Annotated in this window: 106 protein-coding genes (1 of these 106 running past the window's edge); 56 read left to right on the top strand and 50 right to left on the bottom strand. The window is 73.0% G+C overall.

The annotated features are described in order from the left end of the window. The 3 genes from hemC to BMY04_RS00515 all read left to right on the top strand — a co-directional run. Positions 1-793, top strand: partial view of a hydroxymethylbilane synthase gene (hemC, locus tag BMY04_RS00525; protein ID WP_091177828.1) — the 3' portion only. It extends 290 nt beyond the left edge of the window; 793 of the gene's 1083 nt are visible here — the last part of the coding sequence; its start codon lies beyond the left edge, outside the window; the stop codon is at positions 791-793. Next, positions 790-2436 carry a bifunctional uroporphyrinogen-III C-methyltransferase/uroporphyrinogen-III synthase gene (locus BMY04_RS00520; RefSeq protein ID WP_091177200.1) on the top strand — a complete coding sequence of 549 codons (1647 nt, stop codon included), beginning with the start codon at positions 790-792 and terminating at the stop codon, positions 2434-2436. Before hemC ends, BMY04_RS00520 begins: the two co-directional genes overlap by 4 nt. A gap of 393 nt (positions 2437-2829) precedes the next feature. Continuing rightward, entirely contained in the window at positions 2830-4251 is a 1422-nt protein-coding gene (locus BMY04_RS00515) for an HNH endonuclease signature motif containing protein (RefSeq protein WP_091177199.1), read from the top strand. A 146-nt stretch (positions 4252-4397) separates the two neighbouring features. Here the strand turns inward: BMY04_RS00515 and BMY04_RS00510 are convergent, their stop codons facing one another. The 3 genes from BMY04_RS00510 to BMY04_RS00500 all read right to left on the bottom strand — a co-directional run bounded on the left by BMY04_RS00510 (position 4398) and on the right by BMY04_RS00500 (position 6315). Then, a complete protein-coding gene (locus BMY04_RS00510; RefSeq protein ID WP_091177198.1) occupies positions 4398-4808 on the bottom strand; it encodes a VOC family protein in 411 nt (136 codons plus the stop codon). Positions 4809-4871: 63 nt separating this feature from the next. Continuing rightward, positions 4872-5957 carry a WD40/YVTN/BNR-like repeat-containing protein gene (locus tag BMY04_RS00505; protein WP_091177197.1) on the bottom strand — a complete coding sequence of 362 codons (1086 nt, stop codon included), beginning with the start codon at positions 5955-5957 and terminating at the stop codon, positions 4872-4874. A 55-nt stretch (positions 5958-6012) separates the two neighbouring features. Next, positions 6013-6315: a hypothetical protein gene (locus BMY04_RS00500; protein ID WP_091177196.1), complete on the bottom strand. Its 303-nt coding sequence runs from the start codon at positions 6313-6315 to the stop codon at positions 6013-6015. A 180-nt stretch (positions 6316-6495) separates the two neighbouring features. Between BMY04_RS00500 and hemB the strand changes: the two genes are divergently transcribed. The 7 genes from hemB to ccsB are packed head-to-tail and all read left to right on the top strand — an operon-like array spanning position 6496 to position 13486. After that, positions 6496-7482 (top strand): porphobilinogen synthase, encoded by a 987-nt coding sequence (gene hemB, locus BMY04_RS00495; RefSeq protein WP_091177195.1) that lies wholly within the window; start codon positions 6496-6498, stop codon positions 7480-7482. After that, positions 7479-8810 (top strand): glutamate-1-semialdehyde 2,1-aminomutase, encoded by a 1332-nt coding sequence (gene hemL, locus BMY04_RS00490; protein ID WP_091177827.1) that lies wholly within the window; start codon positions 7479-7481, stop codon positions 8808-8810. Before hemB ends, hemL begins: the two co-directional genes overlap by 4 nt. Then, a complete protein-coding gene (locus BMY04_RS00485) occupies positions 8810-9469 on the top strand; it encodes a histidine phosphatase family protein (RefSeq protein WP_091177194.1) in 660 nt (219 codons plus the stop codon). Before hemL ends, BMY04_RS00485 begins: the two co-directional genes overlap by 1 nt. Then, complete coding sequence (locus BMY04_RS00480; RefSeq protein ID WP_091177193.1) at positions 9462-10049, top strand: TlpA family protein disulfide reductase; 588 nt, start codon at positions 9462-9464, stop codon at positions 10047-10049. Before BMY04_RS00485 ends, BMY04_RS00480 begins: the two co-directional genes overlap by 8 nt. Then, the gene (locus BMY04_RS00475; protein ID WP_408630427.1) at positions 10046-10810 is read left to right on the top strand and encodes a cytochrome c biogenesis CcdA family protein; all 765 of its coding nucleotides are present in this window, start codon (positions 10046-10048) and stop codon (positions 10808-10810) included. The genes BMY04_RS00480 and BMY04_RS00475 overlap by 4 nt, the downstream gene beginning before the upstream one ends. Positions 10811-10835: 25 nt before the next feature. Then, a complete protein-coding gene (gene resB, locus BMY04_RS00470) occupies positions 10836-12503 on the top strand; it encodes a cytochrome c biogenesis protein ResB (protein ID WP_091177192.1) in 1668 nt (555 codons plus the stop codon). Further along, positions 12500-13486, top strand: a complete 987-nt coding sequence (gene ccsB, locus BMY04_RS00465) for a c-type cytochrome biogenesis protein CcsB (protein ID WP_232506006.1) — start codon at positions 12500-12502, stop codon at positions 13484-13486. Before resB ends, ccsB begins: the two co-directional genes overlap by 4 nt. A 3-nt stretch (positions 13487-13489) precedes the next feature. On the opposite strand, the gene BMY04_RS00460 is transcribed toward ccsB, so the two are convergent. From BMY04_RS00460 to BMY04_RS23645, 3 genes are all read right to left on the bottom strand, one after another. Further along, the gene (locus tag BMY04_RS00460; protein ID WP_198409864.1) at positions 13490-13885 is read right to left on the bottom strand and encodes a rhodanese-like domain-containing protein; all 396 of its coding nucleotides are present in this window, start codon (positions 13883-13885) and stop codon (positions 13490-13492) included. Then, the gene (locus tag BMY04_RS00455; RefSeq protein ID WP_091177191.1) at positions 13882-14355 is read right to left on the bottom strand and encodes a cysteine dioxygenase; all 474 of its coding nucleotides are present in this window, start codon (positions 14353-14355) and stop codon (positions 13882-13884) included. Before BMY04_RS00455 ends, BMY04_RS00460 begins: the two co-directional genes overlap by 4 nt. A gap of 70 nt (positions 14356-14425) precedes the next feature. Then, a complete protein-coding gene (locus tag BMY04_RS23645) occupies positions 14426-14506 on the bottom strand; it encodes a putative leader peptide (RefSeq protein WP_408630435.1) in 81 nt (26 codons plus the stop codon). Positions 14507-14631: 125 nt separating this feature from the next. Here BMY04_RS23645 and BMY04_RS00450 point away from each other — a divergent pair, with 125 nt between their 5' ends. Then, positions 14632-16044 (top strand): mycothione reductase, encoded by a 1413-nt coding sequence (locus BMY04_RS00450; RefSeq protein WP_091177190.1) that lies wholly within the window; start codon positions 14632-14634, stop codon positions 16042-16044. A 124-nt stretch (positions 16045-16168) separates the two neighbouring features. After that, complete coding sequence (locus tag BMY04_RS00445; protein ID WP_170853926.1) at positions 16169-17158, top strand: IS481 family transposase; 990 nt, start codon at positions 16169-16171, stop codon at positions 17156-17158. Here the strand turns inward: BMY04_RS00445 and BMY04_RS00440 are convergent. From BMY04_RS00440 to pstS, 7 genes are all read right to left on the bottom strand, one after another. Further along, positions 17155-17604: a YdeI/OmpD-associated family protein gene (locus BMY04_RS00440; protein ID WP_091177188.1), complete on the bottom strand. Its 450-nt coding sequence runs from the start codon at positions 17602-17604 to the stop codon at positions 17155-17157. The two genes, BMY04_RS00445 and BMY04_RS00440, sit on opposite strands and share 4 nt — an antisense overlap. 31 nt (positions 17605-17635) lie before the next feature. Continuing rightward, positions 17636-18214 (bottom strand): biotin transporter BioY, encoded by a 579-nt coding sequence (locus BMY04_RS00435; protein WP_091177187.1) that lies wholly within the window; start codon positions 18212-18214, stop codon positions 17636-17638. A 54-nt stretch (positions 18215-18268) separates the two neighbouring features. Continuing rightward, positions 18269-19408 (bottom strand): DUF2510 domain-containing protein, encoded by a 1140-nt coding sequence (locus BMY04_RS00430; protein ID WP_091177186.1) that lies wholly within the window; start codon positions 19406-19408, stop codon positions 18269-18271. Between the two features lie 124 nt (positions 19409-19532). Further along, a complete protein-coding gene (pstB, locus tag BMY04_RS00425; RefSeq protein WP_091177185.1) occupies positions 19533-20309 on the bottom strand; it encodes a phosphate ABC transporter ATP-binding protein PstB in 777 nt (258 codons plus the stop codon). A 5-nt stretch (positions 20310-20314) separates the two neighbouring features. Continuing rightward, complete coding sequence (gene pstA, locus BMY04_RS00420) at positions 20315-21238, bottom strand: phosphate ABC transporter permease PstA (RefSeq protein WP_091177824.1); 924 nt, start codon at positions 21236-21238, stop codon at positions 20315-20317. Then, positions 21238-22152 (bottom strand): phosphate ABC transporter permease subunit PstC, encoded by a 915-nt coding sequence (gene pstC, locus BMY04_RS00415; protein WP_170853981.1) that lies wholly within the window; start codon positions 22150-22152, stop codon positions 21238-21240. Before pstC ends, pstA begins: the two co-directional genes overlap by 1 nt. A gap of 409 nt (positions 22153-22561) precedes the next feature. After that, entirely contained in the window at positions 22562-23710 is a 1149-nt protein-coding gene (gene pstS, locus BMY04_RS00410; protein WP_091177184.1) for a phosphate ABC transporter substrate-binding protein PstS, read from the bottom strand. A gap of 279 nt (positions 23711-23989) precedes the next feature. Here pstS and BMY04_RS00405 point away from each other — a divergent pair, with 279 nt between their 5' ends. Continuing rightward, positions 23990-24952: a glycosyltransferase gene (locus BMY04_RS00405; RefSeq protein WP_091177183.1), complete on the top strand. Its 963-nt coding sequence runs from the start codon at positions 23990-23992 to the stop codon at positions 24950-24952. Between the two features lie 32 nt (positions 24953-24984). Beyond that, positions 24985-26277, top strand: a complete 1293-nt coding sequence (locus BMY04_RS00400) for a glycosyltransferase family 2 protein (RefSeq protein ID WP_170853925.1) — start codon at positions 24985-24987, stop codon at positions 26275-26277. A gap of 22 nt (positions 26278-26299) precedes the next feature. On the opposite strand, the gene BMY04_RS00395 is transcribed toward BMY04_RS00400, so the two are convergent. From BMY04_RS00395 to BMY04_RS00385, 3 genes are all read right to left on the bottom strand, one after another. Further along, entirely contained in the window at positions 26300-27577 is a 1278-nt protein-coding gene (locus BMY04_RS00395; protein ID WP_170853924.1) for a glycosyltransferase family 2 protein, read from the bottom strand. 14 nt (positions 27578-27591) lie between these two features. Then, positions 27592-28734: a UDP-galactopyranose/dTDP-fucopyranose mutase family protein gene (locus BMY04_RS00390; RefSeq protein WP_091177180.1), complete on the bottom strand. Its 1143-nt coding sequence runs from the start codon at positions 28732-28734 to the stop codon at positions 27592-27594. Positions 28735-28854: 120 nt separating this feature from the next. Next, positions 28855-29820, bottom strand: a complete 966-nt coding sequence (locus tag BMY04_RS00385; RefSeq protein WP_170853923.1) for a glycosyltransferase — start codon at positions 29818-29820, stop codon at positions 28855-28857. Between the two features lie 156 nt (positions 29821-29976). Between BMY04_RS00385 and BMY04_RS00380 the strand changes: the two genes are divergently transcribed. Beyond that, positions 29977-30960 carry a glycosyltransferase family 2 protein gene (locus BMY04_RS00380; RefSeq protein ID WP_091177178.1) on the top strand — a complete coding sequence of 328 codons (984 nt, stop codon included), beginning with the start codon at positions 29977-29979 and terminating at the stop codon, positions 30958-30960. A gap of 49 nt (positions 30961-31009) precedes the next feature. Here the strand turns inward: BMY04_RS00380 and BMY04_RS00375 are convergent, their stop codons facing one another. Together BMY04_RS00375 and BMY04_RS00370 are read right to left on the bottom strand one after the other, a co-directional pair. Then, entirely contained in the window at positions 31010-32584 is a 1575-nt protein-coding gene (locus BMY04_RS00375; protein WP_139209691.1) for a glycosyltransferase family 39 protein, read from the bottom strand. 76 nt (positions 32585-32660) lie between these two features. Continuing rightward, on the bottom strand, positions 32661-33839 hold the full coding sequence (locus tag BMY04_RS00370) for a polysialyltransferase family glycosyltransferase (RefSeq protein ID WP_091177176.1): 1179 nt from the start codon (positions 33837-33839) through the stop codon (positions 32661-32663). Between the two features lie 146 nt (positions 33840-33985). Here BMY04_RS00370 and BMY04_RS00365 point away from each other — a divergent pair, with 146 nt between their 5' ends. From BMY04_RS00365 to BMY04_RS00355, 3 genes are all read left to right on the top strand, one after another. Further along, positions 33986-34981, top strand: a complete 996-nt coding sequence (locus BMY04_RS00365; RefSeq protein ID WP_198409863.1) for a glycerophosphodiester phosphodiesterase — start codon at positions 33986-33988, stop codon at positions 34979-34981. Positions 34982-35056: 75 nt separating this feature from the next. Beyond that, complete coding sequence (locus BMY04_RS00360) at positions 35057-35449, top strand: hypothetical protein (RefSeq protein ID WP_139209690.1); 393 nt, start codon at positions 35057-35059, stop codon at positions 35447-35449. Between the two features lie 82 nt (positions 35450-35531). Further along, positions 35532-35747 carry a hypothetical protein gene (locus BMY04_RS00355; RefSeq protein WP_091177173.1) on the top strand — a complete coding sequence of 72 codons (216 nt, stop codon included), beginning with the start codon at positions 35532-35534 and terminating at the stop codon, positions 35745-35747. 44 nt (positions 35748-35791) lie between these two features. Here the strand turns inward: BMY04_RS00355 and BMY04_RS00350 are convergent, their stop codons facing one another. Then, entirely contained in the window at positions 35792-37813 is a 2022-nt protein-coding gene (locus BMY04_RS00350; protein WP_198409862.1) for a purple acid phosphatase family protein, read from the bottom strand. A gap of 133 nt (positions 37814-37946) precedes the next feature. On the opposite strand from BMY04_RS00350, the gene BMY04_RS00345 reads away from it, so the two are divergent. Next, on the top strand, positions 37947-38672 hold the full coding sequence (locus tag BMY04_RS00345) for a Type 1 glutamine amidotransferase-like domain-containing protein (RefSeq protein ID WP_091177172.1): 726 nt from the start codon (positions 37947-37949) through the stop codon (positions 38670-38672). Here the strand turns inward: BMY04_RS00345 and BMY04_RS00340 are convergent. From BMY04_RS00340 to mshD, 4 genes are all read right to left on the bottom strand, one after another. Beyond that, the gene (locus BMY04_RS00340) at positions 38639-39826 is read right to left on the bottom strand and encodes an FAD-dependent monooxygenase (protein WP_091177171.1); all 1188 of its coding nucleotides are present in this window, start codon (positions 39824-39826) and stop codon (positions 38639-38641) included. The two genes, BMY04_RS00345 and BMY04_RS00340, sit on opposite strands and share 34 nt — an antisense overlap. A 253-nt stretch (positions 39827-40079) precedes the next feature. Continuing rightward, positions 40080-41042, bottom strand: coding sequence for an NUDIX hydrolase (locus BMY04_RS00335; RefSeq protein WP_091177170.1), 963 nt, complete (start codon positions 41040-41042; stop codon positions 40080-40082). Beyond that, the gene (locus BMY04_RS00330) at positions 41039-43225 is read right to left on the bottom strand and encodes an RNA degradosome polyphosphate kinase (protein WP_091177169.1); all 2187 of its coding nucleotides are present in this window, start codon (positions 43223-43225) and stop codon (positions 41039-41041) included. The genes BMY04_RS00335 and BMY04_RS00330 overlap by 4 nt, the downstream gene beginning before the upstream one ends. Before the next feature lie 64 nt (positions 43226-43289). After that, entirely contained in the window at positions 43290-44234 is a 945-nt protein-coding gene (mshD, locus tag BMY04_RS00325) for a mycothiol synthase (RefSeq protein ID WP_091177168.1), read from the bottom strand. A gap of 65 nt (positions 44235-44299) precedes the next feature. On the opposite strand from mshD, the gene BMY04_RS00320 reads away from it, so the two are divergent. Then, on the top strand, positions 44300-44854 hold the full coding sequence (locus BMY04_RS00320; RefSeq protein ID WP_139209689.1) for a hypothetical protein: 555 nt from the start codon (positions 44300-44302) through the stop codon (positions 44852-44854). Between the two features lie 192 nt (positions 44855-45046). On the opposite strand, the gene BMY04_RS00315 is transcribed toward BMY04_RS00320, so the two are convergent. Further along, positions 45047-45745 carry a response regulator transcription factor gene (locus tag BMY04_RS00315; protein WP_091177166.1) on the bottom strand — a complete coding sequence of 233 codons (699 nt, stop codon included), beginning with the start codon at positions 45743-45745 and terminating at the stop codon, positions 45047-45049. A gap of 119 nt (positions 45746-45864) precedes the next feature. Between BMY04_RS00315 and BMY04_RS00310 the strand changes: the two genes are divergently transcribed. The 3 genes from BMY04_RS00310 (at position 45865) to BMY04_RS00300 (ending at position 47736) form a co-directional block, all read left to right on the top strand. Then, complete coding sequence (locus BMY04_RS00310; RefSeq protein ID WP_091177165.1) at positions 45865-46119, top strand: ubiquitin family protein; 255 nt, start codon at positions 45865-45867, stop codon at positions 46117-46119. Between the two features lie 426 nt (positions 46120-46545). Continuing rightward, entirely contained in the window at positions 46546-47394 is an 849-nt protein-coding gene (locus BMY04_RS00305; protein ID WP_091177164.1) for a sulfurtransferase, read from the top strand. Between the two features lie 39 nt (positions 47395-47433). Further along, positions 47434-47736, top strand: coding sequence for a DUF1416 domain-containing protein (locus tag BMY04_RS00300; protein ID WP_091177163.1), 303 nt, complete (start codon positions 47434-47436; stop codon positions 47734-47736). A gap of 109 nt (positions 47737-47845) precedes the next feature. Here the strand turns inward: BMY04_RS00300 and dtd are convergent, their stop codons facing one another. Beyond that, complete coding sequence (gene dtd, locus BMY04_RS00295; protein WP_091177162.1) at positions 47846-48277, bottom strand: D-aminoacyl-tRNA deacylase; 432 nt, start codon at positions 48275-48277, stop codon at positions 47846-47848. Positions 48278-48326: 49 nt separating this feature from the next. Between dtd and BMY04_RS00290 the strand changes: the two genes are divergently transcribed. Continuing rightward, positions 48327-48698 (top strand): DsrE family protein, encoded by a 372-nt coding sequence (locus tag BMY04_RS00290; protein WP_232506005.1) that lies wholly within the window; start codon positions 48327-48329, stop codon positions 48696-48698. A gap of 10 nt (positions 48699-48708) precedes the next feature. Here the strand turns inward: BMY04_RS00290 and BMY04_RS00285 are convergent, their stop codons facing one another. Beyond that, positions 48709-49740, bottom strand: coding sequence for a ketopantoate reductase family protein (locus BMY04_RS00285; protein WP_198409861.1), 1032 nt, complete (start codon positions 49738-49740; stop codon positions 48709-48711). Between the two features lie 37 nt (positions 49741-49777). On the opposite strand from BMY04_RS00285, the gene BMY04_RS00280 reads away from it, so the two are divergent. The 4 genes from BMY04_RS00280 (at position 49778) to BMY04_RS00265 (ending at position 52468) form a co-directional block, all read left to right on the top strand. Beyond that, positions 49778-50272: a heme-binding beta-barrel domain-containing protein gene (locus BMY04_RS00280; RefSeq protein WP_091177160.1), complete on the top strand. Its 495-nt coding sequence runs from the start codon at positions 49778-49780 to the stop codon at positions 50270-50272. 40 nt (positions 50273-50312) lie between these two features. Beyond that, positions 50313-51302, top strand: coding sequence for a CAF17-like 4Fe-4S cluster assembly/insertion protein YgfZ (gene ygfZ, locus BMY04_RS00275; RefSeq protein WP_091177159.1), 990 nt, complete (start codon positions 50313-50315; stop codon positions 51300-51302). Positions 51303-51374: 72 nt separating this feature from the next. After that, on the top strand, positions 51375-51566 hold the full coding sequence (locus tag BMY04_RS00270; RefSeq protein WP_091177158.1) for a CsbD family protein: 192 nt from the start codon (positions 51375-51377) through the stop codon (positions 51564-51566). A gap of 125 nt (positions 51567-51691) precedes the next feature. Then, entirely contained in the window at positions 51692-52468 is a 777-nt protein-coding gene (locus BMY04_RS00265) for a hypothetical protein (protein ID WP_091177157.1), read from the top strand. A gap of 22 nt (positions 52469-52490) precedes the next feature. Here BMY04_RS00265 and BMY04_RS00260 read toward each other — a convergent pair whose 3' ends face one another. Further along, entirely contained in the window at positions 52491-53468 is a 978-nt protein-coding gene (locus BMY04_RS00260; RefSeq protein WP_091177156.1) for an asparaginase, read from the bottom strand. Positions 53469-53638: 170 nt separating this feature from the next. Here BMY04_RS00260 and BMY04_RS00255 point away from each other — a divergent pair, with 170 nt between their 5' ends. Next, positions 53639-54388, top strand: a complete 750-nt coding sequence (locus BMY04_RS00255; RefSeq protein WP_091177155.1) for an HAD family hydrolase — start codon at positions 53639-53641, stop codon at positions 54386-54388. Beyond that, entirely contained in the window at positions 54388-56892 is a 2505-nt protein-coding gene (locus BMY04_RS00250) for a glycoside hydrolase family 65 protein (RefSeq protein ID WP_091177154.1), read from the top strand. Before BMY04_RS00255 ends, BMY04_RS00250 begins: the two co-directional genes overlap by 1 nt. A 263-nt stretch (positions 56893-57155) precedes the next feature. Here the strand turns inward: BMY04_RS00250 and BMY04_RS00245 are convergent, their stop codons facing one another. Continuing rightward, positions 57156-58598 carry an APC family permease gene (locus BMY04_RS00245; protein WP_332452300.1) on the bottom strand — a complete coding sequence of 481 codons (1443 nt, stop codon included), beginning with the start codon at positions 58596-58598 and terminating at the stop codon, positions 57156-57158. A gap of 286 nt (positions 58599-58884) precedes the next feature. Between BMY04_RS00245 and BMY04_RS00240 the strand changes: the two genes are divergently transcribed. The 12 genes from BMY04_RS00240 to BMY04_RS00185 all read left to right on the top strand — a co-directional run bounded on the left by BMY04_RS00240 (position 58885) and on the right by BMY04_RS00185 (position 69924). Then, entirely contained in the window at positions 58885-59352 is a 468-nt protein-coding gene (locus tag BMY04_RS00240; RefSeq protein WP_269766177.1) for a helix-turn-helix domain-containing protein, read from the top strand. Then, the gene (locus tag BMY04_RS00235) at positions 59349-60284 is read left to right on the top strand and encodes a hypothetical protein (protein WP_091177153.1); all 936 of its coding nucleotides are present in this window, start codon (positions 59349-59351) and stop codon (positions 60282-60284) included. The genes BMY04_RS00240 and BMY04_RS00235 overlap by 4 nt, the downstream gene beginning before the upstream one ends. A gap of 8 nt (positions 60285-60292) precedes the next feature. Beyond that, positions 60293-61105: an arginase family protein gene (locus BMY04_RS00230; RefSeq protein WP_198409860.1), complete on the top strand. Its 813-nt coding sequence runs from the start codon at positions 60293-60295 to the stop codon at positions 61103-61105. Positions 61106-61205: 100 nt separating this feature from the next. Further along, positions 61206-62288: a LacI family DNA-binding transcriptional regulator gene (locus tag BMY04_RS00225; protein ID WP_091177152.1), complete on the top strand. Its 1083-nt coding sequence runs from the start codon at positions 61206-61208 to the stop codon at positions 62286-62288. A gap of 203 nt (positions 62289-62491) precedes the next feature. Further along, positions 62492-63922 carry an ABC transporter substrate-binding protein gene (locus BMY04_RS00220; RefSeq protein WP_091177151.1) on the top strand — a complete coding sequence of 477 codons (1431 nt, stop codon included), beginning with the start codon at positions 62492-62494 and terminating at the stop codon, positions 63920-63922. 44 nt (positions 63923-63966) lie between these two features. Next, positions 63967-64911 carry a carbohydrate ABC transporter permease gene (locus tag BMY04_RS00215; RefSeq protein WP_198409859.1) on the top strand — a complete coding sequence of 315 codons (945 nt, stop codon included), beginning with the start codon at positions 63967-63969 and terminating at the stop codon, positions 64909-64911. Continuing rightward, positions 64911-65699: a carbohydrate ABC transporter permease gene (locus tag BMY04_RS00210; RefSeq protein ID WP_091177150.1), complete on the top strand. Its 789-nt coding sequence runs from the start codon at positions 64911-64913 to the stop codon at positions 65697-65699. Before BMY04_RS00215 ends, BMY04_RS00210 begins: the two co-directional genes overlap by 1 nt. A gap of 106 nt (positions 65700-65805) precedes the next feature. After that, the gene (locus tag BMY04_RS00205; RefSeq protein ID WP_091177149.1) at positions 65806-66114 is read left to right on the top strand and encodes a hypothetical protein; all 309 of its coding nucleotides are present in this window, start codon (positions 65806-65808) and stop codon (positions 66112-66114) included. Positions 66115-66237: 123 nt separating this feature from the next. Beyond that, complete coding sequence (locus BMY04_RS00200; protein ID WP_091177148.1) at positions 66238-67299, top strand: NAD-dependent epimerase/dehydratase family protein; 1062 nt, start codon at positions 66238-66240, stop codon at positions 67297-67299. Next, on the top strand, positions 67296-68258 hold the full coding sequence (locus BMY04_RS00195) for an aldo/keto reductase (protein WP_198409858.1): 963 nt from the start codon (positions 67296-67298) through the stop codon (positions 68256-68258). Before BMY04_RS00200 ends, BMY04_RS00195 begins: the two co-directional genes overlap by 4 nt. Positions 68259-68281: 23 nt before the next feature. Continuing rightward, the gene (locus tag BMY04_RS00190; RefSeq protein ID WP_198409857.1) at positions 68282-69058 is read left to right on the top strand and encodes an SDR family NAD(P)-dependent oxidoreductase; all 777 of its coding nucleotides are present in this window, start codon (positions 68282-68284) and stop codon (positions 69056-69058) included. 2 nt (positions 69059-69060) lie between these two features. Then, on the top strand, positions 69061-69924 hold the full coding sequence (locus BMY04_RS00185) for an SMP-30/gluconolactonase/LRE family protein (RefSeq protein ID WP_091177815.1): 864 nt from the start codon (positions 69061-69063) through the stop codon (positions 69922-69924). A 67-nt stretch (positions 69925-69991) separates the two neighbouring features. On the opposite strand, the gene BMY04_RS00180 is transcribed toward BMY04_RS00185, so the two are convergent. From BMY04_RS00180 to BMY04_RS00155, 6 genes are all read right to left on the bottom strand, one after another. Further along, complete coding sequence (locus tag BMY04_RS00180) at positions 69992-71749, bottom strand: IlvD/Edd family dehydratase (RefSeq protein ID WP_091177146.1); 1758 nt, start codon at positions 71747-71749, stop codon at positions 69992-69994. Continuing rightward, positions 71746-72846, bottom strand: coding sequence for a zinc-binding dehydrogenase (locus BMY04_RS00175; protein WP_091177145.1), 1101 nt, complete (start codon positions 72844-72846; stop codon positions 71746-71748). Before BMY04_RS00175 ends, BMY04_RS00180 begins: the two co-directional genes overlap by 4 nt. Next, a complete protein-coding gene (locus BMY04_RS00170) occupies positions 72846-74246 on the bottom strand; it encodes a glycoside hydrolase family 5 protein (RefSeq protein WP_091177144.1) in 1401 nt (466 codons plus the stop codon). The genes BMY04_RS00175 and BMY04_RS00170 overlap by 1 nt, the downstream gene beginning before the upstream one ends. A 138-nt stretch (positions 74247-74384) precedes the next feature. Next, on the bottom strand, positions 74385-76247 hold the full coding sequence (gene typA, locus BMY04_RS00165) for a translational GTPase TypA (RefSeq protein WP_091177143.1): 1863 nt from the start codon (positions 76245-76247) through the stop codon (positions 74385-74387). 203 nt (positions 76248-76450) lie between these two features. Continuing rightward, on the bottom strand, positions 76451-77227 hold the full coding sequence (locus tag BMY04_RS00160; protein ID WP_091177142.1) for a hypothetical protein: 777 nt from the start codon (positions 77225-77227) through the stop codon (positions 76451-76453). 216 nt (positions 77228-77443) lie between these two features. Then, positions 77444-78190, bottom strand: a complete 747-nt coding sequence (locus tag BMY04_RS00155) for a hypothetical protein (protein WP_091177141.1) — start codon at positions 78188-78190, stop codon at positions 77444-77446. Positions 78191-78402: 212 nt separating this feature from the next. Between BMY04_RS00155 and BMY04_RS00150 the strand changes: the two genes are divergently transcribed. Next, positions 78403-79629, top strand: a complete 1227-nt coding sequence (locus BMY04_RS00150; RefSeq protein WP_091177140.1) for a sensor histidine kinase — start codon at positions 78403-78405, stop codon at positions 79627-79629. Further along, positions 79626-80288 (top strand): response regulator, encoded by a 663-nt coding sequence (locus tag BMY04_RS00145; RefSeq protein ID WP_091177139.1) that lies wholly within the window; start codon positions 79626-79628, stop codon positions 80286-80288. Before BMY04_RS00150 ends, BMY04_RS00145 begins: the two co-directional genes overlap by 4 nt. A gap of 81 nt (positions 80289-80369) precedes the next feature. Here the strand turns inward: BMY04_RS00145 and BMY04_RS00140 are convergent, their stop codons facing one another. After that, positions 80370-81773, bottom strand: a complete 1404-nt coding sequence (locus tag BMY04_RS00140; RefSeq protein WP_091177138.1) for an FAD-binding oxidoreductase — start codon at positions 81771-81773, stop codon at positions 80370-80372. Positions 81774-81946: 173 nt separating this feature from the next. Between BMY04_RS00140 and BMY04_RS00135 the strand changes: the two genes are divergently transcribed. The 4 genes from BMY04_RS00135 to BMY04_RS00120 all read left to right on the top strand — a co-directional run bounded on the left by BMY04_RS00135 (position 81947) and on the right by BMY04_RS00120 (position 89109). Further along, complete coding sequence (locus BMY04_RS00135; RefSeq protein WP_091177137.1) at positions 81947-85477, top strand: ATP-binding protein; 3531 nt, start codon at positions 81947-81949, stop codon at positions 85475-85477. 47 nt (positions 85478-85524) lie between these two features. After that, positions 85525-86652 (top strand): GTPase family protein, encoded by a 1128-nt coding sequence (locus tag BMY04_RS00130; RefSeq protein WP_091177136.1) that lies wholly within the window; start codon positions 85525-85527, stop codon positions 86650-86652. Between the two features lie 70 nt (positions 86653-86722). After that, the gene (locus tag BMY04_RS00125) at positions 86723-88624 is read left to right on the top strand and encodes an amylosucrase (RefSeq protein WP_198409856.1); all 1902 of its coding nucleotides are present in this window, start codon (positions 86723-86725) and stop codon (positions 88622-88624) included. Beyond that, positions 88621-89109 carry a type III secretion system chaperone family protein gene (locus BMY04_RS00120; protein ID WP_091177135.1) on the top strand — a complete coding sequence of 163 codons (489 nt, stop codon included), beginning with the start codon at positions 88621-88623 and terminating at the stop codon, positions 89107-89109. The genes BMY04_RS00125 and BMY04_RS00120 overlap by 4 nt, the downstream gene beginning before the upstream one ends. A 125-nt stretch (positions 89110-89234) precedes the next feature. On the opposite strand, the gene BMY04_RS00115 is transcribed toward BMY04_RS00120, so the two are convergent. Continuing rightward, on the bottom strand, positions 89235-89711 hold the full coding sequence (locus BMY04_RS00115) for a PPOX class F420-dependent oxidoreductase (protein WP_091177134.1): 477 nt from the start codon (positions 89709-89711) through the stop codon (positions 89235-89237). A 70-nt stretch (positions 89712-89781) separates the two neighbouring features. Here BMY04_RS00115 and BMY04_RS00110 point away from each other — a divergent pair, with 70 nt between their 5' ends. Beyond that, entirely contained in the window at positions 89782-90528 is a 747-nt protein-coding gene (locus BMY04_RS00110) for a phosphoglyceromutase (RefSeq protein WP_091177133.1), read from the top strand. 52 nt (positions 90529-90580) lie between these two features. Here the strand turns inward: BMY04_RS00110 and phoU are convergent, their stop codons facing one another. Next, a complete protein-coding gene (gene phoU / locus BMY04_RS00105; protein ID WP_091177132.1) occupies positions 90581-91246 on the bottom strand; it encodes a phosphate signaling complex protein PhoU in 666 nt (221 codons plus the stop codon). 178 nt (positions 91247-91424) lie between these two features. Between phoU and BMY04_RS00100 the strand changes: the two genes are divergently transcribed. Both BMY04_RS00100 and BMY04_RS00095 read left to right on the top strand, forming a co-directional pair. After that, complete coding sequence (locus tag BMY04_RS00100; protein ID WP_232506004.1) at positions 91425-92672, top strand: sensor histidine kinase; 1248 nt, start codon at positions 91425-91427, stop codon at positions 92670-92672. Then, positions 92669-93346: a response regulator transcription factor gene (locus BMY04_RS00095; RefSeq protein ID WP_091177131.1), complete on the top strand. Its 678-nt coding sequence runs from the start codon at positions 92669-92671 to the stop codon at positions 93344-93346. The genes BMY04_RS00100 and BMY04_RS00095 overlap by 4 nt, the downstream gene beginning before the upstream one ends. A 479-nt stretch (positions 93347-93825) precedes the next feature. Here the strand turns inward: BMY04_RS00095 and BMY04_RS00090 are convergent, their stop codons facing one another. After that, the gene (locus BMY04_RS00090; protein WP_091177130.1) at positions 93826-94434 is read right to left on the bottom strand and encodes a hypothetical protein; all 609 of its coding nucleotides are present in this window, start codon (positions 94432-94434) and stop codon (positions 93826-93828) included. 290 nt (positions 94435-94724) lie between these two features. Between BMY04_RS00090 and BMY04_RS00085 the strand changes: the two genes are divergently transcribed. After that, positions 94725-95210 (top strand): CarD family transcriptional regulator, encoded by a 486-nt coding sequence (locus tag BMY04_RS00085; RefSeq protein WP_091072012.1) that lies wholly within the window; start codon positions 94725-94727, stop codon positions 95208-95210. 46 nt (positions 95211-95256) lie between these two features. After that, positions 95257-95736, top strand: a complete 480-nt coding sequence (ispF, locus tag BMY04_RS00080; RefSeq protein ID WP_091177129.1) for a 2-C-methyl-D-erythritol 2,4-cyclodiphosphate synthase — start codon at positions 95257-95259, stop codon at positions 95734-95736. A 209-nt stretch (positions 95737-95945) separates the two neighbouring features. Here the strand turns inward: ispF and BMY04_RS00075 are convergent, their stop codons facing one another. Continuing rightward, positions 95946-97031 carry a neutral zinc metallopeptidase gene (locus BMY04_RS00075; RefSeq protein WP_139209687.1) on the bottom strand — a complete coding sequence of 362 codons (1086 nt, stop codon included), beginning with the start codon at positions 97029-97031 and terminating at the stop codon, positions 95946-95948. Positions 97032-97083: 52 nt separating this feature from the next. Here BMY04_RS00075 and BMY04_RS00070 point away from each other — a divergent pair, with 52 nt between their 5' ends. Together BMY04_RS00070 and BMY04_RS00065 are read left to right on the top strand one after the other, a co-directional pair. Beyond that, on the top strand, positions 97084-98799 hold the full coding sequence (locus tag BMY04_RS00070) for a DUF2207 family protein (protein ID WP_170853921.1): 1716 nt from the start codon (positions 97084-97086) through the stop codon (positions 98797-98799). Between the two features lie 62 nt (positions 98800-98861). Beyond that, positions 98862-100346 carry a cryptochrome/photolyase family protein gene (locus tag BMY04_RS00065; protein WP_091177126.1) on the top strand — a complete coding sequence of 495 codons (1485 nt, stop codon included), beginning with the start codon at positions 98862-98864 and terminating at the stop codon, positions 100344-100346. Between the two features lie 214 nt (positions 100347-100560). Here BMY04_RS00065 and BMY04_RS00060 read toward each other — a convergent pair whose 3' ends face one another. Then, positions 100561-101565, bottom strand: coding sequence for an aldo/keto reductase (locus BMY04_RS00060; protein ID WP_091177125.1), 1005 nt, complete (start codon positions 101563-101565; stop codon positions 100561-100563). A 167-nt stretch (positions 101566-101732) separates the two neighbouring features. Between BMY04_RS00060 and BMY04_RS00055 the strand changes: the two genes are divergently transcribed. Then, entirely contained in the window at positions 101733-102785 is a 1053-nt protein-coding gene (locus BMY04_RS00055; protein ID WP_091177124.1) for a zinc metalloprotease, read from the top strand. A gap of 3 nt (positions 102786-102788) precedes the next feature. On the opposite strand, the gene BMY04_RS00050 is transcribed toward BMY04_RS00055, so the two are convergent. The 10 genes from BMY04_RS00050 to BMY04_RS00005 form a co-directional block, all read right to left on the bottom strand. Continuing rightward, positions 102789-102986, bottom strand: a complete 198-nt coding sequence (locus BMY04_RS00050; RefSeq protein WP_091177123.1) for a hypothetical protein — start codon at positions 102984-102986, stop codon at positions 102789-102791. A 39-nt stretch (positions 102987-103025) separates the two neighbouring features. Beyond that, on the bottom strand, positions 103026-104513 hold the full coding sequence (locus BMY04_RS00045; protein WP_091177122.1) for a glycine hydroxymethyltransferase: 1488 nt from the start codon (positions 104511-104513) through the stop codon (positions 103026-103028). 93 nt (positions 104514-104606) lie between these two features. Further along, positions 104607-105668 (bottom strand): sodium:calcium antiporter, encoded by a 1062-nt coding sequence (locus BMY04_RS00040; protein ID WP_091177121.1) that lies wholly within the window; start codon positions 105666-105668, stop codon positions 104607-104609. A gap of 38 nt (positions 105669-105706) precedes the next feature. Next, positions 105707-106672 (bottom strand): 23S rRNA (guanosine(2251)-2'-O)-methyltransferase RlmB, encoded by a 966-nt coding sequence (gene rlmB, locus BMY04_RS00035; protein WP_091177120.1) that lies wholly within the window; start codon positions 106670-106672, stop codon positions 105707-105709. Continuing rightward, complete coding sequence (cysS, locus tag BMY04_RS00030) at positions 106672-108063, bottom strand: cysteine--tRNA ligase (RefSeq protein WP_232506089.1); 1392 nt, start codon at positions 108061-108063, stop codon at positions 106672-106674. Before cysS ends, rlmB begins: the two co-directional genes overlap by 1 nt. 130 nt (positions 108064-108193) lie before the next feature. Continuing rightward, a complete protein-coding gene (locus BMY04_RS00025; protein ID WP_091177118.1) occupies positions 108194-108631 on the bottom strand; it encodes a MarR family winged helix-turn-helix transcriptional regulator in 438 nt (145 codons plus the stop codon). A gap of 85 nt (positions 108632-108716) precedes the next feature. Continuing rightward, on the bottom strand, positions 108717-110096 hold the full coding sequence (locus BMY04_RS00020; RefSeq protein ID WP_091177117.1) for a DUF4032 domain-containing protein: 1380 nt from the start codon (positions 110094-110096) through the stop codon (positions 108717-108719). A gap of 164 nt (positions 110097-110260) precedes the next feature. Continuing rightward, positions 110261-111361: an ABC transporter ATP-binding protein gene (locus BMY04_RS00015; RefSeq protein WP_091177116.1), complete on the bottom strand. Its 1101-nt coding sequence runs from the start codon at positions 111359-111361 to the stop codon at positions 110261-110263. A gap of 292 nt (positions 111362-111653) precedes the next feature. After that, positions 111654-112469: a transglutaminase-like domain-containing protein gene (locus BMY04_RS00010; protein WP_091177115.1), complete on the bottom strand. Its 816-nt coding sequence runs from the start codon at positions 112467-112469 to the stop codon at positions 111654-111656. A 238-nt stretch (positions 112470-112707) separates the two neighbouring features. Then, positions 112708-114099, bottom strand: coding sequence for an L-serine ammonia-lyase (locus BMY04_RS00005; RefSeq protein WP_091177114.1), 1392 nt, complete (start codon positions 114097-114099; stop codon positions 112708-112710). Between the last annotated feature and the right edge of the window lie 434 nt (positions 114100-114533).

The following is a 114533-nucleotide window of genomic DNA, read 5'->3' as shown; positions in this document are numbered from 1 at the left end:
GGCCGAAGCTGATCTTGAGGTGATCAGCGTGCCCGCGCGCGAGGACGTCCGTGACGTGCTCGTCGGGTCGACGCTCGCCGACCTGCCCGACGGCGCACGGGTCGGCACCGGTGCGCCGCGGCGTGCCATGCAGCTGCAGGACTGGGCGCGGTCGCAGGGCCGCAGCATCGAGGTGGTGCCCGTCCGGGGCAACGTCGACACCCGCATCGACCTCGCCCGTGGCGGTGGCCTCGACGCCGTGGTGCTGGCCGGTGCCGGTCTGCGCCGGCTCGGTTACCTGTCCGACGCGGCGGTCGAGTTGTCGGGATCTGACAAAAGAGACACCGTTGTCAGAAGTCTTCCGGCCGAGGTGCTCGACGAGGACCTCATGCTGCCGGCGCCCGGTCAGGGTGCGCTGGCGCTCGAGGTCAGCCGCTCGCTCGGTGGCGCGGCCCGTGCCGCCGTCCTGCTCCTCGACGATCCGGTCGCGCACACCGAGATCCGCGCCGAGCGCGCGTTCCTCGCGACGCTCGAGGCCGGCTGCACCGCTCCGGTCGGGGTCCGTGCACGCGTCGTGGGGCGTCGTGGTAACGCCGTCGATTTGACTATGAGAGCGGTTGTTGAAAGAACGTTGCTGGACACGTTGTCAGTAACGACCAAAAGCCTTCCACCGGTACGCGTCGACGTCTCCGGGTCGACCACCGACCCGGCGCGGCTCGGGGCGGACCTGGCCCGGTCGGTGCTCGCACAGCTGTCCGACGAGGGCCGGCGCCGCGCCGGTCCTGCGCCTGCCCGACACGATGGAGCCCAGTGAGCACAACCTCGGTCCCCACCTCCTCCGACTCCGCCTCCAGCGCTCCTACGACCCGCGGCCGGGTGATCTTCGTCGGTGCGGGTCCCGGCGATCCTGATCTTCTGACGCTCGGGGCCATCGCGGCGCTGGCCGACGCAAGCGCGGTGATCTTGGACGACGAGCGGCAGCGCGAGATCCTGTCGCACCCGGCGATCACGCTCGGCGAGGACGCCGCGGTCACGGCCCTCGGCTTCGCGGAGGGGCAGAAGCCGCTCACGCCGTCCGCCCGCGCCCGCATCGTGATCAAGCAGGCCGCCGGTGGCGGCCGGGTCGTGCGGCTCGTCAACGGCGACCCCTTCTGGGACAACGCCGTCGCCGACGAGGCCGCCGCCTGCGTCCGCGGGGGCATCGACTTCGAGGTCGTCCCCGGCGTCTCCAGCCTCACCGCCGTGCCCGAGTACGCCGGCATCGACCTGGTCCACGCCGGCGGCGTGCAGTTCGCGTCGATGACCGACGGCCGGTTCACCAAGGTGGCCACCGCTCCCTGGGGCAACGCGGCCACGGTCGTCGTCAGCACGCTCGTGCAGCACCTGCCCGGCCTGGTCGACGCGGCGCTCGCCGCCGGCCGCCCCGCGGACGACCACGTCGTGCTGACGCTGCACGGCGGCAGCACCAACCAGGTCACGGTGCCGTGCCGGCTCGACGAGGTCGTCGTCGCCGTGTCCGCGACCGAGGCGCCCGGGGGCGACCCCGTGCACGTGATCATGGGCGTCGCCGCCGAGCAGCGCGGCGAGCTCAGCTGGTACGAGACCAAGCCGCTGTTCGGCTGGCGCGTGCTCGTCCCCCGCACCAAGGACCAGGCCGCGCCGATGGTCGCGCGGCTGCGGACGTACGGCGCACACAGCGAGGAGGTCCCGACCATCTCGGTCGAGCCGCCGCGCAGCCCGTTGCAGATGGACAAGGCCATCCGCGGCCTCGTCGAGGGCCGCTACGAGTGGATCGCCTTCACCTCGGTGAACGCGGTCAAGGCCGTGCGCGAGAAGTTCGAGGAGTACGGCCTCGACGCCCGCGCCTTCTCCGGGCTGAAGGTCGCCGTGGTCGGTGACGTCACCGCCGCCGCCCTGCGCGGCTGGGGCATCGAGCCGGACCTCGTCCCGTCCGACGAGCAGTCGGCCGCCGGCCTCGCCGCCGAGTTCCCGCCGTACGACGAGGTGCTCGACCCGATCAACCGCGTGTTCCTGCCGCGGGCCGACATCGCCACCGAGACCCTCGCCGCCGGGCTCGTCGAGCTGGGCTGGGAGGTCGAGGACGTCACGGCCTACCGCACCGTCCGCGCCGCCCCGCCGCCCGCCGAGGTGCGCGAGGCGATCAAGACCGGCAAGTTCGACGCGGTCGTCTTCACGTCGTCCTCCACCGTGCGCAACCTCGTCGGCATCGCCGGCAAGCCGCACCCGGGCACCGTGATCGCCGCGATCGGCCCGGCCACGCAGAAGACGTGCGAGGAGCACGGCCTGCGCGTCGACGTCGTCGCCGGCAAGCCGTCGGTCGTCGCGCTCGCCGACGCGCTCGCCTCCTTCGCCGCCGACCGCCGCGACGCCATGGTCGCCGCGGGGGAGACGGTCCTCCGCCCCTCGCAGCGCAAGGCACCGAGCCGCAGGGTCTGACGAGGGTTCGTGGGGGCCCCTGGGCCCGAGCAGGTTCGTCGAGCAGGGTCGACCGGAATCCCGGTCGGCCCTGTTGCGCGTGGTGGGCGTTGCGCGCTGTCGAAGAGTTCGGGGATGGTCGCACTCCGCGCCTGCGGGGACCGCGAGGAACGCTCCCTGAGCCTGTCGAGGGGCCCCGAAGGGGTTGACGTTCCCGTCCGTGCGTCGGTGAGTGCGTCCGCGCCTGCAGATCGACACGCGGCCCTTCCGACCTCCCTGACCTCGACTGATCTGGCGGGTGCCCGTCAGGATGCCTCCGCCTCGCCCCGGTGTCGTGGTGTCCGGAGCCCGGGGAGTGTTGTCTGCTTCGTACAGGTGTTCGATTCTGTCAGTGGTGGCCGTTAGCGTGGTTGCATGGCGTTGGCGGCGGTCGAATCGGTGGAGGAGGTCCTCCATCCGACAACTGCTGCGCTGACCGGGTTGCTGGCCCAGCTGAGCGAGCTGACCGCCGACGCGCTGGGCGGGGTCGAGGACGAGTCCACCGAGGCCGACCTCGTCGACCAGGTCGGCCTGCTGGAACGCCTGCGCAGCGCGGTCGCGGCGACCCAGGCGGCGGCGATGGTGCGCCTCACCAGAGTCCGCGTCGAACGCGAGACCGCCGAGCAGCAGCGCCCTGAACGGATCGGGCGGGGTCTGGCCGAGGAGATCGCCCTGGCCTGCCGCCTCTCACCGACCGTCGCCGCCCGACGCCTCGGCGCGGCGAAGGCGTGGTGGTTCGACCTGCCCCACACCTACGCCGCCCTCGCCGCCGGCCGGCTGCACGAACGCGTCGCGAACGCCGTCGCCGAGCAGACCCGCCACCTGCCCGCGGTGACGCGGCGTGAGGTCGACCAGCAGCTCCACGCCCCCCGCACCGACCTGCCCGGCCTCGGCGTCCGACGAGCCCTCGCCGCCATCACGACGACGGCCTACGCCGCGGACCCCCGCGCCTACGTCGAACGGGGCCGCCACGCACGCGACGACCGCTACGTCGCGCTGCGCCCGGCGCCGGACACGATGAGCGTGCTGAGCGGCTACCTGCCCGTCGAGCAGGGCGTCGCCTGCCTCGCCGCCCTGCGCAAGCACACCGACAGCGCCGTCGCCACCGGCGACGAACGCACCCGCGGCCAGATCATGGCCGACACCCTCGTCGAACGCCTCACCGGCCAGACCCGCGCCGGCGACGTCGCCGTCGAGATCCAGGTCATCGTGCCGGTCGATGCCCTCGTTCCCGACGCGCTCGTCCCCGAAGGCGTTGTCACCGACGTACCGAGCGGGCCCGGCCCCGACGGGCTCGCGCCCGACGGACTCGTGCCCGACAGCTCAGGCGTCGAGGGCCTGGCTCCGAGATCGGTAGAGGCGACCGGCACGGCGACGGTCACCGGTCTCGGGGCCTTGCCCCTGTCTGTGGCCCGTCAGCTGATCGACGACAGCGGCGGGACCAAGCACCTGCGCCTGCTGCACCGATCACCCGCCGGGCACCTGGTCGACATCGGTGGGCGGCGCCGGTTCACCGGGGCACTGGCCGACCTCGTCCTGGCGCGCGACCAGACGTGCCGCGAGCCGTACTGCGACGCCCCGGTCCGCCACCTCGACCACGTCCAGCGCCACACCGACGGCGGCCCGACGACCCTGCCGAACGCCCGCGGCCTGTGCGCGCGGCACAACCTCGCCCGCGAACAACCCGGCTGGAGCGCGACGGTCGTCCACGACGGCCTCGGCGACCGGCCCCACACCGTCGTCACCACCGCGCCGACCGGGCACGACTACACCAGCCGGGCGCCCGACCCTCCCTGACGAGTGGACGCAGGACGAGGTGCTGGGAACGTAGAGAAGTCGGCGCCATGCCTGCTCGGGGGTTCAGGTAGGGCGCCGACTTCCCCTCCTTCATCGCACGGGACCCGCGCGTCGTTACATGTACGGGGAGATCTGTCCGAGAGGAGTCAGCGAATCAGGCAGAAGGGGTGGCCGGCCGGGTCCAGGTAGACGCGGAACCCGCCGTCCGTCGCCGGCTGGTGCGGGTGCCGTGTCGCGCCGAGCGCGAGGACCCGCGGCTCGGCGGCGTCGATGTCGCCGACGGAGAAGTCGAGGTGCATCTGCTGCGGGTGCGCGCCGCCCGGCCAGGTCGGCGGGACGAAGTCGGGGATCCGCTGGAAGGCGATCGTCGTCTGGCCCTCCGGGTTGTCGGCGCCGAGGCCGCCTCGCGGGGGGACGAGGTCGACCCAGCCTTCGTCGGAGTCCTCACGGATCGACCAGCCGAGCAGGTCCGCGTAGAAGCGGCCGAGCGTCTCGGGGTCTGCGCAGTCGACGATGACGAGGTCGAACAGGGGCGCGTGAGCCAGTGGATCGGGCATGGGTCCACGCTGCCGCATCCCGGGCGGGAGCGACAGCCCCCGACGACCGGCTGCGCGGGGGCTTCAGACCACAGCGGCGCGCACGGACAGCACGTCGGGCAGGTGGGCGGCGATCTGCGTCCAGGACTCGCCGTCGTCGAGGCTGGCCCAGACCGTGCCGTCGCGGGCCCCGAGGTAGAGCCCAGCCTGGTTGGCCCGGTCGGTGGTCATGGCGTCGCGCATCACCGCCGACCAGAAGCCGTCGGGCAGCCCGGCCTCCGAGGGCGTCCACGTCTCGCCCGCGTCGGTCGAGCGCCAGACGCGAGCGCGGCCGTCGGGCGGGATCCGCGCGCCGTCCGCGACGAGCGGGAAGACGTACACGGTCTCGGGCTGGTGCGGGTGCACGACGATCGGGAAGCCGAAGTCGGCCGGCAGCCCCTCGGCGATGGACACCCACCGCGCGCCGCCGTCGTCGGAGCGGTAGACGCCGTGGTGGTTCTGCGCGAACAGCCGCTGCGGCGCCGACGGGTGCGCCGCCACCTTGTGCACGCACTGACCGAACTCGGGCCAGGGGTCGGGGAAGAAGTACGCCTTGATCCCCACGTTCGCCGGCGCCCAGCTCTGGCCCCCGTCGGTGGTGCGGTAGACCCCGCCGGTCGACATCGCCACCGTCACCTGCCGCGGGTCGGTCGGGTGCGGGACGATCGTGTGGATCGCCTGCCCGCCGAAGCCCGCGCCCCACTGCGGGCGGTGCGGGTGGTCCCACAGCGACCGCACGAGGCTGAACGACTCGCCCCGGTCCTCCGAGCGGAACAGCGCCGAGGGCTGCGTGCCAGCCCAGACGACGTCCGGCTCGGCCTCGCCGCCCGGCTGGATCTGCCAGACCCGCTCCACGCTGCTGCCCAGGTCGGCCGGGAAGCGGACGGAGACGCCCTCGTTCTCGCGCCAGGTCCGGCCGAGGTCGTCGGAACGGTAGACGCCCGGACCCCAGTGCTCGCTCGTCCCGCTCGCAAACAGCCGCGGCGCGGCGCCGCGGGTGTCGATGCCGAGCCCGTACACGCCCTGCATGAGGAGCTCGGGCGCCGACCAGTCCCAGCGTCGTCGCGCCCCGTCGGACCGCCCGATCCACAGGCCTTTGCGCGTCCCGACCAGCAGCACCGTCTCGCTCATCCCGCGTCTCCTCCCGATCCGCTCCTGCGGTGCAGACCTCCGTCGAGGAGCGCAGTCATCGGCCGCGCGGCACCAGCAGGTCGTCGCCGGTCAGCGGACCCAGCACCTCGTCGTTCGCGAGGTGCAACGGTGCGAGCCATACGCCGCTCCTGCGGGCCGAGTCGACGAGCGCGCGGCCCCACCGGCGGTCGCTGGCGCAGAGCGCGGCACGCCCGGGACGGCTGAGCAGGACGGCGATACGGCCGTGGTGGTCGCCCTGCTGGACGTGCGCGCACAGCCGCCGGACGGTGAAGCCGAGCGGCCCCATCAGGCCGCGCCGGTGGTGGTGCAGCTTGGCCTGCGTGCGCAGCGGGGCCACTCCTCGAGGGGCGGCAGCCGGGGCGGGATGCCGGCGTCGTGCGCGCCGGTGCGGTCCATGCCCGCAGCTGGCTCCAGACCGACCGGATGCGAGCCCCGTCGTGAGGTTTTCCACAGGACTGTGGACAAGCGGACAACACTGTTCCGGCTGGTGGGCGACTAGATTGGGCAGGTGCCTGAGATGTCGCTCCGCCAGCGCCCGCGCCGGCTGCGGACCTCGCCGGCGATGCGTTCGATGGTGGCCGAGACCAGCGTCGAGCCCCGCCGGCTGGTGCTGCCGCTCTTCGTGGCGGAGGGCCTGCGCGAGCCCCGCCCGATCACCTCGATGCCCGGCGTCGTCCAGCACACGCTCGACACGCTCCGCAAGACGGCCGTCGAAGCCGCGCACGCCGGGCTGGCCGGCGTCATGCTCTTCGGCATCCCCGAGGTCAAGGACGCGCAGGGCTCGGGTGCCCTCGACCCGCACGGCATCCTCACCGAGGCCGTGCGCGCGGTCCGCCAGGAGGTCGGCGACGACTGCCTGGTGATGACCGACGTCTGCCTCGACGAGTTCACCAGCCACGGCCACTGCGGCGTGCTCACGCCGTCGGGCACGGTCGACAACGACGCCACCGTCGAGCTGTACGCGCAGATGGCGGTCCTCCACGCCGAGGTCGGCGCCCACGTCGTCGCCCCCAGCGGGATGATGGACGGCCAGGTCGGCGCCATCCGCGACGCGCTCGAGGCGGCCGGTCACCACGACACGGCGATCCTCGCGTACGCGGCGAAGTACACCTCGGCCTTCTACGGCCCGTTCCGCGAGGCCGTCGCGTCCTCCCTCACGGGCGACCGCAAGACCTACCAGCAGGACGGCGCCAACCTCCGTGAGGCCCTGCGCGAGGTCGCGCTCGACCTGGCCGAGGGCGCGGACATGGTCATGGTCAAGCCGGCGCTGGCCTACCTCGACGTCATCCGCGCGGTGCGCGAGGCCGTCGACGTGCCGGTCGCGGCGTACAACATCTCCGGCGAGTACGCGATGGTCGAGGCCGCCGCCGCGAACGGCTGGATCAACCGGGACGCCGCGGTCGCCGAGACGCTGACGTCGATCCGGCGGGCCGGGGCCGACACCGTCCTCACCTACTGGGCCCTCGAGTGGGCGCAGCGCTGGGCCGAGGCGGGTCGCCGGTGACCGCGCTGCAGCAGGCCGCCGACACCGCCTCCGCCGCCGCCTTCGCCCGCGCGCAGCAGGTCATCCCGGGCGGCGTGAACTCGCCCGTCCGCGCCTTCCGCTCGGTCGGCGGCACCCCGCGCTTCATCGCGCGGGCTCAGGGGCCGTACCTCTACGACCTCGACGGCCACGAGCTCGTCGACCTCATCTGCTCGTGGGGCCCGATGCTGCTCGGCCACGCGCACCCCGAGGTCATCGGCGCGGTGACGGCGGCCGCGCAGCACGGCACCTCCTACGGCGCCCCGACGACGGCCGAGGTCGACCTGGCCGCGGCGATCGTCGAGCGCACGCCGGTCGAGATGGTGCGCCTGGTCAACAGCGGCACCGAGGCCACCATGTCGGTGCTCCGGCTGGCCCGCGGGATCACCGGCCGCGACAAGATCGTCAAGTTCGCCGGCTGCTACCACGGCCACGTCGACGCGCTGCTCGCGTCGGCCGGCTCGGGCGTCGCGACGCTCGCGATCCCCGGCACCCCGGGCGTGACCGAGGCGACGACCGCCGACACCATCGTCGTCGAGTACAACGACCGCGCCGCGGTGCGCGAGGCGTTCGCGACCTACGGCGACCAGATCGCCTGCCTGATCAGCGAGGCCGCCTGCGGGAACATGGGCGTCGTCCCGCCGGGCGAGGAGGACGGGGTCGGCTTCAACCGGTTCCTCGCCGACCTCTGCCACGAGCACGGCGCGCTGTTCATCAGCGACGAGGTGATGACCGGCTTCCGGGTCACGGCCTCCGGCCAGTTCGGCATCGACGGCGTCGAGCCCGACCTCATGACGTTCGGCAAGGTGATGGGCGGCGGGTTCCCGGCCGCCGCGTTCGGCGGTCGCGCCGAGCTCATGCACAGCCTGGCGCCGGTCGGCGGGGTCTACCAGGCGGGCACCCTCTCGGGGAACCCCGTCGCCACCGCCGCCGGCCTCACCACGCTGCGGCTGGCGACGCCCGAGGTCTACGCGCACGTCGACCGCGCCGCGGCGCTGCTGCAGCGCGAGGTCGCCGCCGCCCTCTCCGCGGCCGGTGTGCCGCACGTCATCCAGGCCGCGGGGAACTTGTTCAGCGTGTTCTTCGTCGGCGAGGACGTGGACGCCGTGGCCGACTACGCGACCGCGTCGACCCAGGTGACGACGCGCTACGCCGCCTTCTTCCACTCGATGCTCGACAGCGGCGTCTACCTGCCGCCCAGCGCGTACGAGGGCTGGTTCCTCTCCAGCGCCCACGACGACGCGGCCCTCGACCGGGTCGTCAGCGCTCTGCCGGCGGCTGCCGCGGCGGCGGCCGGGGCGGAGGCCTGATGAGCGAGCGCACCCCGATCCGGACCATCGTCCACCTGGTGCGTCACGGCGAGGTCTACAACCCCGTCGGCCTCATCTACGGTCGCCTGCCCGACTACCACCTCTCCGAGACCGGTCGGGCGATGGCCGGGCTCGTCGCCGAGCACCTGCGCGGCCGCGACGTCGTGCACCTGCGCTGCTCGCCGCTCGAGCGGGCCCAGGAGACGATGGAGCCGATCGCCGCGAACGTCGGGCTGCCCGTGACGACGGACGGCCGCGTGATCGAGGCCGACAACTACCTCGAAGGCATCAAGGTCAGCCTGATGGGCACCATCCGGCGCCCCCAGAGCTGGTGGCTCTTCCGCAACGCCCTGCGCCCGACGTGGGGCGAGCCCTACCGCGAGATCGTCGCGCGCATGCGCCTCGCGATCCGTGACGCGGAGGAGGAGGCGCGCGGCCACGAGGCCGTGATCGTCTCCCACCAGCTGCCGATCTGGATGGCGCGCTGCGACGCCGAGGGCCGCCGGCTGGCGCACGACCCGCGCAAGCGCGAGTGCCGCCTCGCCAGCGTCACCTCCCTGACCCTGCTCGACGGACGGGTCGCCTCCGTCGACTACACCGAGCCCGCCGCCGAGCTCTACGCCGGCCCGCCCCCGACCAAGTTCGTCGCCGGTGCGTAGGCCCGGGGCCCTGGCCGGTCTCCTCGCCGGCCTCGTGCTGCTCGCCGGGTGCTCGGCCACGGGCGCCGACGAACCCGTGCGCGGCGCCGACCAGCAGGGCTACGTCGGGTCCGACGGCGCCCTCACGCGGGTCGCCCCGGACAAGCGCGCCGCCGTGCCCGCGCTCAGCGGGCCGCAGCTCGGCAAGGACGGCGCGACCGTCTCGACCGGCGACTACGCCGGCAAGGTCCTCGTGATCAACGTCTGGGGCTCCTGGTGCGCGCCGTGCCGCGCGGAGGCCGCCGACCTGCAGGCCGCCAGCGTGGAGACCAAGGCCGACGCGCAGTTCGTCGGGATCAACACCCGCGACGCCGCCCCCGCGGCACCGGAGGCCTTCGTCCGGGCGCAGGGCATCACCTACCCGAGCATCTTCGACCCCTCCGGCCAGACGCTGCTCCGGCTCGGCGGGCAGGTGCCGCCCAGCGCCATCCCGTCCACCCTGGTGCTCGACCGCCAGGGCCGGGTGGCCATCCGGGTGCTCGGCACCATCTCCAAGGCGACCCTCGTCGACATGGTCGCCGAGGTCGCGGCCGGGCGATGACGCCCCTCGACGTGTCCACCTGGGCGCAGCAGGCCGTCGGCGGCTCGATGCTGCTCGCCCTGCCCGTGGCGCTGGCGGCCGGGCTCGTCTCCTTCTTCTCCCCGTGCGTGGTGCCGCTGCTGCCGGGCTACCTCTCGTACGCCACGGGGCTCGGAGCCGCGGAGGTCGTCGAGGGCACCCGCCGACGCGGCCGGATGCTCGCCGGGACGTCGCTGTTCGTCCTCGGCATCGCCGCGGTGTTCGTCGTCACGGGCGCCGTGATCGGCAGCGCGGGCGTGCTCGTCCTGAGCCACGCCGAGGCGATCAGCCGGGTCCTCGGCGTCCTGATCGTCGCGCTCGGGCTGATGTTCGCCGGCGTGCTCCCGCTCGGCCGGCGCGAGGTGCGGATCCACCGCCTGCCCGCGGTCGGCGTGGCCGCGGCGCCCCTGCTGGGCGTGGTCTTCGCGCTCGGCTGGACGCCGTGCATCGGCCCGACGCTGGCCGTCGTCTACAGCCTCGCGCTCAACGAGGGCACCGCCGGGCGCGGCGCCCTCCTGGCCTTCGTCTTCGCGCTCGGCCTCGGCGTCCCCTTCGTCGTCGCCGGGCTCGTCTACACGCGGATGGCCCGGGCCGTCGGCTTCCTGCGTCGTCACCAGACGGCGCTGCTGCGCACCGGTGGCATCCTCATGGTGGTGGTCGGGGTGCTGCTCGTGACCGGGCTGTGGACGACCATCACCGGCGACCTGCGGCAGACCTTCGCCTCCTTCACGCCCCCGATCTGACCAGCGGAACGAGCGACCTGAGCGCATGACCGACACCCAGACCCGGCCCCCGGGACACGCGGACGGCCCGGACGACCCCCGTCCGGAGACCGCCGGTCCCGACCTGCCCCGGCTCGGCTGGCGCGGGACCCTGCGGTTCCTGTGGGCGCAGCTCACCTCGATGCGCACAGCGCTCGTGCTGCTCTTCGCCCTCGCGGTCGCCGCCGTCCCCGGGTCGCTGATCCCGCAGCGCCACATCTCGCCGGTCCGGGTCAGCGACTTCCTCACCCAGCACCCGACGCTGGGCCCGATCTACGACAAGGTCGGGCTGTTCTCGGTCTACACCTCGCCGTGGTTCTCCGCGGTCTACCTGCTGCTGTTCGTCTCCCTGGTCGGCTGCATCGTGCCGCGCCTCGGCGTGTACGCTCGCGCGCTGCGTGCGCAGCCGCCGCGCACGCCCCGCAACCTGGGCCGCCTGCCCGCGTACGCCCGGGCCGAGGTCGGGGCCGACGAGGCGGAGGGCGTCCTCGAGCGGGCCGCCGCGGACCTGCGCCGCCAGCACTACCGCGTCCGGGTCGTCGAGGGCCCGAACGGCGCCTCGGTCGCCGCGGAGCGCGGCTACCTGCGCGAGGCCGGCAACCTGGTCTTCCACATCAGCCTGCTCGTGCTCCTGCTCGGCGTGGCCGTCGGCGCGCTCTGGGGCTACCGAGGCAGCAGCGTGGTGGTCGTCGGGCAGGGCTTCTCCAACAGCGTCACCCAGTACGACGACCTCAGCGCGGGCGGCTGGTTCCGGGCGCCGAACCTCAAGCCGTTCAACGTGGTCGTCAAGGACTTCCAGGTCGCCTTCGAGACCGGCCCCGTCCAGACGGGCGCCGCGCGCCTGTTCAAGGCCGACGTCGACGTCACCGACGCGCCGGGGGAGCCGACCCGCTCCGAGGTGCTCGAGGTCAACCACCCGCTGCACGTCGACGGGTCGACCGTGCACCTGATCGGGCACGGCTACGCCCCCGTCGTCACGGTCAAGGACGGCCAGGGCAACGTCGCCTTCTCCGGTCCGGTGATCTTCCTGCCGCAGGACGGTAACTTCACCTCCGCCGGCGTGGTCAAGGTGCCGGACGCGCGCCCGCAGCGGCTCGCCTTCCAGGGCTTCTTCCTGCCGACCGCCGTCGTCGACGCCCAGGGCCCGCGCTCGGTCTTCCCCGACGCCTACGACCCGAAGCTGTTCGTCAACGTCTGGTCCGGGCCGCCGGCGAAGGAGACCGGCAAGCCGGAGAACGTCTACTCCCTCGACACCACCGGCCTCACCCAGCTCAAGAACGACAAGGGCGACATCGTCCGGCTGGCGCTCTCGCCGGGGCAGGGCGTCGACCTGCCCAACGGGCTCGGCTCGGTCCAGCTGGACGGCTGGAGCCGGTGGGTGAAGCTGCAGGTCGGCGACTCGCCCGGCGCCCCCATCGCGCTCGTCGCGATCGGCTTCGCGGTGGCCGGGCTGTGCCTGTCGCTGTTCGTGAGGCCGCGTCGCGTCTGGGTCCGGGTCGCCCGGGGAACCACCCCCGACGACGCAGACGACGCGGTCGGTGCGGACGACGCACCTAGAGTGATCGAGGTCGGCGGCCTGGACCGGGCGGACGCGCGGGGCGGGCTGACCGACGACGTGGACGACCTGGCCGCGAGGCTGGCCGGGCGCTCCGACGAGGAAAGGGCACGGACGTGAACTACGGCTACTACTCGAGCGTGGCGCTGGTCAGCTCGGTCGTGGTCTACCTGCTGGCGTTCTTCGCCCACGCCGCGGAGTGGGCCTCGGCCCGCCGCATCGGGGTCGCGGAGCCGGCGGTGGAGCGCGAGCTGGTCACGGCCGGTGCGCGGTCCTCGGCGAGCGGCTCCGGCAGCGCGTCGACGGGGGTGCGCGAGCCGCTGGTCGCCGGTCCGGACGACGAGCTGGCCGACCGCCGGATCGAGCAGTTCGGGCGCATCGGCGTGATGCTCACGGTCATCGGCTTCGCGCTGAGCGTCATCGGCGTGGTCGGTCGCGGCCTGGCCGCGGACCGCGGGCCCTGGGGCAACATGTACGAGTTCACGACCACGGCCCTGGTGTGCGTCGTCGCGGCGTACCTGCTGATGGTCTGGCGCGCCGGCCTCGGCTGGCTCGGGCTGCCGGTGACGCTGCTGGCGACCGTCGCCAACGGCCTCGCGGTGACCGTCTTCTACGTCGCCGTCGCCCCGCTCGTCCCGGCGCTGCACTCGGTGTGGTTCCTCATCCACATCACCGCGGCCTCGATCTCGGCCGCCGCGTTCAACGTCGGCGGGCTGCTGTCGATCCTCTACATCGTCAAGAAGCGCGCCGAGGACAAGGGCGAGGTGCGCGGCTACCTCGCCCGCATCCCCAGCTCGCGGCGCATCGACCTGATCACCTACCGCTTCCACGCGTTCGCGTTCCCGCTGTGGACCTTCACCGTGGCCGCCGGGGCGATCTGGGCCGAGTACGCGTGGGGCCGCTACTGGGGCTGGGACCCCAAGGAGACCTGGGCGCTCGTGACCTGGGTCATCTACGCCTGCTACCTGCACGCGCGCTCGACCGCGGGCTGGCGCGGCACCAAGGCGGCGGTCATCGCGATCGTCGGGCTGGCGTCGTTCTGGTTCAACTTCATCGGCGTCAACCTGCTGGTCTCCGGCCTGCACTCCTACGCGGGGGTGTAGCGCCTAGCGGCCGAGCTGCTCGCGCCAGGCCGCCCACCCGCCCACCACGTCGGTGGCGCGGTGGAGGCCGAGGTCCTGCAGCGCGGCCGCCGCCAGGCTGGACGTGTAGCCCTCCTGGCACAGCACGACCACCTGCAGGTCGTACGCGGCGATCGGCAGGGCCGCGTCGCTCTGCGGGTCGAAGCGCCACTCCAGGACGTTGCGCTCGACCAGCAGGACGCCGTCGGGGCCGCCCTCGAGCGCGCGCTGCGCGGCGGGGCGGATGTCGACGACCACCGCACCCTCGGCGCGGGCCGCGACGGCCTCGGCCGGGGTCAGGCGGTGCAGGCGTGAGCGCGCCTCGTCGAGGACCTCGGCGATGCTGCGGCGCCGGGCGAGCGGGGGAGCGAGGGTGCTCACCAGGCCACCCCCGCCAGCCGCGACTCGACGAGCTCGAGCCGGTCGCCCTCGCGGACGTAGCCGTTCATGCGGGTGAGCGCTGGCGCGTACACGTGGATGCTCACGGCCGGCTCCAGGCCGGTGTTGGTGACGCGGTGGATGTGCCGGGTGCCGAAGGGCCGCAACGCCCCGGTGCCCAGCGAGCGGGTCTCGGCGACGCGCGCCGAACCGTCGTCCTGCAACCGGGCGTGCTCCTCGGTCAGGCTGCCGCGGACGACGACGAACGCCCCGGCGCTGCCGCCGTGGTCGTGCCAGTCGGTGCCCTGGCCGGGCACCCAGGTGAGCAGCCAGGCCTCGTGCTCCGGCGTCAGGGCGAGGCGGGCGTAGAAGCGGGAGACGGGGTCGTAGTCGACGAGCGGCTCCCACAGGTACGGGGCGTCCGCCAGCCGGGTGGCGGTGGCGGCGAGGTCGACGAGATGACGTGCGGGCATGGTGGGAAGGTCCGTTCACGACGATGAGGGAGAGGGGCGGCACGGTGCGGCCGGCCCTCGCGAGACGCGCCTAGAGGCGCGTGGTCATTCGACACGTCGAGCTCGCCGTGCGGAGCAGGTCGACGTGCCGGCGCTGGTGCAGCGTCCTCATCGCGGTGGTTCCTCCTAATCCCTGCCACCACAGTAGGGAACATGGGGAACGCGCGCACGTGGTCGTCCGGTCGGTGAGACCGGCGGGAACCCTCGCCGTTCGGCCTCGGCTGGCACCATGGTCGCGTGCGACACTTCGACCTCTGCGTCATCGGCAGCGGTTCCGGCAACAGCGTCGTCGACGAGGAGATGGACGACTGGTCGGTCGCCATGGTCGAGGCCGGCACCTTCGGCGGCACCTGCCTCAACGTCGGGTGCATCCCCACCAAGATGTACGTCTACCCGGCCGACCTGGCGTCCTCGCCGGCCGGCGCGAAGGCCCTCGGGGTCGACCTCGACCTCGTCGACGTCCGCTGGCCCGACATCCGTGACCGCATCTTCGGCCGCATCGACACGATCTCCTCGGGCGGCCGCGACTGGCGGGCCAGCCGGCCCAACATGACGTTGTACGAGCAGTGGGGGCGCTTCGTCGGCGACCACGAGCTCGCCCTCGCTGCGCGCGCAGGCCGGCCGGCCACGACGATCACCGCCGACCGCTTCGTGCTCGCCAACGGCAGCCGGGCCGTCGTCCCGCCCTTCCCGGGCCTGGAGACCGTCCCGCACGTCACGTCCGACACCGTCATGCGGCTGCCGAGCCTGCCGCGGTCGATCGTCATCGTCGGCGGCGGCTACATCGCGGCCGAGTTCGCGCACGTCTTCTCCTCGTTCGGCGTCCGCGTCAGCGTCGTCGCCCGCACCCCGACGTTGCTGCCGCGCGAGGACGCGCAGGTCGCGCAGCGGTTCACCGAGCTCCTCCGGCGCAAGGTCGAGGTCCGCACCAGCAGCGACGTGCAGCACGTCGGGCCCCGGGCGTCGGGCGACGGGGTGCGGCTGTCCGCCTGCAGCGACGCGGGCACCGAGTTCCACGTGGAGGGCGACCTGCTGCTCGTCGCCACCGGCCGTGTGCCCAACGCGGACACCCTCGACCTCGCCACGACCGGGGTCGAGGTCGACGACGACGGCCGCGTGGTCGTCGACGCCCAGCAGCGCACCGCCGCCGCCGGCGTCTTCGCGCTCGGCGACGTCTCCTCGAAGTACCAGCTGAAGCATGTGGCCAACCACGAGGCCCGCGTGGTGCGGCACAACCTCCTGCACCCGGACGCGATGGTCTCCTCCGACCACCGCTACGTGCCGCACGCGGTCTTCTCCGACCCGCAGGTGGCCGCCGTGGGCCTCACGGAGGAGCAGGCGAAGGAGCAGGGCCTGGACTACGCCGTCGGCGTGCGCGACTACGGCTCGACCGCATACGGGTGGGCGATGGGCGACGAGGACCACTTCGTCAAGGTCGTCGCCGACCGGCGCACGGGGCTGCTGCTCGGCGCCCACCTGATCGGCCCGCAGGCCTCGTCGCTCGTCCAGCCGCTGGTCCAGGCCATGAGCTTCGGGGTCCCGGCCCACGACGTCGCCCGGGGCCAGTACTGGATCCACCCCGCCATGGCCGAGGTCGTGGAGAACGCGCTGCTCGCCCTGCCCCGCCCGGAGGGCTCGCTGGACGTCTGAGGCCGGCTAGCTGTGATGTCCAGGGACGTTGTTGCGTGACGCGGCTCGTCGATTGACGTAGGCGAAGGCCTCCCGGTGTGGAGTGGAGCTGTCTAGTTCACCGCTTCGCCACCAGGAGGCCTTCGTGGTCCACGCTAATGCTCTGCTGACCCCACGAGCCCGCGAACGCCTCGCCAGGCTGGTCGTCGACGACGGCTGGACCTGTTCGGCAGCGGCCAAGATGTTCATGGTCTCTGCGGTCACCGCGCGCAAGTGGGCCCAGCGCTGGCGTGCCGAGGGCCGAGCGGGAATGCAGGACCGCTCGAGCCGACCCCGAACCTGCCCGCGGCGCACGACCAGTTCGATGGTGCGCAGGATCGTCCAGCTCCGCTGGCGCCAACGCCTCGGACCGGTCCAGATCGGCGGCCGCCTCGGAGTGCCGGCCTCGACCGTGCACGCGGTCTTGGTCCGCAACCGGTTGAACCGGCTCAGCCACATCGACCGCATCAGCGGCGAACCGCTGCGCCGCTACGAGCACGACCATCCCGGCTCGATGATCCACGTCGATGTCACCAAGTTCGCCAACATCCCCGACGGCGGCGGGCACCGCTACGTCGGGCGTCAGCAAGGCGCCCGCAACCAGCGAGCCACGCCCGGGCTGCCCCGAGGCGCGGACCGCAAGCCCCGCACCGGCACCGCGTTCCTGCACACCGTGATCGATGACCATTCCCGACTGGCGTACGTCGAGATCTGCACCAACGAGCAAGCCAGCACCGCGGTCGCGGTGCTGCGCCGCGCGGCGGCCTGGTACGCCGAACGTGGCGTCGACATCGAGCGGGTCTTGTCCGACAACGGCTCCTGCTACCGCTCCAACGCCTGGCGCGACGCCTGCGCCGAGCTCGGGATCACGCACAAGCGGACCCGGCCGTATCGGCCACAGACGAACGGCAAGATCGAACGGTTCCACCGCACCCTCGCCGACGGCTGGGCCTACGCCCGCCACTACAACTCAGACGCCGACCGCCGAGCAGCCCTGCCAGGCTGGCTGCACTTCTACAATTACCACCGCATCCACTCCGCCATCGGAGCAGCCCCAGCCACCAGGCTCAACAACCTGCCTGGACATCACAGCTAGCGCAGCAGCCGGGCGCGCGTCCGCGCGATGCGGGCGCGGCGGGTCTCCGGGTCCTCGGCGCCGCTGATCCAGCGGCCGTACTCGTCGCGGTGACCCTCGGGCAGCGCCGTCCAGGCGTCGTGCAGCGCGACGTCGGCGGCGAGCGCCTCGTCGAGCTCGGCGCAGGTCAGCGGCGCCGGCTCGACCACGGGCTCCTCGAGGGGAGCGGCGGGCTCGAGGTCGACGTGGACGGTGTCGCCCGCGGTGACGCCGAGCGCGGTCAGCAGGGACTTCCGCAGGCCCAGGAACGTGCGGCCGCCGTACGCGCCGAGCGTCGCCTCGAAGGACTCGGCCCCGAGGGTCGCGCGGACCCGGCGGGCACCGAGCTCCGCGACGACGGCCTTGGGCACGACGACGGCGTGGCTGCCGCGCCCTGAGGCGCGGACCTCCGCGTCGAAGCCCGGCACCGCGGCGGCCGGCGTCCGGCGACCCGGGGTCTCAGCCCCGACGGGAGCCGACGAGCTTCCAGGCCGCGGGCAGCAGCGCTGCGGCCACGGCGATCTTGACGACGTCGCCGATCAGGAAGGGCACGACGCCCTTGGCGACCGCGTCGCCCACGCCCCTGCCGGTGAAGGCGATCAGGCCGGTGACGCCGAAGGCGTAGATGACGACGTTGCCCAGGACCAGGAGGCCGGTGTTCTTGACGACCTGGCGGTCGGCGCCGGCCTCGGCCAGCCGGCCGGCCAGCCAGCCGGCGGCCACGAAGCCGACGACGTAGCCGAAGGAGGCGAAGGCCCAGCCGCTCTGGTGCGCCGCGAACCACGGCACGCCCGCCACGCCGGCGAGCAGGTAGAGCGCCATCGAGGCGGCGCCCCGGCGGCTGCCGAGCGAGGCGCCGACCAGCAGCACCGCGAACGTCTGCAGCGACAGCGGGACCGGGGTGAAGGGCAGCGGGATCTGGACGAGCGCGCTCAGCGCGACGAAGAGCGTGCCGCCGACGACGAGCGCGACGTTGCGGACCAGTCCGCCCGGGACGACGTCGCCGAGGGTGCGGGGAGAGGCGCTGACCAGAGACATGCGCTCACCCTAGTGCGCGTGCCGGGGAAGGACCGCGCCCGTCCCGGCACCCGCTCAGCCGTCGACCTTCAGCTGCGACAGCGCGTCGCGTGCCGGCTGCAGGAGCTCCGGGGTGGTGTCGGGGATCGAGGCGTAGAAGAGGCCGGAACGTTCGGGGCTGGCCTGCACGATGGCGACGATGAGGCGCTCGCCCTTGGTCTGGAGCCCGGCGATGTCGAAGGTCAGCTTGGACTCCACGAGCCAGGCGTCCTTGCCGTCGATCGTCGTCGCCTTGTTCTGCACCACGTCGCTGTTCACGGGGTTGTTGCCGTAGAAGGCGCCGAGGATGCAGCGCACGACGATCTGCGAGCCCTGCTCGGGGGTGAAGAAGCCGTCGCCGGCCTGCAGCTCGCCGATGGTGACCGACGCGACCCAGCTGCTGCCCTGCCCGTCGTAGTTGTTCTCGACGGTCACGTTCTGGCTGAGCACGTTGACGCCGAACGGCACCCGGTTCTCACCCGTCGGGGCGCCCCAGGGCGAGCCGAGCTGGGGGTAGGAGACGGGTCCGCCGTGGACGCGGCCGTCGTTCGTGCCCGACGACGGGGCGCTGGGGGAGTCGGAACGTTGCGGCGGGCACTGGTCGGACGAGGCCTGGCCGCTCGCGCCGCCGCCGGCGGCCCCGCCGCCGTTCGTCGCGGCCTGGATCGCGAGCACGGCGACGACCACGAGGACCAGCGCGAGCGCGCCCGCACCGATCCACCAGCCCACGCCGGAGCGCCTCTTGCGCTGGAACTGCGCGTACGAGGGTGCCCCGCCGCCCTGCTGCCCCCCGGGACGGGCACCGGCGCCGGCACCCGCGCCGTACGCGCCCTGGCCGTAGGCGCTCTGGCCGAACGAGGTCTGCCCGCTCTGCCCGGACTGACCGCTCTGCCCGCTCTGACCGGTCTGCCCGCCCTGCTGGCCGTACGCACCCTGCCCGTAGGAGCCCGCGCCGTACGCGCCCTGGCCGTAGGAGCCCCCGCCGTACGCGCCCTGCCCGTAGCCGGTGCCCTGGCCGGTGGCGCCTGCGGGCGGTCCCGGGTTGACGATGCCCTGCGGTGGCGGGGCGGAGGCCGGGTTGGTGGTGGTCGCGGCGGACCACGCCTGACCGTCCCAGTAGCGGTAGAGACCCTGGCCGCCGCCCGGGTCGGGGTACCAGCCGGCCGTCGCGCTCACGAGCCGATTCTAGAAGGGCCGAGGGCTGCCCCCCAGCCCGCGCGCCGTCTCACAGCGGACTGTGACCTGACGGTGCGGGGCGGGGAGCAGCCCTCGGCAGCCCCTCGACGCAGAGCACGGGGGATCAGCCGAAGCGGCCGGTGATGTAGTCCTCGGTCGCCTTCTCCGTCGGGTTGGAGAAGATCGTGTCGGTCGGCCCGACCTCGATGAGGCGGCCCGGCTTGCCCTGCGCGGCGAGGTTGAAGAACGCGGTCCGGTCGCTGACGCGCGCGGCCTGCTGCATGTTGTGCGTGACGATGACGACCGTGAACTGCTCCTTGAGCTCGTTGATCAGGTCCTCGATCGCCAGCGTCGAGATCGGGTCGAGCGCCGAGCAGGGCTCGTCCATCAGCAGCACCTGGGGCTCGACCGCGATCGCGCGGGCGATGCAGAGGCGCTGCTGCTGACCGCCGGACAGCCCCATGCCGGCGCGGCCGAGGCGGTCCTTGACCTCGTTCCACAGGTTCGCGGCCTTGAGCGAGCGCTCGACGGCGTCGCTCAGCACGCCCTTGTTCTTCACGCCGTTGAGCCGCAGCCCGGACGCCACGTTGTCGAAGATCGACATCGAGGGGAAGGGGTTGGGCCGCTGGAAGACCATGCCGACCATCCGCCGCACGGCCACCGGGTCGACGCCCTGGGCGTAGAGGTCGGTGCCGTCGAGGGTGACGCTGCCCTTGACGTAGGCGCCCGGGATGACCTCGTGCATGCGGTTGAGCGTGCGCAGGAAGGTCGACTTGCCGCAGCCGGACGGGCCGATGAAGGCGGTGACGGTGCGGGGCTCGACCGTGAGCGACACGTCCTGGACGGCGTGGAAGGCGCCGTAGTAGATGTCGACGTTCTTCGCGTCGATGCGCTTGGCCACGGTTCTCACTTCTCCTTGAGCTTCGTCGCGCGGGCGATGCCCCGCGCGACGAGGTTGAGCAGCATGACGATGATGATCAGGGTGAGCGCCGCGGCCCACGTGCGGTCGTAGCCGGGCAGCCCGGGGGCCACGTCGCGGCTCGAGTTGATCATGGTGGGCAACGAGGCCATGGTCGAGCTGGTCGGGCTGAAGTTGATGCCCACCGCGTACGACACGAGGATCAGCAGGGGAGCGGTCTCGCCCATGACGCGGGCCAGGCCGAGCATGACGCCGGTGGAGATGCCGCCGAACGCGGTGGGGATGACGACGAAGAGGATCGTCTTCCACTTCGGCACGCCGAGCGCGTACGAGGCCTCGCGCAGCGAGTCCGGCACCAGCTTGAGCATCTCCTCCGTGGAGCGCAGCACGACGGGCAGCATCAGCAGCACCAGCGCGAGCGACACCGCGATCGCGGAGCGGCCGAAGCCGAGGATCGTGATGACGAGCGCGTAGACGAACAGCGCCGCGACGATCGACGGGATGCCGCTGAGGATGTCGACGGTGAAGCTGACGACCCTCGACGCCTTGGTCCCGCGGGCGTACTCGACGAGGAAGATGGCGCCGAGGACGCCGAGGGGCACCGCGATCAGGGCGCAGACGAGCCCGATCTCGAGCGTGCCCACGATGGCGTGGTAGGCGCCGCCGCCCTCGCGCCGCGGGGTGATCCCGCGCTGGCTCTGCAGCCACCAGGTCGAGGTGAGCACGAGCCCGATGCCCTTGCTGACGACGGTCCACAGCACCCAGACCAGGGGGATGAGGGCCAGGACCGTCGCCACGGTCACGTAGACCGTGGCCAGCGCGTTCTTGACGGTGCGCGAGCCGCTGGGCTTGCGGAAGGACAGCGGGGCGTCGCCGCCCTGGAGGTCGTTCGGCGCGGTGGCGGTGGCCATCACTTCACCCCTCGGTCGGCGACGACCCGGGCTGCCGCGTTCACCACGAAGGTGACCACGAAGAGCACCAGGCCGGCCGCGATGTAGGCGCCGGTCTTGGACGGCGTGTCGAACTCGGACGCGTTGTTGGCGATCTTGCTGGCGAAGGTCTCGCCGCCGGCGAAGATCGACGGCGTGAACGGGCTGCCGGGCGCAGGCTGGCTGAGGATGATCAGCACGGCGATGGTCTCGCCGAGCGCGCGGCCCAGGCCGAGCATCGAGGCGCTGATGACGCCGGAGCGGCCGTAGGGCAGCACCGAGGTCCGGATGACCTCCCACCGCGTGGCGCCGAGCGCGAGCGCGGCCTCGATCTGGTCGCGGGGGGTCTGCTCGAACACGTTCTTCGAGATCGACGTGATGATCGGAAGGATCATGATCGCCAGGACGATGCCGGCGACGAAGACCGTGCTCTTCGGGTCCGAGACCAGGGCGAAGAGCGGGATGAAGCCCAGGACGTCGCCGATCCAGGTGCCGATCGGACCCAGGAAGGGCCCGAAGACGATCAGGCCCCACAGGCCGAAGATGATCGAGGGCACCGCGGCGAGCAGCTCGACGAGGAAGCCCACCGGGCCCGCGACCCGCTTGGGCAGGTACTGGGTCAGGCTCAGCGCGACCCCGACCGCGACGGGCACGGCGATGACGAGCGCGACCACGGAGGAGAGCACCGTGGTCCACAGCAGCCCGAGGATGCCGAAGCGCAGGTCGCCGCCCGACACCTGCCAGTTCCGGCTGGTCAGGAAGTTGTCCTGGTCGGCCAGGATGCTCGGCAGGGCGAGCACGAGCAGGAAGATGCCCACGAAGGCCACCAGCAGCACCAGGACGATCGCGGTGCCCTTGGTCAGCCCGCCGAAGAGCAGGTCTCCGGTGCGGCTGATCGACGCGAGCTTGACGCCGGAACCGGTCGAGGCGACCGCGTGGTCGGGGTCGGCGCTCCGGCTGGGACGCGCGTGGTGCTCGACGACGGGGACCGGGCTGTGCCGGGCCACCTCGTCGTGCACGGGCGAGATGCTCGGGTCGGCCGCGGCGGGCCCGGCCTCGAGGAGCTCTCGGGGGGTCTCGTCGAACGTCTGGTCGCGGCGGTCCGCGTCGACGTCGGCATGCCCCAGGGGGTCGGCGACCGTCGAGATGCCGGTGCTGCCGTCCTGGCCGGGCTTGCGGGTCGTGTCGGTCACGCCTCCGCCCTCCTCCTTCGCTTCACGCAGTGCACGGGCCTCACGCTAGGACGCCGGTGCCGTCCGGCGCACGCCCGGAAGGGCGCGGCCGGGCGGCACCGGCGACGGGGGTTCAGGAGATCGCGGCGACCGCGGTCTTGACCTTGGTCTGCAGGTCGGTCGGCAGCGGTGCGTAGCCGAGGTCCTGCAGGGACTGCTGCTCCTCGGGCGAGGAGAAGAAGGTCAGGAAGTCCTTGACCAGGGCGGTCTTGTCGGCGTCGAGGCCCTTGCTGCAGACGATCTCGTACGTCGTCAGCAGCGCCGGGTAGGCGCCGGCGTCCTTGGGCTGGTAGTTGAGCTTGAGCGCCAGGTCGTTGCCGGTGCCCGCGACGGTAGCCTCGGAGACGGCTTTGCCGACGGAGTCACCCGTCAGCTCGGTCGCGCCGCTGCCGCTGTCGAGCTGGGCGATCGCGAGCTTGTTGTCGCGGGCGTAGCTCCACTCCATGTAGGAGATGGAGTTCTTGGTGCTGCTGACGGCCTCGGCCACGCCGGAGGACTTGTTCTTGCCCTCGCCCGTGCCGCTCCACGCCTTGGCGGGCTCCTTGGTCCACGCGCCGTTGCCGGCCGCGGCGAGGAACTTGGTGGCGTTCTCCGTGGTGCCCGACTCGTCGGAGCGGAAGAACACGGTGATCGGGTCGCCCGGCAGGGTGACGCCGGAGTTGAGCTTGGCGATGGCCGGGTCGTTCCAGGTCTTGATGGTGCCGTTGAAGATCTTGGCCAGCACCTCGGCGTTCAGCACGAGCTTGTCGACGCCGTCGACGTTGTAGGCGAAGGCGATCGGGCCGACGACCATCGGGATGTTCCAGGCCGGGTTGCCGCCGCACCGCTCCTTGGCCTTGTCCGCCTCGACGACGCCGTCGACCGCGACGGTCTTCAGCGCGGAGTCCGAGCCGGCCAGGTCGACCAGGTTGTTGTAGAACGACTTGATGCCCGCGCCGGAGCCGGTCGGGTTGTACTCGATGGTGGAGGCGTTGTTGCAGGCCGACTGGTAGTCGGCGATGACCTCGGTGATGGCGTTGGCCTGGGCCGTCGAACCCTCGGCGTTCAGCTTGCCCGAGGGGCAGGTGAGGCCGGAGGCGTTGGCGCTGGTCGAGCCGGAGCCCGACGAACCCGGGGCTGCGGTGGTGCCACCCGGGTCGGAGCCGCAGGCCACGAGGCTCAGGGAGGCCATCGCGGCGAGGGCGGCGAACGTGGTGTTCCGCACGCGGCGGGAGCTGATCATTCGAGTCCTTCACACAACAGTGGAGGGCTGCCGCGGGAGCGCTCTCGCGCCCCCCGACGCCGACCGGCACCTCGCCGGTTGACGGTGAAACTACGCACGCCAGTTGTCCGGTTGGCCCCCGTCAGGTGAACGCGAGGTGAACGGCTCGGGCGGCCTCCGTGGAGCCTCATGATCAAGGACGACAGGCCGTGATCAACAGGGCGGCGAGGACGTCCGGGTCGTCTAGGCTGCACGCGATTTCCGAGGGTGGGCAGCCACTCGCAAGCCCGGAGGACCAGCATGACGGTGCGTCCCGACGTGTCCGTGATCATCCCCGTGCACAACGCCGGCGGCACGGTCGGCGGCCTGGTGCGCTCGGCCCTGACCATCGACGCCCTGGACGTCGAGGTGGTCGTCGTCGACGACGCGTCGACCGACGACTCCGTCGCGCAGGTCGAGGCGCTGGGCCGTGCCGAGGTCGTCGTCGAACGGTTCAGCACCAACGCCGGCGCGGGCGTCGCCCGCAACCGCGGCTTCGAGCGCGCCACCGGCCGCTACGCGCTCTTCTTCGACGCCGACGACGAGCTCCACCCCGACAGCCTGGTGGCGGCGGTCCGCGGGCTGGAGGACACCGGGGCCGACGTGGCGGTGCTGCCGTACCGCTACCGGCGCGGGGGAGGCGGCGCGGAGGGCATGAACTCCTTCGACGCCGCCGTGTGGACCCGCTACGCGACCGGTCCGCGCCGCCTCACCCGGCTGGGCGAGGTGCCCTCGCTGCTCGGGTGCTCGAACTACCCCTGGAACAAGGTGGTCCGCACCGACCACTACCGGCGTACGGGGCTGCGGTTCAGCGGCACCGTCGTGCACAACGACATCCTCGGGCACTGGCTGACCCTGCTCGACGCGGAGACGGTGCTGCTGCTCGACCAGCCGCTGTGCACCCACATCGTCAACGTCGGCGCCCGCAACCTCACCAACCGCGAGAGCCGGGCGCGGCTGAGCCTGTTCGACGCCCTCGACGAGACCTACACCGCGTTGGAGCGGCGTCCCGAGAAGCGGGCCCGCTACGCCCACCACTACTGGGACTTCGTGCTGCGGGTCGGCGGCTGGGCGACCAGCCGCGTGACCCCGGACGTGGCCGACGAGTTCTCGTTGCGCCTGCAGGAGCACCTGCTGCGCATCGACCTGGGCGACCTGACCCGGATCCGGCTGCGGCACGACACCGAGCTCGCGACCCGCCTGGTCCGGCGGGCGCTCGCGTGAGCGTCGCGGACCACGAGCGGAAGGGGCGCCCCGTGCCCGAGCTGAGCATCGTCGTGACGACGTACAACATCGAGGCCTACGTCGAGCAGTGCCTGGAGAGCGTCGCCGCGCAGACCCTCACCGACCTCGAGGTGCTGGTCGTCGACGACGGCTCGAGCGACTCGACGCCGGCCGTGATCACCGCGTTCTGCGCGCGCGACCCGCGCTTCGTCCCGGTGCTGCTGCCGACGAACAGCCCGGGCGGGGTGGCGACGGCCGCGAACGCCGGGCTCGACCGCGCCACCGGGCGCTGGCTGGGCTTCGTCGACGGCGACGACTTCGTCGAACCGACGATGTTCGAGCGCCTGGTCGGCGCGGCCGTCGCCCACGACGCCGACCTGGCGATGTGCGAGTACGCCGAGGTGGTCGACGGCACCGGCGAGCGCCACGACCCTGCCGACGCGCACCGCTGGGGCGCGCTGACGCAGCCGGCGTACGTGCTGGACGTCGAGACGCGCAAGCGCTTCCTGCGCTTCATCGCGGTGCCGTGGCGCAAGCTCTACCGGCGCAGCGTCCTGGAGGAGCAGCGGATCCGCTTCCCGGTGAGCGAGGGCTTCTACGAGGACAACCCGTTCCACTGGTTCACGCTGCTGGCCGCGCGTTCCGTCGCCGTGGTGCCCGAGGTGCTCTGCTACCACCGGGTCGGCCGCAGCGGCCAGACCATGGCCGCCGCCGACGAGCGGCTGTTCCAGATCTTCGCCCACCACGACACGATCCACGCCTGGCTCGAGGCCCGCGGACTGCTCGACGTCTACGACACCACGCTGCTGGGCTGGGTGGTCTCGCAGATGGAGTGGATCTCCAAGCGCACGCCGCCGGCGCTGCAGCGCCGCCTCTTCGACACGCTGGTGCCGATCGTCGGGCAGTACCCGCCGACGACGCTCGCCGCCGCCCTGCGCGAGGGCAACAAGGGCGCGACGACGCAGCGGATGAGCGCGGCGGTCGCGAAGCGCGAGTTCGGCAGCTTCGTGCGCCGGCTGTCGAACCGGCCCGCCTCCGACAACCCACTGGTGACGGCCACGTTCCACCTCAAGCACTCGGGCGTCACCCACACCGCCGTCCTCACGGGGCGCTACGTCCGCAACGTCCTGCGCGGGCGGCGGCTGCACCGCGTCGCCACGCTGGCCTCCCGGGTCCGGCACCACGAGCCGACCCGGCAGGACCTCATGTTCGGCCTGGTCGTCATCCAGCAGCGCCTCGACGGGCTGGAGGACCACCTGACCGGCATCGACGGGCGGCTGGCCGAGCTCGAGGCGCAGCTGGGCGAGGGCTCTCGGCCCTCCTGACCGGGGCGGCGCCCCGGGCCGGTCAGCCGGTCGGGCCGCGACCCAGGGCCTCGCGCACCTCGGCCTCGAGGCGGGCCTGCGCCTTCTGCAGGTCGCGCACGGCCGTGCGCAGGCCGGTCAGCTCGTGGAGCACGCGGCGGTGCCGCCCGCGTCCCGTGGCGGCGTCGGAGACACGCCGCCCGAGCCGCACCCAGCGCTCCGTACGGCTCGGGGGCGCCTTCGCGGTGTCGCCGGGCTCGGCCAGCAGCTCGGCCAGCGCCGGCCAGTCCGCCGCGCGGACGACCGCGAGCTGCTCGGCGGTGAAGGCCTTCTGCAGCCGCGCCGGGTCGAGCCGTACGGCGAGCGGGTCGTCGAGCAGGGCCGAGAGCCGCAGCAGCTCGCGGGCGCCGGCCCGGGGCCCCTCGCTGACGATCGAGGTGAGGTAGCGCTGCTGCACCAGGACCCGCGGCAGGGCGACGTTGCCGAGGACGTCCAGGCGTTCGGCCATCGGCAGCTCGCTGCGGTTGAGGTCGGCCAGCATCGAGGTGAGGATGCGGTGGTTCTTGTCGATGAGCCGCTTGGCCGTGTTCGCGGTGCGCGACAGGTGCGGCGGCTCCTCCGGGTTCCCGGCGTGGCGCGTCAGGTAGTAGTAGTCGTAGCCGCCGAGCATCAGGAAGCGGCTGGCGCCCAGGATGTAGGAGAAGGCGAAGGTCACGTCCTGCCCGGACGGCAGCCGGTCGTCGAACCGCAGCCGCTGGCGCTCGATCTCGGCGCGCCGGAACACCTTGTGCACGGTGAGCGTGGAGAAGGCCTTCATGCGGGGGACGTCGAGACGGGCCTGCTTGACCCGGGCGGCGCCCTGCCGGCCGTTCACCAGGGCCTGGTGCAGGGCGATCCAGTCGACCGGCGGCTCGTCGGGGGTCTCGGCGAGCGCGTCGGCGATGCGCCGCAGCGACTCGCTGCCGACGGTGTCGTCGGCGTCGACGAAGAACACGTACTCCCCGACGGCTTCGTCGAGAATCAGGTTGCGCGGCCGCGCGGCGCCGCCGGAGTTCTCGGGCAGCCGGAGCACCCGGACGAAGCCCGGCTCGTCGGCGTGCGCGGCCTCGAGCTCGCGCAGGATCGCGAGCGTCTCGGGCTCGGTGCTCCCGTCGTCGGCGAGGACGACCTCGTAGCGCTCGTGCGGGAAGTCCGCGCGCACCACGGAGGCGAGGCAGGCCCGCAGCAGGCCGCGGCCGTTGTAGACCGGGATGCCGACGGTGAACAGCCTGCCGGGGGCGGTCGACGTGCTCTCCGGCGACGGCGTGGGCTCGGGCGTCACGGAACCCTCCTCGTTCATGCGTCCACGAACAGCGACGGCACCGCTCGGCCGGCCTCGACGGCGGCGAGGATCCCGTCCGCCGCGGCCAGGGCCTCGCCGATGGTGACGTCCATGTCCAGGTAGCGGTAGGTGCCGAGCCGGCCGACGAAGGTCACGCCCCGCTCGGCGCGCGCGGCGTCGACGTAGCTGCGCAGCAGGCTCTTGTCCTCGGCCAGGCGGATCGGGTAGTAGGGCGTGTCGCCCTCCTCGGCGAGCCGGCTCGTCTCGCGGAAGCAGACCGTCTGCGCGTGGTGCTCCCACGGGGCGAAGTGCTTGTGCTCGGCGATGCGGGTGTGCGGGACCTCGAGGTCGCCGTAGTTCATCACCGCGCAGCCCAGGTGGTCGCCGTCGGCGCGGATCTCCTCGAAGTCGAGCGTCCGGTAGCCGAGGCGCCCGTGCGCGAAGCCGAACCACGCGTCCAGGGGGCCCGACCAGACCGAGTGGTCGACGTCGCCGCGGTCGGCCTCGGTGTAGGGCGTGGACAGCCGCACCTCGATGCGCGGGTGGTCGAGGACCGCCTCGACCACCGCGGTGTAGCCGTCGCGGGGGATCGCCTGGTGCGGGTGGTTGAAGTAGGAGTCCTCGTAGCTGAAGCGCAGCGGCAGGCGCTTGAGCACCGACGCCGGGATCTCGGTCGGCGCCAGGCCCCACTGCTTGCGGGTGTAGCCGAGGAAGAAGGCCTCGTACAGGTCGCGGCCCATGAACTTGAGCGCCTGCTCCTCGAAGTTGCGCGGCTCGCCGATGGAGGAGTCGGCCTGGGCGGCGATGAAGGTCCTCGCGTCGTCGGGGCCGAGCGCGGTGCCGAAGAGCTGGTTGATCGTCATCAGGTTGACCGGCAGGGAGTAGACCCGGCCGCCCACGGTCGTCCGGACGCGGTGGTCGTACGGGACCATCACGCCGAACCGGTTGACGTAGGACCAGACGCGCTCGTCGGCGGTGTGGAAGATGTGCGGGCCGTAGCGGTGGACCATGACGCCGGTCTCGGCGTCGCGCTCGGTGTGGCAGTTCCCGGCCACGTGGTCGCGGGTCTCGAAGACGATCGCGTCGTGCCCGGCCTCGGCCAGCTGTCGCGCGATCACCGCCCCGGAGAAGCCGGCGCCGGCGATGCCGAACCTCATCGAGTCGTCTCCCGTCGCGTCACGGCCGTCACCGTAGTGAGGCGTACGGGCCCTCCCGGCTCCGAAGACACGGCTCCGGACGGGTTGTCCGACGACCGTCGACCAGCCGTCGTCGAGGCGTCACCGGGGCGTCGGCGAAGGTTCACCATCGGGCGTCGGAGCAGGCCGGACGAGGAGCGCGAGGCAGCGGACAGACTCGCGCGCCTGGCGCGCCGCACCGGCCCAGCGCCCCCGTCGCGCGAGCTGCAGCGCGGTCCTGCCGGCGAACACCGCCGCGTACGCCAGCGCCCGTCGCCGCAGCGCGCCGCGTCGCTCCGGCGCCACGTGGGCGAGCACCGGGGTGAGGGCGGTGACGCGCTCGCGCACGTTCTCCCCGCTCTGCACCCGCGTCGAGGTGTCCGACGCGTCGTGGCGGCGGTAGCGGGCGAGGACCTCGTCGACGAAGACCACGGGCCCGTGGGCGGCGAGCCGGGCCCACATCTCCCAGTCCGCCGCGTGGGGGAGGTCGGTGGAGAAGCCGCCGACCGCCTCGTACGCGCTGCGACGGACGACGACGCCCGGGGCGCGGACCCGGTTCGACACGGCGAGCGACCCGAGCGCGCCGGTCCACCGGCCGGTGCCGCGGCGGTAGGAGCGGGTCACGTCGGTCGGCCGTCCGTCGGCCGTGACGTCCTCGACCCGGCAGACGGCGGCGACCGCGGCCGGGTCGTCGTCGAGCGCGTCCTCGACGGCGTCGTAGAAGCCGGGCAGGACCAGGTCGTCGCCGTGCAGCAGGTGCACCAGCTCGCCGGAGGCGAGGTCCAGGCAGTGGTTGAAGGTGCCGATCGCGCCCCGGTTCACGGCCTGGCCCTCGTAGCGCACCCGGCCCCGGCCGAGCCGCCCGACGACGGCGGCCGGGTCGTCGGCCGACGCGTCGTCGACGACGACGACCTCGGCGCGGCCGGCGTCGACGTCGCCCCCGAGCTGCGCGAGCACCTCCGGCAGCGCCTCGGCCAGGTAGCCCGCGCAGTCGTGCACAGGGATCACGACGGACCAGCGGGGGCGGCCCGTCTCGGTGACGGGCAGGACGGCAGGGACCGGTGGCACGCGCCGCACCGTAGTGCGGGGTCACGCCCCGACCAGGGCCTGCGCGCACGTCGTCACACCCTGTTGGGCGACTGCACCTCCGGGGTTCACCGACCGTTCAGCAGCCGCCCGGAGGATCACGTCCAGCAGTGCTGGCCACGACGACGGAGGTGCGCGATGACGGCGGTCGCTGAGCGGCCCCTCGGGGCCTGGCTGGACGCAGGGCTGTTCCTCGAGGGCGGCCTGGCCACGCAGGCGGCACCCGCCGAGGGGGTCGCCCGTGCGGGCCGGCCCCACGACCTGGCGGTCGTCGTGCTCACCCAGGCGAACCGGCCCGACGAGCTGGTGCGGGCCCTGGCGTCCGTGCGCACGCAGCGGGGCCTCGACCTGCAGCTCGTCCTGGTCCTCAACGGCGCCCTCGCCGAGAACGCCGCTCGGCTGGAGCTGCCGCGGCTCGGCCCGTCCGACCGCTTCATCGTGCTGCCCGAGAACGCGGGCATCCCCGGCGGGCGCAACATCGGCGCCGCCGCGGCCGACGCCCGGGTGATCATGTTCCTCGACGACGACGCGGAGCTCCTCGGGCCCGACGTGCTCGCCACGGTGGTCGAGCGGTTCGACGCCGACGCCGGCCTCGGCGCGATGGCGATCCGCCTCGTCGACCACGAGGGCCTCACGCAGCGGCGGCACGTGCCCCGGGTCGGGAAGCGTTCCGCGCTCCGCTCGGGCGAGGTCACGCACTTCATCGGCGCGGCCTGCGCGGTGCGCGCCGAGGCGTTCACGGGCGCTGCGGGCTTCGACCAGCGCTTCTTCTACGCGATGGAGGAGTCCGACCTCTCCTGGCGGCTCCTCGACGCGGGCTGGTCGCTCTGGTACTCCGCCGACCTCACCGCGTTCCACCCGCGGACCACGCCGTCGCGGCACCCGGGCCACGTCCTCCTGACCGCCCGGAACCGTTTCTGGGCGGCCTGGCGCTCGCTCCCGCTGCCCGTCGCCGCCGTCTACGTGTCGATCTGGACGCTGCTCGCGGTCGCCCGCGGCGGTGCGGCACGTCAGGTGCTGGCGGGCTACCGCCAGGCCTGGGCGGCGCGCCCGGCCCGGCGCCCGATGCGCTGGCGCACGGTGGCGCGGATGACCGTCCTGGGCCGCCCGCCCGTCCTCTGAGCCCTGCCTTCGGTCGTCGGTCTTCCGAGCCCCTCGGTCTTCCGAGCCTTCAGCCCGCGTCCGTGCGGACGTAGAGGTGCACCTCGAGGCTGCGGACCCCTGCTCCGGGGGCGGGGAACAGCTGCTCGGCAGCGAAGTGGTCCTTCAGCACGGCCATCTCCGCGGCCCCGACCTCGTCGCCGGCCTTCACCCGCTGGTTCTTGGTGCTGACGACCCAGATGCGCTGGCGGGTGAGCATCTCCTTGCGGATGGCGTCCGGCGTGCGGTTCGTGCCGCGCAGGTTGGCGGCCTGCACCGCTGACCGCTTGAGGGCCAGGTCGTCGACGCCCGCGTACGCGTCGGGGTAGGCCATGGCGCCGAGCCGGTAGCTCAGGGGCAGGAACAGCACGCCGTCGCCGGGCCGGGCCACGGCCGCGACGACGGCCGCAGCGCCGGCGAAGTCCTGGGAGCGGGAGCCGGTGGTCCGCTCGTGGCGCAGCGCGGGCAGCTGCGCGAGGGAGACGGCGAGGACGAGCACGACGGCCACGACCCAGCCGACGGCCGTCCTGCGGGTGACGCGGGCTGCCGTGGACGCGAGCTGGTCGACCCCGCGCCCGGCGAGGAGCGGCAGCCCGGCGACGGAGAACAGGACGTAGCGGACCTGGAAGAAGGGGTGGACCAGGGACGCGGCCAGCAGGAGCCCGACCGGCACCAGCAGCAGCGGCAGCGCGACGGCGGCGAGGCCGAGCGGCGTGGGCGGCCGGCGCCGCACCTCGGCCACCGTCCCGACGGCGACGAGGGCGACCAGCACCAGCGAGAGCCACAGGTTCACCGACAGGAACTTCGCCGCCAGGTCGGTGAGCGTGCTCCAGGTGGGGGAGGTCATGTAGCTCACCTGGCCCGCCTGCTGCTGGGTGAGCCAGGCCAGCGGGGCGACGAGGAGACCGCACACCACTGCGGAGAGCAGCCAGGCGCGCCACACCCGCCAGGCCGGCCGCGCCAGGAGCAGCGTCACCGCGTGCGCGGCGACCGCCAGCACCGCGAACTCGTGCAGCGTCGCCGCCGTGACGAGGCAGACCGTGCAGCCCCACCACCAGCGCCGCCGGCCCGACGCGAGGGCCTGGACCAGGCACCACGTGGCGAGCAGGACCGCGCCCAGGACCAGGGCGAAGGAGCGCCCCTCCTGCCCGTAGTACGACACCAGGGGCCATCCGGCGAAGAGCAGCCCGGCCACGAGCCCCGTCCGAGGACCGGCCAGGCGCACGCCGAGCGCGGCCGTCGCGCCGGCGCCGACGGCCATCCCTAGCACCGAGGGCACCCGCATCCAGACCTCCCCGCCGCCGGGCAGCAGCCAGAGGTGCATGAAGAGGTAGTACGCGCCGTGGACGAGGTCGATGTTCTGCAGCACGGCGAGGATCTGGTGGACCGGGCGCGTCGCCACCGTGTACGTCGCGGCCTCGTCCAGCCACATCGACCCGCGGTCGAGGCCCCAGAGGCCGACCACCAGCATGACGACGACCGAGGCGACGACGGGTGCGGCGACCGCCGGGTCGACCCGGCGCAGCCGCGCCGGCCCGGTCCGGTGCTCGACGGGGCGCGTCGCGGCGTCGACCGGGGCGGCGTCGGGCTCGTGCAGCGTGGTCATGTCCGCGGACGCTACAAAGACCTGGGCGTGCAGCCTGCTGCGGCTCGGGCCCGTTCCCGGAGTCGTCGCCGAACGTTCACGCATCGAGCGCGGCCCTCACCTTGCGCTTCCCGCCGGGCAGCCGGAGCTCGCCGAGCCGGCGCCGCCGCACGAAGCGACGGCGCACGTCGTCCGGCGTCCGGGCCAGGTGCGCGATGACGTCGGCACGACGCTCGGCGAGCAGTCCTGGCGCCATGGCGTACGCGACGGCGGTCATCGTGGCCCCCAGGTCGACGGCGGCGGGGGGCTCGCCCTCGGGCGCGCGCGTCCAGCTGCGCAGGTCGGGCACCGTGGCCTCGACCAGCGCCGCGGCCGTCCGGCCGGGGTGGGAGAAGGGCGCCAGCCGCTTGAGCACGACGTCGGAGTCGAGCTGGGCCACGCGCAGGCCGTAGACGTCGCGGGCCACGAGCAGCTCCGGCGCAGCGGACCCCACGACCAGGCGGACCGCGCCGGTCTCCAGCCAGGCCTCGACGGGACCGAGGTCGTCCACGACCGTCAGGTCGGCCCGCACCTGCTTCGCCGCCTTCTCCAGCTCGCGGCGCGCCCGGGGCCGCAGGCCAGGCTCGGCGAGCAGGACGATGCGCGAGTGACCCGCCTCGGCGCAGCGCTGCACCATCGCCACCAGCAGGGCGGTGCGGCGCTCGGCGTCGAGGGCGTCCGCCCAGGCGGACGTGCGGCCGATCACCAGGGTCGTGGGGTTGCTCACCGGGCCGGGGGCGGGCAGCGCGGACGCCGCGGCGCGGTGGTCGGGGAGCGCGACCGCCACGGCGGGCACCCGGCGCTCCGCCAGCAGCAGAGGGGTCACGCCGGGCACCAGGTCCAGGTGCAGCACGCGGTGGGTCAGGCGGGCGAACCGTCCCCGCACGCCGTCCGGCGTCGGCCCGTACGCGTCGGCGCCCACCGCGACGAGGGTGACGCTGAGCTCGACGAGGCGCCGCGCCAGCGCGCGGCCCGCCTCGACCGACGCGGTGCCGACGACCAGCTCGACCGGACCCTCCTCGAGGCGCCCGGACGTGGCGACGAGGTCGTCGAGCGCGACGACCCGCTCGGCGAGGCCGAGCTGGTCCGCGGTCCGCCGAGCCGCGTCCGAGGCGTCGCCCGTGCCGAGGACGAGGACGCAGGACGCGGCGGCGTCGAGGTGGCCGCCGCGCAGCGCCGCGGCCATGACGAGCACCTCGTGCGGCGTGGTGGCGACCAGGTAGCAGGGAGCGCTCACGCCCGAAACCTAGGGTGCGAACCCGTCCGCAGGTGTCGGCGGCAGAAGCGCCCGGTGGACACCAGGTGAACTCCCGGTGGCGTGCGGCGCGCGGGGTTCCACCGCCAATACCCACGAGGCGGCGGCCGTTCTGCTGGGATGGCGACGTGAACCTCGTCATCGGACACCGCGGCGCCAGCGGCTACCGCCCGGAGCACACGATCGCGGCGTACGAGCTCGCGATCGAGCAGGGGGCCGACGTCATCGAGCCCGACGTCGTCCCCACCCGCGACGGCCACCTCGTCGTGCGCCACGAGAGCGCGATCACGGCCAGCACCGACGTCTCGGAGCACCCGGAGTTCGCCGACCGGCGCACGACGAAGACGATCGACGGGCGCGAGCTGACCGGGTGGTTCACCGAGGACTTCACCCTCGACGAGATCCGCACCCTGACCGCCCGCGAGCCGCTGCCGGCGCTGCGGCCCCAGAACGTCGCCTTCGACGGCCAACCGGTCGCCACCCTCGACGAGGTCCTCGACCTCGCCCGGCGCTCCCGCACCCGCGACGGCCGACCGGTCGGCGTGGCTCCGGAGACGAAGCACCCGACGTACTTCCGCTCGATCGGGCTGCCGCTGGAGGAGGCGCTGGTCGACGCGCTCGGCGCGCACGGGTGGAGCCGGCGCGACGACCCCGTGGTCATCCAGAGCTTCGAGACCGGCAACCTGCGGATGCTGCGCGGGCTCACCGAGCTGCCGCTGATCCAGGTCCTGCACGTCGTGGGCGCCCCGTACGACCTGCGCAGCACGGGCGACCCGCGCACGTCGCTCGACCTCGTCACCCCGCAAGGCCTCGCCGGGATCAAGGAGTACGCCGACCAGGTGGCGCTCCACAAGGACCTGATGATCCCGCGCGACGCCGACGGGCGGCTGCTCGAGCCGGGCCCGGTCCTGGACGACGCCCACGCGGCCGGGTTGCGCGTGACCGGCTGGACGTTCCGCCGCGAGAACCGCTTCCTCCCGCTCCAGCACCGCAGCGCCGGGTCGGAGGACGCACCCGGCGACCTGCTCGGCGAGATCGAGACGTTCCTGCGGGCGGGCATGGACGACTTCTTCACCGACAACCCCGACATCGGCGACGTCGCCCGCTCGGCGCTGGTCGCCTGACGCCGCCGCCCTGCCCGACGCCGGTCGTCGCCTGTCGTTCGTCGCGTGTTCACCTGGCCCTGCGAGCATCCGGACGTGACTGAGCACCAGGTGCTGGGCCCGGCGAGCGCCGGCTGGAGCGACTACGTGGGGACCGCCGCGGCCGAGGACGCCGTGGCGACGCTCGGCTCGCCGAGCCTCTACGAGCTGGCCGGCGTGGACCGCGAGCGCTGGACGATCCTCGGCATCGACATCGCCGTCGACGAGTCCACCGCGGTGACGGTGTACGCGTTCGACCGCCAGACCTCGGGGCTGGTGTCGATCGACGACATCGAGCGGCTGGGCTGGGAGTCCGGGCAGATCCCGGTCTCCTCGTTCCCGGTGAGCGCCGACCGCGTCGACGCCTTCATCGAGGACGCCTTCAAGCGCATGTCCATCCGCCTGGTCGCCCGCGCCGTGCGCGACCAGGCGTTCGTCGTCACCGACTGAACGGCTGCCCGCTCGGGGTGTCCGTCAGGTGGGTGCGCGCACTCTGGGGGCATGGACCGTCAGGTCCGGCCGAGGAGGCCTCATGAGCACCGGAACCATCGTCCTGATCGTCGTCGTCGTCGTGCTGGTGGTCGCCGCGGCGATCCTGGTCCCGGTGCTGAGGCGGCGCAGCACCGCGCGTGGCGCCAGCGCCTCGGCCAAGCTGCCCGCCCTCGGTCAGATGGGCGGCGACCCGAACGCGGCCCCCAAGGACCACCACCGCACGAGCCCGGCCGACCCTCCGGCCCCGACCGTCTGAGGTCAGGGCCCGGAGGGCCGGCCGGGTGCGCGTACCGGCCCGCGCTACGGCGTCGGGTCGGCCGCCGGTCCTGCGTCGAGGCGCCGGATGCGTCCCTCGCCCGCCCGCCGGCGCAACGTGATCCGGTCGATCTCGCTGTACGCCTCGTTCGTCCCGGGCAGCGCGTCGGCCAGCGTGCGGATCGTGAACGTCGTGTGGTGGCCCTGCTTGGCCGGCTTCACGTCGATCGCGAGGAAGGCGTACGCGTCGTAGCGGACCTGCGACCAGTCGACGACCTCGGGCACCTTGGTCCCCTGCAGGTAGCCGGAGTCGTTCTTGGCGGTGCCGTCGGCCGACCAGTAGTAGCTGTTCACGACGTTCTCGGTGTTGTTCTCTGCCGTGTTCGCGCCGCCGGCGGGAGAGTAGCCGCGGTAGCGCTGGCCCTCCGGCAGCAGCTGCGCACCCGTTGGGGTCACGCCCTGCGGGGCCGGGGCGTCCGCGCTCGGGGCCGGCCGGAACGGGTAGCGCGGGCGGCCGCCGCTGCCCACGCAGATGTAGGTGACGCCGTCGACCTGCGGGTGCAGCACGGAACCGTCGGGTGCGCTGCGGGTGCGCTTGCCGTACCGGATCGGGTCGGTGCGCTCGAGCAGGTGGTTGTGGCCCTGCACGACCAGGTCGACCTCGTAGCGGCTGAACAGCGGGTCGAGCGCGTCGCGCAGGCCGCCGTCGGAGGCGTGGTTGTTGGTCGTCGAGTACGCGCAGTGGTGGAAGAAGGCGACGACGAAGTCGATCTCGTGCGCCTGGTCGGCGTCGGTCCGCCAGTGCTTGAGGGTGCGCTCCAGCCAGGCCAGCTGCGCGCCGTCGGAGTAGCCCTTGTTGGTCTGGATCTCGTTGCTCAGCTCGTTGGCGTCGACCGAGATCACCGCGACGTTGCCGTACACGAACGCGTAGACCGACGGGCAGCCCTTGGGTCCGTTGGTCGGCAGGTCGAGCCGGTCGAGGTGGCCGCCGTAGCCGTGCGTCGGGCTGTCGCCGAGCTGCACGGTGTTGCCGTACAGGGGCTCCATGTCGTGGTTGCCGGTGGCGAACATGAAGGGGGCGAAGGCCGCCTGGGGTTCGATCTGGTTGAGGAAGACGTCCCAGACGTAGGGGTTGTAGAGGTTCGTGCCCGGCGCCGACGTCCCCAGCGGGGTGTGGGAGTCGTCGGCCGGGAGGCCGCTGCCACCCGGGTCGGCGTAGCAGATGTCCCCGGCCAGGAGGGTGAAGACCGGACGCTGCGAGGCCATCAGGTTGGTCTGCGTCGCGGCCGGGTGCGGGTCGCGGCCGCTCGTGCCCGCGACCGGGTCGTCCGGCTTGTAGTAGTTGTTGTCGAAGACGCCCGTCGGCCACGTGCCGCCGGCGTCGGTGACCACCTTGGGGTCGTCGGCCCAGGCGTGGCGCGGGTCGGTCGGGGCGCTGTTGGTGCCGACGTCGGCGAACGCCGTGAACGTGAACTCCTCGGGCACCTCGCTGGCGTGGTTCCGTCGGCCGCTCGGCGGCTTCGGCGCCGTGGTGAAGAACGCCGTCCCGCTCGTCGCGCCGTCGGAGAGGCGGAGACGGTAGTGGTAGACCTTGTCGGCCCGCAGGTGGTCGAGGCGCGCCTTCGCGTAGAACTGGCTCCCGACCGGCCCGCCGGGGATCGCGTACTGGCCCACGAGGTGGACGATCTCGGCCTCGTACCGCTCGCCGTAGTGCCCGGGCTCGGTGCCGACGTCGACGAAGCAGCGCAGCTTGGACGGCAGCGTCCCCGTCTTGCTCACCAGCTGCGCGGTGACCGCCATGGCGTTGTCGGGACGGCCGCCGTGGCCCTGCACGAAGGACAGGTGCCGACCGGAGATCACCGTCCCCGTGGTGCCGGCCGTGCCTCCGCCCGCGGCGAAGGCGGCGCTCGCCAGGCCGAACTGCGCCGCGGCGTACCCGCCGGCGCCGGCCATCACCGCCTTGAGGATGCTGCGCCTGCTCACGGACTCGCGCGCCAGCTCGCGCGCGTTCCACTCGGTGTACTCGTCGATGGTGGTGGGCTGACCGCCCTGCTCCAGAAGACTCACGTCCCGCATCGTCACCCTCGGGACGGCCCCAGGTCCATCGAACGGCTATGCAACGACAGGTGAACATCCGGGGTCGCGCGAGCGCGACCCGGCCCTCCGCGCGGCGGTCGCCGGGAGGTGGGAGGCTGCCTGCGTGGCGGCGCGGCAGGTGGTGGCCCTCGGCGGGGGTGGCTTCGGCGAGGCGGTGGCGGCCGACCGTGGCCTGGAGGACGGGCTGCTCGCGCTGACCGGCCGCGACGAGCCGCGCGTCTGCTTCGTGCCGACCGCGAGCGGCGACGCGGACGCGTACGTGGCGACGATGCAGGACGCGCTCGCCGGGCGGGCGCGGTTCGCCGTGCTGCGGCTCTTCAACCGGGAGGTCGCCGACCTCGACGCCTTCCTGGCCGAGCAGGACCTCGTCTACGTCGGCGGGGGCAGCACCGTGAACCTGCTCGCCGTCTGGCGCGCCCACGGCCTCGACGCCGCGCTGCGGCGCGCGTACGAGCGCGGCGTGGTCATGGCCGGGGTGAGCGCCGGCGCGAACTGCTGGTTCCAGCGGTGCACGACCGACTCCTGGCGCGTCGGCCGGGCCGACGGCCTGCGCGACGGGCTGGGCTGGCTGAGCGGCGGCTTCTGCCCCCACTACCGTTCCGAGCCGGCCCGCCGGCCGCAGCTGCACCGCCTGGTCGACGGCGGGTTCGGCGACACGTACGCGGTCGACGACGGCTGCGCGCTCCACCTCGTCGACGAGCAGCTCGTCGGACCCCTTGCCTCGCGCCCGGACGCCTCGGCCTTCGTGGTCCGCCGGACCGACGACGACCGGGTGGTCGAGGACGAGGTGCCGGCTCAGCGGGCCCGGGACGTCTCCGGCGAGGCGTAGTCGGGCAGCGCGGGTCCGGTGACCGCACGCTCGATGAGCGGCATCAGCGCTTCCATGTCCGGCTCCGGGGCCGCCTCGCCCGGCCCGGGGCCGAGGACGTGCTCGACGTGCATCCGGCCGATCTCCTGGTTGGCGTCGACGTAGTCCTGCATGCGCCGCTGGTAGCCGGCGAACCCGGCCTCCGGGTCCCAGCCGGCGCCCGCCAGCTCACCGGCCAGCAGGAAGGCGCCGACCAGGGCCAGGCCGGTGCCGGCGCCGGACATCGGTGAGGCGCTGTACGCAGCGTCCCCGATCAGCCCGACCCGGCCGCGGGACCACCGGTCCAGCACGACCTGGGCGCACTCGTCGAGGTAGAAGTCCCCCGCGTCGTCGACGTGGCCGAGGATCTCGTCGGTCCTCCAGCCGAAGCCGGCCATGCCCGCGCGCAGCAGGTCCTTCTGGCCCGCCGCGTCGCGATGGTCGAGGGCCTGCGCCGGCGCCGGGAACCACAGCGTGGCGATCGCGCGCTCCGTGTCCTGCACGGGCCGCAGGCCGGCGCAGCGACCTCCCTCCGCGTGCTCGACCAGCCACCGGTCCAGCCCGAACGCGTTCGGCAGGCTGAACCACGCGACCACGAGCCCCAGGTGGCGCACGATCGACTCGTGCGGCCCGAAGGCCATCCTGCGCAGCGAGGAGTGCACCCCGTCCGCGCCGACGACGAGGTCGAAGCGCCGTTGCGCGCCGCCCGCGAACGTCACGTCGACCCCGTCCGCGTCCTGGGCCAGCGCGGCGACCCGGTCGCCGAAGAGGTGCTCGACGTCGTCGCGGGTGGCCTCGTGGAGCACCCGGGCCAGGTCGCCGCGCAGGATCTCGATCTCCGCGACGTACCCGTCGCCGCCCTGGTCCTCGGCGCGCTCGGTGTGCACGACGTTCCCGGTGGCGTCCACCTGCTGCACCCCGGCGGTCCTGGTGCGGGCCGCCTGCACCTGCGCCTCGAGACCCATCCGCCGGACGACCTCCCTGGCCACCCCCCGGGCGTCGACGGCCTGGCCACCTTGCCGCAGGCCGGGCGCCTGCTCCACGACCGTGACCTCGGCCCCGTACCGCCGCAGCCAGTACGCCAGCGCCGGCCCGGCGATGCTCGCCCCCTGCACCAGCACCCTGATGTTCGTCATGTCTCTCCTTCGTCGATCAGCTCCCAGGGCCAGACCGCCCGAGCGACCCGAACTCATCGTGAGGATGACCACCACCGACTCGCGCGCCGACGGACGGAGGAGGAGAGCGTGACGCCGGCCCGCGAGCGCCAGCGAGCCATGGGGCCGGCGTCACGATCGACGACGACGCCGTCGGACCAGAGCGCGAGGCGCGCCGGAGCGAAGCGGAGGCAGAACACACGCGCGTCCGAGCGGAGCGAGGACAGAAGGCGCGTCACGCCTGCGGCCGGTGCCGCTCCAGGGCGTGCACGGAACCGTCCCCCGTCACGTGCGCGACGAGGAACTCGCCGGTGACCAGGGTCGTCGGGGCGATCTCGAGGGCGTCGAGGATGTGGGGGAGCACGGGCCGGTGCACGCAGATCGCCGTCGGGCGCCCGGCCTTGATCGCGCTCGTGCGGATCCTGCGGACGATCTTGGCCACGCCCTTCGGGTCGTCCGAACCCTCCTCCTCGGTGAGACCGGGGTAGGTGTTCACCTTGTGCTTGCTCGCCTCGGCGTACGGCTGCAACGTCGACAGGCAGCGGACGGCGGTCGAGGAGACCAGGCGCTCGACGCCGTACGCCCGCAGCATCGGCACGAGGAGCTTGGCCTGGCGCCGCCCCAGCGCGTTGATGGGGCGGGCGGCGTCCTTCTTGGACCAGTCCTTGCGGTCCATCGCCTTCGCGTGGCGGACGATGAGGAGGGGCGTGGTGACCGGCTGGTCGAGGTACTGCTCGAGCAGGAAGTGGTCCGCGGCGTACGAGAGCCGCCCGAGCGCGGCGCGGACCGGGAGCCAGGCGACGACGTCGACCTCGTGGTCGGGGGCGCGCTTGACGCTGGAGGTGGCCGTCGCGCCCCAGTAGCTGACGCGCTTGATGCCGCTGAGCACCTTGCCGTGCTTGGAGAGGTCCGGCCGTGCCGGCTTGGTCAGGTCGTAGGAGACCGTGTCCAGCGGGACGCCGAGGCGGACGGAGACGCCGGTCTCCTCGAGGACCTCGCGCACCGCCGCGGCGGGCACGGACTCGCCCGCCTCGACCTTGCCCTTGGGCAGCGACCAGTCGTCGTAGCGCTTGCGGTGCACGACGACGACCTCGGTGCCCCGTACCGGGTGCTCCCGGGTGACGACGGCGCCGCCGGCCAGGACGGGCTTGGCCGGGATCACCTGCACCCCGCCCGGCCGCATGACGGAGAGCGTCACGCCGGTGGCTGTTTGCCCATGAGCCGGCGCCGGCTCTTGGAGTTGATCAGCCACTCCTGCATGTCGAGGAGCGGCTTGCCCTCGTCGTCGGTGGTGAAGGCCACCCAGGTGCCGTCGGGCTGGAGCTTCCAGGAGGCGGTGCCCTTGTCGAAGGCCACGTCGAAGAGCTCGCCGATCTCGGCCACGTGCGCCGGGGCGTTGATCGAGGCCAGGACCTCCACGCGGCGGTCGAGGTTGCGGTGCATCAGGTCGGAGGAGCCGATGCCGACCGAGGGCTGCCCGCCGTTGGCGAACCAGAACAGCCGGCTGTGCTCGAGGAACCGTCCGAGGATGCTGCGCACCCGGATGTTCTCCGACAGCCCCTGCGCCCCCGGACGCATCGTGCAGATGCCGCGCACCCACAGGTCGACGGGCACGCCAGCCTGCGAGGCGCGGTAGAGCGCGTCGCTGACCTCCTCGTCGACCAGGGAGTTGACCTTGATCCGCACGTACGCGGGCCGGCCGGCCTCGTGGTGCGCGATCTCGGTCTCGATGCGCTCGATCAGCCCGGTGCGCACGCCGTGCGGCGCCACGAGGAGCCGCTTGTACGACGTCTCCTGGCTCATGCCGGACAGGTGGTTGAAGAGCCGGCCGATGTCGTCGGTGATGATCGGGTTCGCGGTGAGCAGACCCATGTCCTCGTACGTGCGGGCCGTCTTGGGGTTGTAGTTCCCGGTGCCGACGTGGGCGTAGCGGCGCAGCCCGTCGGGCTCGTCGCGCACGACGAGCGACAGCTTGCAGTGGGTCTTGAGGCCCACGACGCCGTAGACGACGTGGCAGCCGTGGCGCTCCAGGCGACGGGCCCACGCGATGTTCGCCTGCTCGTCGAAGCGCGCCTTGATCTCCACCAGCGCGAGCACCTGCTTGCCCGCCTCGGCCGCCTCGATGAGGGCGTCGATGATCGGGGAGTCGCCGGAGGTGCGGTAGAGCGTCTGCTTGATCGCCAGGACCTGCGGGTCGTCGGCAGCCTGCTCGATGAAGCGCTGCACGCTCGTCGCGAACGAGTCGTACGGGTGGTGCAGCAGCACGTCGCGCTGCTTGATCGCCGCGAACATGTCGGCGGGCTGCGCGGTCTCCACCTCGGCCAGGTGCGGGTGGGTCGTCGGCAGGAACGCCGGGTACTTGAGGTCGGCCCGGTCGATGTCGGCCAGCGAGAACAGCCCGCGCAGGTCCAGCGGCCCGGGCAGGGCGAAGACCTCGCGCTCGGTGATGTCGAGCTCGGAGACGAGGATCTCCAGCATCCGCGGGTCCATGTCCTCCTCGACCTCGAGGCGGACCGGCGGGCGACCGACCTTGCGGCGCAGCAGCTCCTTCTCGAGCGCGAGCAGGAGGTTCTCGGCGTCGTCCTCCTCGACCTCGAGGTCCTCGTTGCGCGTGATGCGGAAGACGTGGTGGCTGACGACCTGCATGCCGCTGAAGAGCTGGTCGAGGTGGCGCGCGATGACGTCCTCGAGGGGGACGAAGCGGCCCTCGTCGAGCTGGACGAAGCGCGGCAGCACGGTCGGCACCTTGACCCGGGCGAACTGCCGGACCCCGGTCTCGGGGTTCTTCACCAGCACGGCGAGGTTGATCGACAGCCCGGAGATGTACGGGAACGGGTGCGACGGGTCGACCGCGAGCGGCGTCAGGACCGGGAAGATCCGCTCGGCGAAGAGCACGTGCATGCGCTCGCGCTCGTCGGGACGCAGCTCGTCCCAGTGCAGGATCTCGATGCCCTCGGCGGCGAGCGACGGGCGGATCTCCTCGCCGAAGATCCGCGCCTGCTCCTCCACCAGCTCGCGGGTGCGGTTGAGGATCGCGAGGTGCAGGTCGCGCGGCAGCATCCCGCTCACCCCGGGCACCGCGACGCCGGCCGCGATCCGGCGCTTGAGCCCGGCGACGCGGACCATGAAGAACTCGTCGAGGTTGGAGGAGAAGATCGCGAGGAACTTCGCGCGCTCGAGCAGCGGGACCCGGAGGGTGTCGCGGGCCAGGTCGAGGACGCGGTTGTTGAAGGCGAGCCAGGACAGCTCGCGGTCGAGGAACCGGTCGCCCGGCAGGTCGGGGGCGGGCAGGTCGTCGAGGAGGCTGAGGTCCGCGCCGTCGGTGTTCCGGGTCCCCCCGTCGGTCTCCAGGCTGGGGACCGCCGTGTCGACCACGTCCATCACACTCCTCGTCGCTCGGGACGGCTGATGCTACTCAGCCGAGGTGAACAGCCCGGGCGCGTGATCAGCGATCGCTCGCGGGCCCTGCGGGACCCGGGCCGGCGTACATCACGTCGCGGCTGGACTCGGTGAAACCGTACGCGGTGTAGAGCCCGACAGGCCCGGCCTGGTCGGCCTCGACGTAGAGCTCGACGGTCTCGTCGCCGGCGTCGCGCAGGTGCGCGAGCCCGGTCAGCAGCAGCGCCTTGGCCAGCCCCCGGCCCTGCGCGTCGGGGTCGACGCCGAGCACGTACACCTCGCCCAGGCCGGGCTCGCCGATGGCGTCGTGCTGCTTGGTCCAGTGGAAGCCGAGGACCGGGGCGCCCGGGGCGTCGTCCTCGACCGAGCGGGCGAGGAAGAAACCCGCCGGGTCGAACCAGGGCTCGGCGGTCCGCTCGGCCAGGTCCTCGCGGTCGATCGCACCCTGCTCGGGGTGGTGGGCGAAGGCCCGCGCGTTCACGTGGAGCCAGGCGTCCTCGTCGGCGCCCGGACGGAACGTCGTCACGACCACACCCGGGGGGACGACGGGCGCGGGCAGGTCGGCCAGCGGACGGCGCATCACGAGCAGGACGCGCTCGGCGACCAGCCCGGTCCGCGCGGCCAGGCCGGCGGCGGCGGGAGTGTTCCCGAGCGCCCACACGCGCAGCGGCAGACCTTGCCGGGCGGCCTGCTCGAGGAGGGCGGCGACGAGGCGCCGGCCCACCCCGCGGCGCCGGTACGACGGGCCCACGACCACCTGCCCGGTGCCGTCGGAGGCGAGCTGGCCGTAGCCGACCGCGTCGCCGTCCACCGCGGCCACGAGGTGCCGGGTGCCGCCGCGGTGCGGGTGCCGCAGCGCCAGCACGCCGGCCTCGTTGAGGGCAGGCACGCCGTCGGAGGCGGCGGCCGCCGCGATCAGGTCCTCGACCTGGGCGAACAGCTCCCGGCCCGGGTCGTCGGTGAGGTCGAGCTCGTCGTCACCCGCAGCCATGCCGCGACGCTACCGGCCGTGTACGGCGGACCTGCCCACGGTCCGCGCCCCTATCCTTGGGCGCCGTGGCACAGGCAGGAGCAGGCAGGCGCGGGACCTCCGAGGTCGAGGCTCAGGTCGCCCGCGCGCAGCGGACCATGCTCTTCGTGGCGGTCGGCACGCTGCTCTCGACGGTGGCGCTCGTGCTCGGGCTGCTCGCGCTGAGCGCCGCCTACACGGGTGCGGCCGACAGCACCGCCGTGCCGTGGATCGTCGTCCTGCTGGCCTGCGCGGCGGCCATGGGCCTGCTCTGCGTGGTGCAGGTCCGGCTGTGGAACCTCGCCTGGCGCCGCTGGCTCTCCTCGATCGCCACCGAGCGCGTCGAGCGCACGTCGTGGTGGCTGCACGTCGCCTCGTACGTCGTCGTCGTGCTCGGCATCTTCGCCGGCGTCGCGGCCAGCCACGACGTCGGCTTCGCGGGTGGTGTCTCGACCTTCGCCACGCTGGCCCTGGTCCCGCTCATCGCCGCCCAGGTCCTCGGTGCCGTGCAGCACGTGCGCCGGGACGGCCCGCCCGGGACGGTCCCGACGCACGTCCGGAACCTGTCCGCCCGCATCGAGCGGGCGCGGCACGAGGACTGATCGCTCCTCCTCGCGCCCGGACTGGGCCTCCAGCTCCGGTCTTCCTCCCGCGCTCGCACGCCGCGGTGTTCTCGGCGCGGGTCGGGCATCGTGACGCGACGTGCTCGCTTGGTCGTCCAGACCGGACCCGGCCCAGCCCTTGCCGACGCTCGGAGGAAGTCCTCCTCGCGAGGGCCGCGCCTTCGGCTCCGGCTAGGAGACCCGGCTGGGCTCGCGCCCGGTCTCGTCGGCGGGCGTGACGAAGCGGTAGCCGACGTTGCGCACCGTGCCGATGACGGACTCGTACTCGGGGCCGAGCTTGGCGCGCAGCCGGCGCACGTGGACGTCGACGGTGCGGGTGCCGCCGTAGTAGTCGTAGCCCCACACGTCGCTCAGCAGCTGCTGGCGGCTGAACACCCGGCCCGGGTGCTGCGCGAGGTACTTCAGCAGCTCGAACTCGGTGTAGGTGAGGTCGAGCTGGACGCCGTTGAGCTTGGCGCTGTAGCCGGCCTCGTCGATGACGATGTTGCCGGTCTGGATCAGGGGGTCGGCGCCGGCCGGCGTCACCGGGGTCATGGCGAGGCGCAGGCGCACGTCGACCTCGGCCGGCCCGGCCGTGGCGAGGAGCAGGTCGTCGAAGCCCCAGTCGGAGCTGAGCGCGGCCAGCCCGCCCTCGCTGGCGATCACCAGCAGCGGGGACTCCTTGCCCGTGGTCTCGATCAGGCGGCACAGGGACCGTGCGCCGGCCAGGTCGCGCCGGGCGTCGAGGAGGATCACGTCCGCGGCGGGGGCGTCGAGCAGCGCGGTCGCCTCCGCCTGGGCCACCTTCACCTGGTGGGGCAGCAGCTCGAGCGCGGGCAGGATCTCCGCGGAGGCGTGCATGTCGTTGGTCAGCAGGAGCAAGGTGGCCATGGTGGTCTCCTCGGTCGGTCCGCCCCGTCAGCCGCGTCGCCGCGGCCGCCGGACCGCACCCGGGCCGGTCGCGAACCCCGTGTCGAGGCTGCCCTGGTGCACGGCGGGAGAATATCCCAGTGCCACTGGTGACCATGAACTTCTGGGCGGGCGCCCGGGCGGCCGCCGGGACCGCCACCGAGGCCGTCGAGGCGGGTTCGGTCGCCGAGGCCCTCGCGCTGGTGCTCGAGCAGCACGCCGACGCCCGTTTCACGCGTGTGGTCAGGGCAAGCAGCCTCCTGGTCGACGGCGTGAGCGCCTCCGGGGAGGCCCTCGGGCGTCCTCTCGCCGGGGCCACGACGATCGAGGTGCTGCCTCCGTTCGCGGGGGGATGACCGCGCCCGCAGGCCCTGCCGGGTGTCGGCGAGGTGAACGGCGTGTGAACTACTTCACGCCGATCGAAGGCTTCCCGTCCGCCTGGCGTCTCACTGGTCGGACAGCGATCTCGAAAACCGGGACACGGGGTGCCGCTTCCCGGGCCCGTGGACGTACCGTGGCACCTATGACGTCCGCGCATGTGCTGCCGCTCGTCCGCCGCCGGGCGGTCGACCACGGCCGAATGCGCTCGTCGCTCTGTCGGGCCTGACCTGGGTGCCCTGACCGGCTCGTCGAACCGGCGCTGAACGCGCCGCCCGAGCCCGCGCTCGTCCGGAGCGCACCGCACCCGCGCGCCTGACGCCGAACCCTGGGACCGAGCGCCTCGTCGTGCCCGCCCCGCCCCCGAGCCGTACCCCCGTCGAACCTGCACAGGAGATCACCGCATGAGCACGTCTGAAGTCCTCGTCGACGCCGACTGGGTCGCCGAGCACGCGTCCGACGACCACGTCGTCCTCGTCGAGGTCGACGAGGACACCACCGCGTACGACGGCGGCCACATCGAGGGCGCCGTGAAGCTGGACTGGAAGAAGGACCTCCAGGACCCGGTGCGTCGTGACTTCGTCAACCGTGAGCAGTTCGGCGCCCTGCTCTCCGAGCGCGGCATCGCGAACGAGGACACGGTCGTCCTCTACGGCGGCAACAACAACTGGTTCGCCGCGTACGCCTACTGGTACTTCAAGCTCTACGGCCACGGCGACGTCAAGCTGCTCGACGGCGGCCGCAAGAAGTGGGAGCTCGACGCCCGCCCGCTGTCGACCGAGACGGTCACCCGCCCGTCCACGCAGTACGAGGCGTCCGAGCCCGACCTGTCGATCCGCGCGTTCCGCGACGAGGTCGTCGGCGCCATCGGCCAGGACTCGCTGGTCGACGTCCGCAGCCCCGACGAGTTCGCCGGCCGGCTGCTCGCCCCGGCGCACCTGCCGCAGGAGCAGGCGCAGCGCGGCGGCCACATCCCGACCGCGGTCAACGTCCCGTGGAGCAAGGCGGCCAACGACGACGGCACCTTCAAGTCGGCCGACGACCTGAAGAAGCTGTACGGCGACGCCGGCCTCGACTTCGACGCCGACATCATCGCCTACTGCCGCATCGGTGAGCGCAGCGCGCACACCTGGTTCGTGCTGCACGAGATCCTCGGCCAGCAGAACGTCAAGAACTACGACGGTTCCTGGACCGAGTACGGCTCCCTGGTCGGCGTGCCCGTGGCCGTCGGCGACGAGCCCGGCACCGTCTGACCCCCACCCGTTCCCCCTTCTCCCAGCGAGGTCAACACCATGTGCGGTTCCACCAAGGGCGGCCTGAGCATCGCCGGCGTCGACACCTCCAAGGAGGCGGTCATCCAGGGTCGCGTCCTGCGCGGCGGCGAGCCGGTCGGCAACGCGTACGTCCGTCTGCTCGACCCGTCGGGCGAGTTCACGGCCGAGGTCCCGACCTCGGCGACCGGGCACTTCCGGTTCTTCGCCCACGACGGCCGCTGGACCCTGCGCACCCTCGCGCCGGGCGCCAAGACCGACCGCCAGGTCGTCGCGGCCGTCGGCTCCGTGGCCGAGGTGGACGTGGAGCTCACGGCCGCCTGAGCCCGCTGACAAACCCATGAAGGCATGGGTTCCGGCGCTTGGCACACGCTGCAGGACGTGCTGAGCACCAGGAACCCATGCCTTCATGGGTTTCCGAGGGCGCCCGGGTTCAGGTCGCGGAGTCGAGCAGCAGCGTCATCGGGCCGTCGTTGACGAGGGCGACCTGCATCATGGCCCCGAAGACGCCGGTCTCGACGTGCGCGCCGCGCTCGCGCAGGTCGGCGACGAAGGCCTCGACGAGCGGTTCGCTGACCGGTCGCGGCGCCGCCGCGCTCCACGACGGGCGGCGGCCCTTGCGGGTGTCGGCGTAGAGCGTGAACTGGCTGACCACGAGCAGGGGCGCGGACTCGTCGGCCGCGGAACGCTCGCCCGCGAGGATCCGGAGTGTCCACACCTTCTCCGCGAGCCGTACGGCGTCGGCCGGCGTGTCGTCGTGGGTCACCCCCACGAGGACCACGAGGCCGGGGGCGGGGAGCGACCCGACCACCGCCCCGTCGACCGTGACGCTGGCCGTCGTCGCCCGCTGCACCACCACCCGCACGCGCCGACCCTAGCGAGCGCCGGTCCGGGCGACGCGCGACGATGGGGCGGTGCCCGCGACGCCACGGCCCCTGATGGTCAAGATCACCTGCGGTGCCGAGGCGCCCGAACGGGCGAACCAGGCCTGGACCGTCGCGGCGACCGCGCTCGCCGCCGGCGCCGAGGTCGGCGTCTGGCTGACCGGTGAGGCGGTGTGGTTCGCGGTCCGCGACGCGCAGCCGGACCTGGGCCTGGAGCACGCCACGCCGGTCGCCGAGCTCGTCGCCCCGCTGGTCGAGACCGGCGCCGTCGTCGTCTGCACCCAGTGCGCCGCCCGGCGTGAGCTCACCCAGGCCGACCTGCTCGACGGGTCCCGCATCGCCGGGGCGGCGACGTTCGTCGAGCGGGTGCTCCAGCCCGACGTCCAGGCCCTCGTCTACTGAATCCCTTTGCTCAGGAAGCGTCGGCTGACTCCAGGCCCAGCGCCACCGCCAGCTCGTCGGCGCTGATCTCGCCCGGCTGCTGGCCGCGTGCCGCGGCTCGGCGGACGAGCGAGGCGAGCCGCGTGTTCAGCGGCGCCTCGGTGCCGTGGGCGTGGGCGATCCGGGCGATCTCGCCGTTGAGGTAGTCGGTCTCGACGTTGCCGGTGCCGCGCTGCAGCGACTGCCAGGTCGAGCCGCCGACGTCGTCGGGCACGCCGGGGACGTGGTGCATGGTGAACGCGGCTGCCCGAGCGGCGCTCTCCTCGGCGTCGGTCGTGACCTCGATGCCCGCCGCGTCGAGCACGGCCCGGGCCTCGGCGTCGACCGCGCGGGCGAGCGGGGCCGAGCCACCGCCGGCACCCAGCAGGGCCTGCAGCCCGTTGGCGAGGTTGGAGATCAGCTTGCGGTACTTCCACGGCATCACGTCGGCCGGCAGCGGCACGTCGAAGTTGGCCGCCTCCAGGTCGGCCGCCACCTCGGCGAGCAGCGTGGTCTCCCGCGCCGCCGGCACGGACCCCAGGTGCAGCATCCCCGAACGCGGACCGCCGCGGATGATCACCTCGCCCGGGGTCAGGTGCACCGACGGCAGCCAGAGGCAGACGCCGACCACCCGGGCGAACCAGCGCAGCGCCATCGCCTCCGACGCGACGCCGTTGAGGGCCATCAGCGCGGGCAGGCGCGACCCGGCGGTGCCCTCCGAGCCGTCCCCGCCGCGTACGGGCGCGTCGGCCCAGGCGACGAGCGCGGCCTCCACCTGCTGCGTCTTCGTGGCGAAGACGAGCACGTCGTCGTCGCTCAGGACCAGCTCGTCGGGACCGGCGACGGCCGGCACGCGCAGGGTCACGTCCTCGTCCGGCGTGCGCAGCCGCAGGCCCTCGTTCCGCAGCACGTCGAGGTGCTGCCCGCGGGCGACGAGGACGACGTCGCGGCCGGCCTGGTGCAGGCGGCCGCCGACCGACCCGCCGATGGCTCCGGCCCCGATGATCACGTAGCGCTTCGGCACCGGGCCACGGTATGCGGTGGGCCACTAGGGTTGGGGCGTGCCGTTCGAGATCCCCGATGGGCTGAACCCCGCCGTCAACCGCCTGGCCTGGCTCGTGGGCCGCTGGGAGGGGACGGGCAAGGGCGTCTACCCGGGCACCGAGGAGTTCGACTTCGGTCAGCAGGTCGACTTCGCCCACAACGGCGGCGACTTCCTGCACTACCTCTCGCAGACCTTCGAGGTCGACGCCGACGGGAAGGCCGTGCGGCCGCTGTCGATGGAGACGGGTTTCTGGCGTCCGCAGCCGGACGACTCCCTCGAGGTCGTCATGGCGCACCCGACCGGCTACGCGGAGATCTGGTACGGCAAGATCACCGGCGCCAAGATCGAGCTCACGACCGACGCGGTCGTGCGCACCGCGACGGCCGAGGAGTACACCGCCGGTCAGCGGCTGTACGGGCTCGTCGAGGGCGACCTGCTGTGGACCCTCGACAAGGCGGCCGGCGGTCACCCCCTGCAGAACCACCTCTGGGCGCGGCTCCGCCGGGTCTGAGACCCGGGAAGAATCGGCGTCCGGCGGACGCTGACCCCACATGAACGACGCACGTACGCCCACCGCCGTGGTGGCCCACGAAGGCCCTGACGCCGGTGTCGCGTGGCACTACGGCGACCCGGTCCGCGAGCAGCGGGCCCTCGAGCGCGGGTCCGGCCGGGTCGACCTGTCGCACCGCGGCGTGCTGCGCATCTCGGGGCCGGACCGCCTGAGCTGGCTGCACTCGCTGACCACCCAGCACCTGCTGGGCCTCGCCCCCGGGCAGGGCACGACGACGCTCGTGCTGTCGCCGCAGGGCCACGTCGAGCACGCGCTGCACGGCGTCGACGACGGCACGAGCTTCTGGGCGCACACCGAGCCGGGCGCCGCCGCGGCCGCTGCCGCCTGGCTCGACTCGATGCGCTTCATGATGCGGGTCGAGGTCGCCGACGTGTCCGACGAGGTGGCCGTCGTCTGGAGCGCCGACCCCGAGGTGCAGCACGAGGCGGCCCTGGTCGTGCGTCGGGCGGCCGACTCGCTCGGTGGCGCGGAGCTGCTCGTCCCTCGCGCGCGGCTCGCCGAGGTGCTCGGCGACGGCCCGCTGGCCGGGACCTGGGCGTACGAGGCGCGGCGCGTCGCTGCCGGGGTGGCCCGGATCGGCCTCGACACCGACCACCGCACGATCCCCAACGAGGCGGGGCTGCTGGGCGTCGCCGTGCACCTGGACAAGGGCTGCTACCGCGGGCAGGAGACGGTCGCGCGCGTCCACACGCTCGGCCGCCCGCCGCGCCGCCTGGTCCTGCTGCTCCTCGACGGCAGCGCCGAGCGGCTGCCCGAGGTCGGCTCGGCCCTCGTCCTCGACGGGCGCACCGTCGGGAGGGTCGGCACCTCGGCCCGCCACCACGAGCTCGGCGCGATCGCCCTCGGGCTGGTCAAGCGGAACGTCGACGTCGACGCGACGCTGCTGGCCGACGGCGTCGCGGCCGCGCAGGAGGTGCTCGTCGACCCGGAGGTCGGGCTGCACGTGAGGCCGCGCCTCGGCGTCGGCTGAGGCCCCCTGTGAACCCCCGCCTGTACCCACGTAACGTGGCTGTCACACGTCGGACGACGAAGGGAGCCAGGAATGGGTATCGGCGACAAGATCTCGAACAAGGCGGAGGAGCTGGGCGGCAAGGCCAAGGAGGCCGCCGGCGACGCCACGGACAACGAGCGGCTGCAGGCCGAGGGTCAGGCCGACCAGGCCTCGGGCCAGACCAAGCAGGCGGGCGAGCACGTCAAGGACGCCGCCGGCGACGTCAAGGACGCCTTCAAGTAAGCACGACGTCCTCGTCTCAGCCGCCACCGCACGGTGGCGGCTGAGTCGTCTCCGGGGCGGGTAAGCCACCCCCGGATCCAGCCTGCCGAGCACCCCACCCACCCCGCCGAACCCGAGGACCGCAGATGACCGAACCGACCGCCGACGCGGCCACGCCCGCCGCCGACGACGCCGCCGAGCGTCCCGCGGCCCCGACCGACACCAGCGCGACGACCGCCGACGAGCCGAGCGTGACGCCCGGGAACGAGGCCGCCGACGCCGGCACCGCGCCGGCGGGAGCGCCGCCGGCGAAGAAGACGACCACGCGCCGCACCACGACGCCGCGCACGACGACCGCGCGCAAGACGACGACGCCCCGCAAGGCGACCACCCCGCGCAAGACCACCACGACGCCGCGCAAGACGGCCAGCACGCCCGCGCCGACGCCGCAGTCGGGCGCCGAGACCCCGGACTCGCCGCTCGACGCGCCGAACAACAAGCAGGCGCTGCCCGAGGAGACCGCCGAGCGGCTCACCCGTCGCCCGCGCTCGACCGGCGCCCGCAAGGCGGCGGCCCCGGCCCCCGCGCGCCCGGCGACGATCGACACCCCGGTGAGCGACGTCATCACCGAGATCGACAACCAGGTCGACGCGCAGGGCGACCAGCTCAAGGTGCTGAGCCGTGCGCTGGCAAGCGCGGAGGAGCGTCTGGCCCGGCTCGAGGCGACGGTTCAGACTGCGGCGGCGACCGGGGCGAGCGAGCCGTCCGCGCCGAAGGCCGCGAAGAAGGCCGCGCCGTCGTCGAAGAAGGACGACAAGAAGAGCACCAAGGACGACGCCAAGAAGTCGAAGTCGTCCAAGAAGGACGACGACAAGAAGTCGAAGTCCAAGAAGGACGACAAGAAGAAGAGCAAGAAGAAGTAGTCGGCCGGCGAGGTCCGCCCCGTTACGCCCCGATGCCTGCGAGCGTCGGGGCGTACGGGCGGACCTCGCCCACCGGCCGCCCGCCGCCGAGCACCGGGAACGAGGCCTGCTCGGCCAGGACGTCGGCCTCGAGGCCGAGCCGCTGGAGCACCGCGGCCATGGCGACCGCGCGGCCGCGCGTCGAACCGTCATCGATCTTGAGGGCGACCCCTCGCCCGTCCGGCAGCCCGACGGCGTAGACCGACTCGGCGCCCGCCTTCGCGACGACGCCCGGCAGGCCCTGGTGGAGGGCGAGCTCGTCGCGCCGGGTCCCCGACACGTACGCCGGGTGCGCGCGCACCGCGTCAGCCACCTTCTGCTCCGTCGCCTCCGTGCTGGCCGCCAGGCGGCCGAAGGCCCGCGCGAGCGCGGTGAGGGACAGGGCCCACAGCGGCGCCCCGCAGCCGTCGACGGCGGGTCCGGCCGGCTCCTCGCCGGCCAGGTCGCCCAGCGCCTGCTCGATCGCGCGCTGCACCGGGTGCTCCGGCGCGAGGTAGGTGGCCGTGTCGGCGCCCGAGCGCACCGCGGTCAGCAGCATCGCCGCGTGCTTGCCGGAGCAGTTCATGGCCAGGCGGGACCTGCTGGCGCCTGCGCGGAGCAGCTCCTCCTTGGCCAACTCGTCGAGCGGCCAGTCCGGCGGGTCCTGCAGCGCGGTCTCGTCGAGCCCGGCCAGCGTCAGGATCCGCGCGGCGCCCTCGCGGTGGAAGGGCTCGCCGGAGTGCGAGGCGCACGCCAGCGCGAGCAGCTCGCCCTCGAGGTCGAGACCCGCGCGCACCATCCCGACCGCCTGCAGAGGCTTGTTGGCGCTGCGCGGGTAGACGAGCGCGCCGGGGTCCCCGAGCGCGGCGAGCAGCGAACCGTCGGGCCCGGTCACGGCCACCCGGCCGTGGTGGACGCTCTCCACGAGGCCGTCGCGGACGACCTCCACGAGGATCGGATCGCTGTCGAACGGGCTGGTCACGCGCCCGACCCTAGGACGCCCCGGGGCCCGGCCGTGTTCCTGACCACCACCGGCTCGCGCGCCGGGGCCTGGACGACCGAGCGAGCAGGACACGCTCTTCGTCCTGCGAGGGAGGGAGGAAGGCAGCGGGTTGGAGCGCGAGGCGCGTCCGAGCGGAGCGAGGACAGAAGATGCGTCACATTCCCCCTCTACGCTTCACTCTCGTGGACTGGCACGACTACGACGCTGCGCTCTTCGACCTCGACGGCGTGCTGACGCCGACCGCCGAGGTGCACATGCGTGCCTGGCGCGACCTGTTCACCGACTACCTGACGCTGCGCGGGATCACCGACCGTCCGTACCTCGAGAGCGACTACTTCGACTTCATCGACGGCAAGCCGCGCTACGACGGCGTCCGCGACTTCCTCGCCTCGCGCGACCTGACGCTGCCCGAGGGCGAGCCGTCCGACCCGGCCGACCGCGACACCGTCTGCGGGCTCGGCAACCGCAAGAACGCCTTCTTCGCCGCCGCGCTGGCCACCGACGGGGTGGAGCCGTACCCGGGCTCGGTGGCGCTGCTCGACCACCTCGAGCAGACGGGGACCAAGGTCGCGGTCGTCTCGTCCTCCCGCAACGCACCGGCCGTGCTCGACGCCGCCGGCCTCGCTGACCGCTTCGAGGTGGTCGTGGACGGACAGGTCGCCGCCGAGGCCGGCCTGCCGGGCAAGCCCGCGCCGGACACGTACCTGGAGGGCGCGCGCCGGCTGGGCGTCGAGCCGGCCCGGGCCGTCGTCTTCGAGGACGCGGTGTCGGGGGTGCGCGCGGGCCACGACGGCGGGTTCGGCCTGGTCGTCGGCGTCGACCGCGGCGCCGGGGTGGAGAGCCTCGAGCAGGGCGGCGCGGACCGCGTCGTGCGCGACCTCGCCGAGCTGGTCGACTGATGCGCGGCAGCCACGAGGACACGCCTCCGCTCCACCGTGACCCGCTCGACCGGGTCCGCTTCCCGGTCCGCGACTGGAGCCTCAGCGAGACCGTCTACAGCTCCGAGGACCTCGGCGTCACCGAGACCCTCTTCGCGGTCGGCAACGGCTACCTGGGCATGCGCGGCAACGTGGAGGAGGGGCGCGAGACCTACGCGCACGGGACCTTCGTCAACGGCTTCCACGAGACCTGGCCGATCCGGCACGCGGAGGAGGCCTTCGGCTTCGCGCGCGTCGGGCAGACCATCGTCAACGCTCCCGACAACAAGACGATCAAGCTCTACGTCGACGACGAGCCGCTGCTGCTGCCCGTCGCCGACCTCGAGTGCTACGAGCGCACGCTCGACTTCCGCGAGGGCCGCCTGCGGCGCGACCTGATCTGGCGCACCCCGGCCGGCAAGCGGGTGCAGGTCACCTCGACGCGCATGGTCAGCTTCACCCAGCGGCACCTGGCGATCATGACGTTCGAGGTCACGATGCTGGACGACTCCGCACCGGTGGTGATCTCCAGCCAGACGCTCAACCGCCAGGACGGGCGCGACGAGTACCACGTGCGCTCGGCGGCGATGGGCGAGGGCAACCTCGCCGACCCCCGCAAGGCCGACGGCTTCTCCGAGCGGGTGCTCGAGCCGCAGATGCACTGGGCCGACGGCACGCGGCTGATGATCGGCTACCGCAGCGCGCGGTCGGGCATGACGCTCGCCGTGGGCGTCGACCACCGCATCGAGACCGAGAACGCCTACACCGAGCACATCAGCGCCGACGAGGACACCGGCAAGATGGTCTACCGGGTCAACGCGTCGCGCGGCCAGACGATCACCGTGACCAAGACCGTGGCGTACCACACCTCCCGCGGCGTGCCCGTGCGCGAGCTCAGCGACCGGTGCCGGCGCACCCTGGACCGGGTGCTGCAGCACGGCGTGGAGCGCGAGGTCGCCGCCCAGCGCGACTGGCTCGACGCCTTCTGGGAGCGCTCCGACGTGGTGCTCCACGACCAGCCGGAGCTGCAGCAGGCGGTCCGGTGGAACCTGTTCCAGGTGGCGCAGGCCGCCGCGCGCGCCGAGCAGTCCGGCGTGCCGGCGAAGGGCGTGACGGGCTCCGGCTACAGCGGCCACTACTTCTGGGACACCGAGATCTACGTCCTGCCGTTCCTGTCGTACACCTCCCCGGCGATGGCGCGCAGCGCGATGCGCTTCCGCTACCAGCTGCTCGGCGCCGCCCGGCAGCGGGCGCGCGAGCTGACGCAGGCGGGTGCGCTCTACCCGTGGCGCACGATCAACGGCTCGGAGGCGTCGGCCTACTACGCGGCCGGGACCGCGCAATACCACATCGACGCCGACGTGGCGTACGCGCTGTGCAAGTACGTGGCCGCCAGCGGCGACCACGACTTCATGAACCGCGAGGGCATCGACATCCTCGTGGAGACCGCGCGGATGTGGGCCGACCTCGGCTTCTGGCGCGAGAACGGCGACGGGCGGCGCAGCTTCCACATCCACGGCGTCACCGGCCCGGACGAGTACACGACGGTGGTGAACGACAACCTCTTCACCAACGTGATGGCCCGCTTCAACCTCGACCAGGCCTCGTGGACGCTCGGCTGGATGAAGACCGAGGCGCCGGAGGAGTACGAGCGGGCGGTCGAGCGGCTGCACATCCACGACGGCGAGGCGGCGGAGTGGACCGCGTGCGCCCGGGCGATGTCGATCCTCTTCGACCCGGTGACGGGCATCAACCCGCAGGACTCGCTGTTCCTCGACCGCGAGGTGTGGGACCTCGCGCACACGCCGATGGACAAGCGGCCGCTGCTGCTGCACTACCACCCGCTGGTGATCTACCGCTTCCAGGTGCTCAAGCAGGCCGACGTCGTGCTGGCGCTGTTCCTGCAGGGCGACCACTTCACCGCCGAGCAGAAGCGCGTCGACTTCGAGTACTACGACCCGATCACCACCGGCGACTCGACCCTGTCCGGCGTCGTGCAGTCGATCATCGCCGCGGAGGTCGGCTACGCCGACCTGGCGCTGCGCTACTTCACCAGCTCGCTCTACGTCGACCTGGCCGACCTGCACGGCAACACCAGCGACGGCGTCCACGTCGCGTCGACGGGCGGGGTGTGGAACGCGCTCGTCTACGGCTTCGCCGGGATGCGCGACTACAACGGCGTGATCACCTTCGACCCGCGCCTGCCCGACGGGTGGTCGGGGCTGTCGTTCCCGCTGACCCTGCAGGGCACGCGCGTCCGCGTCGACCTCGAGCCGACGCGCATCGGCTTCGAGGTCGTCGAGGGCACCCAGGTGGAGGTGAGCGTGCGCGGGCACGCCGTCGTCGTCACCGCGGCGAAGCAGGTCTGGGTCCCGCTCGAGGACCAGGGGCCTCGCCTCAAGGGACCCCTCGGCGCCCGCGGCGGCGAGCGTCGTCCGGACGGCACCCTCATCACCGCGAGCGTTCCGCAGGCGACTGTCGTCTGATGGGCGCGCTGCGCCTCGCCTGCGGATCGTGCTCTGACCCGGTGCCTTCCTCCCTCCCGAGCAGGACGAAGAGCGTGTCCTGCTCGCTCGGTCGTCCAGGCACCGGCGCAGGATCCGGTGCCTTCTGCCTCCGCTCCGCTCCGGCGCGGATCCTGCTCTGACCCGGTGCCTTCCTCCCTCCCGAGCAGGACGAAGAGCGTGTCCTGCTCGTCCGGTCGTCCAGGCACCGGCGCAGGACCCGGCGGTGGCTCCCTGTGCTCCTCCTACTTCTCGATCTCCTCGGGGCGCTCGAAGTAGGTGTGGCGGCTGTAGAGGGCGCGGTTGACGACGAAGGTGACCGCCCACAGCACGACGCCGATGCCGAGCAGGACGAGGGCGATGCCGTACTGCTCGGTCGCCCGGCCGGTCCAGGGGCCGACGAGGTAGGCGCACGCGAGAGCGCCGACGACCGGCAGCCAGGTCGGGGCGCGGAAGTGCTGGTGCTCGACGCGCTGCCGGCGCAGCACGAGGCAGCAGACGTTGACCACGGTGAAGACCCCGAGCAGCAGCAGCGCGGTCGTGCCGCCCAGCGCACTGATCTGGCCGACGACGGTGATCAGGCCGACCGCCAGCAGGCTGGTGAAGATGATCGCCACCCACGGCGTACGCCGCCCCGGCAGGACGCGGCCCAGCACCGGCGGGAGCACGCGCTGCCTGGCCATCCCGTACAGCAGCCGGCTCGCCATCAGCATGTTGATCAGGGCGGTGTTCGCGACCGCGAACATGCTGATGAGCGGGAAGACGTCGCCCACCGGCAGGTCGGGCGCTCCCGCGTTGACGACCTTGAGCAGCGGGGCGTCGCCCTCGCCGAGCTCGCCGGCCGGCACGAGGGCGATCGCCGTGATCGACACGAGGACGTAGATCAGTCCGGTGATCGACAGCCCGGTCAGCAGGATCTTGGGGAAGACCCGTGACGGGTCCTTGACCTCCTCGGCCATGTTCACCGAGTCCTCGAAGCCGACCATGGCGAAGAAGGCCAGCGAGGTCGCCGTCGTCACGGCGATGAAGAGCGACTTGTCCTCGGGGGTGTCGAACATGACGACGCGGGAGAGGTCCGCCTTGCCCTGGGTGAAGGCGTAGAAGCCGACGAAGATCACGATCAGCAGGCCGGTGAGCTCCACGCAGGTCAGCACGATGTTCGCGTAGACGCTCTCGGCCACGCCGCGGAGGTTGATCAGGGCGATGACGAGCATGAAGCAGACGGCGAGGACGGTCGTCAGCCCGGCGGAGATGTCGACCTCGGCGCCGCCCAGCCACTCGGCGCGGACCACGTTGACCATCGCCTCGAGGTTGGCCGCGAACGCCCGCGACGCCGTCGAGGCCGACGTGATGCCCGAGCACATGACCGCGAAGGCCAGCAGGAACGTCACGAAGTGGATGCCGAAGGCCTTGTGCGCGTAGAGCGCCGCGCCGGCCGCCTGCGGGAACTTGGTCACGAGCTCCAGGTAGGAGAACGCGGTGACGAGCGCGACGGCGAAGGCGACCAGGAACGGCAGCCAGACGACGCCGCCGACCTCCTTGGCGACGGTTCCGGTGACGGCGTAGATGCCCGTGCCGAGGATGTCGCCGACGATGAACAGCAGCAGGAGCTTGGGTCCCATCACCCGCTTGAGCTCGAGCTGCTCCGAGGTCTCCCCGGGCCGGTCGGCGGTGGTCGTCTGGCTCACGGCTGCTCCTTCGGCGGGCTTGCAGGGGGAGACCAGTGTGGCGGCTGGTCTGTTTCACGTCGAGCCCCGCGCGTTGCGATGGTGTGACGCCCCAGACCCACCCTCGCCCGCCCCGTCGGGCGAATCGCTGAGAGACGCCACCGCATCGGCCCGATCCGTCGTCGTGTGTCAGCGGTTCGTCCGGAACCGGGGGGAGGGAAGGCGCCCCGGGGCGCTTTGAGGCGCTCAGAAGGTTGCGTGCTTCCCCTTGCTTGCTTGTGCTTGCTGCTGCAAGCACACTGGATCCGTGGTGCGGAGGACGGTCGGCGAGCAGCTGGGGTCGGTGGGCGAGCTCATCGCCGACCGGCGGCGGGCGGCCGAGCTGACGCTGCGCCAGCTCGCCGACCTCACCGGCGTCTCGAACCCGTACCTCAGCCAGATCGAGCGCGGGCTGCGCCGGCCGTCGGCCGAGGTGCTGCAGCAGCTGGCGAAGGCGCTGCGGGTCTCGGCCGAGTCCCTCTACGTGCGCGCCGGGATCCTCGACCCCGACGAGCACCCCTCCGGCGGTGTCGAGTCGGCGGTGCTGGCCGACACCGCGATCACCGAGCGGCACAAGCAGGTGCTGCTCGACGTGTACCGCAGCTTCGTCGCCGAGGACGCCGCCGTGCTCGCCGAGCCCCCCGACACCCCGTCCGAGCCCCCCTCCGACGCCGCACCCGACGCAGGCGCGCCGGACCCCGTCGACGCCACCACCACCCCCAAGGAGCAGCCATGACCTCGACGCCCGACGACGACCGTCGTACGACGCCCGCCGAGTCCGACCTCGGTCCCTTCTACGCGGTCGCCGGTCTCGCCGACGTGATCGCCGAGACGTTCCGCGAGACCCTCGCCGAGCGTCAGCGCCGCGCGGAGCAGCGCTTCGCCGAGATCCGCGACAAGCGCCTGGAGCGCGCCGAGCAGGCCCGGGTCAACGCCGACGAGCTGCGCGAGTTCCTGTCCACGCTGCCCGAGCAGTTCCGGGCGCTCCCGGAGACGACGCGGACGCGTCTCGCCGAGCTGCAGCGCCAAGCCGAGGAGCTGCTGGAGCAGTCCCGCGACACCTACAGCTCGCTCGCGGGCCGGGGCAAGCGCGTCGTCGACGAGCGGGTGGGCGAGGTGCGCTCGACCGCGCGCAAGGTCCGCCGCGAGACCGGCGACGCCGCCAAGGACGCGGCCGACGCCGCCGCCGAGACCGTCGAGCCCGTGGTCGACACCGCCGCCGAGGCCGTCACCGACGTGCGGCGGAACGTGACCGGCCGGGCCGCCCGGGCCCGCAAGACCTCCGCCCCGGCGTCCGGCGACGTCACGCCGGAGAGCGCCACGCGCGCCGCCCGGGAGGCTGCCGCGACGGCCGCAACCGGCAGTGCGGAGAGCGACGGCACCAGCGCCGCGCAGGCCCTGGCCCAGGAGCGGGAGGTCGAGCAGGCGGCGAAGAAGGCGGCCACGAAGGCGCCGGCGAAGAAGGCCGCGACCAAGAAGGCTGCGCCGTCCCCGACCGCGGGAGCACCCGCCAAGAAGGCCGCGGCCAAGAAGACGACGGCCAAGAAGACGACGCCGACGCCCGCGGACGTGGCCGCCGCCCACGAGCACGCGACCGACGCCGCCTCTGGTCCCGCCGAACCGGCTCAGCCGGTCGACCCGGTCACGGGCCCGGGCACCGAGAGCTGAACCCTCCCGTGCCCGACCAGGCGGTCGTCCACTTCGCCGGGCGCTCCGGCGACCACAACGACCGCGCGATGGCGGCGGCGCCGTACGTCGCGGCCGCGTTCGCCGAGCACCTCGGGGTGCCCCCGTTCGTCGTGGGGCACCCCGAACCTGCGCTCTCGGCCGGGTGGCACGAGGAGCTCGAGGCCGCTCGCGCGGGTCTCGTGACCCTGGCGGCGACGTTCGACGACCTGCTCGGCGCCGGCCGCACGCCGGTCGCCGCGGTGAACCGCTGCTCCGTGGCGCTGGCGACGCTGCCCGTCGTGGCCCGGCACCGCCCGGACGCCGTGGTCGTGTGGTTCGACGGCCACGCCGACCTGAACACGCCGGCGACGAGCACCACCGACTTCCTGGGCGGGCTCGCCCTGTCCGGCCCGCTCGGCCTGTGGGACTCCGGCCTGGGCGCCGGCCTGGCCGCCGAGCGGGCGGTGCTCGCCGGGGCCCGTGACATCGATCCCGCCGAACGGGAGCTCCTCGACGCGGGCGGCGTGACGCTCGTGGCCCCGGGGCCGGGCTTCGCGGAGCGCCTGGCCACGGTGGTCGGCGGCCGCCCGGTCTTCGTGCACGTCGACTGCGACGTGCTCGAGCCGGGCACGGTGCCGACCGACTACCGGGTGCCGGACGGCCTGACGCTGGACGACCTCGCCGGGGCCCTGGCCGCGCTGGCGCGCGGTGAGGTCGTCGGGCTCGAGGTCGCCGAGCTGGAGACGGCCGCGACCGAGGACGGCACCCGGGCGGCGGCCCGGCGCCTGGTCGACGCCGTGGCCCCGCTGCTCGCCCGCTGAGCCCGCGCCCCGCCCGCGCTGTTCCCGCGATGACCGGCGCTCCGGCCCGGTCGCGCTCGGGTGGGGGTCCGCGAGGGGCACGACGGCTACGCTGCTCCTCATGCCCGCCGACCCGGCCGGAGGCGTGACGACCACCCGAGCCACGCTCGCCGAGGTCGCGGAGCGCGCCGGCGTCTCCGTCTCCACCGTCTCCAAGGTGCTCAACGGCCGGGCCGGCGTCTCGGAGGACACCAGGGCCAAGATCGAGGCGCTGCTCTCCGACCACAGCTACAACCCGCGCAACCCCGGACCCAACCACGCGCCGCTCATCGAGGTCCTCTGCTTCGAGATCGACAGCTCCTGGGCGAGCGAGGCGCTCGCGTCGATCGAGCGGGTCGCGCGCCGGCGCGGCGTCGGCGTCGTGGTCTCCGGCACCAACGACCGCGACAAGCCCGACCCCGGCTGGATCGACGGGGTGCTGAACCGGCGCCCCGTGGGCGCGGTGCTCGTCTCCACGAACCTGACCGGCGAGCAGATGCAGCAGCTCCGCTCGCGGAACATCCCCTTCGTCGTGCTCGGGCCGACCGGCGACGTCCCTCCTGAGGTGCCGACGATCGGCTCGGCCGACTGGAGCGGGGCGTACGCCGCGACCCGGCACCTGGTCGGGCTCGGGCACCGCGAGATCGCGATCATCACCGGGCCCGAGGACATGATGGCCGCCACCGCGCGCCTGTCGGGCTTCCGCGCCGCGCTCGAGTCGGCGGGCCTGGAGCTGCGGCCCGAGCATCTCCGCCACGGCGGCTTCCACCACGCCGACGGCATCGAGCAGGGGCGGGCGCTCCTCACCCTCGCGCACCCGCCGACCGCGGTCTTCGCGTCCTCCGACGTGCACGCGCTCGGGGTGTACGAGGCCGCCCGGGCCCTGGGGGTGTCCGTCCCGGGCCAGCTCTCGGTGGTCGGCTTCGACGACGTGAAGGTGGCGCAGTGGGCGGGCCCTGCGCTCACCACCGTCCGGGTGCCGATCGCCGACATGGCGGCCGAGGCCGTCGAGCTGGTGCTGGAACCGCGCGCGGGCACCGCCTCCGGGGCGAGCCGCATCGACATGGCGACGACGCTCATCGTCCGCGACAGCACCGCTCCACCCGGTTCTACGAAACTTTCTGAAATCACGAAGAAACTTGACGCCTCCGGAGTGCGCAAGTAGCGTCGCCGTCACGCGGCGGGTTGCTCGAGCGCAACCCCGCGGAGGACGACGCCGACGAGGTCCGGCCCCCTGCGGGGCTTCCCGCGCCGGCAGGTTCGACACGGGCTGGTGCGACCAGGCGTGCCGACCGGTCCTCCGGCTCGTCCCGGGCCCCCCGTCCGAGGACGCTCCCGGCTCCCGGTCGATCGAAGGGGATCACCGTCATGCAGCTCACGACCCGTCTCGCCCGTCCCACGACCGGCTCGCGCTCCCACGGCCCCGGCGGGCGTCGTGCTCGCACCGCGCTGCGCGCCGTCGCCGTGGCCGCCGTCGCCGCGCTCCTGCCGCTGGCCGCCTGCTCCCCGGTGGGCGGTGGTGCCAAGTCCGCGCAGCAGTCCGACGCCGGCTCGGCGACCTCCGGCACCGTCAACTGGTGGGGCTGGACGCCCACCGACGTGGACACCGCGCAGGGCTACATCGCGGCGTTCAACGCCGAGTTCCCCGACATCAAGGTGAACTTCAAGCTGGTCGCGATCTCCGACTGGCAGGCCGCGCTGCCGCCGGCCCTGCGCTCCGACGCCGGGCCCGACGTGTTCGACATGCAGCCGGGTGCGTACGTGAAGAACTACAAGTCCTTCGCCGAGGACCTGACCCCGGTCATGCAGAAGGCGCTGGGCGACGACTGGCAGTCCAAGGTGGCCCCGGCCGGCGTGAGCGGGCTGTCGGCCGACGGCAAGCTCGTCGCCGCCTCCGTGGGCGCGGTCTACTCCGGCACCGTCTGGTACAACCCGGCCCTGTTCGACAAGTACGGCCTGCAGCCGCCGAAGACGCTCGACGAGTGGGAGAAGGTCTGCCAGACCTTCAAGTCGCACGACCAGGGCTGCTTCGTCCAGGGCGCGGCCGGCGAGGGCTTCGACCAGGACACCCTCCAGGCGATCGCGAACTCGGTCTCCCCGGGCGTGTGGACCAAGGCGTCGAACGGCGAGGTGCCGTGGAACGACCCGGCGATCGTCAAGACCCTCGACATCTGGCACCAGCTCTTCAGCCGCGGCATCATGCAGCCCGGCGCGGTCGGCTACCAGCAGTACCCCGACGCCAACAACGACTTCCTCACGGGCAAGTACGCGATGGTGCAGATGGGCACCTGGTACACCCAGTACTCGACCGAGAAGGCGATGACCGCAGCCCTCAAGGCTGCTGGCGTCTCCGGGGCGAAGCCGTTCCCGATCCTGCCGATGCAGTTCCCCGACGTGGCCCAGGCCGGCAACACCAGCGAGATGTTCGGTGACGCCGACTACGGGCTGTCGGTCTCGACCAAGGCCAAGGACCGCGCGGCCGCGGAGACGTTCGTGACCTGGCTCGCGACGTCCAAGGCCGGCCAGCAGGCCGTGGCCGACCAGCTGAACGACGTGCCCGCCCTCAAGGGCGTCGAGCCGGACTTCGACAAGATCACCTTCGTCGACCCGGCCACCCAGGCGGCGCCGGTCAAGCAGCTGCTCAGCCAGGTCGGGACGGTCACCGAGCCGCGCTTCGCCCTGCTCACCACCGACGTCCAGGACGCGATCCTCGCGGCCGCGACGTCGACGGCGACCGGGAAGGCCACGCCGCAGGAGGCCGCCGACACGCTGCAGAAGGCGGCCCAGGCGGCGCGCTGAGCGCCGACGACGTCCGACCAGGTCGACCCGACGGGGGAGCAGCGGTGAGCGGAACGACGGCCGAGCGGCAGCGGCTGGGGGCAGGGGCGGCCGGGACCGAGGTGGGTCCCGGCACCCGCCGCCGGCTCCGGCCCGCCGGCTACCTGTGGATCCTCCCGGCGCTGGTGCTGTGCGTGGGGCTGATCTACTACTGCATCGCCTACACGGCGGTGATCTCGACGTGGGACTGGGACGGGCTCGACCCCTTCCCCGAGCACGTCGGGGCCGGGAACTACGTGCGGATCGCGCAGGACCCGATCTTTGCGAAGACCATCGAGCACACGGCGGTGTTCTTCGTCGTGACCTTCGTCGTGCAGACGGCGCTCGGGGTCGTCTTCGCCGTCCTGCTGCACTCGAAGGTGCGCCTCGCCGTCGTGTACAAGGTGATCATCTTCATCCCGGTGGTCCTCGCGCCGGCGATCACCGCACCGGTCTTCCGCCGCCTGTACGCGCCGGACGGCCAGTTCAACTGGGTGCTGGAGCACATCGGGCTCGGGTCGCTGGCCCAGCCCTGGCTGGGTCAGGAGAGCACGGCGCTGCCCGTGATCATGGCCATCACCATCTGGCAGTGGACCGGCCTGACCTTCGTCCTCTACTTCGCGGCGATGGCGCAGATCGACGTGTCGGTCCTCGAGGCCGCCCGGATCGACGGCGCCGGCAACCTGCGGGTCCTGGCCAGCATCATCTGGCCCGGCGTGCGCGGGACGACCGTCGCGCTCGGCATCCTCAGCGCCATCGGCGCGCTGAAGACGTTCGACGTGCCCTACCTGGTCGCCGTCGGCGGTCCGAACTACGCGACCGAGTTCCTCGGCACGTACATCTACCGCAAGACCATCGCGCAGTCGCACGTCGGCTACGGCGCCGCGCTGTCGGTGATCCTGCTCGTCCTGGCGCTGGGCTTCGCGATCCTCCTGCAGGTCCGCAGCCGGGAGAAGGAGACGACGGGCTGATGTTCGAGGTCCGGAGCCGCGGGGCACGGCTGCTGCTGCAGCTCGTGGTGACCCTGCTCGTGCTGCCCTTCCTGTTCCCGCTGGTGGCGATGGTGCAGGGCTCGCTGGCCGGCGACGGCTGGGGCAACTACGCCGCCGTGCTGGCCGTGCCCGGCCTGTGGCGCTTCTTCGTCAACACCGTGGTGATCGCGGCGGCGGTGATCGTCATCGTCTACGCGGTGACGATGCTGGCCGCGTACGGCTTCTCCAAGCTGCACATCCGCGGCCGCGAGGTCTACTTCTGGCTGCTGCTGGCCTGCCTCACCCTGCCCGAGGTCGTGCTGCTCGCCCCGCTGTTCACCACGGCGCAGGCGTTCGGCTTCTTCGACACCTACTGGGCGGTGATCCTGCCGCTCGCCGCGCTCCAGGTCCCCTTCGCCGTGCTGCTGACGCGCAACTTCGTCAACGGCATCCCGGACGAGCTGTTCGAGGCGGCCCGGGTGGACGGCGCGAGCGCGGTGCGCGGTTTCGTCCACCTCGTCATCCCGCTGACGCGCCCGATCGCCGCGGCGATCCTGATCTTCACCCTGATCGGGGCCTGGAACAACTACCTGATGCCGCTGGTCTTCCTGCAGTCGCCCGAGATGCAGACGATCACCCTGGTCCCGCAGTTCTTCGTCGGCCAGTTCAGCAACGACCAGACCAAGATCCTCGCCTCGGCCGTGCTGACCGCGATCCCCGAGGTCGTCGCGTACCTCTGCCTGCAGCGGCTCTTCGAGCGCGGTCTCGCCGCCGGCGCCCTGAAGTGAGCCGGGCCGACCGCACGCCCCGCTCCTCCCCGCGCCCCCCGAGCCGCTCCACGACCGACCCGCGGCGGACCGTCCGCCCGGGGAGCCGACCGATGAGGAGGCACCCGTGCCGCTGATCCAGATCGACCTCGACGCCGAGCTCTACGAGCGGGCCGGCGACCAGCTGAGCGACGCCGTGCACGCGGCCCAGCTCGCCGCGCTCGACATCCCCGGCGACGACCTGTTCCAGGTCTTCACCCCCCGGCCCAAGGGCGAGCTGCGCTTCGACCGCACCTTCGGCGGGGTCGACCGCCAGCAGCTCGTCCTCGTCCGCGTGACGATGGTCCACATGTACCCCGTGGCAACCAAGCGGCGCTTCTTGAGGCCGTGGCCGAGCGCTTCGCCGAGGCCGGCGTCCGGCGTGAGGACATCCTGATCGCCGTCACCGAGAACGGCTTCGAGGACTGGTACGCCGGCTCCTGACCGGGCCGTCCACGCGCCACGACCCCCGCGCCGCCACCCCGGCGCGACGCTCCCACCCCAAGGACCCGAACCCCAGATGATGCGACACGACAGCGCGGCGCTCCGCGTGCTCTACCTCGGCGGCACCGGCACGATCAGCACCTCGTGCGTGCGCCTGTCGGCCGAGGCCGGCCTGGACGTCTTCGTCCTGAACCGCGGCAACAACAGCGCGGGCCGCGACCTGCCCGAGGGCGTCACCCGGCTCGTCGGTGACGCGAGCGACGACGACTCGCTGCTCGCCGCCCTCGGCGACCGCACCTTCGACGCGGTGGTCAACTTCGTGTCGTACGACGCCGCCGACGTCGCGCGGATGGTGCGGATCTTCGGCGGCGGGCGCACCCGGCAGTACGTCCACATCAGCTCGGGCTCGGTCTACTCCAAGCCGGTCTGGACCACTCCCATCACCGAGTCGACGCCGGCCGGGCCCAACCCCGTGCTGCCGTACGCGACGGCGAAGTGGGGCGCCGAGGTCGCGCTCCAGCAGGCCCGGGCCGAGCAGGGCTTCCCGGTCACGATCGTGCGCCCCTCGCACACCTACGACGACGCGAACCCGCCGCTCGCCGGCGGCTGGACGGTCGTCGACCGCATCGCGCGCGGCGTCGAGGTCCCCGTCCACGGCGACGGCACGTCGCTGTGGACGCTGACCCACGCGGAGGACTTCGCGCAGGGACTGGTCGGCCTGATCGGCCCGCACGCGGTCGGCGAGGTCGTCAACATCACCGGCCACGACGTCCTGACCTGGGACCTGATCCACACCCTCGTCGGTGAGGCGCTGGGCGTCGAGCCGCGGCTGGTGCACGTGGCCTCCGAGCTCTACCCCGTCGTCGCGCCGGACTGGTTCTGGTCGGGCGAGGTGCTGGGCGACATCGGGCACAGCGCCGTCTTCGACACGACCAAGGTCCGCCGGCTGGTGCCCTCGTACGCGCCGCGGCTCACGTTCGCCCGCGCCGTGCACCGGATGGTCCGCTGGCGCGCGGACCACCCGGAGACCACCGGGCCGGACACGGCCACCGAGGAGGTGCTCGACCGGATCGTCGGGGCCTACCACGCCGGTCGCGCCGCCTTCGCCGAGCGCGCGCCGCAGGCGGGTGCGCGGTGAACCCGACGAGCACCGCCAGCACCCCCCGGGCGCTCGGGTCGACCGGGCTGCAGGTCACCCCGGTCGCCTTCGGCACCAGCCCGCTCGCGAGCATGAGCAACCTCTACGGCTACGCCGTGGCGGAGGAGCGGGCCGTCGCGACCGTGCGGGCGGTCTTCGACAGCCCGGTGACGCTGCTGGACACCTCGAACGGCTACGGCGAGGACGGCAGCGCGGAGCGGCGCATCGGCATCGCCGTCCGTGAGGCCGGCGGGCTGCCCCCGGGCCTCGTCCTCAGCACGAAGGTCGACCCGGACAAGCGCACCGGCGACTTCTCCGGCGAGCGGGTGCGCCGCTCCCTGGAGGAGTCGCTCGAACGCCTCGGCGTCGACCGGGTGCCGCTGCTGCACCTGCACGACCCCGAGCGCATGGAGTTCGCCGACGCCATCAAGCCCGGCGGGGCCGTCCCGGCCCTGGTCGAGCTGCGCGAGCGCGGTCTGGTCGACCACCTCGGCGTGGCCGGCGGACCCGTCGGTGTGCTGCGCGACTACCTCGGGACCGGAGAGTTCGAGGTGGTGCTGAGCCACAACCGGGCGACCCTGCTCGACCGCTCGGTGCTGCCGCTGTTCGCGGAGGCCGCGGAGCGTGGCATCGGCGTGCTGAACGCCGCGCCGTACGGTGGCGGCATGCTGTCCAAGGGCCCGGAGGCCCAGCCGAAGTACGCCTACGGCACGCGGGGCGACGAGGTCGCGGACGCGGCGCGGCGGATGGGGGACGTGTGCACGCGGGCCGGGGTGCCGCTCGCGGCGGCGGCGCTGCAGTTCTCGCTGCGGCTGCCGAGCGTCCACTCGACCGTGATCGGGGTCAGCTCGCCCGAGCGGGTGGCGCAGACCCTGGAGCTGGCGGCCGTCGAGGTGCCGGACGACGTGTGGGACGAGCTGGAGCGGCTGGTGCCCGACCCCGCCGGATGGCTGGGATGAGCGCGGCTGGCGCGGAAGTGGCCGTGCCCGAGTCGGAGCCGGTCTACGCCTCCTACCCGAGCCTGCGCGGGCGTACCTCCTTCGTCAGCGGGGGAGCGTCCGGCCTGGGGGCGGAGTTCGTCGTCGAGCTCGCCGGGCAGGGCGCGCGCGTCTTCTTCGTCGACGTCGACGCCGAGCGCGGTCGCGCGCTCGAGCAGCGGCTGCGCGACGAGGGCGCGCAGGTGCGCTTCGCCGTCTGCGACGTGCGCGACGTCCCGGCGCTGCAGGCGGCGATCGCGACCGCGGCCGACGAGCTCGGGCCGGTCCGGGTCCTCGTGAACAACGCCGCGAACGACCACCGCGACCGGGTGCCCGACATGGACGTCGCGCTGTGGGACGAGCGCATCGCGGTCAACGTGCGCCACCACTTCTTCGCCGCGCAGGCGGTGGCGCCGATGATGCGCGACGCGGGTGGCGGGTCGATCATCAACCTCGGCTCGATCAGCGTGCACATCGACCTGATGGACCTGCCCGGCTACATCACCGCCAAGGCCGGCGTGGAGGGCCTGACCCGCACGCTGGCCCGTGAGTACGGACCCTGGCACGTCCGCGTGAACTGCATCATCCCGGGCTGGATCATGACCGAGAAGCAGCTGGCCGAGCGGGTGACGCCGGAGGCCGAGGCCTCGATCGAGCGCAACCAGTGCCTGCCCGACAAGCTCTACCCCGACGACGTCGCGCGCATGGTGCTCTGGCTCGCGGCCGACGACTCACGCCGCTGCACCGCGCAGAAGTGGGTCGTCGACGGGGGCTGGATGTGACCGTGCGGGCCGAGCAGCTCACAGAGCCCTGCACGAGCCACGGCGAGGGTCCCTCCTGGGACGCGCCGCGCGACCGGCTCCTGCTTGTCGACATGCTCGCCGGCGACGTGCTGGCCGTACGCCCGGACGACGTGGGCGGGGCGAGCGTCGAGCGCCACCACCTCGCGTCGGTGGCCGCCGCGCTGCGGGCACGTCGGAGCGGCGGGTTCGTGCTGGCGACGGAGGACCGCTTCCTGCTCCTCGACGACGACCTCGCGGTCGAGCGCGAGCTGCCGCCCGTCTTCGCCGACCCGACGCTCCGCTTCAACGACGGCGGCTGCGACCCGCTCGGGGCCTTCCTGGTCGGCACCATGGCCTACGACGAGACGCCCGGGCGCGGCACCCTCTACCGGCTCGACCCGGACGGCCGGGTGTCGGTCGTCCGCACCGGCGCCACGATCTCCAACGGCGTGCAGTGGACCTGCGACGGCCGCTCCGCCCTCTACGTCGACACGCCCACGGCGAAGGTGCAGCGCTTCGCCGTGGATCCCGCGACGGGCGCCTGGTCCGACGGGCGCACGTTCGCCGAGGTCGACGGTCCCGGGCTGCCCGACGGGATGGCGATCGACGAGGGGGACGGGGTCTGGGTGGCCCTGTGGGGCGGCGGCCAGGTCCGCCGCTGGACCGCCGACGGCCGTCTGGACCGCGTGGTCGAGCTGCCCGTCACGCAGGTCACCGCCTGCACGTTCGGCGGGCCCGACCTCTCGACGCTGTTCATCACGACCTCGCGCCAGGGCGTGCCCGACGGCGAGCAGCCCGAGGCCGGCGCGGTCTTCACCCACGACGCCGGGATCCGCGGCGCCGTGCCGCACGCGTACGCCGGCTGACCTTCCGCTGGCGGGAGCCGGTCGGACCGACCCCTGGGCCCGCGGACGGGGCCCAGGGGTCGTCGGCTCAGTGCGACTCGCGCGCGACCTCGGGGCCGGTGCTGCCGACCAGGAAGTCGAGGTCAGCACCGGTGTCCGCCTGGCGCACGTGCTCGACGTAGAGCTTCTCCCAGCCGCGCGTCGGGGCGGCGAAGTGCTGGACCAGGGACGCCGGCGGCGTGCGCGCGGCCAGCTCCTCGTCGCTGACGTCGAGCTGCAGCAGCCGGTTGGGCACGTCGAGCACGATCGTGTCGCCGTCCTGCACCAGCGCAAGCGTGCCGCCGGCCGCCGCCTCCGGGGCGACGTGCAGCACGACCGTGCCGTACGCGGTCCCGCTCATCCGGCCGTCGCACACGCGGACCATGTCGCGGACGCCGAGCTGCAGCATCTTCTTCGGCAGGGGCAGGTTGGCGACCTCGGGCATGCCCGGGTAGCCGCGGGGACCGCAGCCGCGCAGCACCAGGACCGAGTCCGGGGTGACGGGCAGGTCCGGGTCGTCGATGCGGGCCTTGAGGTCCTCGACGGAGTCGAAGACCAGCGCAGGCCCGCGGTGGGTGAGCAGCTCCTTGCTCGCCGCGGCGGGCTTGACGATGGCGCCGTGCGGGGCCAGGTTGCCGCGCAGCACCGCGATGCCCGCGTCGGCCTGCAGCGGGGTCTCGCGCGGCGTGATGACGGTCGTGTCCCAGACCGGGTGCTCCCGGGAGGCGGCCTCCACGAGGGTCTCGCCGGTCACCGTGATCGCGCCGGGGTCGAGCAGGTCGGCGACCTGGTGCAGCACCGCCAGCAGCCCGCCCGCGCGGTAGAGGTCCTCCATGAGGAACTCACCAGCCGGCTGCAGGTTCACCAGCAGCGGCACGCCGGCGCCGATGCGGTCGAAGTCGCCGAGGTCGAGGTCGATCCCGAGGCGGCCGGCGATGGCCATCAGGTGCACGACCGCGTTGGTCGAGCCGCCGACCGCGGCCAGCGCGACGATCGCGTTGTGGAACGACTCCCGCGTGATCACCTGCTTGATCGTGCGGCCCTCGCGGACCAGCTCGACGGCCAGGCGGCCGACCTCGTGGGAGCCCTCGAGCAGCCGGCTGTCGGGCGCCGGGGTCCCGGCCATGCCCGGGATGGTCATGCCCAGCGCCTCGGCCACCACGGCCATGCTCGACGCGGTGCCCATGGTGTTGCAGTGGCCGCGGCTGCGGATCATCGACGACTCCGAGCGCACGAACTGCTCAGCGCTCAGCGTGCCCGCACGGACCTCCTCGCCCAGGCGCCAGACGTCGGTGCCGCAGCCCAGGGTCTGCCCCCGGAACGTCCCGTTGAGCATCGGCCCGCCGGGGACGACGACGGCGGGCAGGTCGACGCTGGCCGCGGCCATGAGCAGCGACGGGATGGTCTTGTCGCAGCCGCCGAGCAGCACCAGGCCGTCGATGGGGTTGGCCCGGAACATCTCCTCCATGGCCATCGCGGCCATGTTGCGCCACAGCATCGCGGTCGGGCGGACCAGCGTCTCCCCGAGGGAGACCACCGGCAGGTCGAGCGGGATGCCGCCGGCCTCATACACGCCCTGCTGCACCGCGCGGGAGACCTCGTTGAGGTGGGCGTTGCAGGGAGTGAGGTCGGAGGCGGTGTTGGCGATGGCGATCTGCGGGCGGCCCTCGAACGCGTTCGACGGCACCCCGCGCCGCATCCAGGCGCGGTGCAGGTAGGCGTTGCGGTCGTCGCCGGCGTACCAGGCGTCGCTGCGGAGGGGCTGGTGGTCGGGGTCCTGCCGGCTGTGCTTGTCGACGTCGTTCATGGCACGAGTATCGTCCGGCCGGCGCTGCCCCCGCGGAGGCCCGCCAGGGCCTCGTTCACCTCGCTGAGCGGGCGCCGCGCGCCGACCAGCCGGTCGATCGGCAGGCGCCCGGAGGCGTACAGGCCGAAGAGCCGCGGCAGGTCGAGGCGCGGGTTGCTGGCGCCGTAGAGCGCGCCGACGACACGCTTCTGGCGCTGCACGAGGTCGTTGATGCCCACGGCGACGGTGGCGTCGGGACGGTTCAGGCCGACCGCGACCAGGGTGCCGCCGGGCGCGAGCGCGTCGACCGCCTGCCGCATGGTGTCAGGGCTGCCCACGGCGTCGAGGGCCCAGGGCACGCCGACCCCGCCGGTGAGGTCGAGCACGCGCGCCACGACGTCGCCCTCGCGGGCGTCCAGGGTGTGCGTCGCGCCGACGGAGCGGGCCAGCTCGAGGCGCGCGGGGTCGACGTCGACGGCGATGACCGGGCCGGCGCCGACGAGGGAGGCCCCCATCACCGCGGCCACCCCGACGCCGCCGGTGCCGATGACGAGCAGCGGCCGTCCGGCCACGTCGTCGACCGCGTTGAGCACGGCGCCGACGCCGGTGATGACGGCGCAGGCCGAGATGGCGGCGACCTCGGTGGGCACCCCGTCGGGGATGGCCAGCACGCTGGTCTCGGAGACGACCACCTGCTCGGCGAAGCAGGAGACGCCCATCAGGTGGTGCAGGGTCTCGCCGCCGGCGTGCAGGCGGCTGGTGCCGTCCATCAGGCCGTTGGTCGTCGCGAGCACGCGGCCGTAGCGGCAGAGCACCGGGTTGCCGGCGACGCAGGCGTCGCACTCGCCGCAGCGCGGCCGCCACTGCAGGGCGACGCGGTCGCCGACCGACACCCGGCCGGTGGTGAGCGGACCGACTGCCTCGACCACGCCGGCACCCTCGTGGCCGACGACCAGCGGCAGCCTCGCCGGGAGGTCGCCGAGAACGTAGTGCAGGTCGCTGTGGCACACCCCGGCGGCCTCGACGCGGACCCGGACCTCGCCGCGGCCCGGGTCGTCGAGCTCGACGTCCTCGATCGTCAGGGGCGCCCCGGTCTCGCGGAGCACGGCGGCGCGCATCAGGCGTCCTCCCTCTCCAGGGCGGCGTGCGGGTCGGCCGCGGCCTGGGCCCGCTGCAGCTCGGCCAGCAGCGGCGCGCGCACCTCGCAGTGCTCGAAGGCGAAGGAGTCGGCCAGCGCGTCCAGGTCGTCGTCGGAGAGCCCGCGGAACAGGCTCGCGTACTCGTGGGCCATCGGCTGGGCCAGCGTGATGTTCAGCAGCAGGGTGCGCACCCAGTCGAAGCGACCCCAGGGGTACGGGTCGAAGTCGGGGAACTCGGCGGCGACGAGGTCCTGGACCGGCTGGGTCACCTCGGCGAGGCCGATGCCGTCACTGCCCCACTGGTCGACGGCGAGGCGCTCCTTCTTGGCCACGAACGCGTCGAAGCGCTGCCGGTACGGCGTGTCCTTCTTCACCGAGACGAGGCCCTGGCGGCCGATGTCCTTGTACATCCACAAAGTCCAGCTGGCCGCGTGGCGGTTGTAGAGGTCGAGCTGGTCGCGCAGGATGCCGCGGAGCCACGCGTCGTGCTCCTCGTCGCCGCCGTAGATCGGCCCGAACTCGCCCACGAGGATCGGCGAGCTCAGCGACCGGGCGTGCTCGGAGCGCTCGAGGAACTTCGCCTCCGCCTCCTCGGTGCTGTAGTGCGGGCTGCGGCCGAGGCCGGCGGGCACGTAGTCGTGCAGCGTCCAGACGGCGTTGGGGAACGGCTCGTCGAACATCGAGAAGTCGGTCGCGTACGTGTTCCCGTCGAGGAACAGCACGTGGTCGGGGTCGACCGCGCGGATGGCGGCGACGAGCCGCTCGTAGAACGGGCCGACGACCGCACCGGTCTCGTCGGAGGGCTCGTTGAGGAGGTTGTAGCCCGCGACCCATCCGTTGCCGCGGTAGTGCTCCGCGACGGCCTCCCAGATGTTGACGACCCGGTCCTGGAAGTGGCGGTGCTGCCAGAAGGCGGCGACGTGGGTCGGGTTGTCGGAGTGCCAGTGCTGGTTCTGCGAACCGGGCAGGGCGTGCAGGTCGACGATCGAGTAGATGCCGTGGGCCGCGAGCAGCTCGATCACACGGTCGAGGTGGCGGAAGCCGTCGGGCTTGATCTCGAAGGGCCGCGCGTCGTCCTCGAGGTGCTTGTAGCCCACGGCGATGCGCACCAGGTTGAAGCCCGACTCGGCGAGGAAGGCCGCGTCGGCCTCGTCGAAGAAGCGGGTGAGCAGCCGCTCGAAGAAGGCCTCGGCCCGCTCGGCGCCGAGCACCTTGGCGACCTCGGCGCGCATCAGCGACTCGTTGGCCGCGTAGCCGGTGATGAAGTTCTCCATGTTGAGCCAGCCGCCCAGACAGACCCCGCGCAGGAGCAGCGGCTCCCCGTCCGGTCCCAGGAACGACGAGCCGGAGGTCCGGATCAGGGGCGTGGCGCTGGCCATCGTTGACGTCCTCGTCAGAAAGTTTCGCGGTCAGGAGAGGAAGTTTCTCCTGACCGCGAACCTACGGAACGGGTCGGACGTCGTCAACACCGGGGCCGGGCGGCGGACCGCCCGGCGTCGGCGTGCGTGCGGTCCCGCTCAGGCGTTCTTGGCGCGCGAGCGCGTGCGCGACCGCTCGCCGGCGTTGAGCACGACCTTGCGGATGCGCACCGCGGCCGGGGTGACCTCGATGCACTCGTCGCCGCGGCAGAACTCCAGCGCCTGCTCCATGGCCATGAGCTTCGGCGGGATCAGCCGCTCCAGCTCGTCGCCGGTGGAGGAGCGCACGTTGGTGAGCTTCTTCTCGCGCGTGATGTTGACGTCCATGTCGTCGGCGCGGGCGTTCTCGCCGACGATCATGCCCTCGTAGACCTCGGTCGTCGGGCCGACGAAGAGCGTCCCGCGCTCCTGCAGGCTGAACGACGCGTACGCGGTGACGACACCGCTGCGGTCGGCCACGAGCGAGCCGTTCGGACGCGTCCGCAGCTCGCCGTGCCAGGGCTCGTACGTCTCGAAGACGTGGTGCATCATGCCGGTGCCGCGGGTCTCGGTGAGGAACTCGGTCCGGAAGCCGATGAGGCCGCGGGCGGGGACCAGGTACTCCATGCGGACCCAGCCGGTGCCGTGGTTGATCATCTGCTCCAGGCGGCCCTTGCGCAGGCCGAGCAGCTGGGTCACGACCCCGACGAAGTCCTCGGGCGCGTCGATCGTCAGGCGCTCGACGGGCTCGTGCAGCTTGCCGTCGATCTCGCGCGTGACGACCTGCGGCTTGCCCACGGTCAGCTCGAAGCCCTCGCGGCGCATCATCTCGACGAGGATCGCGAGCTGGAGCTCGCCGCGGCCCTGCACCTCCCAGGTGTCGGGGCGCTCGGTCGGGTTGACCTTGATCGACACGTTGCCGATGAGCTCGGCGTCGAGGCGGTTCTTCACCAGGCGCGCCGTGAGGTTCTTGCCGGACTTGCCCGCGAGCGGGGAGGTGTTGATGCCGATGGTCATCGAGATCGACGGCTGGTCGACCGTGATCAGCGGCAGCGGCTTCGGGTTCTCGGGGTCCGACAGCGTCTCGCCGATGGTGATGTCGGGGATGCCGGCGATGGCGACGATGTCGCCGGGCCGGGCGATGTCGGCCGGGACGCGGTCGAGCGCCTCGGTGATCAGCATCTCGGACAGCTTGACGTTCTGCACGGTGCCGTCCTGCTTGCACCACGCGACGACCTGGTTGCGCTTCATCTCGCCGGCGAACACCCGGCACAGCGCGAGGCGGCCGAGGTAGGGGGAGGCGTCGAGGTTGGTGACGTGGGCCTGCAGGACCGCGCCCTCCTCGTACTCCGGCGCCGGGACGCCGTCGAGGATCGTCGCGAACAGCGGGCCGAGGTTCTCCGAGTCGGGCATCTCACCGTTCTCGGGGGCCGTCAGCGAGGCGCGGCCGGCCTTGGCGGAGGCGTAGACGACCGGGAAGTCGAGCACGTCGGTGTCGCCGTCCTCGAGCAGGTCGAGGAAGAGCTCGTACGTCTCCTCGACGACCTCGGCGATGCGGGCGTCGGGCCGGTCGACCTTGTTGACGACCACGATGATCGGCAGGTTCTTGGCCAGCGCCTTGCGCAGCACGAACCGGGTCTGGGGGAGCGGGCCCTCGGAGGCGTCGACGAGCAGCAGCACGCCGTCGACCATCTCGAGGCCGCGCTCGACCTCACCGCCGAAGTCGGCGTGGCCGGGGGTGTCGATGATGTTGATGATCACGTCGGAACCGTCGGGCGCGTGGTGCAGCACCGCCGTGTTCTTCGCGAGGATGGTGATGCCCTTCTCGCGCTCGAGGTCCATCGAGTCCATCACGCGGTTGTTGATGTCCTGGTTGGCGCGGAAGGCGCCGGACTGCCAGAGCATGGCGTCCACCAGGGTCGTCTTGCCGTGGTCGACGTGGGCCACGATGGCGACGTTGCGCAGGTCGCTGCGTACGGGCATGGAGCGGTGTTCCTTATCGTCCGGGGTGGCGGACCAGGTCGTGCCGGTCCAGCGGGCCCGCGACGGCGTCGTTCGGGCAACCAGAGAAGTCTACCCGGCGCGCGGAGGTGGGCGTCCCGCTCGCGCGGGACGCCCGTCGTCCGTGGACCCGTCCTCGTGCTGCGCCCCGCGCCCAGGCGTGCTGGCCCGGTCCGGAGCGAGGGTCAGGCCCTTGCCAGCCGTCCTCGTCCGACCAGGCGCAGCCCGACCAGGAAGGTCGGCAGGTAGCAGACCAGCCCGACCAGCCCTCCGGCCACCAGGCCGAAGGCGTTCCCGCCCACGACCTGACCGGCGGCGCCGCCCACGAGGCCCATGACCACGTACGGCGCGACCATCGGCAGGGCCGCGAGCGGCACGAGCCACCAGGAGATGACCCCGGCGCGCGCGAGCCCGGCGTAGAGCAGCACGGGCAGGGCGATCGCGAGCTTCGCGCTCTGGACCCAGACCTGGGACCACGCGTCCCCGTCGACCATCATCGCGTCCGCGACGCTCACCGCCTGCGGCATCGGCAGGTGGGTGCCGAGCGCCACCAGGAACCAGTCGTTGAGCAGCAGCCCGGACATCTGGACGACCGCGAAGCCGCCTCCCAGGCCGCCGACCAACGTCAGCGCCCGGCCGCGGCGGCCCCTGACCAGGCTCATGGCGACGACGAGGCCGAGTGCCATCGCGACCCAGCCGTAGTGGAGCAGCGACGCCGACAGCGCGCTCTGGAACGGGTCGCGGGCCAGCGAGGCGATGTAGTCGGCCTGGCCCCGCGTCGCCTGCGGGGGCGAGGTGAGGATGCCGGCCACGACGAGCAGCGGGGCGGCCAGCATCGCGGCGCCGCCGACGAGGCTGACCGGGCGGCGCAGCGAGGCCCCGCAGGTGCCGGAGTCGTCGGTGCCGGCGGCCGGGTCGGCCTCGGTCGTGGGGCTGGTGGGGCGGGGCAGGGTGGTGGTCATGGTGGCTCCTGTGCTGGTCCCCGGGTCGGGGAGCTGGTGGGAAGAACGCTAGGAAGGTGCAGCGGTCGCGGGATCGGCCCGACGGGCGGTGCTTCCTCCGTCCGGGAGCCCGTCCGGAGGCTGCAGGGGTCCTCCCCGCGGACGACCCCGACGGCCTGGAGGAGGAGGCGCCCGGCCCGCGGGACACGCCGGGTCCGGGGCGGCCGGGACGCAGGGTCAGGCGGTGCGGCCGCGCTCGACGAGGCGGGCGGCCGCGACGAAGGCCGGCAGGTAGCAGACCAGCGAGACGACGACGCCGAGGACGCCGCCGAGCACCCCGCCGACGAGGAAGAGGAGCAGCGCGCCGACGAGCATGCTCCCGGCGATCAGCGGGGCGATCCACCACGAGACGACACCGGCCCGCGCGAGCCCGAGGAAGAGCAGGACCGGGAACACGATCGCCAGCACCTTGGCCGAGCTCAACCAGATCGCCATGGACACCGACCCGTCCATCGCCTCGAGGATCGCGACGGCCTGGTCGAGCGGGACGATCCGACCGGCTGCGCCGTCGGACCAGTCGGCGAGCAGCAGCCCGGACATCTGGAGGGCGCCCAGCGACCCCCCGATCCCGCCCACCAGGGCCAGGGTGCGGCCGCGGGCCCCACGGACCAGGCCGACGGCGGCGAGGAAGCCGAAGGTGAGCGCGACCCAGCCGTAGTGGAACAGGCTCGCTGACAGGTGCGTCAGCGCCGGGTCCGCGGCGAGGGAGGCGATGTAGTCCGCCCGGCTGCCGCTCGCCTGGGGCGGGCTCGTGAGCGTCCCGCCGACGATCAGCAGCGGGCCGAGGGCGAGCGCCGCACCCCCGAGCAGCGAGAACGTCCGGCCGACGCCGGGGTCACCTGTGGAGGCGGCCGGGGCGGCCGGGGTGGCGCTGGTGCCGGGGGTCTGCTCGACGGCGGCGGACGTCGTCGCGAGGGTGGTCATGGCTGCTCCTGGTGTCGGTCTCCGAGCCGAGAGGTCGGTGCCGAGGACGCTACGGAGCAGCACCGGGCGCCACATCGATCCTGCGGGCGGTCCCGGGTGCGACCGGCGGAGGGCCGCCGGGCCGTCGGATCCTTTCCGGGGACGACCTCCTCGGCGGCCGGCTCCTCCCGCGAGACGATGCGGCGGGCCCTGCGCTGGCCTAGGTTCACGTCATGGACGTCGTCGCGCCGCCGCCGCGCCCCGTCGGGCGCAGGCCGCGCCAGCTCTTCGAGACGTCGCGGCGCGGCTGGTTGGCGATGGTCGGCGTCTGCGGGCTGCTGACGGGCTCGATGCTGCTGGAGAACGCGGCCTTCCCGCAGGGCGCCATCACCCCGATGGTGTGGCTCAGCATCGGCATCGCGGTGCTCGCCTGCCTCGCGGCGTACCCGACGCCGTTCCTCGGGCTGCTCCTCGCCGTGGCCCTCAGCATCGCGAACATGCTCGTGCCCGGCATGCCGCACGGCGGTGGGACGGAGCTGATCACGCTGCTGTTCCTCATCGGCTTCCTCTCCTTCCGCCTGCCCGGGCGCTGGGGGCTCGCGGCCTGGGCCGTCGCGGCGTCCTCCGTCGGGCTGAGCGCGGCCCTCAGCGAGCGGGGCGACGTCTTCGAGATCGCCTTCTACCTGCTGTTCCTCGCGCCGGCGTGGGTGGTGGGCATGCTGCTGCAGCGCGAGCGGACCCGGTCGGCCGAGCTGAGCGCGCTCGCCGCCGAGCTGGCCGCCGAGCGCGAGCAGGGCACGCAGAACGCCCTGGTCGCCGAGCGCGCCCGGATCGCCCGCGAGCTGCACGACGCCGTCGCGCACAGCGTCAGCGTGATGACGCTGCAGGTCGGCGTGGTCCGGCGCCGCCTCGGCGCGCTCCCCGCCGAGCAGGAGACCCTGGCCCAGGCCGAGCAGCTGGGGCGACGTTCGGTCGACGAGCTGCGCCGGATCGTCGGGCTGGTGCGCACCGCGGCTCCCGAGCTGAGCCCGGTGGTCTCGCTGGCCCAGCTCGACGACCTCGTGGACCAGGTCCGAGCGGCCGGCACGACGATCACCCTGCGACGCAGCGGGGCGCTGGACGACGTGGCGCCGACCCTCGGCGTGACGGTCTACCGGCTCGTGCAGGAGGCCGTGACCAACGCCCTCAAGCACGCGCCCGGCTCGACGGTGTCGGTCGACCTCGCCGTCGGGACCACGGCGATCACCGTGGGCGTCGTCGACGACGGCCCGGCGCCGGGCCCCGTCGTCGCCGGCCACGGACTGACGGGCATGCGTGAGCGGGTGGCCGCGTTCGGCGGTGCGCTGACCTACGGCCCGGGGACCGCGGGCGGGTTCGCCGTCCGGGCGGACCTGCCGCTGGATCCCGACCGCGCGGGCGCCGGGCGTCCGGCGGCGCCGGAGCCGGCGGTCGCCCGGTGAGCGCTCCCACCCGGGTCGTGCTGGTGGACGACGAGCAGATGGTGCGGGCCGGCCTGCGGCTGCTGATCGCCAGCGAGGACGACCTGGAGGTCGTGGGCGAGGCGGCCGACGGCCAGGAGGGTGTGGAGGTGGTCGCACGGCTGCGGCCCGACGTCGTGCTGATGGACGTGCGGATGCCGCGGCTGTCGGGCCTCGAGGCGGCCGGGCGGGTGCTCGCCCTCGCCCCGGCGACCAAGGTCCTGATGCTGACCACCTTCGACGAGGACGAGGTGGTCGACGCCTCGCTGCGCCACGGGGTGGCCGGCTTCCTGCTCAAGAGCTCTCCGCCGGAGGACCTCGTGGACGCCATCCGGCACGCGCGAGCCGGGCAGGGGGCGCTCGACCCCAAGGTGGTGCCCGGCGTGATCTCGCGGATCTCGGCCGCGCCGGCGGCGCCGGCACGGGCGGTGGAGCTCGACGTGCTGACGCCCCGCGAGACCGACGTGCTGCGCCTCGTCGGGCTCGGCCACAGCAACGCCGAGATCGCGGCGGAGCTCTACCTCGGCGAGACCACGGTCAAGACCCACCTCGGGCGGGTCCTGGACAAGCTCGGGCTGCGGGACCGCAACCGGGCGATCGCCTTCGCCTACGCCAGCGGCCTGGTGCGGCCCGGGGAGTGACCCCGGGCCGCACCAGGCGGTGGTCGGTCGGACGGCGTCCTTGGACGACCCGTCCGTGGTCAGTCTGCGGTCAGTCCGCGGTCAGTCCGTCGCGGCACGGAGGGCGCGGGTGCCCGCGAGCACGCCGCGCGGGTCGTGGGCCAGCGCGACCTCGCGCAGCCGGGCCACACCGGTCTCGCCGTACGCCGCGCGGTACCAGTCGGCGTCGCCCCGGGTGGCGAAGTTCGGCAGCCGCCCGCCGGTGCTCCAGGGCCGCACCGCCTCGACCAGCGCGGCGCCGTGCCCCAGGGCGGCGTCGCGCACCGGCGGCACGGCCAGGCCCACCGAGTGGACGCTGAAGCCCGCGGCGCGGTGCGCGAACGCGGCGTCCGTCCCGTGGCGCATCGCTCCGCCGAGCTGACGCACCTCGACCATGATCTGCGGGCACTCCGCCTCCGGCCCGGCCAGCGCGAGCAGGGCGTCGACGGCCCCGTCCGGGAGCTCGGCCAGCAGGGTGTGGTCCTCGACGACGGGCATGGGGTCGACGGGGTCCATGTGGATGGCGCCGAAGGCGGCGAACGGGATCGGCCCGATCCCGTCGAGCACCGGGGTGGCGGCCGCGCGGAGCGGTGCGAGGGCCTCGGCGCCCTCCTGCGCCGACCCGGTCCAGGCGAACCGCACCCCCACGGTGAACCGTCCCGCGAGCGGCGGCGGCAGGGTCGGCAGCGGTGGCAGCCGCATGAAGGCGAGCGATGTCGTGGCGGCCTCCGGCAGCGCCGCCGACCAGGAGGCCCAGGCCCGGAGCACCGCCGGCGCGTCGGCGCCGTCGAAGAACATCGAGCCGGCGTAGAGCTCGGCCTGCTCGACGAGCTCGATCTCGACCGCGGTGACGATGCCGGCCGTCCCGCGTCCGCCGCGCAGCGCCCAGTAGAGGTCGGGGTCCTCCTCCGCGCTGGCCTCCCGCAGCGAGCCGTCGCCCGTCACGACCTCGAAGGACCGCACCCGGTCGATGCCCAGCCCGTACGTCCGCCCGACCGGGCTCACGCCGCCGCCGGTGGTGTAGCCGACCACCCCGACCGCCGGCGCGGAGCCGGCGACCGCGCCGAGCCCGTAGGGGGCCGCGGCGTCGAGCACCTGCTGCCAGACCACCCCGGCACCCACGCGGGCGCGCCGGGCGTCGGGGTCGACGTGGAGCTCGGACAAGGTGCCCGTGTGGACCATGACCTGGTCGTCGAGGGCCGGGCTCAGCCCGTGACCGGTGAGGCGCACGCCGACCCCGAAGCCCAGCTCGTTGCCGAGCCGGACCACGGTCGCGACGTCGTGGGCGTCGGCGGGCTCGACGACCGCGGCCGGGCTGACCGCGTTGTCGAGGTTGAAGCCGCTGACGAGCGCGTCGTACGCGTCGCTGCCCGGGGCGTGGACGACGAGGCCGGCGTCCCGGAGCGCCGTCAGCCGCTGGGCGCCCCCCGTGGTCGCGGTGCCGCTCGTCGTGCTCGTGCTGCTCATGCGATGTTCTCCCTGGTGCGTGCCCTGTTGGGCGGTCTCGTGGTCGTGGACGACCTTGCGCAGCTACAGTCGTGCCGCGGGTTTGGCGGAACAATGGCGCGGGCACCACACATCGCCGGGTTCGGCAAGGGGCGCCCGCCAAGAAATCGCCAAGGTCTCGCCGAGGACGGTGGATGGCACTCGCGTACGGGCTGCTCGGTCCGCTGACCGTCAGCCGTGACGGACGCCCGCTCGACCTCGGGGCGCCCAAGCAGCGGCTCGTCCTCGCGCTGCTCCTGCTCGAGCGCGGCCGGGTCGTCTCGACCGACCGGCTGGTGGCCGCGGCGTGGCCGCGGGACGCGCCGCCCAGTGCCGTGCCGAGCCTGCAGGCGTACCTGTCCAACCTGCGCCGCCTGCTCCGCGAGCCCGACGTCGACGGTTCCGGGCGCGCGACGCCGCTGGTCCGCCAGGCGCCCGGCTACCGGCTCGACGTGACCGGGAGCGCGGTGGACCTCGACGACTACCTCGAGGCGGTGCGGGTGCAGGCCGACGCCGTGCAGCGGCACGAGTGGCGGGTGGCGGTCGAGGCCGGCGACCGCGCCCGGAGCCTCTGGCGCGGACCGCTGCTCGCCGACCTGGCCGACGAGGACCGGGTGCAGGCGGAGGCGACCGCGCTCGACGAGCGCCGGGCGCGCTCCCTGGCCGACGCCGTCCTCGCGCACGCGGCGACCGGGGACCTCGGCACGGCCCTCGAGGTCGCCCGGGCGCTGGCCGAGGAGCACCCGTGGCGCGACGACGTCGCCGGCCTGCTCGTCCGGGTGCTCGCCCGCGCCGGCCGCACCACCGAGGCGCTCGAGGCCTACCGTGCGTACGCCGACGGGCTCGCCGACGAGCTCGGGCTCGACCCCGGCCAGGAGCTGCGGGCGCTGCACCAGGCCGTGCTCCGGGGGGACGCGGCGCTGGCGGCCTGGCCCGAGGGCTCGGTCCCGGCCCCGGCAGTCTCGTCGGTCCCGTCGGTGCCGTCCCCGTCCCGCTCCTCGGCGCCGCAGACCCGTGCCGCGCCGGCGCCGGGCGCGCCACCCCCGGCGGGGGAACCCGCCTCCCCGAGGCCGGCCGACCGCTTCGTCGGGCGTGCGGGGCTGCTCGCCGCGCTGGCGGACGTGCTGGCGCAGGGACGTTCCGGACGCACGGCCTGGGCGGTGCTCACCGGCCCGCCCGGGATCGGCAAGACCCGGCTCGCGCAGGAGGCGGTGCACCGGGCCGAGGCCACCGGCGCGCGCGCCGTGTGGGGGCGCTGCCTCGAGGAGGAGGGGGCGCCGGCCTGGTGGCCGTGGCGGGCGGTGGTCCGCGCGCTCGGGGCTGATCCGGCGGTGCTGCTCGCGCCGCCGGCGGGCGCGGACGCCGACGCCGGACGGTTCCTCGTCTACGAGCGGCTCGAGGAGCTGCTGCGGAGCGCCGCGTCGCGCGCTCCGCTGGTGATCGTGCTGGACGACCTGCAGTGGGCCGACGCGACGTCCCTGGCGGCGCTCGCCTCGCTGGCGGTCACGCTGCACGACGCCGACGTCGCCGTGCTGGCGACGCTGCGCGACGGCGAGCGCCGTCCGGCGACCGAGGACGCGCTGCGCCGCGCGCTCGGGGCCGTCGGGCGCGCCCCCGACGCCCGCGACCTCGCGCTCGGACCGCTCGACGCCGCCGACGTGGCCGCGATGGTCGGGACGGTGAGCGGCGAGGCCCTGTCCGGCTCCGACGCCGCCTCCCTGGCCGAGCGCACCGGTGGGAACCCGCTCTTCGTGCGCGAGTACGCCAGGCTCCCCGCGCAGGAGCGGCTCGGGGCCGCCCTGCCCGGTGCGGTGCGTGCGGTGCTGGGGCGGCGGCTCGAGGTCCTGGAACCGGCCGTGCTCGACGTCGTCCGGGCGGCCGCCGTGATCGGCGAGCGCGTCGACCTGCCGCTGCTCGGCCGGGTGGTCCGCCTCGACCCGGAGCGGGCCGCCGACCTCCTCGACGGCGCCGCCGACGAGGCCATCATCGGGCCGACGCCGGGCGGGACGGGCTACGGCTTCACGCACGCGCTGCTGCGCGACGAGGTGCTGGCGGGGCTGAGCCCGATCCGTCGGCAGCGGCTGCACCTGCGGGTGGCCGACGTGCTCGCCGACGCGCCGTCGACCAGCACCGAGGAGCCCCTCGCCCGGCGCGCCCACCACCTCGTGGCCGCGCTGCCCCTCGCCGACGTGCGGGCCACCGTCCAGGCGTGCCGCGCCGCCGCCCGGCGCGCCGAGGAGCAGTGGAGCTACGAGACGGCGGCCCAGTGGTGGGAGACGGCCCTCGCGGCCTGGGACTCCGCACCCCACGGCCACGCCGACCCCGACGGCCGGGACGCGCTCCTGGTCGCCCAGGTCGCGGCCCTCGCGAGGTCGGGGCGGGGGCAGACCCTGCTCGACCTCGTCGAGTCCTCGCTCGCCGAGGTGCAGGCCACGGGCACGACGGCGACCGTGGGCCGGTTGTGCTCGGCGCTGCTGCGCTCGGCCGGCGCCTGGCCCTGGACGAGCGGGGGCGACGACCCGCTCCCGCTGCTGGGACGCCTGGCCTCCCTCGAACGCTTCGTCGAGCCCGACCCGGTGGCCCGGGTCCGGCTGCTCGCGGCCATGGGCGTGGGCCAGGGCTACAACCCGGACCCGCGCGTGGCCGACGGGTTGACCCGGGGGGCGCTCGCGCTGGCCGAGGAGGTGGGGGACGTCGAGGCGCTCGCCGACGCGCTGGTCGGGCGGATCCTGACCTACGTCGGTGTGGCCTCCCACGCGGAGGAGTGCGAGGCGCTGCTCGCGCGGCTCCACGCCCTCGACCACGCGCAGCGCGACGTCGACGGCGTCCTGCTGCACACGGTCTCGACGATGAGCCGCACGCTGCTGGGCGACGTGGCGGGCGCCGAGCGCCACCTGGCGGCCGGCGCTGCCGAGGCCGACCGGCTGCGCCTGCGGCTCCTCCGGGCCCAGCTGCGCTGGGCCGAGTTCGGCCTCGCCACGTGGCACGGCGCGGGCGACGCCCAGCACCTGCTCGACGGCGCGATCGAGGCGCACCGGCGCACCGAGCTCTACGAGCTCGGCATCTTCGAGCTCGCCACCAACCTGCTCGGCCTGGACACCGGCCACGTCGTCGAGTGGCCGCAGGCGTTCCAGGTGCGCGAGGACCTCACCTGGGCGGCCGTGCGGGCGGCCTTCGCGGGCGACCGCGACCGGGCCGACGCGCTGGTGGCCGAGCGGCTGACCGTCCAGGTGCCGACCGTGTGGCTCACCCTCGGCCACCTGACGGTGCTCGCCAACGTCGTCGCCGACCTCGGGCTCGTCCACCACGCGCCGGCCCTGGTGGAGCAGCTGCTCCCGGACCGGCACCACCTGGCGATGGTCGGCCAGGTCGCCTCGTGCGGTCCGGTCGCGCTGCCGCTCGCCCGGTTGAGCACCGTGCTGGGCGACGTCGACGCCGCGGCGGCCGACCTGGCGCTCGCCGAGGACATGGTCGCCCGCAACCAGGGCGGACCGGTGTCGCTGCGCTGCGCCCTCGCCCGGTTCGAGCTCGACCTGGCCCGCGGGGGGCAGCCCGAGGGGGCGCGCCTCGGCGAGGTCGCCGCGCAGGCGGAACGGCTCGGCCTGCGCCGCCTCGTGATCCGCGCCGCGGAGCTGGGCGCCCGCGACGCCGTCCCGACCGACGGGGGAGCGAGCGTCCCCGGCTGACGAGGGCCGGCCCGTACCCTGGGCTCCCACCCAGCGCAGGAGGCGCGATGGCAGGCGACTGGCTCAAGGACTCGTTCCGGGAGCGCTACGACCAGGAGTCGGAGGCGATCGGCCGGTTCAACCTCGCGGTGTTCGGCAAGACCGGCGTCGGCAAGTCCACGCTGGTCAACGCGATCTTCGGCGAGGAGGTCGCCAAGGTCGGCATCGGCGAGCCCGTCACGCAGGGCAGCCACCTCTACCTGGACAAGGTCGGCAGCCTCGGCATCGTCGACACGCAGGGCCTGGAGATCGGCGTCGACGACAAGAAGATCATCGACGAGATGCAGAAGATGATCAACCGCACGCGGAAGCTCCCGCTGAGCGAGCAGGTGCACGTCGCCTGGTACTGCGTGCGGGGCATGGACCGCCGCTTCGAGGACACCGAGGCGGAGCTCGTCCGCCGGCTCGACGAGCTCGGGCTGCCGGTGATCATCGTCATGACGCAGGTGCCGCGCAACGAGATGGGGTTCCACCCCGACGCCGTCGCCCTCGCCGAGCTGATCCGGCAGCGCCACCTCCCGGTGGTGCCGGGGAGCCCGTTCTTCACCTACGCCAAGCCGGACGAGTGGACGCAGCAGCGGGCGTACGGCCTGCGAGAGGTCCTCGATGCCACCTTTCGCGTTGCGCCCGAAGGTGTTCACGGAGCTCTCGTCGCGGCGCAGGAGATCGATCATTCCCGGAAGGCGTCCGAGGCCCAGAAGGTGATCGCGGCCGCGGCGTCGAGCGCCGCGGCGAGCGCCGCCGTCCCTGTGCCCTTCTCGGACGCGGTCATGCTCGTGCCGATCCAGCTCGGCATGATGGCCAAGATCGCTCAGCTCTACAAGATCAAGTTCGACCGGGCCGCCCTCATGGCCATCGCGTCGACCACCGCGGCGACGCAGGCCGGGCGCGCGACGTTCACGGGGCTGCTCAAGCTCGTGCCGGGGGCGGGCACGATCGCCGGCGGCCTGATCGGCGCCGGGGTCGCCTCGACCTACACGTACGCGATGGGTCAGGCCTGGCTCGCCGTCTGCCAGCGCGCGGCGACGGGGTCGTTCGGCAAGGTCGGCGGCGTGCTCGACACCGACGCCGTGCGCGAGGCGTTCACCGAGGAGTTCAAGAAGAGGCTCAAGATCCGGTCGAAGACCTCGGCCTGACGCGGCGGACGCGAACGTTCAAGATCAACCGCCTCCCGGGGCTAGCGCCTCGGCTGGTTAGGCTGCCCGCGTGACGACTCCCGACGTGCGGGGGCTGCTCGAGGGCGAGCCGCGGCACGACCAGGCGGTCTTCGAGACCCGCCTCAGGCGCTACTGGCCCGACCTGCTCACGGGGCTGGGCGGCGCGTACCCCGCGCACGCGGTGGACATGGCCGAGCGCCTCGTGGAGATCGCTGCCGACGGGTTCCGCCGCCGTCCGGAGGACCTGCGCGTGCTCGACCTCCAGCGCCACGCCGACCCGCAGTGGTTCGGCCACCAGTCGATGCTCGGCTACGCGACGTACACCGACCTGTTCGGCGGGACGCTGCGCGGGGTGGGGGAGCGCGTCGACTACCTCTCCGAGCTCGGCGTGACCTACCTGCACCTGATGCCGCTCCTCAAGCCGCGACCGGGGCAGAACGACGGCGGCTACGCCGTCATGGACTACCGGGCCGTGCGCGAGGACCTCGGCACCGTCGAGGACCTCCGCGACCTCGCGACCACCCTGCGCTCGCGAGGCATCTCGCTGACCCTCGACCTGGTGCTCAACCACGTGGCGCGCGAGCACGCCTGGGCGCAGGCGGCCCGGGCCGGCGACGCGTACCACCGCCGCTTCTTCCACCTGTACGCCGACCGCGAGCTGCCGGACGCCTACGAGCGGACCCTGCCGGAGGTGTTCCCGGACACCGCGCCGGGCAGCTTCACCTTCGACGAGGAGTCGGGGTCGTGGGTGTGGACCACCTTCAACTCCTGGCAGTGGGACCTGAACTGGCACAACCCGGACGTCTTCTACGAGTTCGCCGAGCTGGTCCTGTGGCTGGCCAACCTGGGCGTGGAGTGCCTCCGCCTGGACGCCATCGCGTTCATCTTCAAGCGGATGGGCACCTCCTGCCAGAACCAGCCCGAGGTCCACGCCATCACCCAGGCCCTGCGGGCGGTGGCCCGGATCGCCGCGCCGGCGCTGGTTTTCAAGGCCGAGGCGATCGTCGGCCCGGCCGACCTGGCCCCGTACCTCGGCGTCGGCAAGCACGCGGGCAAGGTGAGCGACCTCGCCTACCAGAACTCGCTCATGGTCCAGATCTGGTCGGCGCTGGCCGCCAAGGACACGCGCCTCTTCTGCGCGGCCATGAACCGCTTCCCGGCCAAGCCGCCGACGACGGTGTGGGGCACCTACCTGCGCTGCCACGACGACATCGGCTGGGCGATCGACGACGCGGACGCGGCGTCGGTCGGGCTGGACGGCCACGAGCACCGGCGCTTCCTCGCCGACTACTACGCCGGCACCTACCCGATGAGCGACGCGCGGGGGCTGGTGTTCCAGGAGAACCTGCAGACCGGCGACCGGCGCATCAGCGGCACCGCCGCGTCGCTGGCCGGGCTCGAGGCGGCCCTCGCCAGCGGCGACGACGCCCAGGTCGACCTCGCCGTGCGCAAGCTGCTGCTGACCCACGCGATGTTCCTCGGCTTCGGTGGGCTGCCGCTGCTGTTCATGGGTGACGAGCTCGGTCTGCGCAACGACCACTCCTACGCCGACGACCCCGACCACGCCGACGACAACCGCTGGGTCCACCGGCCGCGGATGCCGTGGGACGTGGCCGATCGGCGCCACGAGCCCGGCACGCTCGAGCACCGGGTGTTCGGCGGGATCCGGCACCTGGTCGCCGTCCGCTCCTCCCTGGCCGCGCTCGAGGCCGCGGTCGAGACCGAGGTGCTCGACCCGGTGAACCCGGCCGTGCTCGTCTACCTGCGCCGCGCACCCACCCAGACGATGGTCGCCGTCCACAACGTCACGCCCGAGGTGCAGAGCCTGCCGCGCTGGGTCGTCCCCGTCGGCAGCTGGGCCTGGGACGCGCTCACCGAGGACACGCCCCTCACCGACGGCCCCCTGCACCTCGAGCCGTACGAGGTGCGCTGGTTCGTGGCGCCCACGTGAGTGCGGTCGAGGTCGTCCAGGAGGCGCTCGAGGGGCTCGGGCTGGAGTGGTCACGCAGCGGCGACACGTTCACGGTGACGCTGCCGGGGGAGCACAAGCTGAGCACCGAGTGCGCCCTCGAGGTCGGGGCGCACACCGTGCAGGTGCGGGCGTTCGTGGCCCGCGCTCCGGAGCAGGACGCCGACCGCGTGCACCGCTGGCTGCTCGAGCGGAACCTCCGCCTCGGCGGGGTCGCCTTCTGCCTCGACCACCTCGGCGACGTCTACCTCGTCGGGCGCCTGCCCGTCGCCGGGCTGGAGCCGAGCAGCGTCGACTTCGTCCTCGGGGCCGTCGCGGAGACCGCCGACGGCAGCTTCGACACGATCGTCGCGCTGGGCTTCGCCGACAGCATCCGGCGCGAGTGGGCCTGGCGCCGCGCCCGTGGGGAGTCGACCCGCAACCTGGCGGCGTTCAGCCGTCTCGACCCGGCACGCGCCGCGGACTGAACCCCGAACGCCCCCTGAGCCTGTCGAAGGGCCTCGTCAGAGGTCGGCGTTCTCGACGCACGAGGAACGCCCACCACTACGTGGCCCTTCGACGAGCTCAGGGAGCGTGCCTCGGTCGCCGGGACCTACCCGTCCAGGCGGGCGGCCACGTCGGCGGGGAACCCGCCCGTGGCGATCGGGCCCCAGCGCGTCGGGGTGATGCGCAGCAGGGACTTGTCCTGGACGCGCATCGCCGCGCGGTACTCGTCCCAGTCGGGGTGCTCGCCCGCGATCGAGCGGAAGTAGTCGACCAGCCCGTCCTCGGCCTCGGGCATGTGCAGCACCTCGGCGTCGCCGTCGACCTGCACCCAGGGACCGTTCCACTCGTCCGAGATCACGCAGACCGACACCTGCGGGCGCTGCTCGGCGTTCGTGACCTTGGCGCGCGAGGGGTAGGAGGAGACGACGAGGCGGCCCTGCGCGTCGACCCCGCCGCTCACGGGGGAGAGCTGCGGGCGGCCGTCGCGCCGCGTCGTGGCCAGCAGGAAGCGGTGGCGCGGACGGACGAAGTCGAGCAGCTCGTCGAGCGTGGCCGAGGTGTTCGTGGCGATGGAGCGGGGCACGTGCGCGACCCTACCCAGACGAGGAGCGGGCAGGGCCGGACCGCTGGGCCGTCCTCGATAGGCTCGCGTCATGACCTCGACGCTGATCCTCCTCCGGCACGGCGAGAGCGAGTGGAACGCCAAGAACCTCTTCACCGGTTGGGTGGACGTCGACCTCAACGAGAAGGGCGCGGCCGAGGCCAAGCGGGGCGGCGAGCTGCTCGTCGAGGCGGGCCTGCTGCCCGACGTCGTGCACACCTCGCTGCTCAAGCGCGCCATCCGTACCGCCCAGATCGCCCTCATGGAGGCGGAGCGCCACTGGGTGCCCGCCCGGCGCTCCTGGCGGCTCAACGAGCGGCACTACGGCGCGCTGCAGGGCAAGGACAAGAAGGCGACGCTCGCCGAGTTCGGCGAGGAGCAGTTCATGACCTGGCGCCGCTCGTACGACGTGCCGCCGCCCCCGATCGACCCGGACGACGAGTTCGCGAACTTCCACGACCCGCGCTACGCGAGCCTCCCGCCGGACGCCCGCCCGGCGACGGAGTGCCTCAAGGACGTGCTGCTGCGCGCCCTGCCGTACTGGTACGACGCGATCGTGCCCGACCTCCAGGCCGGCCGCGTCACCCTGGTCGCCGCGCACGGCAACTCGCTGCGCGCGATCGTCAAGCACCTCGACCGGATCGGCGACGCCGAGGTCGTCAGCCTGAACATCCCGACCGGGATCCCGCTGGTCTACGAGCTGGACGACGACCTGCGCCCGACCGGCCCGGGCCGCTACCTCGACCCGGAGGCCGCGGCGGCGTCCATCGAGGCCGTCAAGAACCAGGGCAAGAAGTAGCAGCACGACGAAGGGGCGAGGCCGACGGCCTCGCCCCTTCGTCGTCCCCGCCTCAGGGCTGGGGCCAGAACTCCTCGTCCGGGAACTGCCCGGTCACGACGTAGATCACGCGGCGGCCCATCGACGCGGCGTGGTCGGCGATCCGCTCGTAGTAGCGCCCGAGCAGCGCGACGTCCACGGCCGCCTCGACGCCGTCGTCCCAGTCCTCGCTCAGCAGCACCCGGAACTGGGTGCGCCGCAGCTCGTCCATCTCCTCGTCGCGGGCCCGCAGCTCCTGGGCGACCTGGATGTTGCGGTCGTTCAGGGTCTGGCCGGCGGTGACGACCATCTTCTCCGCGACGTCACCCATGCGCACGAAGTTGGAGCGCAGCGAGGCGGGCACGGCGACCTCGGGGTAGCGCAGCCGCGCGATCTTGGCCACGTGCGCGGCGAGGTCGCCCATCCGCTCCAGCTCCGTCACCATGCGCAGGGTCGTGACCACGGTGCGCAGCTCGCCGGCGACCGGGGCCTGCCGGGCGAGCAGGGAGAACGCGCGGCCCTCGACCTCGCGCTGCTTGGCGTCGATCGCCTCGTCCTCGCTGATGACGACCTCGGCGAGCTGCAGGTCGGCCTCGAGGAGGGCGGTCGTCGCGGTCCGTACGGCCCCGGACACGGTCTGGCACATCTGCACCAGGTCGGCCAGGATGTCGTCGAGCTGTTCGCGGTAGTTCTCGCGCATGAGCGAATCTTGTCCCATCTCAGAAGTGATCTGCGGCACCACAGTAGAAGTGGGCCCCGCACCGGATCCGACGGCGGCGTGAACGTCGGGTGAACGCACCCCGAACGCCTGGCGACGCCTGCGCCTGCGACCGGTCTGGACGTGAAGCCCGGGTGAACGGTCGGCCTAGGATCGCCGCGTGAACCTGCTCGGGGCTGCCGCCGTGCTGGTCGCGGGCATCCTCGTCGGCCTGCTGGTGTCCTGGCTCGTCCGGCGCCGGCCGCCGGCTCCGGAGCCGATCACCTTCGACGACGACCCGCCGGCCGTCGTGCCCGAGGGCGTCTCGGACGTCCTCGCCGTCCTCAGCTCCAGCGCCGTCGTGGTCGGGCCCCACGACGAGGTGCTCGAGGCGACGCGCGCCGCACGGTCCCTCGGGATCGCGCGGGGGACCCGGGTCGGTCTCCAGCCGGTCCTCGACCTCGTCCGCCAGGTCCGTCGGGACGGGCAGACGCGGGTGCACGACCTGGAGCTCAACCGCGGCCCGGGCGAGGCCACGCTCTACCTCAGCGCCCGGGTGGCGGCGCTCGCCGGCGGCCTGGTGGTCGTCCTGGCCGACGACCTCACCGCGTCGCACCGCATCGAGGCCACCCGTCGCGACTTCGTCGCCAACGTCAGCCACGAGCTCAAGACGCCCATCGGGGCCATCTCGCTGCTGGCCGAGGCCGTGGAGGACGCGGCCGACGACGCCGACGCCGTACGCCGGTTCGCCGGCCGGATGGGCGTCGAGTCCGCCCGCCTCGCCGACCTCGTCAGCCAGATCATCGACCTCTCCCGCCTGCAGGCCGACGACCCGCTCTCCGAGCCCCAGGTGGTCGAGATCGACGAGGTGCTGCACGACGCCGTCGACCGCTGCCGCGTGGACGCCGAGAAGCGCGGGGTGACGCTGACGCTCGCCGGGGCGCACGGCGCGAAGGTGCTCGGCAACGCCCGCCAGCTGAGCACCGCCGTCGGCAACCTCGTCGAGAACGCCGTCGTCTACTCCGACCCCGGCGCGCGCGTCGTCGTGGCCGCGCACACGCGGGCCCACAGCGAGGACGACGACGTCGAGATCACCGTGTCCGACACGGGCATCGGGATCACCCCGACCGACGCGGAGCGCATCTTCGAGCGCTTCTACCGCGTCGACTACGGCCGCAGCCGTGCCAACGGCGGCACCGGGCTCGGCCTGTCCATCGTCAAGCACATCGCCGCCAGCCACGGCGGCAGGGTCGGTGTCTGGAGCCAGCTCGGCCGAGGCTCGACCTTCACGATCACCATCCCGGCCCACCTCGCCCAGGTGCGCAGCGCCGAGCGGGCGGGCCAGGACGAGACGCGCCCCGAGGAGGACGCAGTGCCGCAGGACCTTTCCCCCGCCGCGCAGGACGAGCCCCAGGAGGTGCGGTCGTGACGCGCGTGCTGGTCGTGGAGGACGAGCCGTCCTACCGCGAGACGCTCGCTTTCATGCTCGGACGCGAGGGCTTCGAGGTGCTCGAGGCCGCCGACGGCGCCGAGGGGCTCGCCGCGTACGACCGGGCGGGCGCCGACATCGTGCTGCTCGACCTCATGATGCCCGGCATCCCGGGCACCGAGGTCTGCCGGCAGCTGCGCCAGCGCGGCCCGGTCCCGGTCATCATGCTGACCGCGCGCGACTCCGAGATCGACAAGGTCGTGGGCCTCGAGCTCGGTGCCGACGACTACGTCACCAAGCCCTTCAGCCACCGTGAGCTCGTCGCCCGGATCCGCGCGGTGCTGCGGCGCGGCCAGGACGTCGAGCTGGTGCCCGACGTGGTCGAGTCCGGCGGCGTCCGGATGGACGTCGAGCGCCACGAGGTCGCCGTCGACGGCAAGCCGGTCAAGCTCGCGCTCAAGGAGTTCGAGCTGCTGGAGATGCTGCTGCGCAACTCGGGCCGCGTCATGACCCGCGGCCAGCTCATCGACCGCATCTGGGGCGCCGACTACGTGGGCGACACCAAGACCCTCGACGTCCACGTCAAGCGCCTGCGCGCCAAGCTCGAGACCGACCCGGGCAACCCCGAGCACCTGCTCACGGTGAGGGGCTTGGGCTACAAGTTCGAGGCGTAATTTCTGCCTCCGCTTCGCTCCGGCGCGGTCCGGGCTCTGGTCCGGCGCCTTCCTCCCTCCTTCGCAGACGAAAAGCGTGTCTGCTCTCTCGGTCGTCCAGGCGCCGGCGCCCGGACCGGCGGTGGCTGGTCAACCCTCCCGCGCCGCGGCGTACAGGAACGGGTCAGCGCCGGCGAGATGGTGACGGTCGATCCTCGGGCGCCGAGGTCCGGCAGGATCCGACCTGATCACCGCCGGTGCGGGCGCCGGTGCCTGGACGACCGGACGGGCAGGACACGCTTTTCGTCCTGCCCGGGAGGGAGGAAGGCATCGGGTCAGAGCCCGCTCCGCGTCCGAGCGGAGCGAGGACAGAAGACTCGCCGGAGCGGGCGCCGGTGCCTGGACGACCGGACGGGCAGGACACGCTTTTCGTCCTGCCCGGGAGGGAGGAAGGCATCGGGTCTGAGCCCGCTCCGCGTGCGAGCGGAGCGAGCACAGAGCTACGGCGTCGGGCTCGGCGCCGCCGTCACCGACGGGGTGGCCGAGGGGCTCGCGGAGGGCGTGATCTGGTTGTACGGCGAGAGGTTGCCGTCGACGACCGTGGTCCGCGTGGTGTAGCTGCCGGCCTTGTTGAAGGTCACCGTGATCTCGGTGTCGAGGCCGGCCTGGAGGCCCTGCGCACCCGTGATGGTGAGGAAGGGCTGCTGGTTGGTGAGCACGACCTGCGCGTTGTTCGTCAGCAGGACCGGGCTGGCGAGGTCGGCGGTGAAGGGCGTGCCCTTGCTGCTGTCGGCCTTGTAGGGCGTACCGGTGACGCTGGTCAGGGTGTCACGACCGGCGGTCACCATCGTCCCGGAGACGATGCCGCTGCCGGGGCTGCGGCTGATGACCAGCAGGTTGCGCACGTGGACGACGACGTTGGGGTCGTTCGGGTCGCCGACGTCGAAGTTGACGCCCTCGGCGGGGGTGTACGGACGCGAGGTCTGCCCGCCGAACCCGCACGCCGCGGTCGGCAGGACCACCGCGAGGGCGGTGGCCGCGAGGGCGGCTCGCGCCCGGCCCGTACGCGCGAGCCGGGAGCGGCGGGCGCGTTGCGCGCTGACAGTCACGGGGACCCCTGTCTCGTCTGGTTCGTGCAGCCACGGCGCGGTGCTCCGTCGGAGTCCTGCGTTGCTCGTGGGACTGCTGGTCGATCGGGTGCAGCCTAGCGACACCGGCGGTGGTGGTGCAGGTACGACCCGGCCGGTGGCACCGACGACCCTCCGCACGCATAGGAACCACAGGTTTGTCAACCCCCGGTCAGCGCCTAAACTGGCTCTGACCAGCGGGAACGCTTTCTGGCCGACCCTGTGAGCGTGCTAAACTTGGTCGGTCGCTCAATCGGGGTTACTGGAGGAACATGTCTTTCACAGTCGGCGAAACGGTGGTCTACCCCAATCACGGCGCAGCCGTGATCGAGGACATCGAGACTCGACAGATCAAGGGCGAGGACAGGCTCTACCTCGTGCTCCGCATCGTGGGCCAGACCGACCTGGTCGTCCGGGTGCCCGCCATGAACCTCGACCTGGTCGGGGTCCGGGACGTCGTCGACGCCGACGGCCTGGAGCGGGTCTTCAGCGTGCTGCGTGCGCCGCACACGGAGGAGCCCACCAACTGGTCGCGTCGTTACAAGGCCAACCTGGAGAAGCTGCACTCGGGCAACGTGCTCAAGGTCGCCGAGGTCGTCCGCGACCTGTGGCGTCGTGAGCGCGAGCGCGGGCTGTCGGCCGGCGAGAAGCGCATGCTCGCGAAGGCCCGTCAGATCCTCGTCTCCGAGCTCGCGCTCGCGGAGCGCGTCGAGGAGACGCGCGCCGAGGTGCTGCTCGACGAGGTGCTGGCCTCCTGATGGCGCTGCCCCACCGGGGCACCAGATGAACAGCAGTGCAGGGCAGATGGACGTCCGTACCGGGATCGGTACGGACGTCCATCGTCTTGTGGGGGGTCGTCCGATGACGATCGCCGGCCTGGTCTTCGACGACCCGCACGGGCCGGAGGGCCACTCCGACGGCGACGTCGTCGCGCACGCCGCCTGCGACGCCCTGCTGAGCGCGGCCGGCCTGGGGGACCTCGGTTCCAACTACGGCACCAGCGAGCCCGAGTGGAGCGGCGCCGGCGGGGTCGCGTTCCTCGTGGAGACGGCCCGCCGCGTACGCGCTGCGGGCTGGGAGGTCGGGAACGTCGCCGTCCAGCTGATCGGGAACCGGCCCAAGCTGGGCCCGCGCCGTGCGGAGGCCGAGGCGGTCCTCAGCGAAGCCGTCGGCGCACCGGTGACCGTCAGCGCCACCACGACCGACGGTCTGGGCCTCACCGGCCGCGGCGAGGGGATCGCCGCCCTCGCCACCGCGCTGGTGCACCGCACGACTCCGGGCTGAGCCTCATCGACGTCCCCGGGGCCTGTCCAACGCCGCCTGAGCGCGTCAACGCCCCCTGAGCCCGTCGAAGGGCCTCGAAGAGGTCGGCTCCTCGACCAGGCAGGACGTCGACCCGTTCCGGGCCCTTCGACGGGCTCAGGGAACGTCCGCCGGGCCCTTCGACGGGCTCAGGGAACGTCCGCCGGGCCCTTCGACAGGCTCAGCGAACCTCAGCGGACCTCGTTCTTCGGCGCGGTGAAGGTGTTGCAGGCGCTGATGTCGGCGCTGCCGAGACCCTTGTCGCCCCAGAAGACGCGCGAGCGGGCGAGGCCGTGGTTGCCGACGATGGTGGGGTCGCCCGTCACCTGGTCGTCGCCGACGGCCTTGTAGGTGTCCTCGATGCCCTGCACGTCGGACTGCTGGATGCCCAGCGAGGTGGCGACCGCGCGGATGTACATGCCGGAGAAGCAGTCGGCCTGGGTCTCCAGCCGCCGGCTGTAGAGCAGGTCGGTCTGCTCGTCGTTGGAGTTCTGCCCGAGGGCCTTGGCCGAGATGAGGATGCCCGTACGCGCCTGCAGCGCGTGGCCGAACTCGTGGGCGATGACGACGTCGGCCGCCCACTTGTCGTCGGCGACGATCGGGACCGCCCGCGCGAGCTGGTTGGAGTAGTAGACCTGCTGGTCGGCCGCGCAGTAGAAGGCGTTGACGCCGCTCGTGCCGCACTTGGTGGTCATCTTGGAACCGTAGATCGTGACGCTCGGGCGCACGATGATGAGCTTGGCTCCGGTGACCGGCGGCTCCCAGACCCGCACCAGGCACTCCATGGCCTTGGTGAAGTGGTCCTCGAGCTGGGCGTCGGAGGCGGTGCCGACGTTGATCGGGGTGGCGTCGCAGCGCACCGGCGCCGGCACCTGCTGGCCGTAGAAGGGGCTGTTGGTGATGAGGTCCTGGGCCTGCTCGTACGTGTCCGGCACCGGGAGGGGCGGCGGGCTGAGGTCGGGCGGGGGGACTCGGTAGTCGTCGTTCTGGTAGGCGACGTCGGAGTTGTTGCTGCCACCGTGCAGACCCGTCGCGACGAACCCGATGAGGGCGAACAACCCGATCAGCCCGAGCCCGATCAGCAGCATCGTGCCGGCGCCGCCGCGTCGCCGCGGCGGGCGCTGCGGGCCGCCACCGAAGGGACCCTGCGGTGCGTAGCCGGGTCCCTGGCGGCCGAAGGCGGGCTGGCCGTAGCCCTGCCCGAACCCTGCCTGCGGGTAGCCCTGCTGCTGCCAGGGGCCCGCCGCGGGACGCCCACCCCACTGCTGGTAGCTCACGTGAGGCACCTTAATGCTCCACAGGGCACCCGAAGGATGGAATGATCCGGCCGTGCACCCACGATCTTCCGCCCCGGCCGCCGTCCTCGGTGGTCCCCGGCGCGTCGTCGCCCTCCTCGCCCTGCTGCTGCTCGCAGCCGGGCTCCTCGCGGGCCCCCTCACGCGGACGGCGCACGCGGAGGGCACCGCCTCGAAGGTGGTCGCGGCCGGCAACCTGGCGAAGGACGGCACGCTGAAGGTGACGGAGACCATCACCTTCGACGGGTCGGCCCCGGCGCAGGTGACGCAGAAGTTCGAGACCCTTCAGAACCTGGTCGGCGACCGCCAGTACCGCACGACCGTGCGCGACGTGACCGCCACCGCCGGCGGCGCGGCCGTGACGCCGCAGGTCAGCACCGAGGGCCGCTTCACCACCGCGACCGTCGCCACGAACGGCGCACCGGAGCTGGTGATCAGCTACACCGTCGACGGCGCGGTCGTGACGGTGCCGGACGGCACCGCGCTGCAGTGGCGGATGCTGCAGGGCCTCGACGTCGCCGTCACCTCGTTCCAGGCGCGGGTGCTGATCCCGGGCACTTTCACGTACGTCCGCTGCACCGCGGGCAGCCCGAACTCCTCCACCCCCTGCCTGTCTGCCGCCGCCGGGACCGAGGACGCCACGACGCCCACCTTCACCGACGGCCCGCGCGGCGAGGGCGAGGTCGTCGCCGTCGACATCGGCTTCCCGGCCGGCGAGGTCACCGCCAACGAGCAGGTCGAGTACCGCTGGACGATCGGTCGCGCCTTCTCGCCCGACCCGCTGCCGCTGGGCATCGCGATCGGGCTGCTCGTGCTCGGCGGGCTGGCGCTCTGGTTGGCGCACCGCCGCCGAGGCGCCGACGCCGCGTACTCGGGCGAGGCCGCCCGCGTCGGCGAGTTCGTCCCCGTCGGCCCGGGGCAGTCCGAGTTCCGCGTCGTCGACGACGTCCGGCCCGGTCACGTGGGCACCGTCGCCGACGAGCGCGTCGACCCGATCGACGTGACCGCGACGCTGGTCGACCTCGCCGTGCGCGGCCACCTGCTGATCACCGAGCTGCCGCGCACCAGCGCGTACGGGCGCCCCGACTGGACGCTCACGCGCACCGGCGACGGCACCGGCCTGCGTCCCTTCGAGCAGCGCCTGCTCGAGGGCATCGCGCCCGACGGCCAGGCCGTCCGCGTCTCCGAGATCGGCGGCCGCGTGCACGCGGCCATCGGCGGCGTGCAGGACGCGCTCTACGACGAGGTCGTCGCCAACGGCTGGTACGCGCGCCGCCCGGACGTCGTCCGCAGCCGGACCACCCAGCTCGCCTTCGGCGTCCTCATCGTCGCCGTCGTCGTGACCGCGCTGCTCGCCGCGTTCACGACCTTCGGCCTGGTCGGCCTGGCGCTGATCATCCTCGGCCTTGGGCTGATCCTGGTCGCCCAGGAGATGCCGGCCCGCACGGCCAAGGGCGTCGCGCTGCTGCAGGGGCTCGGCGCGCTGCGCTCCGAGCTCACCTCGCACCCGACCGACCAGATGCCGCCGGGGCGTGCGGTCGAGGAGCTGTCGGAGGTGCTCCCGTACGCGATCGTGCTCGGCGGGACCGAGCGCTGGCTCGACGCGCTCGTCGCCACCGACACCGACGCGGCGCCGGACTCGGAGGACCTGTCCTGGTTCCACGGGCCCGACGACTGGCACCTGCGCGACCTGCCCGACTCCCTGCGCAACTTCACGACCACCGTCTCCGGAACCCTCTTCACGCGCTGACCGCCCGGTCGGCGGGGTAAGCGCTCGCGAGGCCTTCCGGTCCTCGGACCGGAGGAGGCGTCGTGGCCGTGGAGCACACCCGGTGGTTGTTCGGCGATCAGCTCGGGCCGTACTTCCTCGACGACGAGGACCAGCAGGTCCTGATCGTCGAGTCGCGTCGGGTGTTCCGTCGCCGGCGGTTCCACCGGCAGAAGGCGCACCTGATCCTCTCGGCGATGCGGCACCGCGCCGCCGAGCTGGGGGAGCGGTGCACCTACCTCGTCACGGACACCTACCGCGAGGCGCTGGAGCAGGTCGAGGAGCCGCTCAGCGTCGTGCAGCCGACGACGTGGGCGGCCGTGCACTTCGTGGACACGCTCGCCACCGAGCGCGAGATCGAGCGGCTGCCCGCCCGCGGCTACGTGACGGGCCGTGCCGAGTTCAGCCGCTGGGCCGACGGTCGCGGCCGGCGGCGGCTCCTCATGGAGAACTTCTACCGCGACGCGCGCACCCGCAACGACGTCCTCATGAAGGGCGCCGAGCCCGTCGAGGGCCGCTGGAACTTCGACGCCGACAACCGCGAGCCCCCGCCCAAGAGCGGGCGGCTCGACGTCCTCGAGCCGTGGTGGCCGGAGGAGGACGAGATCGACGCGCAGGTCCGCGCCGACCTCGACCAGATGGAGGCCGACGGCTACGAGTTCGTGGGCGAGGACGGTCCGCGGACGTTTGCGGCGTCGACGGCCGAGGCGCAGGCGGCGCTCGACCACTTCGTCGAGCACCGGCTCCCGCTGTTCGGGCGCTATGAGGACGCCATGCTCACGGGCGACCGGTGGATGGCCCACTCGCTGATCTCGGCGCCGCTGAACCTCGGCCTGCTCGACCCCCTCGAGATCGTCCGGGCGGCCGAGGAGGCGTACGTCGCCGGCGACGCCCCGATCTCCGCCGTCGAGGGGTTCGTGCGCCAGGTGATGGGCTGGCGCGACTACATCTGGAACCTCTACTGGTACCTCGGCGAGGACTACCGCAACGAGAACGCCCTGAGGGCGACGACACCGCTGCCGCAGTGGTTCAGCGACCTGGACCCGTCGGGCACGCAGGCGCGCTGCCTGTCCTGGGCCGTCTCGTCGGTCCGTGAGGTCGGCTGGGCGCACCACATCCCGCGCCTGATGGTCATCGGCAACTACGCGCAGCAGCGCGGCTGGGACCCGCAGGCCCTGACCGACTGGTACCACCGCAGCTTCGTCGACGGCTACGACTGGGTCATGGTGCCGAACGTGGTCGGCATGAGCCAGTACGCCGACGACGGGGTGCTGGGCACCAAGCCGTACGTGGGCGGCGGCGCCTACATCAACCGGATGAGCGACTTCTGCGGCGACTGCGTCTACGACCCGAAGAAGCGCACGGGCGACGACGCCTGCCCCTTCACCGTCGGCTACTGGGGCTTCCTGAACCGCAACCGCGAGCACCTGTCCGGCAACTTCCGCATGGGCCAGGTGCTCCGCAACCTCGACCGCCTCAAGGACCTCGACCAGCTTCTGGCAGAGAACCCCGAGTTCAACGCTCCCTGAGCCGGTCGAGGCCCACGCACTCGTCGGCGTACGAGCGACGCTCCCTGAGGCTGTCGAACGGTAGGTTGCCGCGCTGTTCCCAGCCGATCTGGCGCGGGAACCTACCTCTCGACGATGTGGAGGGGTTCGGCACGCAGGGTCGGCGGGCGTCCTGGCTCGACGATGAGCTCAGGGAGCGTCCTCGCGGATCGCGTCCGAGCGGAGCGAGGACCCATCACACGTCGATGCTGCTCATGTCCGGGTACCGCTCGCCGACGGCGGCAGGAACGGCGTCGTCCAGGCGGGCAAGGTCGTCCGCGCTGAGCTGCACCGACGCCGAGGCCACGTTCTCCTCCAGGTAGCGCACGCGCTTGGTGCCGGGGATCGGGACGACGTCGTCGCCCTGGGCGAGGACCCAGGCGAGGGCGACCTGGCCCGGCGTCGCGCCGAGGGAGTCCGCGACCGCCTTCACCGCGTCGACGATCGCCAGGTTGGCCTGGAGCGCGTCGCCGGCGAAGCGCGGGTTGTGCCGCCGGAAGTCGTCGGGGTCGAGGTCGTCGGTGCTGGTGATGGTGCCGGTCAGGAACCCGCGCCCGAGCGGGGAGTAGGGGACCAGCCCGATGCCGAGCTCGCGCAGCAGCGGCAGGATCTCGTCCTCGAGGTCGCGGGTCCACAGCGAGTACTCGGTCTGCAGCGCGGTGACCGGGTGGGTGGCGTGCGCGCGGCGGATGGTCTCCGGCGAGGCCTCGCTGAGCCCGAGGTGGCGCACCTTGCCCGCGCTGACCAGCTCGGCCATGGCGCCGACCGTCTCCTCGATCGGCACGGTCTTGTCGACCCGGTGCTGGTAGTAGAGGTCGATGTGGTCGACGCCGAGGCGCTGGAGGCTGGCGTCGCAGGCGGAACGCACGTAGTCCGGGCTGCCGTCGATGCGGCGGTTGCGCGGGTTGTCGGGGTCGCGCACGTTGCCGAACTTGGTCGCCAGCACGACCTCGTCGCGGCGCCCGGCGATCGCGCGGCCCACGAGCTGCTCGTTGGTGAAGGGGCCGTACATGTCGGCGGTGTCGAGGAAGGAGACGCCGAGGTCGAGGGCGCGCCGGATGGTCCGCGTCGCCTCCGACTCGTCGGCCGTCCCGTAGAACTCGCTCATGCCCATGCACCCGAGGCCGAGGGTGGAGACGGTCAGCGCGGCGTCGGAGGAGCCGAGGACGCGGGTGCCGAGAGCGGAGGTGGAGGTCGTCATGCCCCCAGCCTGCCCCAAGCCCGCGAAGCGCCCGCGGGCACGGCCGTGAGCACCTAAGGTTCTCGGGGTCTGCCTCTCGGGGGGCGGGCGGTGCGGTGCGACGGTTCCGTCGCGCGCTGCTGCCCGGCGCCGACGGGAGCCGGGCACTCCGTCGACGTCAGGACATCATGATCACCTTCCGGCACCCTCGGGCCGGACGCGCGGCACGCGTGGCCCTCGGCCTGGCCGCCGCCCTCTCCACCACCGCCCTGGGCGTCGCCGCCGCGGCACCGGCCGCGGTCCCGACGGCGGGCGGGGCGGCTCGTCCGACGGCGTCCGCTCCTGCGCCTGACGTCCGCGTGGTCGCGGCCACGCACGACGAGCCGTGCCTCGCCGCGTCCTCCGCCCAGCGGGTGCGGGTCGGCAGCGCGTCCGACGGCGCCGACCCCAACACGCTCAGCCTGGGCCAGACGGAGCAGGCGCAGGACGCCTCGGCGGCACGGACGCAGCAGCGCCGCGTGAGCGCGCAGCACAAGCTCGGCAAGACGACGATCCCCGTCTACGTGCACGTGATCACGACCGCCTCGGGCAAGGGCGACGTGAGCACCGAGCGCATCGAGAAGCAGATCTCGGTGCTCAACAAGGCGTACGCCGGCAAGACCTCGAAGTCGTCGAAGAAGACCCCGTTCAGGTTCGAGCTCGAGGCGGTCGACCGGACGGCGCGCTCGGACTGGTACTCCTGGGCGCCGCCGACCGACACCGGCGTCGGAGACGACGTCGCCCCCAAGACGGCCCTGCACCGGGGCGGCTTCGGCGACCTGAACCTCTACGTCGCCGCCCTCGAGGACGGGGTGCTCGGCTACTCGTCGTTCCCCTGGGACACCACGCTGCCGCGTGACGGCGTCGTCCTGCTGAACAGCGCCCTGCCGGGTGGGTCGGCCAAGGGCTACGACAAGGGCGACACCGCCACCCACGAGGTGGGGCACTGGCTGGGCCTGCTGCACACCTTCCAGAACGGGTGCGCGAAGCCCGGCGACCTGGTCTCCGACACCCCGTACCAGGCCGACGGCGACAACATCTTCTCCTGCAGCAGCAAGCTGAACACCTGCCGCAGCAAGGGCAAGGACCCGGTCCACAACTTCATGAGCTACGGCGACGACAAGTGCCTGAGCCGCTTCACCAAGGGCCAGGTCAGCCGGATGAGCCAGACCTGGCAGCTCTACCGCGCCGCCGCCGGCTGACGCTCAGCCCTGCTGCTGGTCGCGCTCGTAGGACTCGATCGCCCGGCGGAAGGCCTCGACCTCCGCCCGGGCGCGCTCCTCGTCGGCGGGCAGCCGGCGCGGCTGCGGCTCCCAGTCACCGAACCAGGCGTACGACGCGATGGTCAGCACGACCAGGGCGAACGCCACCAGCACGATGCTCGTGAAGGTGGTCGCCGCCATCGTGCCGACCCCGCCGTCCCCCGGCTGCCGCCCGAGCCCTCAGAGTTCCAGGCCGGCGTACAGCGGGTGCGCGCCGAGCATCTCGGCGGAGGCCGCCTTGGTCCGCTCGGCCACTCCGTCCGCCAGCACGTACTTGGCCTTGCCCGGGGTGCCCGCGGCGGTCGTGGCCGGCGACGTGCTCTCCAGCACGTCGACGATGAGCTCGGCCACCCGGTCGAACTCGGCGGCGCCGAAGCCGCGCGTGGTCAGCGCCGGGGTGCCGATGCGGACGCCGGAGGTGTACCAGGCGCCGTTCGGGTCGGCGGGGACCGCGTTGCGGTTGGTGACGATGCCGGCGTCGAGCAGCGCCGACTCCGCCTGGCGCCCGGTCAGGCCGAACGAGCTCACGTCGATGAGCACGAGGTGGTTGTCGGTGCCGCCGGTGACCAGCTGGGCACCGCGGGACAGCAGCCCGCCGGCCAGGGTCTGCGCGTTGTCCGCGACCGCCTGGGCGTAGGTCTGGAACGCGGGCGTGCGCGCCTCGGCGAGGGCGACCGCCTTGGCCGCCATCACGTTGCCGAGCGGACCGCCGAGCACCATCGGGCAGCCGCGGTCGACGCTCGGCGCGTACTCCTCGGTCGCCAGGACCATGCCGCCGCGCGGACCGCGCAGCGACTTGTGCGTCGTGGTCGTGACGAGGTGGGCGTGCGGCACCGGGTCCTCGTCGCCGGTGAACACCTTGCCGGCGACCAGACCCGCGAAGTGCGCCATGTCGACCATGAACGTCGCGCCGACCTCGTCGGCGATCTCGCGCATCTTGGCGAAGTTCACCCGGCGCGGGTAGGCCGAGTAGCCGGCGATGAGGATGAGCGGCTTGAACTCGCGCGCAGCGGCGCGGACGGCGTCGTAGTCAATGCGCTGGGTCTGCGGGTCGGTGCCGTACGAGCGCTGGTGGAACATCTTGCCGGAGATGTTCGGGCGGAAGCCGTGGGTGAGGTGGCCGCCGGCGTCGAGCGACATGCCCAGCGCCCGCTGGTTGCCGAACTTGTGCCGCAGGGTCTCCCACTGCGCCTCGGTCATCTCGTTGATGTTCTTGAGGCCGAGCTCGGCCAGCTCGGGCAGCTCGACGCGGTGCGCCAGGATCGCCCAGAAGGCGACGAGGTTGGCGTCGATGCCGGAGTGCGGCTGGACGTAGGCGTACTCGGCGCCGAAGAGCTCGCGCGCGTGCTCGGCGGCGACGGACTCGACGGTGTCGATGTTCTGGCAGCCGGCGTAGAAGCGGTGGCCGACCGTGCCCTCGGCGTACTTGTCCGACAGCCAGGTGCCCATCGTCAGCAGCGTGGCCGGCGACGCGTAGTTCTCCGACGCGATGAGCTTGAGCGACGAGCGCTGGTCGGCCAGCTCGGCGCGGGTGGCCTCGGCGATGCGCGGCTCGACGGAGGCGATCACCTCGAGGGCCGACCGGTACGCCTGGGTCGCGGCCCCGCTGAGGTCGCTGCCGGCCGTCGCCGGACCGGTCGTCGTCGCGGGGGTGAGGGTGTCGGTCACGGGCGTGCTCCTGGGCAGCAGGTCGGCGGACTCCGCCCAATCTAACGCGGTGGTGGTCGACCGACCGCCTCGTCCCGGTGGGCCCGGGCCACCTCAGGTGATGGCGACCAGACCACCGACGCCGACGAGGTAGAGCACCAGCACCACGAGCGAGTCGACGCCCATCCCGAGCACGCGTCGCCGGGGCCGGAACACGAGGCCGACGGCGTAGACGAGGGTCAGCAGGATGGCCAGCGCGGTCAGGTAGACGTTCGCCGCGCCGGCCTTCGGCAGCACGGCCTCGCCCGAGATGACGGTGGCCACGAGGAACAGGACCGGGAGGAAGGCGTTGCCGCCGAAGATGTCGCTGACCGCCAGGTTGTCGTCGCCCTGCTTGACCGCCTGCAGCCCGGTCGAGATCTCCGGCAGGGAGGTGGCGAGCGCGAGCACCGTGGCGCCGAAGAGCACGCCGCCGAGGCCGAGCCGGTCGGCGGCCGCGTCCCCGGCCCGCTCCAGCACGACACCGCTGACCAGCGTCGCGAGGGCGGCGAGGCCGAAGACGAGGCCGGCCCTGCCGGTGCTCCAGCCGCTGTGCGGCTTCTCGGGCGTGCTGCGCCGGTGCCCGGAGGCGTGCGGCGACGCGTCCGGCGCGTTCCCGTCCTTCGTCCACGGTAACCCACGGCCGGCCCGGCGGACGAGCAGCAGCCCGACGACCCACAGGACCGCGATCAGCAGCCCGCTGGGGCTGACCCGGCCGACGACCGAGCCGGCCGGCAGCTGGGTGCCGGCGACGACGACGGCCAGCACGGCGATCACCGTCGTGGCCTCGACCAGGAGCGTGAGGGACGCGGCGCGGTAGGTGAGCGGTCTGGCGTCACGGCCCCGCTTGCCGAACCGGTCGAGCACCACGAGCACCACCGTCTGCAGGGCGATGCCGCCGAGGATGTTCCCCACGGCGACGCCGAGGTTGCCGCTGATCGCCGCGCTGACGGTGATGGCGATCTCCGGCAGGTTCGTGGCCACCGCGAGCACGACCAGCCCGCCCAGCGCGCTGCCGAGGTGCAGCCGGTCGTCGAGGACGTCGGTGGTGCGGGAGAGCTGGACGCCGGCGACCCAGACGAGCGCGGCGGCGGCGGCGAAGACGAGCAGGAGCAACCAGAGGGGCCAGGACGACACGCTCCAGTCCTACTCCTGCGGGCCGCTCCTCACCGGGCTCAGGGGACGCGGCGCTGGCGCGCGATCTCGTAGAGCGCGATGCCGGCGGCGACACCCGCGTTGAGCGACTCCACCTCGGCGCTGATCGGGATCGCGGCGATGGTGTCGCACGCCTCCCGCACGAGCCGCGACAGCCCGGCGCCCTCGCTCCCAACGACGAGCACGAGCGGGCCCGCGATGCCCTCGGCCGCGGCGATGTCGGTCTCCGCCTCGCCGTCCAGGCCGACCAGGGTGAAGCCGGCGTCGGCGTACGCGCGCAGCGCGCGGTTGAGGTTCACCGCACGCGCCACCGGTATGCGGGCGGCGGCGCCGGCCGAGGTCTTCCACGCGGCGGCGGTCATGCCGGCCGAGCGGCGCTCGGGGATGAGCACGCCGCTCGCGCCGAACGCGGCCGCCGAGCGGATGACCGCGCCGAGGTTGCGCGGGTCGGTGATCGAGTCCAGCGCGACGACGAGCGGCACCGTGTCGGCGTCGAGGGCGGCGGCCAGCAGGTCGTCGGGGTGCGTGTACGTGTACTCCGGCAGCTGCAGGGCGAGGCCCTGGTGGATCGTGCCGTCGGTCATCCGGTCGAGCTCGGCCCGGGTGACCTGCAGCATCGGGGTGCTGCGCTCGGCGGCGAGCCTGAACACCTCGCGCAGGCGGTCGTCGCGCTCGGCGCCCTCGGCGACGTACGCGGCCTTGACCGGGATCTCCGCCTCCATGGCCTCGAGCACGGCGTTGCGGCCGATGACCCACTCCGGCCCGGACCCGGGTCGCCCGGTGCGCTTGGCCGGGGTCGTCTGGCGGCCCGACGCCGAGCGCTCGGCGCGGTTCTTGGCCTTGTGGGCCGCGTGGTACGGCCGGTCCTCCGCCTTGGGCGTGGGGCCGCGGCCCTCGAGCCCGCGACGGACGCGGCCCCCGGAACCGGCGGTGTTCCCCTTGCCCTTGCGGGCGACCGCGCCCTTGCGCTGGCTGTTCCCGGGCATCAGACCCCGTCCTTGTCGCTGGTGGTGGTGCTCGTGCTCGGCGCCCTCAGCGACCACTCGGCGCCCTGGGGTGTGTCGGCGACCTCGACCCCGAGGCCGCTCAGGAGGTCGCGCAGCCGGTCGGCCGCCGCGAAGTCGCGGTCCCGTCGCGCCTGCGCCCGCTGGTCCAGCACGGCCTGCACGAGGCCGTCGACCACGCCCTCGAGACGGTCGTCCTGCGCGGACCCCGCCCACGCGGGGTCGTCGGCGTCGAGCCCGAGCACGCCGAGCATGCCGCGGACCTCGGCCAGGCTGGCGGCGACGGCGTCGGTGTCGCCCTGGGCGAGGGCGCTGTTGCCCGTGCGCACCGCGGTGTAGAGCACGGCGACCGCACCGGGGGTGCCGAGGTCGTCGTTCATGGCGGCGGCGAAGGCCTCGGGCACGACCGGGGACGCGAGCTCCGGCCCGACCAGGACGGTGGCGCGCTGGACGAAGGTGTCGATCCGTTCGAGCGCCGCCGTCGCCTCGGCCAGCGACGTGTCGCTGAACTCGATCGCCGAGCGGTAGTGCGGGGCCGCGAGGTAGAAGCGCACGGCGCGCGGCGGGTAGGCGCGCACCACCTCGCTGACCAGCGCCCCGTTGCCCAGCGACTTGCTCATCTTCTCGCCGGCCGCGGTGACCCAGCCGTTGTGCATCCAGTAGCGCGCGAAGCGCTGGCCGGCGGCCGTCGACTGGGCGAGCTCGTTCTCGTGGTGCGGGAAGCGCAGGTCGAGGCCGCCGCCGTGGATGTCGAACTCGTCGCCGAGGTACTTCGCGGCCATGGCGGAGCACTCCAGGTGCCAGCCCGGACGGCCGCGGCCCCACGGGGTCCACCACGACGCGGTCTCCGGCTCGTCGGGCTTGTGGCCCTTCCAGAGCGCGAAGTCGCGCGGGTCGCGCTTGCCGCGCGGGTCGGCGTCGGCCGCCGGCTCCATGTCGCCGATGGCCTGGTGCGACAGCTCGCCGTACGCGGGCCAGGACAGCACGTCGAAGTAGACGTCCCCGGAACCGTCGGTCGCGGCGTACGCGTGCCCGCGGTCGATCAGGACCTTGATCAGCTCGATCATCTCCGGGACGTGCCCCGTGGCGCGCGGCTCGTAGGTCGGCCGCAGGCACCCGAGCGCGTCGTACGCCTGGTGCAGCTCGCGCTCGAAGCGGTAGGCCAGCGCCCACCAGGGCTCGCCGTTGGCCTCGGCCTTGGCGAGGATCTTGTCGTCGATGTCGGTGACGTTGGCGACCACGGTGACGTCGTAGCCGAGGTGGGCCAGCCAGCGCCGCAGGACGTCGAAGACGACCTCCTTGCGGATGTGGCCGACGTGCGGCGCCGACTGGACGGTCAGGCCGCAGTGGTAGATCGAGACCTTGCCCGGCACGACCGTCTCGAGGTCGCAGACCGTGCTCGTCCGGGTGTCGTAGACGCGGAAACCGCCCACCTCGCGGGCCTCAGCCCGCTCTCCCTCACCCGTCAGCACCGCGGAAGTCTAGCGGGGCCGGGCCGGTGCCTCAGTTGCTCGAGGCCTGCGCGGCCATCAGCCGGCGCATCGCGTCGACGCCGTCACGCAGGGCCTTCTGGTCCTTGCGTGACAGGGAGGACAGGTTCGGCAGCACGCTGGTCCCCAGCGAGTGGCGCATCTCGGTGAGGCGCTGGCGTCCCAGGTCGGTGAGGTCGATCATCCACACCCGCGCGTCCTTCGGGTCCGCCGCACGGTCCACGAGGTGCTCGGACTCGAGCTTCTTGATGTGGTTGGTGATGGTCGGCTGGGAGCAGTTCTCCGCGACGGCGAGGTCGCTGATGCGCACCGGGCCGTGGTCCGAGATGCGGGCGAGGAGGCGGACCGCCGCGAGGCTCAGCCCGAAGTCGGTTCCTCGGGGCACCCACCGCACCACCCGCGCCGCCGTGGTGACGAGGTCCTCGCCGAGCGCCAGCAGTTCGTCGTCCATCACCCAAGGGTAGTGGGCGTCCGGGCGCGCCACAGCAGCGCCGCGAGGCTGCTCGCCCGCGGCGCCCCGCTCGTCGGAGGAGCGATTACCCCTTGCCCGCCTTTGCACGCAGCGCCGCGATGTCGAGGAACCCCGACGGCGCGGCGTCGTCGTCGGCCGCCGCCTCGTCGTCCTCCCACGGGTCGTACGGTGCCGACTCCTCGTCGTCGTCGTAGCCCTGCGACGGGTCGTACGGGTTGGCCAGCGGGCCCATCGACGCCATCGACGACAGCGCGATCTGCTCGTCGGGCAGGCTGCCGAGGACGTCGTGGACGTAGCCCTGGGCCGCCTCCATCAGCGGGATCGCCCGGCCGGCCTGCTCGCCGAGGAACCAGCGGTGCTCGAGCACCTGGTGGTAGACCTCCGCGGGCTCGAGCTTGCCGCGCAGCTCCGGCGGCACCGACCCGACGACGGGCTCGAACCGCTCGGTGAGCCACTGGTGGGCGACGATCGACTCGTCGGCGCCCTGCTGGTCGGTCATCGCGCGGAAGTAGTCGAGGTCGTTGAGCAGGCGGCGGGCCTGGTTCTCCTCGGTGTCCAGCCCGGTGAGCCGCAGCAGCCGGCGCTGGTGGTGGCCGGGGTCGACGACCTTGGGCTGGATCCGGATGGTCGAACCGGCGAAGTCGGTGGTGATGTCGAGCTCGGCCACGTCGAAACCCAGCGCGTTCAGCCGCCGCACGCGGCTGTCGATGCGGTGCATCTCGCTGTCGGAGAACTCCTCGACCTCGGTCAGCTCGCCCCACAGCTCGCGGTAGCGGCTCTCGATCGACTCGACCAGCACCTGCGGGTCGAGGGCCTCGTCGAGCAGGCCACCGGCCTCGAGGTCGAGGAACTCGCCGAACAGGTTGGTGCGGGCGATCTGCAGGTCGTGCTCGCGCTGGCCGTCGGTCAGGCGTTCGTGGAGCTCCCCGGTCTCGGCGTCGACGAGGTAGGCGGCGAAGGCGCCCGCGTCGCGGCGGAACAGCGTGTTCGACAGCGAGACGTCGCCCCACAGGAAGCCGATCAGGTGGAGCCGGGCGATGAGGACGACCATGGCGTCGACGAGCCGGTTCACCGTGTCCTGCCGGACACCACGGGTGAACAGCGAGCGGTAGGGCAGCGAGAACTGCAGGTGCCGCGTCACCAGGACGGGGTCGAGCGGCTCGCCGTCGGCGTCGAGGCGGCCGACGACGACGCCGACGCCCTCGACCGAGGGGGTGTCCAGGCGCTGCAGGTCGCGCAGCAGGGAGAACTCGTGGCGGGCCAGGTGCTCGATGACCTCCTTGACCGCGTAGACCTCGCGGCCGACCTTGACGAAGCGCACGACGTGGCGGGAGATGCCGCGGGGGAGCGCGACGAGCAGGTCGGTCGGCCACTCCGCCAGCGGCGTGCTCCAGGGGAGCGTGATCAGCCGGGTGTCGGGCTTGACCGAGAGGAAGCGGGGCACCCGTTCATCCTCCCACCGGGCAGGCGTCGGCGCACCGGCCGAGCACGGGCGCGTACGCGGTGCGCGACGGCTCCTGGGAACTGCTCCGGGAACGGCGAAGCCCCCCGCACCGGTGGGTGCGAGGGGCCTCGTCGTGGTTCAGGTGGTGCTCACCGGCCGGTGCCTCAGGCGGAGATCCGCTCCTCGGTCGTCTTCGAGAAGACGTGCACCTTGCTCGGGTCGGTGACGAGGCGGATCGACGCCCCGCGCTGCGGCGCCGTGCGGCCGGAGATGCGGCCCACGACCTGCTGCGCGGTCAGCTTCTCGTCGTCCGCGACACCGGCGAGGGTGCCGTAGATGAACGAGTCGGCGCCGAGCTCCTCGACGACGGCCACGTCCACGCCGATGCCCTCGCCCGTCTCCGACAGGTCGAAGGCCTCCGGGCGGATGCCCACGACCAGCGACTTCTCGTTCCCGGCCTTGGCCAGGGTCTCGCGCGAGACCGGCACGGTGTAGTCACCGATCCGGACGCCGCCCTCGACGACGCTGCCCTCCATCAGGTTCATGGCCGGCGAGCCGATGAACCCCGCGACGAACAGGTTGTTCGGGCGGTCGTACAGGGTCAGCGGGCTGTCGCACTGCTGCAGGATGCCGAGCTTCATGACCGCGACGCGGTCACCCATCGTCATGGCCTCGACCTGGTCGTGGGTCACGTAGACGGTGGTGACGCCGAGACGCGTCTGCAGCGCCGCGATCTGGGTGCGGGTGGACACGCGGAGCTTGGCGTCGAGGTTCGACAGCGGCTCGTCCATGAGGAAGACCTGGGGCGAGCGGACGATCGCGCGGCCCATGGCGACGCGCTGGCGCTGGCCGCCGGAGAGCGCCTTCGGCTTGCGGTTGAGGAAGTCCTCGAGGCCGAGCAGGTGCGCCGCCTCCTGGACGCGCTGCTGGCGCTCCGTCTTGGGGACGCCGGCCATCTTGAGCGCGAAGCCCATGTTGTCGCCGACGGTCATGTGCGGGTAGAGCGCGTAGTTCTGGAACACCATCGCGATGTCCCGGTCCTTCGGCGGCAGGTCGGTGACGTCGCGGTCGCCGATGTAGATCGAGCCGGCGTTGATCTCCTCGAGGCCCGCGAGCATGCGCAGGGAGGTGGACTTGCCGCACCCGGAGGGGCCGACGAGGACCATGAACTCGCCGTCGCCGATCTCGAGGTTGAGCTTGTCGACGCTCGGGTGGTCCGCACCGGGGTAGACCCGGGTCGCGTCCCTGAAGTTGACTGTGGCCACGCCACACTTCCTTTCCACGGGCAGGTACGTGCCCGACGATCCGTAGTGGAAAAACGCGTAGCGCTACGCAGCGCTGCGCGAGACGAACTGTAGCCGAGCAACCCTCAGGTGGACAGACCACGACCTGTGGTGCGCCTGTGACTCGTGTTATCTGTCCTCGGTCCGCTCGGAGGCGTCTCGCGCTCCGACCCGCTCGTCCCAGCGGTCTCCGGTTTTTCACGTTCACGTGAGAACCGTCGCTCCCCACGGCGGATCTGCTGCGGGAAGCACCAGCTCCCGGCGGGGACCGCCGTCAGCGCAGCTGGACCAGCTGGCTGCCGTCGTCGGTGTCGAAGTCGTCGACGACCGCGGTGACCTCGAGGCCGTCGAGGGAGACGTTGCCGCCGTAGTTGGTGAGGAACGCGGTGTCGGCGGCGTCGCGGCCGGTGGCGACGCGGAGCAGGCTCTGGCGCGGGGCGAGGCGGGTGGCGTCCACGACGTACCAGCCGCCGGGGCCGCCGTCGGGGGTCTGGTCGAGGTACGCCTCGCAGACCGCGTGGTACTCCATCGGGCTCAGCCCGGGGGCGAAGACCGCGGCGAGCCGGGCGGGGACGTTCAGGCCGCGCAGCAGCGCGATGCACAGGTGCGCGTAGTCGCGGCAGACGCCCTGGCGCCCCAGGAACGTCCGCACCGCGCCGTCGGTGGGCAGGCTCGAGCCGGGGACGTACGTGAGGATGTCCGACACCCAGGAGGAGACCGCGTCGAGGAGCTCGGCGCCCTGCAGCCCGCCGAACTGCGCCGCCGCGGTCGGCGCGAGGCTGTCGGACTCGCAGTAGCGGCTCGGGCGCAGGTACGTGATGAGGTCGAAGTCGTCGACCGGCGGCGGCGCGGCCTCGCCCACGACGGCGGCCGCGTAGTCCATGACCACCTGCCCGCCCTGCGCGTCGAGCACGTGCATGCGGTTGCCGGTGATGTCGACCAGCTCGCGCGGCATGACGTCGTGGCCGTCGACGGTGATCGACAGCGACTGGCTCTCGAACGGCGACCCCTGCGCCGCCGCGACGGCGAAGACGAGCCGCGCGGGCGCGGAGAGCCCGAGGTCGAGGTGGCTGGTGACGGTCCGCTTCACGTCGCGGATTCTTCCGGCTCGAGCGACCGCCCCGACCTCCGGCCGGTTCGCGAGACGGTTGCGCAAAAGGAAGCGCCAGCTGGTCTTTCGGGGCCGTGAGGAACCCCGAAGGAGCAGCTGGCGCTTCCTATCGAGCGGATCCAGCAGGCGGCAAGGAAGACATCGCACCAGGGTGCGATCCGCGTCCGAGTCCTTCGACAGGCTCAGGACAGGCTCCGCGAGGACAGACGACACGACCTCAGCACTCGACGATGTTCACCGCGAGGCCGCCGCGGGACGTCTCCTTGTACTTGACCTTCATGTCCGCCCCGGTCTCCATCATCGTCTTGATGACCTTGTCGAGACTGACCGTGTGGCGCCCGTCGCCGTGCAGCGCGAGCCGCGCCGCGGTGACGGCCTTGACCGCGCCGACGGCGTTCCGCTCGATGCAGGGGATCTGGACGAGCCCGCCCACCGGGTCGCAGGTGAGGCCGAGGTGGTGCTCCATGCCGATCTCGGCGGCGTTCTCGACCTGGGCCGGGGTCCCCCCGAGCACCGCCGCGAGCGCCCCCGCGGCCATGGAGCAGGCGGTGCCCACCTCGCCCTGGCAGCCGACCTCGGCGCCGGAGATCGAGGCCGTCTGCTGGTAGATCGCGGCGATCGCCCCGGCCGTCAGCAGGAACCGCACCACGGTGTCCTCCGCGGGACCCGGCAGGAACTGCACCGCGTAGTGCAGCACCGCGGGGATCACGCCGGCGGCCCCGTTGGTGGGGGCGGTGACGATGCGGCCGCCGGAGGCGTTCTCCTCGTTGACCGCGAGCGCCCAGACGGTCAGCCAGTCGAGCGCACCGAGAGGGTCGACGCCCCGGGCGCGCTCCGGGTGCGCCGGGTCGCCCCCGTCGAGCGAGGTGCGCAGGTCGGCGGCGCGCCGACGCACCTTGAGCCCGCCGGGCAGGACCCCGGGCGTCGTGGTCCCGTGCTCCACGCAGGCGACCATGACGTCCCACAGGTGCAGCAGGCCGGCCCGGACCTCCGCCTCCGACGTCCGCGCCGCCTCGTTGGCGAGCATGACGTCGGCGATGCCGAGCCCCTCATGCTCGCAGGTCGCGAGCAGCTCGCCCGCGGTGCGGAAGGGGTACGGGACGGGGGTCGTGTCCGGGCGCAGCGCCGGCCGGCCGGAACCGTCGTCGTCGAGGACGAACCCGCCGCCGATGGAGTAGTAGGTGCGGCAGGCGAGCTCCGCGCCCTGCGCGTCCCAGGCCGTGCACGTCATCCCGTTGGGGTGGAAGGGGAGCGAGCGGCGCCGGTGCATGACCAGGTCCTCGGCGGCGTCGAAGGCGACCTCGTGCTGCCCGGCGAGCACCAGCCGGCGGGACTCCTTGACCGTACGAGCCAGGCCCGGCGCGCTGTCGGTGTCGATCGTCTCGGGGTCGAGCCCCATCAGCCCCCACAGGACCGCGCGGTCGCTGCCGTGCCCGTGCCCGGTGGCGCCCAGGGAGCCGAACAGCTCGACGCGGACCCGCTGCGTACGCGCGAGGTCGCCGGTGCCCGTCAGCGTCTGGACGAACCGCTTGGCGGCCCGCATGGGGCCCACGGTGTGCGAGCTCGACGGCCCGATGCCGACGGTGAAGAGCTCGAACACGCTGACCACGGGGCCAGTGTGCCCGCCCGGGCCCGGGGACGTCGAAGCGCGCAGGACCGGCGCTTGGATGAGCGGGCCCCGCCGCCGGACCCAGACGGGACCTCGCTCCCGACGATTCTCAGGCTGCAGCCGGCGGTGGTCGCGAAGCCACGCCGGACTGCCGTCCACCGGCCCCGGCGCCTGGTCCGCGCCCGTAGAGGGGCGGGCCGTCCACCAGCGTGCGCGGCCGGACTCGGTAGTCTCAGACCACGCTCGGCTGTCTCACAGCCGAGCGCTGGTCCGACCCTGAAGGAGTGCCCGTGGCCACCACCCTGCAGCGCACGGCGACCGAGGTCGCGCTGCCGAAGCGGCAGCTGGGCACGATCTCGTGGAAGTGGATGGTGACGACCGATCACAAGGTGATCGGGAACTTGTACTTCGTGACGACGATGTTGTTCTTCTTC

This window comes from Microlunatus flavus, assembly GCF_900110855.1.
Taxonomy (GTDB): domain Bacteria; phylum Actinomycetota; class Actinomycetes; order Propionibacteriales; family Propionibacteriaceae; genus Microlunatus; species Microlunatus flavus.
This window is presented reverse-complemented; position numbering and strand designations above follow the sequence as displayed.

Excerpts from the sequence above, each read along its gene's own strand:
- BMY04_RS00515 (WP_091177199.1), top strand. The coding sequence starts at position 2,830 with ATGGCGTTGGCGGCGGTCGAATCGGTGGAGGAGGTCCTCCATCCGACA.
- BMY04_RS00510 (WP_091177198.1), bottom strand. The coding sequence starts at position 4,808 with ATGCCCGATCCACTGGCTCACGCGCCCCTGTTCGACCTCGTCATCGTC.
- BMY04_RS00505 (WP_091177197.1), bottom strand. The coding sequence starts at position 5,957 with ATGAGCGAGACGGTGCTGCTGGTCGGGACGCGCAAAGGCCTGTGGATC.
- hemB (WP_091177195.1), top strand. The coding sequence starts at position 6,496 with ATGTCGCTCCGCCAGCGCCCGCGCCGGCTGCGGACCTCGCCGGCGATG.
- BMY04_RS00485 (WP_091177194.1), top strand. The coding sequence starts at position 8,810 with ATGAGCGAGCGCACCCCGATCCGGACCATCGTCCACCTGGTGCGTCAC.
- BMY04_RS00475 (WP_408630427.1), top strand. The coding sequence starts at position 10,046 with ATGACGCCCCTCGACGTGTCCACCTGGGCGCAGCAGGCCGTCGGCGGC.
- resB (WP_091177192.1), top strand. The coding sequence starts at position 10,836 with ATGACCGACACCCAGACCCGGCCCCCGGGACACGCGGACGGCCCGGAC.
- BMY04_RS00455 (WP_091177191.1), bottom strand. The coding sequence starts at position 14,355 with ATGCCCGCACGTCATCTCGTCGACCTCGCCGCCACCGCCACCCGGCTG.
- BMY04_RS23645 (WP_408630435.1), bottom strand. The coding sequence starts at position 14,506 with ATGAGGACGCTGCACCAGCGCCGGCACGTCGACCTGCTCCGCACGGCG.
- BMY04_RS00435 (WP_091177187.1), bottom strand. The coding sequence starts at position 18,214 with ATGTCTCTGGTCAGCGCCTCTCCCCGCACCCTCGGCGACGTCGTCCCG.
- pstA (WP_091177824.1), bottom strand. The coding sequence starts at position 21,238 with ATGGCCACCGCCACCGCGCCGAACGACCTCCAGGGCGGCGACGCCCCG.
- pstS (WP_091177184.1), bottom strand. The coding sequence starts at position 23,710 with ATGATCAGCTCCCGCCGCGTGCGGAACACCACGTTCGCCGCCCTCGCC.
- BMY04_RS00405 (WP_091177183.1), top strand. The coding sequence starts at position 23,990 with ATGACGGTGCGTCCCGACGTGTCCGTGATCATCCCCGTGCACAACGCC.
- BMY04_RS00390 (WP_091177180.1), bottom strand. The coding sequence starts at position 28,734 with ATGAGGTTCGGCATCGCCGGCGCCGGCTTCTCCGGGGCGGTGATCGCG.
- BMY04_RS00380 (WP_091177178.1), top strand. The coding sequence starts at position 29,977 with ATGACGGCGGTCGCTGAGCGGCCCCTCGGGGCCTGGCTGGACGCAGGG.
- BMY04_RS00375 (WP_139209691.1), bottom strand. The coding sequence starts at position 32,584 with ATGACCACGCTGCACGAGCCCGACGCCGCCCCGGTCGACGCCGCGACG.
- BMY04_RS00355 (WP_091177173.1), top strand. The coding sequence starts at position 35,532 with ATGAGCACCGGAACCATCGTCCTGATCGTCGTCGTCGTCGTGCTGGTG.
- BMY04_RS00340 (WP_091177171.1), bottom strand. The coding sequence starts at position 39,826 with ATGACGAACATCAGGGTGCTGGTGCAGGGGGCGAGCATCGCCGGGCCG.
- BMY04_RS00330 (WP_091177169.1), bottom strand. The coding sequence starts at position 43,225 with ATGGACGTGGTCGACACGGCGGTCCCCAGCCTGGAGACCGACGGGGGG.
- mshD (WP_091177168.1), bottom strand. The coding sequence starts at position 44,234 with ATGGCTGCGGGTGACGACGAGCTCGACCTCACCGACGACCCGGGCCGG.
- BMY04_RS00315 (WP_091177166.1), bottom strand. The coding sequence starts at position 45,745 with ATGGCCACCTTGCTCCTGCTGACCAACGACATGCACGCCTCCGCGGAG.
- BMY04_RS00305 (WP_091177164.1), top strand. The coding sequence starts at position 46,546 with ATGAGCACGTCTGAAGTCCTCGTCGACGCCGACTGGGTCGCCGAGCAC.
- BMY04_RS00300 (WP_091177163.1), top strand. The coding sequence starts at position 47,434 with ATGTGCGGTTCCACCAAGGGCGGCCTGAGCATCGCCGGCGTCGACACC.
- ygfZ (WP_091177159.1), top strand. The coding sequence starts at position 50,313 with ATGAACGACGCACGTACGCCCACCGCCGTGGTGGCCCACGAAGGCCCT.
- BMY04_RS00270 (WP_091177158.1), top strand. The coding sequence starts at position 51,375 with ATGGGTATCGGCGACAAGATCTCGAACAAGGCGGAGGAGCTGGGCGGC.
- BMY04_RS00265 (WP_091177157.1), top strand. The coding sequence starts at position 51,692 with ATGACCGAACCGACCGCCGACGCGGCCACGCCCGCCGCCGACGACGCC.
- BMY04_RS00255 (WP_091177155.1), top strand. The coding sequence starts at position 53,639 with ATGCGTCACATTCCCCCTCTACGCTTCACTCTCGTGGACTGGCACGAC.
- BMY04_RS00250 (WP_091177154.1), top strand. The coding sequence starts at position 54,388 with ATGCGCGGCAGCCACGAGGACACGCCTCCGCTCCACCGTGACCCGCTC.
- BMY04_RS00235 (WP_091177153.1), top strand. The coding sequence starts at position 59,349 with ATGACCTCGACGCCCGACGACGACCGTCGTACGACGCCCGCCGAGTCC.
- BMY04_RS00225 (WP_091177152.1), top strand. The coding sequence starts at position 61,206 with ATGCCCGCCGACCCGGCCGGAGGCGTGACGACCACCCGAGCCACGCTC.
- BMY04_RS00220 (WP_091177151.1), top strand. The coding sequence starts at position 62,492 with ATGCAGCTCACGACCCGTCTCGCCCGTCCCACGACCGGCTCGCGCTCC.
- BMY04_RS00210 (WP_091177150.1), top strand. The coding sequence starts at position 64,911 with ATGTTCGAGGTCCGGAGCCGCGGGGCACGGCTGCTGCTGCAGCTCGTG.
- BMY04_RS00200 (WP_091177148.1), top strand. The coding sequence starts at position 66,238 with ATGATGCGACACGACAGCGCGGCGCTCCGCGTGCTCTACCTCGGCGGC.
- BMY04_RS00180 (WP_091177146.1), bottom strand. The coding sequence starts at position 71,749 with ATGAACGACGTCGACAAGCACAGCCGGCAGGACCCCGACCACCAGCCC.
- BMY04_RS00175 (WP_091177145.1), bottom strand. The coding sequence starts at position 72,846 with ATGCGCGCCGCCGTGCTCCGCGAGACCGGGGCGCCCCTGACGATCGAG.
- BMY04_RS00170 (WP_091177144.1), bottom strand. The coding sequence starts at position 74,246 with ATGGCCAGCGCCACGCCCCTGATCCGGACCTCCGGCTCGTCGTTCCTG.
- typA (WP_091177143.1), bottom strand. The coding sequence starts at position 76,247 with ATGCCCGTACGCAGCGACCTGCGCAACGTCGCCATCGTGGCCCACGTC.
- BMY04_RS00160 (WP_091177142.1), bottom strand. The coding sequence starts at position 77,227 with ATGACCACCACCCTGCCCCGCCCCACCAGCCCCACGACCGAGGCCGAC.
- BMY04_RS00155 (WP_091177141.1), bottom strand. The coding sequence starts at position 78,190 with ATGACCACCCTCGCGACGACGTCCGCCGCCGTCGAGCAGACCCCCGGC.
- BMY04_RS00150 (WP_091177140.1), top strand. The coding sequence starts at position 78,403 with ATGGACGTCGTCGCGCCGCCGCCGCGCCCCGTCGGGCGCAGGCCGCGC.
- BMY04_RS00140 (WP_091177138.1), bottom strand. The coding sequence starts at position 81,773 with ATGAGCAGCACGAGCACGACGAGCGGCACCGCGACCACGGGGGGCGCC.
- BMY04_RS00135 (WP_091177137.1), top strand. The coding sequence starts at position 81,947 with ATGGCACTCGCGTACGGGCTGCTCGGTCCGCTGACCGTCAGCCGTGAC.
- BMY04_RS00130 (WP_091177136.1), top strand. The coding sequence starts at position 85,525 with ATGGCAGGCGACTGGCTCAAGGACTCGTTCCGGGAGCGCTACGACCAG.
- BMY04_RS00110 (WP_091177133.1), top strand. The coding sequence starts at position 89,782 with ATGACCTCGACGCTGATCCTCCTCCGGCACGGCGAGAGCGAGTGGAAC.
- phoU (WP_091177132.1), bottom strand. The coding sequence starts at position 91,246 with ATGCGCGAGAACTACCGCGAACAGCTCGACGACATCCTGGCCGACCTG.
- BMY04_RS00085 (WP_091072012.1), top strand. The coding sequence starts at position 94,725 with ATGTCTTTCACAGTCGGCGAAACGGTGGTCTACCCCAATCACGGCGCA.
- ispF (WP_091177129.1), top strand. The coding sequence starts at position 95,257 with ATGGACGTCCGTACCGGGATCGGTACGGACGTCCATCGTCTTGTGGGG.
- BMY04_RS00060 (WP_091177125.1), bottom strand. The coding sequence starts at position 101,565 with ATGACGACCTCCACCTCCGCTCTCGGCACCCGCGTCCTCGGCTCCTCC.
- BMY04_RS00055 (WP_091177124.1), top strand. The coding sequence starts at position 101,733 with ATGATCACCTTCCGGCACCCTCGGGCCGGACGCGCGGCACGCGTGGCC.
- BMY04_RS00050 (WP_091177123.1), bottom strand. The coding sequence starts at position 102,986 with ATGGCGGCGACCACCTTCACGAGCATCGTGCTGGTGGCGTTCGCCCTG.
- rlmB (WP_091177120.1), bottom strand. The coding sequence starts at position 106,672 with ATGCCCGGGAACAGCCAGCGCAAGGGCGCGGTCGCCCGCAAGGGCAAG.
- BMY04_RS00025 (WP_091177118.1), bottom strand. The coding sequence starts at position 108,631 with ATGGACGACGAACTGCTGGCGCTCGGCGAGGACCTCGTCACCACGGCG.